111 protein-coding genes and 1 tRNA gene (2 of these 112 only partly in view) are annotated in these 113,341 nt (G+C 70.5%); 69 read left to right on the top strand and 43 right to left on the bottom strand.

The annotated features are described in order from the left end of the window. From AB4Z02_RS04225 to AB4Z02_RS04170, 12 genes are all read right to left on the bottom strand, one after another. Positions 1–401, bottom strand: the 5' portion of a protein-coding gene (locus AB4Z02_RS04225) for a CgeB family protein (protein WP_441969535.1). 553 nt of this gene lie to the left of the window's left edge; only the first 401 of its 954 coding nucleotides appear in the window; its start codon is at positions 399–401; its stop codon lies off the left edge, out of view. Positions 402–421: 20 nt separating this feature from the next. Further along, positions 422–1,813 (bottom strand): hypothetical protein, encoded by a 1,392-nt coding sequence (locus tag AB4Z02_RS04220; protein WP_441969533.1) that lies wholly within the window; start codon positions 1,811–1,813, stop codon positions 422–424. A gap of 187 nt (positions 1,814–2,000) precedes the next feature. Beyond that, a complete protein-coding gene (locus AB4Z02_RS04215; RefSeq protein WP_441969531.1) occupies positions 2,001–3,206 on the bottom strand; it encodes a glycosyltransferase family 4 protein in 1,206 nt (401 codons plus the stop codon). Between the two features lie 25 nt (positions 3,207–3,231). Then, entirely contained in the window at positions 3,232–4,137 is a 906-nt protein-coding gene (locus tag AB4Z02_RS04210) for a glycosyltransferase family 2 protein (protein WP_441969529.1), read from the bottom strand. Further along, positions 4,134–4,619, bottom strand: coding sequence for a glycosyltransferase (locus AB4Z02_RS04205; protein WP_441969527.1), 486 nt, complete (start codon positions 4,617–4,619; stop codon positions 4,134–4,136). The genes AB4Z02_RS04210 and AB4Z02_RS04205 overlap by 4 nt, the downstream gene beginning before the upstream one ends. 491 nt (positions 4,620–5,110) lie before the next feature. Beyond that, on the bottom strand, positions 5,111–6,226 hold the full coding sequence (gene wecB, locus AB4Z02_RS04200) for a non-hydrolyzing UDP-N-acetylglucosamine 2-epimerase (protein WP_441969525.1): 1,116 nt from the start codon (positions 6,224–6,226) through the stop codon (positions 5,111–5,113). Continuing rightward, positions 6,223–7,332, bottom strand: coding sequence for a polysaccharide biosynthesis C-terminal domain-containing protein (locus tag AB4Z02_RS04195; protein WP_441969523.1), 1,110 nt, complete (start codon positions 7,330–7,332; stop codon positions 6,223–6,225). Before AB4Z02_RS04195 ends, wecB begins: the two co-directional genes overlap by 4 nt. Continuing rightward, the gene (locus tag AB4Z02_RS04190; RefSeq protein WP_441969521.1) at positions 7,329–8,357 is read right to left on the bottom strand and encodes a polysaccharide biosynthesis protein; all 1,029 of its coding nucleotides are present in this window, start codon (positions 8,355–8,357) and stop codon (positions 7,329–7,331) included. Before AB4Z02_RS04190 ends, AB4Z02_RS04195 begins: the two co-directional genes overlap by 4 nt. Beyond that, positions 8,354–9,328 carry an NAD-dependent epimerase/dehydratase family protein gene (locus AB4Z02_RS04185; RefSeq protein ID WP_441969519.1) on the bottom strand — a complete coding sequence of 325 codons (975 nt, stop codon included), beginning with the start codon at positions 9,326–9,328 and terminating at the stop codon, positions 8,354–8,356. The genes AB4Z02_RS04190 and AB4Z02_RS04185 overlap by 4 nt, the downstream gene beginning before the upstream one ends. Beyond that, positions 9,325–10,566, bottom strand: coding sequence for a glycosyltransferase family 4 protein (locus AB4Z02_RS04180; protein WP_441969517.1), 1,242 nt, complete (start codon positions 10,564–10,566; stop codon positions 9,325–9,327). The genes AB4Z02_RS04185 and AB4Z02_RS04180 overlap by 4 nt, the downstream gene beginning before the upstream one ends. Then, the gene (locus AB4Z02_RS04175) at positions 10,563–11,531 is read right to left on the bottom strand and encodes a hypothetical protein (RefSeq protein ID WP_441969515.1); all 969 of its coding nucleotides are present in this window, start codon (positions 11,529–11,531) and stop codon (positions 10,563–10,565) included. Before AB4Z02_RS04175 ends, AB4Z02_RS04180 begins: the two co-directional genes overlap by 4 nt. Then, on the bottom strand, positions 11,528–13,411 hold the full coding sequence (locus tag AB4Z02_RS04170) for a polysaccharide biosynthesis protein (protein WP_441969543.1): 1,884 nt from the start codon (positions 13,409–13,411) through the stop codon (positions 11,528–11,530). Before AB4Z02_RS04170 ends, AB4Z02_RS04175 begins: the two co-directional genes overlap by 4 nt. 162 nt (positions 13,412–13,573) lie before the next feature. Between AB4Z02_RS04170 and AB4Z02_RS04165 the strand changes: the two genes are divergently transcribed. The 3 genes from AB4Z02_RS04165 to AB4Z02_RS04155 all read left to right on the top strand — a co-directional run bounded on the left by AB4Z02_RS04165 (position 13,574) and on the right by AB4Z02_RS04155 (position 16,617). Further along, positions 13,574–14,188 (top strand): hypothetical protein, encoded by a 615-nt coding sequence (locus AB4Z02_RS04165; RefSeq protein WP_441969513.1) that lies wholly within the window; start codon positions 13,574–13,576, stop codon positions 14,186–14,188. Positions 14,189–14,198: 10 nt separating this feature from the next. Further along, complete coding sequence (locus AB4Z02_RS04160; protein ID WP_441969511.1) at positions 14,199–15,968, top strand: DUF4012 domain-containing protein; 1,770 nt, start codon at positions 14,199–14,201, stop codon at positions 15,966–15,968. 214 nt (positions 15,969–16,182) lie between these two features. Further along, the gene (locus AB4Z02_RS04155; protein WP_441969509.1) at positions 16,183–16,617 is read left to right on the top strand and encodes a hypothetical protein; all 435 of its coding nucleotides are present in this window, start codon (positions 16,183–16,185) and stop codon (positions 16,615–16,617) included. Positions 16,618–16,881: 264 nt separating this feature from the next. Here the strand turns inward: AB4Z02_RS04155 and AB4Z02_RS04150 are convergent, their stop codons facing one another. From AB4Z02_RS04150 to AB4Z02_RS04140, 3 genes are read right to left on the bottom strand one after another with little or no spacing between them, the layout of a single operon-like run. Next, complete coding sequence (locus AB4Z02_RS04150; RefSeq protein WP_441969507.1) at positions 16,882–17,820, bottom strand: hypothetical protein; 939 nt, start codon at positions 17,818–17,820, stop codon at positions 16,882–16,884. Next, positions 17,813–18,073 carry a hypothetical protein gene (locus AB4Z02_RS04145; RefSeq protein ID WP_156399910.1) on the bottom strand — a complete coding sequence of 87 codons (261 nt, stop codon included), beginning with the start codon at positions 18,071–18,073 and terminating at the stop codon, positions 17,813–17,815. Before AB4Z02_RS04145 ends, AB4Z02_RS04150 begins: the two co-directional genes overlap by 8 nt. After that, a complete protein-coding gene (locus AB4Z02_RS04140) occupies positions 18,070–18,897 on the bottom strand; it encodes a hypothetical protein (protein WP_441969505.1) in 828 nt (275 codons plus the stop codon). The genes AB4Z02_RS04145 and AB4Z02_RS04140 overlap by 4 nt, the downstream gene beginning before the upstream one ends. 90 nt (positions 18,898–18,987) lie before the next feature. Between AB4Z02_RS04140 and AB4Z02_RS04135 the strand changes: the two genes are divergently transcribed. Continuing rightward, positions 18,988–20,421, top strand: coding sequence for a polysaccharide biosynthesis tyrosine autokinase (locus tag AB4Z02_RS04135; RefSeq protein WP_441969503.1), 1,434 nt, complete (start codon positions 18,988–18,990; stop codon positions 20,419–20,421). 17 nt (positions 20,422–20,438) lie between these two features. Here the strand turns inward: AB4Z02_RS04135 and AB4Z02_RS04130 are convergent, their stop codons facing one another. The 3 genes from AB4Z02_RS04130 to rfbA are packed head-to-tail and all read right to left on the bottom strand — an operon-like array spanning position 20,439 to position 22,137. Further along, complete coding sequence (locus AB4Z02_RS04130) at positions 20,439–20,591, bottom strand: hypothetical protein (protein ID WP_441969501.1); 153 nt, start codon at positions 20,589–20,591, stop codon at positions 20,439–20,441. A gap of 35 nt (positions 20,592–20,626) precedes the next feature. Next, a complete protein-coding gene (locus AB4Z02_RS04125) occupies positions 20,627–21,259 on the bottom strand; it encodes a dTDP-4-dehydrorhamnose 3,5-epimerase family protein (protein ID WP_441969499.1) in 633 nt (210 codons plus the stop codon). Continuing rightward, on the bottom strand, positions 21,259–22,137 hold the full coding sequence (rfbA, locus tag AB4Z02_RS04120; protein ID WP_441969497.1) for a glucose-1-phosphate thymidylyltransferase RfbA: 879 nt from the start codon (positions 22,135–22,137) through the stop codon (positions 21,259–21,261). The genes AB4Z02_RS04125 and rfbA overlap by 1 nt, the downstream gene beginning before the upstream one ends. A gap of 53 nt (positions 22,138–22,190) precedes the next feature. On the opposite strand from rfbA, the gene rfbB reads away from it, so the two are divergent. Genes rfbB through AB4Z02_RS04105 form a run of 3 tightly spaced genes read left to right on the top strand, consistent with a single transcriptional unit; the run spans position 22,191 to position 25,056 of the window. After that, a complete protein-coding gene (gene rfbB, locus AB4Z02_RS04115) occupies positions 22,191–23,186 on the top strand; it encodes a dTDP-glucose 4,6-dehydratase (RefSeq protein WP_441969495.1) in 996 nt (331 codons plus the stop codon). Beyond that, complete coding sequence (gene rfbD, locus AB4Z02_RS04110) at positions 23,186–24,049, top strand: dTDP-4-dehydrorhamnose reductase (protein WP_441969493.1); 864 nt, start codon at positions 23,186–23,188, stop codon at positions 24,047–24,049. The genes rfbB and rfbD overlap by 1 nt, the downstream gene beginning before the upstream one ends. Positions 24,050–24,087: 38 nt before the next feature. Continuing rightward, positions 24,088–25,056 (top strand): zinc-binding dehydrogenase, encoded by a 969-nt coding sequence (locus tag AB4Z02_RS04105; RefSeq protein WP_441969491.1) that lies wholly within the window; start codon positions 24,088–24,090, stop codon positions 25,054–25,056. 56 nt (positions 25,057–25,112) lie between these two features. On the opposite strand, the gene AB4Z02_RS04100 is transcribed toward AB4Z02_RS04105, so the two are convergent. The 6 genes from AB4Z02_RS04100 to AB4Z02_RS04075 all read right to left on the bottom strand — a co-directional run bounded on the left by AB4Z02_RS04100 (position 25,113) and on the right by AB4Z02_RS04075 (position 32,285). Continuing rightward, entirely contained in the window at positions 25,113–25,763 is a 651-nt protein-coding gene (locus AB4Z02_RS04100) for a GDSL-type esterase/lipase family protein (protein WP_441969489.1), read from the bottom strand. A 36-nt stretch (positions 25,764–25,799) separates the two neighbouring features. Beyond that, positions 25,800–25,976 carry a DUF6104 family protein gene (locus AB4Z02_RS04095; protein WP_441969487.1) on the bottom strand — a complete coding sequence of 59 codons (177 nt, stop codon included), beginning with the start codon at positions 25,974–25,976 and terminating at the stop codon, positions 25,800–25,802. A gap of 66 nt (positions 25,977–26,042) precedes the next feature. Next, a complete protein-coding gene (locus AB4Z02_RS04090; protein WP_441969486.1) occupies positions 26,043–26,183 on the bottom strand; it encodes a hypothetical protein in 141 nt (46 codons plus the stop codon). A gap of 189 nt (positions 26,184–26,372) precedes the next feature. Beyond that, positions 26,373–30,284 (bottom strand): multifunctional oxoglutarate decarboxylase/oxoglutarate dehydrogenase thiamine pyrophosphate-binding subunit/dihydrolipoyllysine-residue succinyltransferase subunit, encoded by a 3,912-nt coding sequence (locus tag AB4Z02_RS04085; RefSeq protein WP_441969484.1) that lies wholly within the window; start codon positions 30,282–30,284, stop codon positions 26,373–26,375. A 208-nt stretch (positions 30,285–30,492) separates the two neighbouring features. Next, the gene (locus AB4Z02_RS04080; RefSeq protein WP_441969482.1) at positions 30,493–31,296 is read right to left on the bottom strand and encodes an ABC transporter permease; all 804 of its coding nucleotides are present in this window, start codon (positions 31,294–31,296) and stop codon (positions 30,493–30,495) included. Continuing rightward, positions 31,293–32,285 carry an ABC transporter ATP-binding protein gene (locus tag AB4Z02_RS04075; RefSeq protein ID WP_441969480.1) on the bottom strand — a complete coding sequence of 331 codons (993 nt, stop codon included), beginning with the start codon at positions 32,283–32,285 and terminating at the stop codon, positions 31,293–31,295. Before AB4Z02_RS04075 ends, AB4Z02_RS04080 begins: the two co-directional genes overlap by 4 nt. Positions 32,286–32,392: 107 nt before the next feature. Between AB4Z02_RS04075 and AB4Z02_RS04070 the strand changes: the two genes are divergently transcribed. Both AB4Z02_RS04070 and AB4Z02_RS04065 read left to right on the top strand, forming a co-directional pair. Next, entirely contained in the window at positions 32,393–33,766 is a 1,374-nt protein-coding gene (locus tag AB4Z02_RS04070) for a hemolysin family protein (protein WP_441969478.1), read from the top strand. Continuing rightward, on the top strand, positions 33,763–34,797 hold the full coding sequence (locus AB4Z02_RS04065) for a hemolysin family protein (RefSeq protein ID WP_056883508.1): 1,035 nt from the start codon (positions 33,763–33,765) through the stop codon (positions 34,795–34,797). Before AB4Z02_RS04070 ends, AB4Z02_RS04065 begins: the two co-directional genes overlap by 4 nt. Positions 34,798–34,865: 68 nt before the next feature. Here the strand turns inward: AB4Z02_RS04065 and AB4Z02_RS04060 are convergent, their stop codons facing one another. Continuing rightward, positions 34,866–35,882, bottom strand: a complete 1,017-nt coding sequence (locus tag AB4Z02_RS04060) for a hypothetical protein (RefSeq protein ID WP_441969476.1) — start codon at positions 35,880–35,882, stop codon at positions 34,866–34,868. A 202-nt stretch (positions 35,883–36,084) separates the two neighbouring features. Further along, positions 36,085–36,156 (bottom strand) — tRNA-Arg (locus tag AB4Z02_RS04055). A 57-nt stretch (positions 36,157–36,213) separates the two neighbouring features. On the opposite strand from AB4Z02_RS04055, the gene AB4Z02_RS04050 reads away from it, so the two are divergent. The 14 genes from AB4Z02_RS04050 to prmC all read left to right on the top strand — a co-directional run bounded on the left by AB4Z02_RS04050 (position 36,214) and on the right by prmC (position 53,092). Continuing rightward, positions 36,214–36,630, top strand: coding sequence for a response regulator (locus AB4Z02_RS04050; RefSeq protein WP_056883510.1), 417 nt, complete (start codon positions 36,214–36,216; stop codon positions 36,628–36,630). Between the two features lie 20 nt (positions 36,631–36,650). Further along, positions 36,651–38,297 carry an arginine--tRNA ligase gene (gene argS / locus AB4Z02_RS04045; RefSeq protein ID WP_441969474.1) on the top strand — a complete coding sequence of 549 codons (1,647 nt, stop codon included), beginning with the start codon at positions 36,651–36,653 and terminating at the stop codon, positions 38,295–38,297. Positions 38,298–38,300: 3 nt separating this feature from the next. Further along, entirely contained in the window at positions 38,301–39,737 is a 1,437-nt protein-coding gene (gene lysA / locus AB4Z02_RS04040) for a diaminopimelate decarboxylase (RefSeq protein WP_441969472.1), read from the top strand. A gap of 132 nt (positions 39,738–39,869) precedes the next feature. Next, a complete protein-coding gene (locus AB4Z02_RS04035) occupies positions 39,870–41,219 on the top strand; it encodes a homoserine dehydrogenase (protein WP_441969470.1) in 1,350 nt (449 codons plus the stop codon). After that, the gene (gene thrC, locus AB4Z02_RS04030) at positions 41,219–42,304 is read left to right on the top strand and encodes a threonine synthase (RefSeq protein ID WP_441969468.1); all 1,086 of its coding nucleotides are present in this window, start codon (positions 41,219–41,221) and stop codon (positions 42,302–42,304) included. Before AB4Z02_RS04035 ends, thrC begins: the two co-directional genes overlap by 1 nt. After that, the gene (gene thrB, locus AB4Z02_RS04025) at positions 42,304–43,242 is read left to right on the top strand and encodes a homoserine kinase (protein WP_441969466.1); all 939 of its coding nucleotides are present in this window, start codon (positions 42,304–42,306) and stop codon (positions 43,240–43,242) included. The genes thrC and thrB overlap by 1 nt, the downstream gene beginning before the upstream one ends. Positions 43,243–43,479: 237 nt before the next feature. Further along, the gene (rho, locus tag AB4Z02_RS04020; RefSeq protein WP_441969464.1) at positions 43,480–45,417 is read left to right on the top strand and encodes a transcription termination factor Rho; all 1,938 of its coding nucleotides are present in this window, start codon (positions 43,480–43,482) and stop codon (positions 45,415–45,417) included. A gap of 294 nt (positions 45,418–45,711) precedes the next feature. Beyond that, the gene (locus AB4Z02_RS04015; protein WP_235531420.1) at positions 45,712–46,095 is read left to right on the top strand and encodes a response regulator transcription factor; all 384 of its coding nucleotides are present in this window, start codon (positions 45,712–45,714) and stop codon (positions 46,093–46,095) included. After that, positions 46,092–47,135, top strand: coding sequence for a HEAT repeat domain-containing protein (locus AB4Z02_RS04010; protein WP_056883517.1), 1,044 nt, complete (start codon positions 46,092–46,094; stop codon positions 47,133–47,135). The genes AB4Z02_RS04015 and AB4Z02_RS04010 overlap by 4 nt, the downstream gene beginning before the upstream one ends. Then, positions 47,132–48,574: a glycosyltransferase family 2 protein gene (locus tag AB4Z02_RS04005; RefSeq protein ID WP_441969461.1), complete on the top strand. Its 1,443-nt coding sequence runs from the start codon at positions 47,132–47,134 to the stop codon at positions 48,572–48,574. Before AB4Z02_RS04010 ends, AB4Z02_RS04005 begins: the two co-directional genes overlap by 4 nt. Beyond that, the gene (locus AB4Z02_RS04000; RefSeq protein ID WP_441969459.1) at positions 48,571–50,670 is read left to right on the top strand and encodes a sensor histidine kinase; all 2,100 of its coding nucleotides are present in this window, start codon (positions 48,571–48,573) and stop codon (positions 50,668–50,670) included. The genes AB4Z02_RS04005 and AB4Z02_RS04000 overlap by 4 nt, the downstream gene beginning before the upstream one ends. Positions 50,671–50,767: 97 nt before the next feature. Continuing rightward, positions 50,768–50,992 (top strand): 50S ribosomal protein L31, encoded by a 225-nt coding sequence (rpmE, locus tag AB4Z02_RS03995; RefSeq protein ID WP_056883520.1) that lies wholly within the window; start codon positions 50,768–50,770, stop codon positions 50,990–50,992. 130 nt (positions 50,993–51,122) lie between these two features. Beyond that, positions 51,123–52,223 (top strand): peptide chain release factor 1, encoded by a 1,101-nt coding sequence (gene prfA / locus AB4Z02_RS03990; RefSeq protein WP_441969456.1) that lies wholly within the window; start codon positions 51,123–51,125, stop codon positions 52,221–52,223. Beyond that, positions 52,220–53,092: a peptide chain release factor N(5)-glutamine methyltransferase gene (gene prmC, locus AB4Z02_RS03985; protein ID WP_441969454.1), complete on the top strand. Its 873-nt coding sequence runs from the start codon at positions 52,220–52,222 to the stop codon at positions 53,090–53,092. Before prfA ends, prmC begins: the two co-directional genes overlap by 4 nt. 19 nt (positions 53,093–53,111) lie before the next feature. Here prmC and AB4Z02_RS03980 read toward each other — a convergent pair whose 3' ends face one another. Beyond that, complete coding sequence (locus tag AB4Z02_RS03980; protein ID WP_441969452.1) at positions 53,112–53,702, bottom strand: TetR/AcrR family transcriptional regulator; 591 nt, start codon at positions 53,700–53,702, stop codon at positions 53,112–53,114. Positions 53,703–53,806: 104 nt separating this feature from the next. Between AB4Z02_RS03980 and AB4Z02_RS03975 the strand changes: the two genes are divergently transcribed. The 5 genes from AB4Z02_RS03975 to AB4Z02_RS03955 all read left to right on the top strand — a co-directional run bounded on the left by AB4Z02_RS03975 (position 53,807) and on the right by AB4Z02_RS03955 (position 58,605). After that, a complete protein-coding gene (locus AB4Z02_RS03975; protein WP_441969450.1) occupies positions 53,807–54,484 on the top strand; it encodes an NADPH-dependent F420 reductase in 678 nt (225 codons plus the stop codon). 2 nt (positions 54,485–54,486) lie between these two features. Further along, complete coding sequence (locus AB4Z02_RS03970) at positions 54,487–55,362, top strand: SDR family NAD(P)-dependent oxidoreductase (protein WP_441969448.1); 876 nt, start codon at positions 54,487–54,489, stop codon at positions 55,360–55,362. A gap of 63 nt (positions 55,363–55,425) precedes the next feature. Beyond that, entirely contained in the window at positions 55,426–56,175 is a 750-nt protein-coding gene (locus tag AB4Z02_RS03965) for an L-threonylcarbamoyladenylate synthase (protein ID WP_056883526.1), read from the top strand. Continuing rightward, on the top strand, positions 56,172–57,458 hold the full coding sequence (gene glyA, locus AB4Z02_RS03960) for a serine hydroxymethyltransferase (protein WP_441969446.1): 1,287 nt from the start codon (positions 56,172–56,174) through the stop codon (positions 57,456–57,458). Before AB4Z02_RS03965 ends, glyA begins: the two co-directional genes overlap by 4 nt. A 28-nt stretch (positions 57,459–57,486) precedes the next feature. Beyond that, the gene (locus tag AB4Z02_RS03955) at positions 57,487–58,605 is read left to right on the top strand and encodes an MraY family glycosyltransferase (RefSeq protein WP_441969444.1); all 1,119 of its coding nucleotides are present in this window, start codon (positions 57,487–57,489) and stop codon (positions 58,603–58,605) included. 6 nt (positions 58,606–58,611) lie between these two features. Here AB4Z02_RS03955 and AB4Z02_RS03950 read toward each other — a convergent pair whose 3' ends face one another. Next, positions 58,612–59,223 carry a GNAT family N-acetyltransferase gene (locus tag AB4Z02_RS03950; protein ID WP_441969442.1) on the bottom strand — a complete coding sequence of 204 codons (612 nt, stop codon included), beginning with the start codon at positions 59,221–59,223 and terminating at the stop codon, positions 58,612–58,614. A 121-nt stretch (positions 59,224–59,344) separates the two neighbouring features. Here AB4Z02_RS03950 and AB4Z02_RS03945 point away from each other — a divergent pair, with 121 nt between their 5' ends. The 12 genes from AB4Z02_RS03945 (at position 59,345) to AB4Z02_RS03890 (ending at position 68,773) form a co-directional block, all read left to right on the top strand. Further along, positions 59,345–59,908, top strand: a complete 564-nt coding sequence (locus tag AB4Z02_RS03945; protein ID WP_441969440.1) for a hypothetical protein — start codon at positions 59,345–59,347, stop codon at positions 59,906–59,908. A 262-nt stretch (positions 59,909–60,170) separates the two neighbouring features. After that, the gene (locus AB4Z02_RS03940; RefSeq protein WP_441969438.1) at positions 60,171–60,623 is read left to right on the top strand and encodes a hypothetical protein; all 453 of its coding nucleotides are present in this window, start codon (positions 60,171–60,173) and stop codon (positions 60,621–60,623) included. Positions 60,624–60,638: 15 nt separating this feature from the next. Then, complete coding sequence (locus AB4Z02_RS03935; RefSeq protein ID WP_056883531.1) at positions 60,639–60,893, top strand: AtpZ/AtpI family protein; 255 nt, start codon at positions 60,639–60,641, stop codon at positions 60,891–60,893. A 103-nt stretch (positions 60,894–60,996) separates the two neighbouring features. Further along, a complete protein-coding gene (atpB, locus tag AB4Z02_RS03930; protein ID WP_056883532.1) occupies positions 60,997–61,809 on the top strand; it encodes a F0F1 ATP synthase subunit A in 813 nt (270 codons plus the stop codon). Between the two features lie 121 nt (positions 61,810–61,930). Beyond that, positions 61,931–62,155, top strand: a complete 225-nt coding sequence (gene atpE, locus AB4Z02_RS03925) for an ATP synthase F0 subunit C (protein ID WP_441969436.1) — start codon at positions 61,931–61,933, stop codon at positions 62,153–62,155. A gap of 69 nt (positions 62,156–62,224) precedes the next feature. Then, positions 62,225–62,800: a F0F1 ATP synthase subunit B gene (locus AB4Z02_RS03920; RefSeq protein WP_056884102.1), complete on the top strand. Its 576-nt coding sequence runs from the start codon at positions 62,225–62,227 to the stop codon at positions 62,798–62,800. Further along, entirely contained in the window at positions 62,800–63,612 is an 813-nt protein-coding gene (locus tag AB4Z02_RS03915; protein ID WP_441969434.1) for a F0F1 ATP synthase subunit delta, read from the top strand. The genes AB4Z02_RS03920 and AB4Z02_RS03915 overlap by 1 nt, the downstream gene beginning before the upstream one ends. A gap of 99 nt (positions 63,613–63,711) precedes the next feature. After that, positions 63,712–65,349: a F0F1 ATP synthase subunit alpha gene (atpA, locus tag AB4Z02_RS03910; protein WP_441969432.1), complete on the top strand. Its 1,638-nt coding sequence runs from the start codon at positions 63,712–63,714 to the stop codon at positions 65,347–65,349. A gap of 125 nt (positions 65,350–65,474) precedes the next feature. Further along, the gene (locus AB4Z02_RS03905; protein WP_056883536.1) at positions 65,475–66,374 is read left to right on the top strand and encodes a F0F1 ATP synthase subunit gamma; all 900 of its coding nucleotides are present in this window, start codon (positions 65,475–65,477) and stop codon (positions 66,372–66,374) included. Positions 66,375–66,392: 18 nt separating this feature from the next. Further along, positions 66,393–67,850, top strand: a complete 1,458-nt coding sequence (gene atpD / locus AB4Z02_RS03900) for a F0F1 ATP synthase subunit beta (RefSeq protein WP_056883537.1) — start codon at positions 66,393–66,395, stop codon at positions 67,848–67,850. Positions 67,851–68,059: 209 nt separating this feature from the next. Next, entirely contained in the window at positions 68,060–68,329 is a 270-nt protein-coding gene (locus AB4Z02_RS03895) for a F0F1 ATP synthase subunit epsilon (RefSeq protein WP_056884103.1), read from the top strand. Between the two features lie 15 nt (positions 68,330–68,344). Then, on the top strand, positions 68,345–68,773 hold the full coding sequence (locus AB4Z02_RS03890) for a DUF2550 family protein (protein ID WP_441969429.1): 429 nt from the start codon (positions 68,345–68,347) through the stop codon (positions 68,771–68,773). 6 nt (positions 68,774–68,779) lie between these two features. Here AB4Z02_RS03890 and AB4Z02_RS03885 read toward each other — a convergent pair whose 3' ends face one another. Then, positions 68,780–69,409: a cob(I)yrinic acid a,c-diamide adenosyltransferase gene (locus AB4Z02_RS03885; protein ID WP_056883539.1), complete on the bottom strand. Its 630-nt coding sequence runs from the start codon at positions 69,407–69,409 to the stop codon at positions 68,780–68,782. A gap of 48 nt (positions 69,410–69,457) precedes the next feature. Here AB4Z02_RS03885 and murA point away from each other — a divergent pair, with 48 nt between their 5' ends. From murA to AB4Z02_RS03865, 4 genes are all read left to right on the top strand, one after another. Further along, positions 69,458–70,741 (top strand): UDP-N-acetylglucosamine 1-carboxyvinyltransferase, encoded by a 1,284-nt coding sequence (gene murA / locus AB4Z02_RS03880; protein WP_056883540.1) that lies wholly within the window; start codon positions 69,458–69,460, stop codon positions 70,739–70,741. Positions 70,742–70,901: 160 nt separating this feature from the next. Continuing rightward, positions 70,902–71,267, top strand: a complete 366-nt coding sequence (locus AB4Z02_RS03875; RefSeq protein ID WP_441969426.1) for an STAS domain-containing protein — start codon at positions 70,902–70,904, stop codon at positions 71,265–71,267. Positions 71,268–71,392: 125 nt separating this feature from the next. Next, entirely contained in the window at positions 71,393–73,408 is a 2,016-nt protein-coding gene (locus AB4Z02_RS03870) for a protein meaA (protein ID WP_441969541.1), read from the top strand. Between the two features lie 234 nt (positions 73,409–73,642). Beyond that, positions 73,643–77,359 carry a S8 family serine peptidase gene (locus AB4Z02_RS03865; protein WP_441969539.1) on the top strand — a complete coding sequence of 1,239 codons (3,717 nt, stop codon included), beginning with the start codon at positions 73,643–73,645 and terminating at the stop codon, positions 77,357–77,359. Between the two features lie 93 nt (positions 77,360–77,452). On the opposite strand, the gene AB4Z02_RS03860 is transcribed toward AB4Z02_RS03865, so the two are convergent. From AB4Z02_RS03860 to AB4Z02_RS03850, 3 genes are read right to left on the bottom strand one after another with little or no spacing between them, the layout of a single operon-like run. Then, the gene (locus AB4Z02_RS03860; protein WP_441969424.1) at positions 77,453–78,664 is read right to left on the bottom strand and encodes an N-acetylglucosamine-6-phosphate deacetylase; all 1,212 of its coding nucleotides are present in this window, start codon (positions 78,662–78,664) and stop codon (positions 77,453–77,455) included. Further along, on the bottom strand, positions 78,661–79,563 hold the full coding sequence (locus AB4Z02_RS03855; RefSeq protein ID WP_441969422.1) for an SIS domain-containing protein: 903 nt from the start codon (positions 79,561–79,563) through the stop codon (positions 78,661–78,663). The genes AB4Z02_RS03860 and AB4Z02_RS03855 overlap by 4 nt, the downstream gene beginning before the upstream one ends. 46 nt (positions 79,564–79,609) lie before the next feature. After that, positions 79,610–79,867, bottom strand: a complete 258-nt coding sequence (locus AB4Z02_RS03850; protein WP_441969420.1) for a hypothetical protein — start codon at positions 79,865–79,867, stop codon at positions 79,610–79,612. On the opposite strand from AB4Z02_RS03850, the gene AB4Z02_RS03845 reads away from it, so the two are divergent. The 7 genes from AB4Z02_RS03845 to AB4Z02_RS03815 are packed head-to-tail and all read left to right on the top strand — an operon-like array spanning position 79,857 to position 86,451. Continuing rightward, entirely contained in the window at positions 79,857–81,134 is a 1,278-nt protein-coding gene (locus tag AB4Z02_RS03845; protein ID WP_441969418.1) for an extracellular solute-binding protein, read from the top strand. The genes AB4Z02_RS03850 and AB4Z02_RS03845 overlap by 11 nt on opposite strands. A gap of 2 nt (positions 81,135–81,136) precedes the next feature. Further along, a complete protein-coding gene (locus tag AB4Z02_RS03840; RefSeq protein ID WP_056883544.1) occupies positions 81,137–82,033 on the top strand; it encodes a carbohydrate ABC transporter permease in 897 nt (298 codons plus the stop codon). After that, positions 82,030–82,869 (top strand): carbohydrate ABC transporter permease, encoded by an 840-nt coding sequence (locus tag AB4Z02_RS03835; protein WP_235531423.1) that lies wholly within the window; start codon positions 82,030–82,032, stop codon positions 82,867–82,869. The genes AB4Z02_RS03840 and AB4Z02_RS03835 overlap by 4 nt, the downstream gene beginning before the upstream one ends. Further along, entirely contained in the window at positions 82,866–83,675 is an 810-nt protein-coding gene (locus tag AB4Z02_RS03830) for a DeoR/GlpR family DNA-binding transcription regulator (RefSeq protein ID WP_056883545.1), read from the top strand. Before AB4Z02_RS03835 ends, AB4Z02_RS03830 begins: the two co-directional genes overlap by 4 nt. A 2-nt stretch (positions 83,676–83,677) precedes the next feature. Next, entirely contained in the window at positions 83,678–84,619 is a 942-nt protein-coding gene (locus tag AB4Z02_RS03825; protein WP_441969415.1) for an ROK family protein, read from the top strand. After that, complete coding sequence (locus AB4Z02_RS03820; RefSeq protein WP_441969413.1) at positions 84,616–85,614, top strand: 1-phosphofructokinase family hexose kinase; 999 nt, start codon at positions 84,616–84,618, stop codon at positions 85,612–85,614. The genes AB4Z02_RS03825 and AB4Z02_RS03820 overlap by 4 nt, the downstream gene beginning before the upstream one ends. Before the next feature lie 3 nt (positions 85,615–85,617). Then, positions 85,618–86,451: a class II fructose-bisphosphate aldolase gene (locus tag AB4Z02_RS03815; RefSeq protein ID WP_441969411.1), complete on the top strand. Its 834-nt coding sequence runs from the start codon at positions 85,618–85,620 to the stop codon at positions 86,449–86,451. On the opposite strand, the gene AB4Z02_RS03810 is transcribed toward AB4Z02_RS03815, so the two are convergent. Continuing rightward, positions 86,448–87,011, bottom strand: coding sequence for a TetR/AcrR family transcriptional regulator (locus AB4Z02_RS03810; protein ID WP_441969409.1), 564 nt, complete (start codon positions 87,009–87,011; stop codon positions 86,448–86,450). The genes AB4Z02_RS03815 and AB4Z02_RS03810 overlap by 4 nt on opposite strands. A 48-nt stretch (positions 87,012–87,059) precedes the next feature. On the opposite strand from AB4Z02_RS03810, the gene AB4Z02_RS03805 reads away from it, so the two are divergent. Both AB4Z02_RS03805 and AB4Z02_RS03800 read left to right on the top strand, forming a co-directional pair. Continuing rightward, a complete protein-coding gene (locus tag AB4Z02_RS03805; protein ID WP_056883549.1) occupies positions 87,060–87,560 on the top strand; it encodes an FBP domain-containing protein in 501 nt (166 codons plus the stop codon). A gap of 104 nt (positions 87,561–87,664) precedes the next feature. Beyond that, on the top strand, positions 87,665–88,288 hold the full coding sequence (locus tag AB4Z02_RS03800) for a histidine phosphatase family protein (protein WP_441969407.1): 624 nt from the start codon (positions 87,665–87,667) through the stop codon (positions 88,286–88,288). A gap of 87 nt (positions 88,289–88,375) precedes the next feature. Here AB4Z02_RS03800 and nucS read toward each other — a convergent pair whose 3' ends face one another. Continuing rightward, positions 88,376–89,071, bottom strand: coding sequence for an endonuclease NucS (gene nucS, locus AB4Z02_RS03795; protein WP_056884109.1), 696 nt, complete (start codon positions 89,069–89,071; stop codon positions 88,376–88,378). 103 nt (positions 89,072–89,174) lie between these two features. Between nucS and AB4Z02_RS03790 the strand changes: the two genes are divergently transcribed. The 5 genes from AB4Z02_RS03790 to AB4Z02_RS03770 all read left to right on the top strand — a co-directional run bounded on the left by AB4Z02_RS03790 (position 89,175) and on the right by AB4Z02_RS03770 (position 94,050). Next, positions 89,175–89,579: a hypothetical protein gene (locus tag AB4Z02_RS03790; protein ID WP_056883551.1), complete on the top strand. Its 405-nt coding sequence runs from the start codon at positions 89,175–89,177 to the stop codon at positions 89,577–89,579. 119 nt (positions 89,580–89,698) lie between these two features. Beyond that, positions 89,699–91,477 (top strand): 3-hydroxyacyl-CoA dehydrogenase family protein, encoded by a 1,779-nt coding sequence (locus AB4Z02_RS03785; protein WP_441969404.1) that lies wholly within the window; start codon positions 89,699–89,701, stop codon positions 91,475–91,477. A gap of 36 nt (positions 91,478–91,513) precedes the next feature. Then, the gene (locus tag AB4Z02_RS03780) at positions 91,514–91,813 is read left to right on the top strand and encodes a hypothetical protein (RefSeq protein ID WP_441969402.1); all 300 of its coding nucleotides are present in this window, start codon (positions 91,514–91,516) and stop codon (positions 91,811–91,813) included. 66 nt (positions 91,814–91,879) lie between these two features. Beyond that, the gene (locus AB4Z02_RS03775) at positions 91,880–92,806 is read left to right on the top strand and encodes an ABC transporter ATP-binding protein (RefSeq protein ID WP_441969400.1); all 927 of its coding nucleotides are present in this window, start codon (positions 91,880–91,882) and stop codon (positions 92,804–92,806) included. Continuing rightward, on the top strand, positions 92,803–94,050 hold the full coding sequence (locus AB4Z02_RS03770; protein WP_441969398.1) for an ABC transporter permease: 1,248 nt from the start codon (positions 92,803–92,805) through the stop codon (positions 94,048–94,050). Before AB4Z02_RS03775 ends, AB4Z02_RS03770 begins: the two co-directional genes overlap by 4 nt. Here the strand turns inward: AB4Z02_RS03770 and AB4Z02_RS03765 are convergent. The 4 genes from AB4Z02_RS03765 to AB4Z02_RS03750 form a co-directional block, all read right to left on the bottom strand. Next, entirely contained in the window at positions 94,011–95,366 is a 1,356-nt protein-coding gene (locus AB4Z02_RS03765) for an AI-2E family transporter (protein ID WP_056883556.1), read from the bottom strand. The genes AB4Z02_RS03770 and AB4Z02_RS03765 overlap by 40 nt on opposite strands. Positions 95,367–95,415: 49 nt before the next feature. Then, entirely contained in the window at positions 95,416–96,756 is a 1,341-nt protein-coding gene (ccrA, locus tag AB4Z02_RS03760) for a crotonyl-CoA carboxylase/reductase (protein ID WP_056883557.1), read from the bottom strand. Between the two features lie 151 nt (positions 96,757–96,907). Then, positions 96,908–97,348 (bottom strand): methylmalonyl-CoA epimerase, encoded by a 441-nt coding sequence (gene mce / locus AB4Z02_RS03755; RefSeq protein WP_056883558.1) that lies wholly within the window; start codon positions 97,346–97,348, stop codon positions 96,908–96,910. 106 nt (positions 97,349–97,454) lie between these two features. Beyond that, positions 97,455–98,024 (bottom strand): hypothetical protein, encoded by a 570-nt coding sequence (locus AB4Z02_RS03750; protein ID WP_056883559.1) that lies wholly within the window; start codon positions 98,022–98,024, stop codon positions 97,455–97,457. An 88-nt stretch (positions 98,025–98,112) separates the two neighbouring features. Here AB4Z02_RS03750 and AB4Z02_RS03745 point away from each other — a divergent pair, with 88 nt between their 5' ends. From AB4Z02_RS03745 to AB4Z02_RS03735, 3 genes are all read left to right on the top strand, one after another. Next, positions 98,113–98,553, top strand: a complete 441-nt coding sequence (locus AB4Z02_RS03745) for a YbaB/EbfC family nucleoid-associated protein (RefSeq protein ID WP_056883560.1) — start codon at positions 98,113–98,115, stop codon at positions 98,551–98,553. A gap of 114 nt (positions 98,554–98,667) precedes the next feature. Then, the gene (locus AB4Z02_RS03740) at positions 98,668–98,964 is read left to right on the top strand and encodes a type VII secretion target (protein WP_056883561.1); all 297 of its coding nucleotides are present in this window, start codon (positions 98,668–98,670) and stop codon (positions 98,962–98,964) included. Continuing rightward, entirely contained in the window at positions 98,964–99,968 is a 1,005-nt protein-coding gene (locus AB4Z02_RS03735; RefSeq protein ID WP_441969394.1) for a WXG100 family type VII secretion target, read from the top strand. The genes AB4Z02_RS03740 and AB4Z02_RS03735 overlap by 1 nt, the downstream gene beginning before the upstream one ends. A 61-nt stretch (positions 99,969–100,029) precedes the next feature. Here AB4Z02_RS03735 and AB4Z02_RS03730 read toward each other — a convergent pair whose 3' ends face one another. Then, positions 100,030–100,383, bottom strand: coding sequence for a hypothetical protein (locus tag AB4Z02_RS03730; protein WP_441969392.1), 354 nt, complete (start codon positions 100,381–100,383; stop codon positions 100,030–100,032). 160 nt (positions 100,384–100,543) lie between these two features. On the opposite strand from AB4Z02_RS03730, the gene gatC reads away from it, so the two are divergent. From gatC to gatB, 3 genes are all read left to right on the top strand, one after another. Further along, positions 100,544–100,840, top strand: a complete 297-nt coding sequence (gene gatC, locus AB4Z02_RS03725; RefSeq protein WP_056883564.1) for an Asp-tRNA(Asn)/Glu-tRNA(Gln) amidotransferase subunit GatC — start codon at positions 100,544–100,546, stop codon at positions 100,838–100,840. Between the two features lie 84 nt (positions 100,841–100,924). Beyond that, positions 100,925–102,442, top strand: a complete 1,518-nt coding sequence (gatA, locus tag AB4Z02_RS03720) for an Asp-tRNA(Asn)/Glu-tRNA(Gln) amidotransferase subunit GatA (protein WP_441969389.1) — start codon at positions 100,925–100,927, stop codon at positions 102,440–102,442. A 5-nt stretch (positions 102,443–102,447) separates the two neighbouring features. Then, on the top strand, positions 102,448–103,989 hold the full coding sequence (gene gatB, locus AB4Z02_RS03715; RefSeq protein WP_056884110.1) for an Asp-tRNA(Asn)/Glu-tRNA(Gln) amidotransferase subunit GatB: 1,542 nt from the start codon (positions 102,448–102,450) through the stop codon (positions 103,987–103,989). Positions 103,990–104,067: 78 nt separating this feature from the next. On the opposite strand, the gene AB4Z02_RS03710 is transcribed toward gatB, so the two are convergent. Then, entirely contained in the window at positions 104,068–106,122 is a 2,055-nt protein-coding gene (locus AB4Z02_RS03710; protein WP_441969387.1) for a fibronectin type III domain-containing protein, read from the bottom strand. 186 nt (positions 106,123–106,308) lie between these two features. Then, positions 106,309–107,529: a PQQ-dependent sugar dehydrogenase gene (locus tag AB4Z02_RS03705; protein WP_441969385.1), complete on the bottom strand. Its 1,221-nt coding sequence runs from the start codon at positions 107,527–107,529 to the stop codon at positions 106,309–106,311. A 39-nt stretch (positions 107,530–107,568) separates the two neighbouring features. Here AB4Z02_RS03705 and AB4Z02_RS03700 point away from each other — a divergent pair, with 39 nt between their 5' ends. The 3 genes from AB4Z02_RS03700 (at position 107,569) to AB4Z02_RS03690 (ending at position 109,948) form a co-directional block, all read left to right on the top strand. Continuing rightward, a complete protein-coding gene (locus AB4Z02_RS03700) occupies positions 107,569–108,495 on the top strand; it encodes a 2-hydroxyacid dehydrogenase (RefSeq protein WP_441969383.1) in 927 nt (308 codons plus the stop codon). Between the two features lie 86 nt (positions 108,496–108,581). After that, entirely contained in the window at positions 108,582–109,667 is a 1,086-nt protein-coding gene (locus AB4Z02_RS03695) for a WD40/YVTN/BNR-like repeat-containing protein (protein ID WP_441969381.1), read from the top strand. Next, the gene (locus tag AB4Z02_RS03690; protein WP_441969379.1) at positions 109,664–109,948 is read left to right on the top strand and encodes a MoaD/ThiS family protein; all 285 of its coding nucleotides are present in this window, start codon (positions 109,664–109,666) and stop codon (positions 109,946–109,948) included. Before AB4Z02_RS03695 ends, AB4Z02_RS03690 begins: the two co-directional genes overlap by 4 nt. Positions 109,949–109,951: 3 nt before the next feature. Here the strand turns inward: AB4Z02_RS03690 and AB4Z02_RS03685 are convergent, their stop codons facing one another. Both AB4Z02_RS03685 and AB4Z02_RS03680 read right to left on the bottom strand, forming a co-directional pair. After that, positions 109,952–111,061, bottom strand: a complete 1,110-nt coding sequence (locus AB4Z02_RS03685) for a PLP-dependent cysteine synthase family protein (RefSeq protein WP_441969377.1) — start codon at positions 111,059–111,061, stop codon at positions 109,952–109,954. Positions 111,062–111,071: 10 nt separating this feature from the next. Further along, on the bottom strand, positions 111,072–111,773 hold the full coding sequence (locus AB4Z02_RS03680) for a TetR/AcrR family transcriptional regulator (protein WP_441969375.1): 702 nt from the start codon (positions 111,771–111,773) through the stop codon (positions 111,072–111,074). Positions 111,774–111,858: 85 nt separating this feature from the next. On the opposite strand from AB4Z02_RS03680, the gene AB4Z02_RS03675 reads away from it, so the two are divergent. After that, positions 111,859–112,476, top strand: coding sequence for an ATP-binding cassette domain-containing protein (locus AB4Z02_RS03675; protein ID WP_441969373.1), 618 nt, complete (start codon positions 111,859–111,861; stop codon positions 112,474–112,476). Beyond that, positions 112,476–113,341, top strand: the 5' end (the start) of a protein-coding gene (locus tag AB4Z02_RS03670) for a YhgE/Pip family protein (protein ID WP_441969371.1). Its footprint extends 1,198 nt past the window's final position; 866 of the gene's 2,064 nt are visible here — the first part of the coding sequence; the start codon lies at positions 112,476–112,478; its stop codon lies beyond the right edge, outside the window. Before AB4Z02_RS03675 ends, AB4Z02_RS03670 begins: the two co-directional genes overlap by 1 nt.

Here is a 113,341-nt window from a genome sequence, read left to right as displayed (position 1 = left end):
GGCAATCCCTGGATGTCCGCAAGTCTCTCGGCGAGCACAGGATTCTTCAGGTAGATGCGGTCGTAGCCGGCAAGAAAACACTCATGAAGCCCGAGGTTCGAAACGGCGTCGGGAAACCAGAGATAAACCCGGCTGCCCCCATTCTTCAGAGTCGAAATGGTGGACCGGGCGAGCGTCCGGTCCACGGTGATGGTGACCTCGGGGAAGAACTCTGACGCAGCCTTCGCCACATGGCACTGACGAAGCCGTGCAATTGCGTCTACTCGCTCAGAGACGAGGGAAACAGCGACATCCAGGCGACGTGGCCGGGCCACCGCGTTAGCTGCTCCGACCGTTCTCACCTCATGACCTAGGAGGCGAAGTGAATGCGCCACATTGTCAGCAAAGGTGTCGGGCTCCATAGGGCCGACCACAAGTACCTTCATGATTCCTTCCGGGTGAGAACTCGTTGCGGATGGCCTTGGCCACTCGCAGAGATCCGTGATGCGACCAGCGCGCCGACGACCATAAGGGGCAGTGAGGCAGTCAAGCCGAGCACATCCACCTCCTGCTTGACCAGGGTGGGCAGCAGAAGCAGGGGCAGAAACAGAAGGCGCGGGTCGCTGCCACTTCCCCGGGCATCCACCACGCTATCCAGGCAACGCACGGCCCATCCCATGAGAAGCATGCCTACGAAGACGACTCCTAGACCGCCGTGCCGGTACAAGTCGCCATATGGAGTCACAGCGGCCGACGAGTAGATGCTGGCCGGCATGTGGTAATAGATCTGATTCACTTGGTACCCCGCATCCAACACTGGCTTCCCGGGCCACAACGACCGTGGGATGACACCTAGAAGCGGGCCGGCGACAAGCACCATGGGGGACTGGTAGGCCACCGGCCATGGGGTCTGAGAGGCAATGATCGAAACGTCCCCGAGGCGCGACCAGCGGTCGAACGGCGATGAATGGTCGCTGCCGCCTCCAGCGACGGATTCTCGTGCCAAATTGGCAAAGTCGATGTTCTCGAGAACTTCGGTGGCCGAGAGCCTCGTCGATCCGTTAATGACTTCAGCCCTGTATGCAGAGACGAAGGGTGAGATGACGAGCAGGGTGATAGCGGCAGCTCCTGCTACTGCCAACCAGTTGACGCGTCGTTTTGCAGAGAGTCCGATGACAATCGCGATCAACTGGACAATGGCCGCCTCCTTCAATCCGGAGAAGAGTCCAATCGCGGTCTGTGTGCCCGCCACAGTGATGAGCGCGAGTAAGTTTCCGCTGCGTTTCGTCGCGGACAGGCGCGAGGCTGCCACGAGCGTCGAAAGCACTCCCAGCTGACTCAGTGCAGAAGCTGCAGCCCCGAACGATGACGTAGTGCTCAATGCAGCGTTCGGATCCGACAGAAATCCGAGACTCCCCGAACGCAGTCGTAGGGCATCCCCCACCAAGCCAATTCCGAAGAGCGCCCAAACGGTGCGGACCCCCCAATGAAACGACGATGATCGGCCTCGAATCAGAGCGTTGGCTCTAGCTCCGGTCCTACGCAGCGCACGAGGCGCGGTCAAGTAGCCCACGACGAGCGCAACGAAACCACAGGCTGAGACCGTTGCGCCTGCTTTGAGGCTGCCGGCGTCCACCAGACCCCCATAGTTCAAATCCCGTTGTGCCCAGACCAGGGTGGCCAGGCCGTAGGTCAGGGCGAACCCCAGGCCCATCCAGGGTCCCATTCGCAAGTCCCTCAGCTCGGCACCAACACCGGCGTTCCGCGACATCAGTTTCATGCCCGCGACACCCAAAACCGTTAGTGCTAGGGATAACGAGGCGACCCGCGCCACGCGGGGCATCTCGTCTGCGCCGGCAAGCCATGTCGAAAGGAGGGCAACCGCTAGGCTGACCAAAACTCCCAAGGCGACGAGTGGAGGAACTGCCGCCTTCTGGGACTCTGGTGGATCGGATCGCTCACCTGGAGCTGCGTTCAAGGTCAAACAAGGGCCGTCTTCGGCCGGCTGACCGAGCCGCCGACTAACCACGAGCCTGGACTTCAATGCCGTGGGATCGCAGCGCTAGCGACCCATAGGTGTCTAGGAACTTGCCCAAGGTTGCCTCCGAGGCGAACCGTTGCACAACACGATCCCGCGCGGCAAAGGCCATGGATTCCCCATCGTTTAGGGTCTGGCGGATCCGCAGTGCCAACTGGCGGGGGACATCCTCTGCCTGTGGGATCAGCCAACCGGTGACCCCCGGCAAGACGGTCTCTTCGGATCCTGCCGTGGCGGTGGCAACGACGGGGAGGCCAGATGCCATCGCTTCCAACACCGACAGCCCGAGGCCCTCCTCGTACGACGTTTGAAGAAATACCGATGCACCCCTGTATAGGTCCGGCAGGCGATCCGCGGATACGTTGCTCATGAAGCGCACATGGTCGGCGAGCCCGAGGCTGGCAGCGAGTGCTGTCAGACTGGCGGGCGGCTCGTTACTACCTGCGAGCACCAGATCAGGCGAGGTCGGCATAAGCCGGCGCAACAGTGAGTAAGCCTCAAGAAGCCGATGCAACCCCTTGCGCGGGTCGCTGAGACGGCAAACTGACAGCAGGTAGCCGCCTCTGTCCCACGACTTCCGGTTTGGGCTGAAGCGCCAGACGTCAACGCCCGGCGGGGCAAGCACAACGTCAGTGGTTGGAGCCACGGCACGCACGTACTGAGCCATATGCGCGTTCTCCACCATCACCGCGGCGGCGCTCCTGAGCGACCTCTTCTCCTGGCTCGCTACGGCGCGCGTCATGGCGCGAACGAGAGCCCCCGTTGGGCCTGTCTTGCTCGCGATCAGGGCCTCCCGTTCCCAAGACACAGTGGTAGCTGCCTGTATCACGATGGGAACGCCGGCCTCCACGGCTGGAAGTGCGAAGGCGGGGCTCCCGCTGACCACTTGGACGATGTCATAGGTCGACAGCCGAGCTGTCAGCTCCCTTCGGGGGAGGTAGCGAAGTGGTTCGACCTCTCCGCCCACTGCCCCCACGTGATAGAGCTGGGAGTCGCTGGCATCGCGTTCCACGAGTGAGGATTTCCACGACCGGGGCTGCAGAATGAGCTTGCTTCGAGGGTCGTTCCTAGCGGTTGCCAAGTCATAGACATCGACCTCATGTCCGGCAGTCCCTATTCCAGTTCTGAGCCAACTGGCCACTGTGTCTACACCTCCACCGCATCCATAGCCGTGCGTTAACAGCGCCATGCGAAGCGGTCGATGAACCATTCTTTTAGTACGCGGCATGATGTTGCGTCCTTGCATTTGTAGCGCTCGCTGGCACTGATGCCTGTTCCCGCTCGCGCATAAGCGCTTGGACAAGCATCTGGAACCACGCGTGCAAAGAACAAAAGAGGAGCCCTTGCCGACCGTCCCGAAAGCCGCCGCGGAGGATATACATGTACAGGAATGTAGCCAAGGGCCTGAAGGGTATTCGAGGTGCAACCCGATCCTTGAGAAAGAACCTCAGTCGAGATTCATGCGGCATTCGTACTCGGGGGGCCCTGTCTTCCCTCCTCTTGGCTTCCAGTTCGGCGTAGCGAACATGTTTCCTTGTCCAAGCAGCCAGTCCCTTGAGGTCGTGGTCAATGATGTCTTCGTGCAGGCGGCCCATTGGTCCATTCACCACAGGATGCTCAGAGAATACCTCGGTTGAGTATCCGCATCGCCCTCGGTCCATCAGCCGAATTGAGCGTGCGCTTGGGTACCAACCGCAATGAGCTATCCAACGTCCCTGGAAGACAAGCCGGAAATACTGCCAGTATGCAGCATGTTCGGGGCGCTTGAGCGTGTCGGCGATCTCCGCAGCCAGGTTCTCTGACACCCACTCGTCGGCATCGACCACATAGATCCATTGATGTTTCAGTTCCGCCAGCCTCATGGCGTATTCCCGCTGCTGACCGAATCCGCGCCAATGGGTTTCGATTATGGTTGCACCGTGTGTCCGCGCGATTTCGACCGTTCGATCATTGGAGCCCGAATCGACCACCACAACCTGGGAGGCCCAAGCCAGCGATGCGAGGCAACGAGCAATATTTGCTTCTTCGTCGAGAGTCAGGACGATGACAGAGACAGGGACGGTAGCGGCCGCGATGGGCGACGTGTCCGTGGAGTAAGGAGAGGGGAAGGGAGCACTCATGGGGCAACCCCCAACAGCCAGTCGAAGTACTTTTTGGGGTTGAACGGTTCTGGGTCAGGCAGCACCGTTTCGGTAAGTGCTGCCTCCACTGCACGAACTAACGACCGTGGATCCGTTGCCAGATATCCCTTCAATGCTGGACCCGCGATCTCTCGACTTTGCTGAGTATCGGGTGCGATGATCGGGAGTCCGTTGACGCGCGCCTCGGCCAATGGATAGCCGAAGGATTCCAAGCGTGTGGGGAAGTAAATGGCTCGCGACTCAGCCCAGTAGGTCTGCAAGTGTTCATGATCCAAGGGTCCGACGAATCTTGCCCTAGGATGGTTCCTCACTTGTGCAGGGAATGTGTCAGGATCAGAAGTGATGATCAGTTGACTGGGCAAGCATAGCGAATCCATGGCGTCTAAGATCTTATGGGCATGAAAGTCTAGCTGCTTGTAGGGGGCGTTCAGGACCGGAAGCAAGATGTCGTTGTTTTCCACGACGCGCCCATTCGCCCAGGGGGCTTTGCTCAGCGGGTGCGCGCGGACGGACACGCGATCAGAGACTTCAGGGCACGCCGCCACAACTCGGTCCGCCATCGCCTGACATGGGGCCACCAATAGCCTAGAGCGTTTGGCGGCCTTCCGGGCGATAGCGCCTTGGACGCGGAGAGTTGGACTGGGTGTGTAGGATAGTTGGATGAGTTCGCGCTCGTCGGCGAAGTGCAGAGCATTGCCTAAGAGGGTTACATTGTCTGCACCAAATGCGAAACTGACATTGTTGAGCGCAATGCGCGTTTCGCTAGACCTTGCGGCGATTTCTCGATAAGCAAGCCATCCAGGGTTGAAGGGTCGCCCCTTTCCGATAATGCGGATGGGGACGTCGTGGGTGGAAGCGAGGTATCTTTCGAGCTCGCGAAGGTACGTGGCTGCGCCGCCGACACGCGCTCCAGCTACATCCACGGCGATCGAGTGGCGCTTAGGGGTACTCATCAGCGAAGCCCCGCCCAGAACGCATGTCGTCGATGCGTAGAAATGATGAAGTTGACGACTCGCTGGGAGCAGTTAGGGATCGCGTAGTCGTCGGGGAGTTCTCTGTCGCCAGAACTGCCGTCCTTGACTGCGGATCCAATCCCCTCTATGACGTTTGATGGATCCAAGCCTGTCATGATGATTGCTCCGGTGTCGAGCGCCTCGGGACGTTCGATGGAGTCACGAAGGGTTACCGCGGGGAAGTTCAGGAGGGATGACTCCTCGCTGATAGTGCCGCTGTCTGAGAGAACGCAGAACGCATCTTGCTGAAGCCGCACATAGTCGATGAATCCGAGAGGCTTGTGAAAAGTGATGCTATCGGTGAGTCTGCGACCCAAAGCATCAATGCGCTTGCGAGTCCTGGGATGAGTCGAGACGAGAACCGGCAGACCGAAGTGCTCGTGGGCGGCGACGAGACAGTCGAGCAGATGATTCAGTCGCTTCGGGCTGTCGACGTTCTCTTCGCGGTGGGCAGAGACAAGGAGGTATCGCTGGGGCGACAGATTGAGGGCACCCAGAATAGAACTGGTTGCGAACTGCTCAAAATGGCGCATCAGCACCTCCTTCATCGGCGAGCCCGTGAGCAGAATCCGCCGCGGGTGCAGTCCCTCCGCCAAGAGGTTCCGACGAGCATGCTCGGTGTAGACCAGGTTAAAGTCGGCGACGTGATCGACTAGTCGGCGATTTGTTTCCTCTGGGACGTTCTCGTCAAAGCACCGGTTGCCGGCTTCCATGTGGTAGACGGGGATTCGCATACGCTTTGCCATGATGGCCGCCACGCAACTGTTCGTGTCGCCTAGCACTAGTACGGCGTCCGGTCGTTCTTCGCGCAGCACTTCCTCGGTCTTGATGAGGGTCTCGCCGAGTACACGGCCAAGGCTAGACGTGTCGACGTCAAGAAAATGGTCCGGCTTCCTGATGCCCAGTTCGTCGAAGAAGATGCCGTTCAGTTCGTAGTCATAGTTTTGCCCGGTGTGGACCAGGACATGATCGACAGTTTCGTCGAGGCGTGCCATCACCCGAGACAGCCGGATGATTTCGGGACGCGTGCCGACAATCGTCATTACTTTCGTCACGGAGCAACCTTCTCAGCGAGGGAGACCGGCTCCCAGTAGGTGTCGGGGTTCTGGGGGTCGAATAGAGAATGCGTCCAGAAGAGCGTCGTGAGCTCGGTGTCACCGGTGTTGGTGATGTTGTGCACCCACATGGTGGGCATGTCGACAACCGAGGGGGAAGATCCACTCACATCGAAGCTCACAACTTCATCCGTGAACATCCGCCGCAAGCAGATGCGAGCCTCGCCACTGAGCACCACGAACCGCTCGACCTTGCTCAGGTGGTAGTGCTCGCCCCGCGTGACACCGGGTCTAGTTGTGGAGACGAACGTCTGGCCCTGTCCTCCGTGCGAGCGCACCGTCTCCACTAGACGTCCGCGATCGTCACTGTGCGTAGTCAGCTCGAACGGATAGTGGCGCGGGAAGAGCGCCGCTCGGTAGGTGTTGAACAGATCGACAGTGAAGGCGGCCCTCAGGTCCGGGAATTCGCCACTGCTGTAAAGATCATGGAAGCCGCGAAGTTGGTCGTAGACACCCTGAACAGTCGACATCGAGCCCGGGGGCCTGACCGTGCTTCCTACGTCGGAGAGACCATCGATGAGGTGTTGGGCAGCGGTCTGGGCATGGAGGAGCTCGACCTCACGATCGTTGATTTGGGGCACCGCCCCGAACGCGACCGCGTCGACGAAGGTAGCGACGAAGGAGTTGTAACCCGGGGCGCCGTGCTCGCCGAACAGATTCGGGAGCACCACGTCGGTGAAGGTGGCCCCCGCATCGGCGGCGGCTTGCGCGAGAAGAGCGCGGGCGGCTGCCTTACCCACTCCGTAGGGAGTGTCGTTGCCACCCTGAATCGAGTTCGCATAGACGATGGGGACTGGGCGTCCCGCCCGAGCAACCGCGTCAGAGACCGCCTCGCCGAGTGCCAAGTTGCCACGCTCGACCTCCGAAGCCTCGCCTCGGTTTACTCCGGCGATGTGGATGACGGCATCCGCAGCCTGCACTTCGGCAGCTAGGTTTGACCAGTTGTCCCGGGTGAGCGGAACGACCTCATGATCGGTCAAGGCAGCCAGGCGGACCCTGGTGTGCCAGCCCAGGAAGCCGGCGGCTCCGGTCAGGACGATTTTCATGCCAGCGCCATCCCCACAAGTTTTTGCATCTCCGGCAACTGCAGGAGGAGCTCCTTGGTGCTGGCGACGTCAAGACGTGTCGTGTTCTCGGACGTGTAGTCCTCTATCGCGGCGACTTCACGCTCGCCCTCTTCGAAATACAGCTCGTACTCCAGCGAGCGGGCATCCAGCGGAACACGGAAGTAGTCGCCTTGGTCACTCGCCTTGACCATCTCCTCACGGCTCAAAAGGGTTTCGTGCAGCTTCTCGCCGTGCCGGGTGCCGATGACGCGGATGTCGGGCGACGCCTCGCCCATGAGCTCCGCGACAGCCTGGGCCAGCACGCTCACCGTCGAAGCGGGAGCTTTGCGCACGAAAAGGTCCCCTGGCTCGGCGTGGAGGAATGCGTGCTCCACCAGATCGACCGACTCCTGAAGCGACATGAGGAATCGGGTCATGCTGGGTTCCGTGATCGTGAGGGGCTCGCCCTGTTCGGCTTGACGCACGAACAACGGGATCACCGAGCCGCGCGAATACATGACGTTCCCGTAGCGGGTCACGGAGACCACGGTCTTAGAGTTGGGATGGTTCCGAGCGAAGGCCTGCGCAGTCTTCTCCATCAGGGCCTTTGACATCCCCATAGCGTTCACGGGGTACACGGCCTTGTCGGTGCTCAGGCACACCACTGACCTCACACCGGCAGCCGCGGCCGCCTCGATGACGTTGTGGCTTCCCGTGACGTTCGTCTTGACCGCCTGCTCGGGGAAGAACTCGCACGACGGCACCTGTTTGAGAGCCGCAGCGTGAAAGACGAAGTCCGTGTCTACGAATGCCTGGGCCACACTTTCACGGTCTCGCACGTCCCCAAGGAAGAAGCGAAGCCGCGAGTCAGAGAAGCGCTTTCGCATCTCGTCTTGCTTGGCCTCGTCGCGAGACAGGATGTGGATGGCTGCAACGTCACGCGCCAACAGGTGACGGACCATGGTCGACCCGAAAGACCCGGTGCCTCCGGTGATGGCAATCGTGGCCCCTTGAATCGAAGTCACGTGCTGACTCCCTCTCTCGTGTTGATGTGCTGATACTCCTCAGTCAATTGGCGCCCGAGCGCCTCCCACTCGGGCACCCCGGCAGCAGGCTGCCAGCCCGCTTCTGTCAGCCAACTGCGCGCTTGGGGCTGTCCGAACCACAGCATCTCGATCCTGCGTGCGTTGGCAGACAGCCGGGGAAGAGCGCGACCGGTCGTCTCGAGCAGGTTGACGATCGCCTTGGCCAGTGGCCGCGGTACCTCGCGCGGAGGGCGTCCACCTAGAGCCTCCATGAGGCTCGCCGTACTAAGGCCCTCCCAAGGGTGCGCGACGATCTGTGGCGGCGTCTGCTCAACCGTAGCCAGGAAGGCGATCGCCGAACCGACATTGGCGGCCAACGCCTGGGGAGTTGGTGCGGAACCAGGGCGCGCCACGGTAGCAAAGGGGGAGCGAGCGATCCGTCCGGTCATCCGTGTCACCCGGCGGTCCGCGGCGTGCACACTCGGCGGACGGTAAATCACGCCGTGGTGAGGCGCGAGCTCGCGGATGAGGTCTTCACCGAGCACTTTGGAACTTGCGTAGGCCGAGAAGGGTTGCGTGGCCGTCGACGCGTCGAGGACCGGAAGCCGACCCTGCACCACCGCGCTGCTGACATGCACGAGGCGGGCAGGACTGTCGGCTTGTGCGACCGCAGCTGCGAGGACGCCAGGTAGGACACCGTTGGCTGCGGTAAGAGAATCAGTGTCGCGGTGGGACGCATCCGGGTTACCGGCCGCGTTGACGACTGCGTCGAAGTCGGCAAGGTCGCTAGCGAGCTGTGCGACCAACTCTGTGGTCTCCACGAAGGAGCGTGCCTGCCCGGGTGGCATGGCTGACAGGCGCGGGGCCTTCATGGGGATCGCGCTGTGGCCGTCGTTGCGTAGAGCGTGGATCACGTGAGAGCCCACAAAGCCACTGGCGCCGATCACTGCTACGCGCTTGACGGCACTCATCGCTTGTGGCCCTCAGCGGCACGCTCCAGGAGTCCCGTCATACGCTCGACGGCGACCTTCTCGCTGAAGTTGTCGAGGTAGTAGGCGCGGCCGCGTTCGCCGAGCAGCTCCCGCTCGCTCGAGTCCATCCCGGCCAAGGTCGCAATTGCCTCAACCATCTCGCTCGTCGAACCCGGTGTGACCGTGATCCCACCCCTCGACTCCCGGATGACCGCCGCCGCGTTGCCCACTACAGCGCCGATGATGGGGCGCCCGGCGGCCAGGGTGGCCTGAAGCTTGCTGGGCAGGGTGGAGCGGAAGAGTGGAAGGTCTTGCAGACTCACCAATTGGGCGTCTCCCAACGCCAACACGTCGGTCATTTGGTCGAATGGTTGCATAGGCACGAAGCGCACGTTGTCAAGCCGCTCCGCCGCTACACGCTCGCGTAGGCGCCGTTCCTCCACTCCGCCGCCAACGAGGGCAAAGCCGATGTCACGTCGATGCTGCAGCTCTCGCGCTGCGTCGAGCAGCACACCAAGGTTCTGATACCTACCGAAGATGCCGGCATACATCACGGTGAAGGGGCGATCGAGGCCAAGACTCTCGGCGAGGTTCTTGTTCTTCTCTGCCGGTCGGAAGACCGCTTCGTCCGCCCAGTTCGGCACGATCTCTAGCTTGTCGTCCGACACACCACGCTGCGTGATCTGTTCCACCATGCCAGGAGCGATGACGGCCACGGTCGAAGCGCGTTCGTAGACCAAATCGCAGTAACGGTGGAGGACGCGCTCCAACCGTGACGTTCCGCCCGTCAAGAAGCCGGCATTGACCACCGTCTGCGGCCAGAGGTCCTGCACATGGAACACGAAGGGTGTTCCTCGGAGCGCCTTAAGGGCAAGTGCGGGGACGGCCGCGGTCGCAGGGGTTCCATGCACCAGCACGGCGTCGACCTTGGGAAGCCGTGTCACGGCGACTGCTGCTGCCCCGGCGGCGAAACTGAGGTAGTTAATGGCTCGGCGTGAGGCTCGGGAATCGTGGCTGGGGTAGAGCGGCGCCCGGTGGATGGTGACGCCCTTGATGACCTCCCGCATGTATGGACGCACGCGGTAGCCGGGCAGCAGGGTGCCGGTCGGGTAGTTGGGGAAGCCGGTAAGGACATGGACCTCGTGTCCCTCCCGCTGCAACGCACGGGAGATGACGCCAGGTAAGGCAGCAGAGCTGCCCTCCGGGTCGTACCACTGGGTCACCATCGCTATCTTCATCGAGTCGTCCTCAGGGCAGGCGTCTTGTCAGTTGCTCGTCCACGACCGACAGAGGGGGAGAGGACAAATGCGATGCATACAACAGCGGTCACGAGCAGAGCGGCCTCCCAGGCAAGAAGCGCCCACGCGGCGGTCACAACGGAAGCCATGCCTGCCACCAGTAGGGCCACCGCGATGTGCGGAAGCCGAACCACGCTCGTGAGGCGCTGGTAGGCGTGTTCACAGTGGGCTTCCATAAGCGGCGCCGCTCGGGCAGCACGTCGAACCAGGACGGTGCCAGTGTCCGCCAGGTAAAGGGCCAGAGGGGCAGTCAACACCAATGGAGACGCTTCGGTCTCAAGACCGACAACGATCCCTGCGGCGACGAGGCCGCCAAAGAGGTAGCTGCCGACGTCGCCGAGGAAGAGTCGCGCGGTGGGCGCATTCCACGGGAGGAAGCCGAGTGCAGCGCCGGCAGTGGCAGCGCCGAGGACCCAAAGGGGCTCGGCGCCAACCGAGACGCCGAGCAGCCAAGCTGTGGCTCCCCACACACCGACGCTCAGGCTGGTGATGCCGTTGATGCCATCCATGAAATTGACGATGTTGACCACGACGGGTGTGATGACAGCACCCGCAACGAGGAGCCACCCGCCCCCCGCGGCAACACCCATGAGGAGGCCGCCGGCCACTTGACCACTGAGGCGCACAACGGGGGACAGCCCAGCTCGATCGTCAGCGAAACCGATGGCCCCTAGAGCGATGGCTGCAACTGCGGCCAGCCAAGGCACGCGTACACCCAAGGCCTGAGCAGAAGCGAGTGCGACAACCACGCCCAGCAGGCAGGCCAGCCCGCCACCGCGAGGGGTCGGAAGGACGTGCGATGAGCGATGGTTGGGAACGTCGAGGATGCCTCCGCGCAAAAGAAGCGAGCGCACGGCTGGCGCCGCACCGAGCGTCACGAACAGGCTAAGCAGGAACGGGGTCACGCGCTGACTCTCGTGTCCTCTGGCTGGTCGACGGTGGCTTCGTTGCGCATCCAAGCGGCTGCGCGGTCATGTGTGGTGAGGGATTCGCGCCGCACCCAGTCGGACCCGATGTCGGGAACCGCAACGCTGTAGACGAGCTCGTGCGAGGTCTGCTTGCGCTCCTCATGCGGGGAGAACAGCTCCTCGCCGAGCTTCTCGCCCGGGCGAAGTCCTGTGTAGACGATCTCGATGTCCCTGCGGCCAGACATGCGGATGAGGGTGTGCGCGACGTCGACGATCTTCACCTGCTCGCCCATCTCCAGCACCATGACTTCGCCGTCCGAGCCGATGGTCGACGCTTGGAGCACGAGCTGGCAGGCCTCGGGGATGAGCATGAAGTAGCGCTCGACGTCAGGATGGGTGACCGTGACAGGCCCGCCACGCTCGATCTGGGCCGTGAAGGCGTGTACGACAGACCCGCGAGAGCCCAATACGTTGCCGAACCGCACCGAGACGTACTGACCGGGGAAGCGAGCCGCGAAGTCGGCGGTGAGCCGTTCAGCCACTCGCTTGCTGTAGCCGAGCACGCAGCTGGGGTTTGCGGCCTTGTCGGTCGAGATGTTGACGAAGGTGCCGACCCCCACATTCGCGGCCGCCGTGAGCACGTTCAAGGTGCCCAGCACGTTGGTCTTCCAAGCCTCTAGCGGGAAGGACTCGAGCAGGGGGAGGTGCTTGAGCGCGGCCGCATGGAAGACGATGTCGGGCTTGGTCGTCGAGAAGACGTGCTCCATCGTCTCGATGTCCCGGATGTTGCCCAGGATGATCTGGTCGCTGTCGAGCAGCCCATGGCCGTCGAGGCTCATCTGGGTGGCCTGCAGACCGGACTCGTCACGGTCGAGGAGGTAGAGCTTGTCTGGCCCGAAACGGGCGATCTGGCGGCACAGCTCCGAGCCGATCGAGCCGCCGGCGCCGGTGACCAGCACCTTCTTGCCCGCGATCTGGTCGGCGATCGCAGCCATGTCGAGCTCGACGGGTCGGCGGCCGAGGAGGTCGGCAACATTGACGTCGCGCAGGTCGCCAGCGGTGGGGCGGCCGCCGATGATCTCGCTGATCTTGGGCAGGACCATGACATCGAGCCCGGCGTCGGTCGCCAGCTCGGTGATCTCACGGATGGTGCTGGCCTCGGCGAGGGGCAGAGCGATGATCAGGACGCTGGCGTCGTACTTGTCCGCGACGTGGGCCATCTCCTTGCGGGTGCCGCGGACCCGAATGCCCTCCATGCGCAGCCGCGCCTTCGCACGGTCGTCGTCGAGCAGCGCGACGGGGTGAAAGCCGCTGTGTGGGTCGCGGATGAGGCTGCGGGTGAGGCGCTGGCCCGCCTCGCCGGCGCCGAAGACGATGACCTTCTTCTCCTCACCCTCGGCGTCCTGGCGACGAGACCGCCACGAGCGGAGGATGAACCGAGTGGCGAACATCCCCACCATGGCGAACGCGCCAGCTGTGATGGGCAAGCTGCGCGGCACGCCGTCCACTAAGTGGCGCGAGAACGTCACGAGGACCAACGCGATCATCGTCAGGAGCACGGTTCGGCCCACGTCGCGGGTCTCCTCGAAAGAGCCGCGGTCGTGGCCCACGGCATACGGCCCCACCACCGCGCCGACCACGAGGTGCACCCCTACAGCGATCGCGCACGCAAGGCCGATTCCACGTGTGAGTACCGGAGCCGTCGAGAAGTCGTAGCGCAGCCACGCCGCACCCAGGATGGCGCCAACCCACACGACAACGTCGACGACCGCCCACACCCAACGGTGCACGCGCTGCCGTCGAGTGCTCCCCCCGCTTCCCACCAGCGTTCTCCCTATGTCCGTTCGGCGCCGAATGCCCGCATGAGTGTAGGTCATGTCCAGTGGCCTGAGGCGACGCGTCGTCAAGGACTGGACACCGGCCACCGTGGCAAAGCCGCAGGTCAAGCACTGCCTAACCGGACGACCCGGCCCGAGGGGCGCCAAAAATCAACCGAACGGACGAGGGTCGGTGCAAGCACGGTCCTTCAGGCTGGCGAAGTGCACGAGACAACCCTGATCAATGGTACGTTTCGCGCGAACGCTCACCGATTCTTGTACGAGGGGAAAACAACCATGCGCGGTATGAAAGCTGCTGCAGTGACCATCGGCCTTTCTGCCGCTCTGACCGGAAGCGTCATTAGCTTCGCCGGGCCCGCGAGCGCGGCGGACTGCGTGGGCGGTTACCCGCCGGCTTCCTGCACCCTGACCATCAGCGACAGCCAAGTGGTGGTCGGCCAGACCGTCAGCTACCGCGGCGCCGGCTACACCCCGGGTGAGAAGGCGACCGCGACGGTGCACTCGACCCCCGTCGTCGTAGACACCACCACGGTCACCCCCGCAGGCGTGGCCAAGGGGAGCTTCACCGTCCCGCAGGTCTCCCTCGGCCAGCACACCTTGACGGTCGTCGGTGCCACTTCTGGAGCGGAGCGATCCGTGTCCTTCACCATCGTTGCGGCCCCCGCTGCGGCGCCGGTTCCCTCCGGTAACGGCTCCCTCGCCTTCACGGGGTCTGACACAGCCAAGACCGCGGGTGTCGGCGCCCTTCTGCTCCTCAGTGGCGGCGCCCTCACCGTGGCGAGCAAGCGCCGCAAGCGCGTCAACGCCGCCGCCTGACCCTTCCGTTTTGACGCCGGGTCGACGCCACCGGCTTCGCAAAGCCGGGTTCGCCGCGGCGATCGTCGCGGTTCTCTACGGCATTGTCCTCGCCTACCTGGCCATCCAGACCGACCGCCACCTGCGCAACGCGCAGGTGGCGGTCGGTCTGTTGGGTAGTTCGATGGTGCGCGCCGAGTCCACCCCTGCGCAGCTGGGCAGTCAGCTGCGCGGCGTCCAGTCCGAGTCCGCGGCGGCTCATCACGCGACCCAGGCGCTGCCGTGGAAGCTGGCAACCAAGGTGCCGCTTCTCGGTCGTCCGTTCGCGACGGTGCAAGGGGCCGCACGTGCAGTCGACGGGGTTGCGCGTTTGGTGCTTCCTCCCTTGGTGACCGCTCGAGACGACGTGCTGCACGCGGACCTCAAACAAGCTGCCGGGGGCATCAACCTGAGCCCGATCACCACCGCGGCGGCCCCGCTCGGCCGGGCGCAGCAGACCGCCATAGACATCTTGGACGATGCGCAAGCGCTGCCGGTCAGCCGGATTGGCCCCGTCGACCGCGGACGCACCCAGCTGATCGGTCAGCTCGAAACCCTCACGGGCCAGCTGACCGCGGCTCACGACGTGATGACAGTGCTCCCGCCCATGCTCGGCTCCAAGGGGCCGCGCCAGTACCTTCTGGCGTTCCAGAACAACTCGGAGGCGAGGGGCGCCGGCGGCCTGCCCGGTGTCTACGCGATAGTCCGGGCCGCCCGTGGCAGGGTGTCGATCGTCCACTACGGGGTGTCCGGCGACTTCACCGGAATTCGGGTGCCGCTCTCAGGGCTGAGCGCGGGATACGCGACCCAGTACGCCGGGGCTGACCCGGGCCGCTACTTCGGCAACACCACCGTCAGCCCGCACTTTCCCGACGACGCCCAACTGCTGATGCGCTACTGGGAGGCCAAGACCGGCGAGCGCCTCGATGGTGCAGCCGCGGTGGATCCTGTCGTCCTGTCGCTCCTCCTCGGGGTCAGCGGCCCGGCGCGCTTGCCCGACGGCGGCTCGGTGTCGGCCGCGAACGTCGTCGCGCTCACCGAACGGGACGCCTACCAGCGTTTCGCCGATCCCGCAGAGCGCAAGCAGTACCTGATCGGGGCGGCGAAGGCTGCCGCCGACCAGATCCTGCGCGCTGTGCCCACGCAGCCGAGCAAGTCCGCCGCCGCGCTGCGCACGGCGACCAACCAGCGGCGCCTGCTCGTCTTCAGCACCCGCGCGGCCGAGCAGAAGGTTCTTGCCGCGCACCAGATAGGGGGCGCCCTCAGCGACACCAAGGACCTGTACGCGGGCGTCGTCATCAACAATGCCGGTGGCAACAAGCTGGACTACTACCTCGCGCGCGACGTGACCTACCGCGGGGCAGCATGCGGCGTTTCGGGGAAGCACGCGGCGACTGTCACGATCCGCGTCACCAACCGTGCCCCCAAGTCAGGCCTGAGCAACTACGTCGCCGGCCGGGCTGACCATCCACTGGTGCCCACGGCCAAGGGAGCCAACCTCCTCCTGGTGAGCTACTACGCCACGAAGGGCGCGGGCTTCTCCGATGCGAGGCTCGATGGGAAGCAGGCCCTGCTCGCGGTTGACTCCGAGCGAGGGCGCCCCGTGTTCACAGCCACCGTGGAGATCCAGCCGGGGCAGACCCGGACCCTCAGCATGAAGATCGCCGAACCCGTAACAGCGCGCGGGCCGGTGACGACGTTGGTGCAACCGCTCGTTATCCCGCAGACGACGATGATCCAACCCGGCGCGGGCTGTCGCTAAAGCGGGTGGTGTCTAATTGGCTGCCTCTGTCGCGGCTGGCCAAAGGGACTAGGAAGGGGTCGTTCTTTCGGCGCTATCGGGCATCTAAAATGGGGCATTCAGGGCTGAGACTTTAAGGAACCTTTACCAAACACGGGTCATTCACTGACGTTCCGTCTAGTTTCTCCTCAACCGCGACAGGCACTGGCGCCTGACGCTTGGAGCAGGGGGCAGCATGCACAAGGAAGACCCGACCGTCAAGCAGCCCGCGTCGGGAGCCCGCGAGATTGACCGCCGGACGATTGCCAAGGGCGTGGCTTGGACCGTGCCGGTGGTCATCGTCGCTACGGCAGCGCCTGCTGCAGCCGCCTCCGGAGTGCCAACGACCACCTTCATCTCTTCGGGCGGTCAAGGGTCAGGCTGGAGCCTCAGCCTCACCGTCAGCAATACTCGCACGACGAGCGTGGCTATACAGTTGCTCACGCTCTACAAGAATGGCGGCAGCCAGAACCTGATAACCGGGACAGTTGTGGATGTCGCCACGGGCACGACATCAGTCCCCGTGTACGCCGCTGCCGGGGGATCGGCCAACAAGAAGGGGGACGAGTTCGCCCTTACTTTTCGGGTGTTGGATGACCCGCTGGTGACCCAGACCGTCACCTTGGCCTGACCCTTCGGCATATTGCGACGCCGGCCTCCTGGAGCCCCAGCAACATTCCTCGTACGTCCGCCATATCCTCAAGGGCTTGCGGCCCAAGTGCCTGAGACAGTTCCTCGACACTGCAACTTCGGTTGAGTGAGCGCCAGACCAAAGAAGCCGCTGCAGAGAGCAGGCGAGGTTGAAGAGTACCTCTCAGATCCAAGAGGACGATGCGGTCGCCGTCGTCGACAAAGGCCACTCCTGGCGCGCGGGACCAGACACTGGCAGCTTCTGTCACGGTGCTGCCTGATCCGCGCGGCGGGCGGCTCGTATGCCGCGGGCGAGATATCGGGCGGCGCGAAGCCAGCGCTCGGCCTGGAGCCGCGCAATGTTCCTTCTGGTGCGAGGCAGACCCACGTGTGCGCTGAACAGCTCGTCTGATGGCATCAAGAGCGCGCGCCAGGCCAGCCGTGGCTTTTCGCGCCAGGGTCGGTGTCGCAGCTCGATGAGCCATGAAGACGTGGGGACGCCTGAGCTCTGCTGTAGAACCCGCCAACGTCGCAGAAGCTCGGGCTCCGCGTTGCTCTCAATTGGGGCTGTTCCGAGACGGTCCAGCACGGGGTGCAGGGTCTCAGAACTTCCCGTGGCTGCGGCTAGGCCCGCAAATGCACGGCATAAGTCGCGGCCCCCTCGATCGAGCGCAGCCGTGACGAACTCGACGTCCGCGTGCGTGGGGCCGAACTGCGGATCGCGCAGGGCGTGCAGCGCAACGATGGCCGCCTGGGCGAGGAAATCGGCACAGGGGACTGGCCAGTGCGCGACATCCAGCGTGATGCGCCGTGTCCACAGCTCCTCGAACACGACGTCTTCCGGCGCGAGGAATCCAGGGAAGTTGAAGTGGATGTCAAGGTCACAGGGCCACTCGTCGTGGATGTAGTGGACGGAGTGGTCAAAGAGGTACTTCGCAGCGTGATCTAGCTGCGCCGCGCTGCTCTTTGGCACGCGTCGTCGCCAGCCGCAGCGCTCCAGAGAGGGTCCCAGTCGCTCGAGGCCGCCGGGCTCGCACAAGACGTCGACGTCGCTGGAGGGACGCGGGGGCCGTGCGCCGAGCGCCACTGCGGTCGGGCCCTTGATGAACAGGATGCGGACGCCCTCGAGCTCCGCGAGCCGCGCCACCAGGGCATGTGCCAGCGGCACTGCCTCCGACAGCCGCAGCTCGGCGGTCTCAGCCAAGCTCGACCAGTCCCTGCTGCTGCAACGCCTGGAGCGCTGCCTCCGTCATCTCCGTCGCGCTGTGGCCCGTGGGCGGGTGGCCGAACCGGTCGGTCAGGTCGACCGTCAGCTCGTCGACGTCACGCCAGTCCCCGGTCAGCTCGAGCAACGTCGTGCCGATGGCCGACAGCCGGATGACCTGGCGTCCGAGAAGCACCACCGACTCGCCGTCGCGGACCACCTCGTCGTGCACCGGGACCCTGCGCGCCCTCATGCGCCCGTCTCCAGCCAGCCATCCACCAGGGGAGCGAGGTCCTCGGCTTCGGCGTAGGTCACCCGCACCACACCACCGACGTTGTCGCACAGGGCGGCCATGCGCTGCAACGGTTTCTCCATCTCCGGCAGGTGCGAGGTCTCAGGCGTGAGAGCGGCGATGGCATCGAGCGTCGGCACGGCCTCCACGGCCGGCGGACCGGCATACCCGTCTTGTCGGTCGAGCAGCACGACCGCCACGAGGGACCCCTGCGGCGCGGGCGCCAAGACCCCCAGCTCCAACGGATCGGTCTCGTCCTTCCACAGGCCGGCCGGCTGGCGACGGATGGACAGCGGCTTCGGGTAGGGGAGCACCGTGTCGTCCGCGGTCACGGCCACGGTCTCGTCGGAGACGTACCCGCGGCCCGGACCCAGCGTGCGGATGAGCGTCGTCTTGCCGGTGCCACCAGGTCCCACCAGGGCCACCACGGCGCCGGTGTCAGGAGACTGGATGCCGGCAGCATGCAGCATGACGAGTCGACCCATCTGGGCGTCGATGGCGGCCCTGGTGACGGCTTGGGTGAGGAGCTGCATGAGGTCGGGCAGCACCTGCCCGGCCACGACCCCCGCCTCGAGGTCGGTGACCGTCTCGCTGCAGTCGTCGTGGGTCACCCGCACCACGGCGTCGAAGCCGTCGCCCTCGGGCGCTGCGCACAAGTGCCATACGCGCTCGATCTCGGCGATGGCGGCGTCCGCCCTGTTGCCCTCGACGGCCACCGCCACCGTTGCCCCCAGGGCAACCAGGCGGATCGGGGGCGTCCTCGGGTGATCGGTTGGAATTACCACAGTCCGACCCTAAGGGAGCAGACCCGCAGTTAGCCTCCCTTTGCTGCACCTCGCGCCGCTGGAGCGCTGTCTTGAAGGGACTCACCCGCCGTGGAACTCACCGACTACCTACGCGTTGCCCGCGCCTACTGGAAGGGCATCGTCGCGTTCGTGCTGCTCGGGGTTGCCGTCGCTGGTGGGGTGAGCCTCACCACGCCGAAGGTCTACCAGGCCGACGCGAGCGGGTTCGTCAGCGCCGGGGCGAGCAGCAACCCCGGTGAGGCCTCCGTGGGTGACTCGCTGGCCAAGTCGCGCGCCACCTCCTACGTCGACCTCGCCAAGAGCCGGGCGACGGCCCAGGACGTCATCCAGGCGCTCGGCCTCGACGCCCAGCCGGCCGGCCTGATCGGCCGCATCTCTGTGCAGCAGCCTCTCGACACCGTGCTGCTCAAGATCAGCGCGCGGGCCGCGACCCCACGCGGGGCGCAGCAGCTGGCCGACGCCTGGGTGGCCGCCCTGGCCCGTCAGGTGCAAGCCGTCGAGAACCCGAGCGGCAAGGCGGCGCAGGCCCTGCGTGTCGTGCCCATCGAGTCGGCCGCGCTGCCCGGCGCACCGGTCTCACCCAACACCCGACGCAACCTCGCCCTCGGCTTCGTGCTCGGGCTCATGCTGGGTCTGGGCTACGCGCTGCTGCGCAGCCAGCTCGACCGGCGGGTCCGCGAGCCCGAGGTGGTCGAGCGCGACTTCGGCGTCACGGTCGCCGGGGCGATCCCGGAGACCTCCGCGCTGGTGCGGAAGAAGGGTGGACTGGTGCCGCTGGTCGTGGCCGGGCCGCGGGGCGAGAAGGACCCCGTGCACTCTGCCGAGTCGTTCCTGAAGCTGCGCACCAACCTGCAGTTCATGGACATCGACAACCCGCCACGGGTCATCGTCATCACCAGCCCGCTGCCCGGCGACGGCAAGTCCACCGTCGCCATGAACCTCGCGGCTGCACTGTCGATGTCGGACCGTCGCGTGGTGCTGATCGACGGTGACCTGCGGCGGCCGGTCATCGCCGACAGCTTCGGGCTCATCGAGGGGCTCGGCCTGACCGACGTGCTCATTGGCAGCGTGGAGTTCGAAGAGGTGGTCCAGCAGGTGGGTGATCTGCCCAACCTGTCGGTGCTGGCCGCCGGCCGCGTGCCGCCGAACCCCAGCGAGATGCTCGGCTCGAAGGCCATGCGACGGCTGCTCGAACGGCTGGGGGAGAGCCACACCGTCATCGTCGACGCCCCGCCGCTGCTGCCGGTGACGGACGCCGCGGTGCTGACCGCGTCAGCGGATGGTGCGCTGGTCGTCGTCAGTGCCGGCCACACGCTCGACACCCAGCTGCGCGACGCGCTGGCCAACCTCGGTGCCGTCAACGGACACACGCTCGGAGTCGTGCTCAACCGCGTCTCGCCGAAGAGCTCCAGCGCCGGTTACTACAGCGGGAACTACGCACCGCTCGAGGAGCGCCCGCAGCGGCCGGTCGCCCCCGCGGCCCACGAGCCCGCCACGCGATAGGCCGGCCCCAAACAGCCCTATCTGGCGGCGGCGGCGGTGGCGGGGGCGGGCTTGGCCGAGCCGGTGCAGCGCTCGACCATGCCGAGCAGCGTGCGGTCGTGCTCGACGACGACCCCGTCCTGGGCGCGCACCGACCACAGGCAGACGGGACATTGGTTCCGGAGGGGCATGGCCGAACCGTACGTCCCGACGGGTCAAGGCGCGGTCAAGAGTGCGTCTGCAACGAGCCGTTTTTCCGACTCGCGAGCTGCGCGTAGTACTCCCGGCAGGCGGCATACGTGGGAAGCAGACCCTGCGCCTCGGCCTCCGCAAGCGTGGGCGCCGACTGGTCCTTCGCTGAGAGCAGCGGCTGTTCCATCCCCTCCGGCAGGTGCAGGCCGATCGCGGGATCCAACGGGTGGATGCCGTGCTCGCGGCTCGGGGTGTAGGGGGTGGTGACCAGGTACATCGCCGTCGTGTTGTCCTCCAGGGCGGCGAACGCGTGGCCCATGCCCTCGGGGAGGTAGACCGCACGCCGGTCCTTGGTGTCGAGCAGGACCGCCTCCCACCGCCCGAAGGTGGGAGAGCCGACGCGGATGTCCACGACGAAGTCGAGCAGTGATCCGCTCAGGACGGTGATGTACTTCGCCTGCGAGGGGGGCACGTCGGCGAAGTGGATGCCGCGCACCGTCCCGCGGGACGACACCGACACGTTGGTCTGGACGATGTCCGGGCGGTGGCCGATGGCCTCGGCGAGCAGGTCGCCGCGGAAGGACTCGAGAAACCGACCCCGATCGTCCACAAGCTGCCGCGGGGTGATCTCGAAGGCGTCGGCGATGGCCAGTGGCCGGATCTCCATCAGGCGGCGCCGTTCGCTTCGGTGAGCAGCTCTGTCAGGTAGGCGCCGTAGCCACTCCTGCCCAGGGACTGCGCCCTGGAAGCCAGCTCCTCGTCGTCGAGCCACCCGTTGCGCCAGGCGATCTCCTCCACGCACCCGATCTTGAGGCCCTGCCGCTGCTCCACCACGTGGACGAACTGCGCCGAGTTCATGAGCCCCTCGAAGGTCCCCGTGTCGAACCAAGCTGTCCCGCGAGGCAGGACGGTCACACTGAGGTCGCCGCGGCGCAGGTAGGCGTCGTTGATGGCGGTGATCTCGAGCTCCCCGCGCGAGCTGGGCGTCAGGTCACGGGCGAGTCCGACGACGTCGTTGTCATAGAAGTAGAGACCCGGAACGGCGTAGCTTGACCTGGGCCGTGCCGGCTTCTCCTCGATGGACAGCACGGTGCCGTCCGGGGCGAACTCGACGACGCCATAGGCCGACGGCTCGGTCACGTGGTAGGCGAAGATGTGGCCCCCCTCGACGACGGTGTTGGCGTGCAAGGCGGTGCCGAGCCCACTGCCGTAGAAGATGTTGTCGCCGAGGATGAGGGCGACCGAGTCGTCACCGATGAAGTCCGCGCCGATGATGAACGCCTGGGCCAGGCCTTCGGGCTTGGGTTGCACGGCATACGTCAGCTCGATGCCCCACTGGGAGCCGTCACCCAGGAGCCGCTCGAACTGCGGGCCGTCCTCCGGGGTCGTGATGACGAGCACCTCCCGGATGCCGGCCATCATCAGGGTGGACAGCGGGTAGTAGATCATCGGCTTGTCGTAGACCGGCATGAGCTGCTTGCTGATCCCGAGCGTGATCGGGTGCAGTCGCGTGCCGGATCCGCCGGCCAGGATGATCCCCTTCATGGGGACAGACCATACTGACCGGCCACGCGGGCTCGCTCCGATAACCTCCCCGCATGAAGGTCCTCGTCACCGGTGCGGCAGGGTTCATCGGGTCCAACTTCGTCATCAGGGCACGTCAGGTGCGACCTGACTGGCGGCTCACCGTCCTCGACTCGATGACCTACGCCGCGAACCTCTCGTCGCTGGAGCCGGTCGCCGAGGACGTCAAGGTCGTCAAGGGTTCGGTCGCCGACCCCCATCTGGTGGACGAGCTCGTGGCCGCGCACGACCTGGTCGTCCACTTCGCCGCCGAGTCGCACAACGACAACTCGCTCGACGACCCCTGGCCGTTCATCGACACCAACATCATCGGCACCTACCAGCTGATCCAGGCGGTTCGTCGCCACGACAAGCGGATGCACCACGTGTCGACCGACGAGGTCTACGGCGACCTCGAGCTCGACGACCCCGCGAAGTTCACCGAGTCGACACCTCTCAACCCCTCGAGCCCCTACTCCGCGTCCAAGGCCAGCGCAGACCTGTTGGTGCGGGCGTGGATCCGGTCGTTCGGCCTCAAGGCGACGGTCTCCAACTGCTCCAACAACTACGGCCCCCGCCAGCACGTCGAGAAGCTCATCCCGCGCCAGGTCACTGGCATCATCGACGGGGTGAAGCCCAAGCTCTACGGCGAGGGGCTCAACGTCCGCGACTGGATCCACGTCGACGACCACAACGACGCCGTCATCACCATCATCGAGCAGGGCCGGCTCGGGGAGACCTACCTCATCGGCGCCGACGGCGAGATGAACAACCGCGACATCATCGGCCTCATCCTCGAGCTCATGGGCAAGCCCGCCGACTGGTACGACCACGTGCCGGACCGCCCCGGCCACGACCTGCGCTACGCCATCGACGCGACCAAGCTGCGCACCGAGACCGACTGGCGTCCGGCGCACCCCGACGTCCGCTCAGGCCTCGCCGACACGATTGCCTGGTACGAGGACAACCAGCACTGGTGGCGTGCCGCCAAGGGGGCCGCCGAGGCCCGCTACGCCCGGCTCGGCCGCTGATGGCTCGCTGGCTCGTCACCGGCGCGGCCGGCATGCTCGGCCTCGACCTCCAGGTCGCGCTCGCCCTCAGCGGCGTCCCCGACAAGGACGTGACGGCCCCGACCCGCGCAGACCTCGACATCACCGACGCCGACGCCGTGCGTGACGCGGTCCGCGGCCACGACGTGGTCGTGAACTGCGCGGCATACACCGCCGTCGACGAGGCCGAGACGCACGAGGCGCAGGCGTTCGCGGTCAACGCGATCGGGGCCTCCAACGTCGCTGCCGCCTGTCGCGAGACGGGTGCACGCCTGGTGCACGTCTCCACCGACTACGTGTTCGCCGGCGACGCCGACGAGCCATATGCCGAGGACGCACCCCTCGCGCCCCTGTCGGCCTACGGGCGGTCCAAGGCGGCAGGGGAGTGGGCGGTGCAGGCGCACTGCTCGCGTGCCTGGACCGTCCGCACCGCGTGGCTCTACGGCGGCAGCGGCCCCAGCTTCGTGCGGACCATGGCCCGTCTCGCGCAGTCGCACGAGACGCTGTCGGTGGTGGACGACCAACGAGGGCAGCCGACGTGGACGATGGACGTGGCCGAGGCGATCCTGCGCCTGGTCGAACAGGACGCCCCCTTCGGCATCTGGCACGCGACGAGCCGAGGTGAGACGTCGAAGTACGGCCTCACCCGGGAGGTATTCACCCTCCTCGGGCTCGACCCCGACCGGGTCAAGCCCACCACGAGTGATGCCTTTCCGCTGCCTGCTCCACGTCCGGCGTACAGCGTGCTCGGCCACGACGCCTGGCGCATGGCGCGCATCGCCCCGCTGCCCGAGTGGCGCGAGAGCCTGGCCCGCGCCCTGCCGGACGTCATCGACCCGTCCTGATCCCGCGCGCAGGAGGACCTCGGACTAGGGTCGAAGGCATGCTCGCTGCCTACGCCTCCAGCCAGTCCGCCGACGACCCGCTCTCCGGCCTCGAGGTGGGGGAGCGCCCCGACCCCGAGCCCCGCGAGGGCTGGACCACCGTCTCGCTGCGCGCCTCTGGCCTCAACCATCACGACGTCTGGTCGCTGCGCGGGGTGGGCCTCCCGGCCGACCGCCTGCCGATGGTCCTCGGCTGTGACGGCGCCGGCGTCGACCCCGACGGCAACGAGGTCATCGTCCACGCGGTCATCCCCAGCGACGGCTGGCGCGGCGACGAGACCCTCGACCCCCGCCGCACCCTGCTGTCCGAGCTGCACGACGGCACGCTGGCCCAGAAGGTCAGCGTGCCCGTCGGCAACCTCGTCCCCAAGCCCGAGGGTCTTTCGTGGGAGCACGCGGCCTGCCTGTCCACCGCGTGGCTCACGGCCTACCGGATGCTGTTCACCAACGCCGCCCTGACGCCCGGCGCGACCGTGCTGGTCCAGGGCGCGGGCGGCGGTGTGGCCACCGCCCTCGTGCAGCTCGGCAACGCCGCCGGGTACCGCATGTGGGTCACCGCGCGCGACGAGGAGAAGGGGCGCCGGGCCCTCGAGATCGGCGCCGACCGTGCGTTCGGCAGCGGTGAGCGCCTGCCGGCCCGGGTCGACGCCGTGATGGAGACCGTCGGCGCCGCGACCTGGTCGCACTCGGTCAACTCGCTCAACCCCGGCGGCACCATCGTCATCTCCGGCGCCACCTCCGGCGACGCCCCGGCGAAGGCCGAGCTGACGAAGATCTTCTTCAAGCAGCTGCGCGTCGTCGGCTCCACGATGGGCACCCGCGGCGAGCTCGAGCGGCTCGCGCAGTTCGTCGCGCACCGGGGTATCGAGCCGGTGGTCGACTCGGTCATGCCGCTGGCGCAGGCGCGGGACGGGTTCGCGAAGATGGCCGCCGGCGACGTCTTCGGCAAGATCGTCTTCACCGTCTGACTGGCGCCCACGGGCGGGGGCGGCCGACGCGTGGCGCGGGCCGCCCGTGGGCAGGGTCAGCTGGGTGAGATCTGCAGCCAGTCGTACCAGCCGTTGTGGAGCACCAGCCACGCGATGAGGCCGTACCCCGCCTGCCCCGGGTGGTGCGCCACCCGGCTCGCCGCCAGGTCGGTGCGCCACTGCTCGTGCCCCAGCAGCGGTCGGTAGCAGTCGACGAACGGCACGTCGCGCCGGTTGCAGACGTCGGCCTGTGCCTCCACGAGGACGTCGAGCTTGGTGTTGAGCTCGTCGTCGTCGGTCGGGGGAGGGCTGACCACGAACGTGCCGATGCCGGCGCTCGCCGCGTCGTCGAGGATGTTGGCGAGGTTGAGCCGGTGGCGGGCGAGCGTCACGCCGGATGCGGCGTCGTTGGTGCCGACCGAGATCACCAGGCGCTTCTCCGAGCGGCCGCGCCAGCGCGGCGCGCACTCGCTCTTCCAGCGCCCGAGGATGTCCGCCGAGGTGTCGCCGCGGACGCCGAGGTTGTATGCCGTGAGCTCGAGGTCGGGGTGGTGCGTGCGCCCCACGACGCGGGACACCCAGCCCTGGCCCTTGGGGTCGCCGACCCCGGCCACCATCGATGCGCCGAGGAAGACCATCGCGACGTCGCGGGGCCCGTCGGCGGCGACCTGGAACTCGGCACTCGGGGTGAAGGTGGGCTCGCTCACGCGCTGGTCCTCATCGTCGTCATCTGGTCGTCTCGTTCACTCGTCATCGTCGTCGAGCCGGGCCAGCCAGGTGGCCAGCCGCTCGACGGGGGTCTCGAACTCGGGGTTGAGGTCGACGAACGTCCGCAGCTGCTCGGCCAGCCACTCGAAGGAGACCTCTTCCTCGCCCCGTCGCGTAGCGAGCTCCTCGATTCCACGATCGGTGAAGTACACGCTGCAACACTAACGGGGCGCGGCCCCCAGCCTGACGAGGGCACGCGCCCACGGCGACACGAGCGCCTACTTCGTCATCGCCTCGTAGATGAGGACGGCGTCGACGGCTGCGAAGGCGACCAGCAGCGCGGACACCAGACGGCGGCGCCGCTCGCCGCGGCGGTCGCGGGCGCTGGGCGCTGGCTTGGTGTCAGTGATCGGCTGCACCCCCGGATCCTCCCAGCGCCCAGCAGGCCCCCGCCTCAGTCGATCGGCCGGTTCGGCCCCCACCGGAAGAACGAGGTGTCCGGCTCTTTCTCCGTGTAACGCCAGATGAGTTCGCTTTGGACACAGGTATGCCGCGCGGCCCGTGGGCCACGCGGCATACCTGTCGTTGCGTCTGGTTGTGCTTGTCGGTCAGCGCGCCAGGGCTGCGGCGATCAGCTCGGCCTGCTGCTCGGCGTGGCGCTTGCTCGACCCGGTGGCAGGCGAGGCCGAGGCCTTGCGCGACACCACCTGCAGGGCGCGGGTCTCGCCGAGGTCGGCGAGGGCCTGCGGCAGGTTTAGCGCCATGAACGGCCACGCGCCCTGGTTGCGGGGCTCGTCCTGCACCCAGACCACGTCGGCGTTCGGGTACTTCGCGAGCTCGACGGCGATCTCCTTGGCCGGCAGGGGAGCGAGCTGCTCCACCCGCACGATCGCGGTCGCGCCGTCGTCGGCCTTGTCGCGGGCGGCCTCGAGGTCGTAGACCACCTTGCCGCTCGCGAGCAGCACCCGCGTCACCCCGGAGGCGTCGAGCTGCTTGCGCTCGGGCAGCACCGGGCGGAACGTGCCGGTGGTGAAGTCCTCCGGCATGCTGCTCGCCGCCTTGAGCCGCAGCATCGACTTCGGGGTGAAGACGATGAGCGGACGACGCGGACGGGCGTAGGCCTGGCGACGCAGCAGGTGGAAGTAGCTCGCCGGCGTCGACGGGTAGGCCACCGTCATGTTGTCCTCGGCGCACATGGTCAGGAAGCGCTCGATACGCGCCGAGGAGTGGTCCGGTCCCTGGCCCTCGTAGCCGTGGGGGAGCAGCAGCACGACGGACGAGCGCTGGCCCCACTTCTGCTCCGAGGAGGAGATGAACTCGTCGACGACCGTCTGCGCGCCGTTGAAGAAGTCGCCGAACTGCGCCTCCCACAGCACGAGCGCGTCAGGGCGCTCGACCGAGTAGCCGTACTCGAAGCCCATCGCCGCGAACTCCGACAGCAACGAGTCGTAGACCCAGAACCGGGCCTGGCCGTCGCCGAGGTAGAGCAGCGGCGTCCACTCCTCGGCGGTGCTCTTGTCGATGAGCACCGCGTGGCGCTGGACGAACGTGCCACGGCGGCTGTCCTGCCCGGCGAGGCGCACCGGGGTGCCCTCCATGAGCAGCGACCCGAACGCCGCGAGCTCGCCGGTGGCCCAGTCGATGCCACCGTCGCGCATCGAGGCCGCGCGCTTCTCCATCGCCTGCGCCAGCTTGGGGTGCACGGTGAAACCGGGCGGCGGGTTCACGAACGCGTCACCGATGTGCTGGAGAACGTCGGCGGTGATGGCCGTCTGGTCGGCGGCCCGGGTGCTGGTGTCCTTCGCCTGCGCCGACGGCGGCTCGAGGCCGGAGTGACCCTCGGCGTCGGTGCCGGCCAGCGTGGGGTTGGTGGCCTCCTCGGAAGCCTCCTTGAGGGCGGCCTTGGTCTCGACGAACACGCGCTCCAGCTGCTGCTGGTAGTCGCGAAGCGCCGCCTCGGCCTCCTCCTGCCCGATGTCGCCACGGCCGATGAGGGCCTCGGTGTAGAGCTTGCGGACCGAGCGCTTGGCCTCGATGAGGTTGTACATCAGCGGCTGGGTCATCGACGGGTCGTCGCCCTCGTTGTGGCCACGGCGGCGGTAGCACACCATGTCGATGACGACGTCCTTGTTGAACTCCTGCCGGAACTCGTAGGCCAGCTCGGCCACGCGGACGCAGGCCTCCGGGTCGTCACCGTTCACGTGGAAGATCGGCGCCTGGATCATGCGCGCGACGTCGGTGGAGTAGGTGCTCGACCGCGAGGCGCTCGGCGAGGTCGTGAACCCGACCTGGTTGTTGATGACGACGTGGATCGTGCCGCCGGTGCGGTAGCCGCGCAGCTGCGACAGGTTGAGCGTCTCCGCCACGACGCCCTGGCCGGCGAACGCCGCGTCACCGTGCATGAGCAACGGCAGCACGGTGAAGTCCTCACCGGCGAGGTCGAGGCGGTCCTGCTTGGCGCGGGTGATGCCCTCGAGCACCGGGTTGACGGCCTCGAGGTGGGAGGGGTTGGCCGCGAGGTAGACCTTGGTCTTGCTGCCGTCCTCGGCGACGAACTCGCCCTCGGTGCCCAGGTGGTACTTCACGTCGCCGGAGCCCTGCACGGACTTGGGGTCCTGCTTGCCCTCGAACTCGCGGAAGATCTGGCCGTAGGACTTGCCCGCGATGTTGGCGAGCACGTTGAGGCGCCCGCGGTGCGGCATACCGATGCACACCTCGTCCATGGAGTCGGCGGCGGCGCGGCACAGGATGCGGTCGAGCAGCGCGATGACCGACTCGCCACCCTCGAGGCTGAACCGCTTCTGGCCCACGAACTTGGTCTGCAGGAACGTCTCGAACGCCTCGGCGGCGTTAAGGCGACGCAGGATCCGCAGCTGCTCGTCGGGACCCGGCTTGGCGTAGCCGACCTCGATCTTGGCCTGCAGCCAGCGGCGCTGCTCGGGGTCCTGGATGTGCATGTACTCGGTGCCGATGGTGCGGCAGTAGGAGTCACGCAGGATGCCGAGGATCTTGCGCAGGCGCAGCATCGGCGCCCCACCGAAGCCACCCGTCGCGAAGTCGCGCTCGAGGTCCCACAGGGTGAGCCCGTGCGACGTCACGTCGAGGTCGGGGTGGCGGCGCTGGCGGTACTCCAGCGGGTCGGTGTCGGCCATGAGGTGGCCGCGCACGCGGTAGGCGTGGATGAGCTCCTGCACGCGCGCCGTCTTGTTGACGTCGTCGTCGTGGTGGGCCGAGATGTCCTGGACCCAGCGGACCGGCTCGTAGGGCAGGCGCAGCGACTCGAAGATCTCGTCGTAGAAGCCGTTCTCGCCGAGCAGCAGCTGGTGCACGATCCGCAGGAAGTCACCGGACTGCGCGCCCTGGATGATGCGGTGGTCGTAGGTGCTGGTCAGGGTGAGGATCTTGGATACGGCGTTGCGGTTGAGGGTCTCCTGGCTCGCGCCCTGCCACTCGGCGGGGTACTCGAGCGCGCCGACGCCGATGATCGCGCCCTGTCCGGCCATCAGGCGCGGCACCGAGTGGACGGTGCCGATCGTGCCCGGGTTGGTCAGGGTGAGGGTGGTGCCCTGGAAGTCCTCGACGGTCAGCTTGCCGCCGCGGGCCTTCTTGACGACGTCCTCGTAGGCGGTCCAGAAGTGCGCGAAGTCCATCGACTCGGCGGACTTGATCGAGGGGACGAGCAGCTGGCGGGTGCCGTCGGGCTTGGCCATGTCGATGGCGAGGCCGAGGTTGACGTGGCCGGGCACGACCAGCGCCGGCTTGCCCTTCTCGTCGGTGGTGTAGCCGTTGTTCATCTCCGGCATGTGGCCCAGCGCCTTGACCAGGGCGTAGCCGATGAGGTGGGTGAACGACACCTTGCCACCGCGCGAGCGCGCCAGGTGGTTGTTGATGACGACGCGGTTGTCGATCAGGAGCTTGGCCGGGACCGCGCGCACGCTGGTCGCGGTCGGCACCGTCAGCGACGACTCCATGTTGGTCACCGTGCGGGCGCTGGCGCCACGCAGCGGCTTGACCTCGTCCTGGTTGACCGGGCCGGTGGCCTTGGGGACCTCGGGGTCGCGGGGCTTGGGCTGCTCCTTGGCGGCCGCGGCCTCCTTGTCCTCCGGCTTGTCCGCGACCGCGGTGTCGGTCTTCGCGTCGGAGCGGTCGGTGCTCGTCGCCTGCGGCTTGCCCGAGTCGGTGGCCGACGATGCCTTCGCGGTGGTGGCCGGCTGGGCGCTCGCCGAGGCCGGCTTGGCGGCCTGGGCCGGGGCGCTTGCCGGGGCCGGGGCGCTCTCCTGCGCGGCGGGCTTCGACGCGGCCGGGGCGGTCGGGGCCTGCGCGGTCGGGGCCGACGACGTGCCGCCGTTCACCGACCCGTTGCCCTCGCCCTCCGACGGCTGGTAGTCCTCGAAGAACGACCACCACGCCTTGTCGACGGAGTTCTTGTCGTTCTTGTACTGCTCATAGAGCTCGTCCACGAGCCACTCGTTCGGCCCGAAGGCCGCCATGGGGTCGCTGGTCGGGGACTGGTCGGGCACGGCGGATACGCCTCTTTCGTAGCGTCGACAATGACGGGCAATGGGTCCCCCCAGCCTATCCCCGTCGGCGTGCTCGGCGTCATCCGGGTGAGCCGCCGCGAGACGGGGCGCGGCGGCCGCGCCATACCCCTCCCCACCTGCGGGTATGCCGCGGGGCCGGCCTCCTCGCGGAAACCGGCCCCACGACCATACGCGGGAGGGTGGTCGACTAGCTGATGTCGCTGCGGACCGTCCGCCAGGAACCGAACCCGGCCAGCACCGCGGCATACGCGGCCAGCACCAGCGCTCCTCCCCACCAGGCGAGCTGGGGGGCGGCGTCAGCACCACTCTGGGTGACGCCGTTGACCATCGAGTTGGTGGCCGCGCCGGGCATGTACTCGACGATGTGCTCGCGCCCGAACTCCCACAGGCCGAGCAGCACCCGGGCGATGGGCTCGACGATCCACGCGACGCCCACCGAGATGAGCAGGGCCGCCACCTGGTTGGGGATGAGGATGCCGGCGCCGAGGCCGATCAGCGCCCAGAGGCCCAGGACGAGGAGGCTGAGCGCGAGGGTGCGGAAGACGCCCGAGGACGGGAACGGCTCGAAGCCGCGGGCGTTGAGGACGATGGCCCCGGCAATGACGGAGCCGACGAGCGAGATCAGGCCGTAGATCGCGCCGATGCCGAGCAGGGCGATGACCTTGGCGCCCATCACCCTTCCGCGACGAGGCACCCCCAGGAACGTGCTGGTGATGGTCTTGTGCCGGTACTCGGAGCCGATCTGCATGACGCCGATGGTCAGCGTGAGGAGGTATCCCAGGCTGAGGCCGCCGGTGTAGACGCTGTTGGCGATCTGCTCGGCGGTGCCCGTCGGGGCGCCCTCGCCACCACCGGTTGCGGCGTCGCTGGTCAGCAGGAAGCCGAAGGCGACCGCGAGACTGGCTCCGGCGACGAACATCGCGATGGCCATGCCCCACCACATGCGGGTGGTGAAGAACTTGCGCAGCTCGGCGCGGACGGCGGCGGTCATGCGTGTGCCCCTTCCTGTCCGGCGAGGGCTTGCCCCTCGGTGGAGGTCCCTTCGCCGAGATTGCGGTTCGTGCCCTCGGTGAGCTGGAAGAAGACGTCCTCCAGGTCGGTCGTGGCGGCGCGGAGCTCGTAGACCGGCAGGCCGGCCCTCAGGGCGACGTCGCCGACGAGGCGCAGGTCGGCGGTGTCCACGAGCAGCCCCCCGTCCTGGGCCGAGCTGGTCAGGTCGGCGACCCGCAGGGCGCCGGCCAGCGCGTCCGCGTCGGTGGTCTTCACGATGGCGCCACCGCTGCCGTGCAGCTCGCTCATGGCGCCCTGCTTGACGAGGCGGCCGTTGGAGATGATGACGACGTCGTCGACGGTCTGTTCGACCTCCTGGAGCATGTGGCTGGAGATGAGGACGGTCTTGCCCTGGCTCGAGAGGTGGCGCAGGAACCCGCGCAGCCAGCGGATGCCCTCGGGGTCGAGGCCGTTGGCGGGCTCGTCCAGGATGAGGACCTGCGGGTCGCCCAGGAGAGCCGCGGCGAGGCCCAGGCGCTGCCGCATACCCATCGAGTAGCCGCCCGCGCGCTTGCGGGCAGCCGCCGGGATGCCCACCAGCTCGAGCATCTCGTCCACGCGGCCCGCACCCACGCCCATGGTGTCCGCGAGGACCCGCAGGTGGTTGCGGCCCGTGCGGCCGGGGTGAAAGTTCGTGGCCTCGAGGGCCGAGCCCACGGTCGCCATCGGCGCGTCGATGTCGTGGTAGCGCCGACCGCCAATGGTGGCAGCCCCGCTCGTCGGCGTGATCAGCCCGAGCAGCATGCGCAGGGTCGTGGTCTTGCCGGCGCCGTTGGGCCCGAGGAAGCCGGTGATGCGGCCGGGCTCGACGGTGAAGGACAGGTCGTCGACGGCGGTGAAGCTGCCGAAGCGCTTGGTGAGGTTGCGGACCTCGATGCGCCCGGCGCCGTGCGCGCCGCTCGTCGGTGTGGTCGGTGTGGTGGTGGTCATCGTTCCCCCGGTCTCAGGTGCATGGGCGTCATCCTCCCAACTGACGCAGGGGGAGGGTCAACGCGGTTTGTCCCCGGCGCGTCGCGCGACCCTAGGATGGCCGCACTATGACCGAATGGTTGCTGGTCCTTGCCGGCGTGGGGTTGACGGTCGGGACCGCTGTCTTCGTGGCGACCGAGTTCTCGCTCGTCGCACTGGACCGCCCGACGGTGCAGAAGGCGATCGACGCCGGCGACGGTCGTGCCGAGACCGTGCTGGGGTCGCTGCGCCGGCTGTCGACCCAGCTGTCCGCGGCGCAGGTGGGCATCACGCTGACCACCCTCATCCTGGGGTTCCTCACCACCCCCTCGCTGGGCAAGCTCCTGCAGACGCCGCTCGGGTCGCTCGGCCTCGCCGGGACGACCCTCGACTCCGTCTCCTCGACGCTCGCCCTGGCCATCGCGACCGTGTTCTCCATGGTCTTCGGCGAGCTGCTGCCGCAGTTCCTGGGGATATCGGCGCCCCTCGCGACGGCCAAGGTCGTGACGATGCCGGTCCGCGCGTTCGCCCTCGTCTCGCGCCCCCTGATCGTGGTCCTCAACGGCTCCGCCAACCTCTTCCTGCGCGCCCTCGGCATCACCCCGCAGGAGGAGCTGTCCGGGGCGCGGACCCCGCAGGAGCTCGCCTCCCTGGTGCGCCGGTCGGCCGAGGCGGGGACGCTCGACGAGGGCACCGCCCGGCTCGTGACGCGCTCACTCGGCTTCGGTGAGCAGACCGCGGCTGACGTCATGAGCCCGCGCGCCCGGTCGTCGTCCATCGAGCGCACCGCGACCGCCGACGACGTCGTCCGGCTCGCGCGCCGTACCGGCCACTCCCGCTTCCCCGTCACCGGCGAGGACTGGGACGACATCGACGGCGTCGTCCACGTCAAGCGCGCCATCGCCGTCCCGCACGAGCGGCGCCCCGACGTCCCCGTCTCCGCGCTGATGGTGCCGCCGCTGCTCGTGCCCGAGACGATCCGGCTCGACCCGCTGCTGCTCATGCTGCGCGAGCACGGGCTCCAGCTAGCCATCGTCGTCGACGAGTACGGCGGGACCGCCGGCATCGTCACCCTCGAGGACGTCGTCGAGGAGATCGTGGGGGAGGTGTCCGACGAGCACGACGTGTTCCGGACGACCGGCCGCGAGCTGACCGACGGGTCGTGGACCGTGCCCGGGCTGTGGCGCCCCGACGAGGTGCGCGACCGCCTCGGCGCCGAGGTGCCCGACGGTCCCGCCTACGAGACCACGGGCGGGTTCGTGATGGCCGAGCTCGGCCGCATACCCGTCGTCGGCGACACGGTGAGCATCCCCGGGTGGGAGATCACGGTCCTGGCCATGGACGGCATGCGCGCGGACCGGCTGCGCTTCCGCGCGCAGGAGCCCGCCGAGGGCGAGGAGGGCGCCCGTGGTGCCCCGCCGACGGGTACGGCGTCCGCCCAGTCCGAGGGGGAGCGGCCGTGAGCGTCGCCGCCGTCTGGGTGACGGTCCTGCTGCTCCTGCTCAACGCGTTCTTCGTGGGGGCCGAGTTCGCGGCGATGGCCGCACGCCGCTCCACCCTGGAGCCGCTGGCCGCCGCGGGGTCCCGCCGCGCCCAGACCTGCCTCGACGCCCTCGAGCAGATGGGGTCGCTGCTCGCCTGCGCCCAGCTCGGCATCACCGTCTGCTCGGTGCTGCTCGGTGCCATCTCCGAGGCGGCCCTGCACCACGCCCTCGAGCCCGTGGTCAGGCACCTGTCGCTCCCGACCGGGGTCGCCGACGGGGCAGCCCTGGCGCTCGCGCTGCTCATCGTCGTCTACCTGCACGTCGTGGTCGGCGAGATGATCCCCAAGAACCTCGCGCTCGCCGGACCCGAGCGCTCGGCGCTGGTCCTGGTGCCGGTGCTGCTGGTCATCACCCGGGCGCTGCGGCCCGTCATCTCGGTGATGGAGCACCTGGCCAAGGCGCTGGTCCGGCTGTTCGGGGTCGAGCCCAAGGACGAGATCACCTCGACGTTCACGGTCGAGGAGGTCGAGCACATCCTCGCCGAGAGCCACCACGAGGGGCTGATCGAGGAGGGCCAGCACGGGCTGGTCGGTGCGGCGCTGGAGTTCAGCGACAAGGACGCGGTCGACGTCGCCGTGCCCCTCGACGACCTCGTGACCCTGCCGGTCACCGCGACGCCCGACGACGTCGAGCGGCTGGTGGCCAAGCGCGGCTTCTCGCGCTACCCGCTCGTCGACCGCGCGGGTGGGCTCGCCGGCTACCTGCACCTCAAGGACGTGCTCTACGCCGACGACACCGAGCGCGACATCGCCGTCCCGGTCAAGCGCGTCCGCAAGCTGGCCACCGTCCAGGCGGCCGACGAGGTCGAGGACGTGCTGCGGACCATGCAGCTGACCGGCGCCCACCTGGCCCGGGTGGTCGACACCGACGGGGTGACCATCGGCGTCGTCTTCCTGGAGGACGTCATCGAGGAGCTCGTCGGCGAGGTCACCGACGCCTCCCAGCGCTGAGCCGCCCTCCGCCACCTGCGCCTCGCCTCACCCACACGTCGAGGTCACCCGTCAGCCCGGACCTCGCCTCACCCACACGTCGAGGTGGTGGCAAACCGTCCCGTCCAGGCGGGATGAGGGCGATCTGCCACCACCTCGACGCCGAGGTAGGCAGCCAGCCGGCGCAGGAGGGCGTGTCGCCGAGCCGGGTTGGTGTGGTCCGAGCGGGTCAGCTCGACGTACTTCCAGCCGTCGTCCTCCACGAGCAGCCGGCGGCTGATGTCGTCGTCGCCCCGGCGGAAGCTGCCGAAGTGGTGAGCGCCCTGGTACTCCGCGACCACGTTGCGCTCTCGCCAGACGAAGTCGCCCCGGCACAGGAAGCCCGATCCGTCGGCCGCCATGACCGCGACGTTGACCTCGGGCTCGGGCAGGCCGTGACGACAGAAGAGCAGGCGGCTGCGCGTCTCCATGGCCGAGTCGGCGCCGACCCTCACCCACGCCAGGGCCTCCCGCAACCCGCGGACACCGCGTGCGCCACGTCCGCGGCGGTCGAGGGCCGCGCGCAGCGGCTCGGTGCTCCCGGTCAGCCGCGCCACCCGGTCGCCGGCGACGACGAGGTCCTCCACGCCGAGCAGGCTGCCGAGGTCGACCCACGTGTCGGCCATCGAGACCAGGCGCAGCCCACGCACGACCACCAGGTGGCGCGACTGCAGGCCGAGGTGCGGCCTGACGCCGGGACGGTCGACCGGGTTGCGGCCCGTCGGGCGCATGACGTGCAGTGGCCGGACGTGCTCGTGGCTGCGGGGGAGCGGTATGCCGTGGAGCAGGGCCGCGGTGCAGTGCGAGTAGGCGGCGTCGTCCGGCAGCACGAGAGCCGCTGCCCAGGCATCTGCCTGTACCTGCGCCCGGACGTCGAGGACTGGGGCACCCGGGTCGCGGAGCGACAGGTCTCGAGTGGTCGTGGCCAGCCGCCGGACACCGTGGAACGGTCGCTCGAGGTCGCCGCCGCGCAGCCGGCCGTGGGTCAGCCCGGCAGACAGCGCCTCGGTGGTGCTGAAGGCCCGCCCGGCCAGGTCCGCGGGCAACGGCGTCGGGCGACCAGGCATGACCGCAGCGTGGCGCAGGCGCGCCATACCGGTGCGCAGTCATCCACAGGCCCGGGTCCGCGACGCCCGGGAACCTCGCCGAGGTGGTGGCAAACCGTCCCGTCCGGGCCGGGTCGGGACGATCTGCCACCACCTCGACGCGGGGTGGGTGCGGTCCGGACACGGCGAAGGGCCGACCGCGTGGCGGTCGGCCCTTTTTGGGTGCCCCCGGCAGGATTCGAACCTGCGCTCCCGCCTCCGGAGGGCGGTGCTCTATCCCCTGAGCTACGGGGGCCGATGCACGTCCGGTGATGGACGCGCTCGGTGAGGTTAGCAGCCTAGGGTGTGCTCCATGGAACCCGGGGGACTCGTGGTGGTCTGCGACGACACGGAGCCGATCCGTCGCCTCATCCGGGTCAACCTGGAGCTCGAGGGCTTCGAGGTCGAGGAGGCCAGCGAGGGCGGCGAGCTGCTCGAGGTGCTGACCCGCCGGGCCGACCACGGCGAGACGCTGCCGGGGGTGGTCACCCTCGACGCGCAGATGGAGCCGCGCGACGGCTGGTGGGCCATCAGCCGCATCCGCGCCGACCCCCGGCTGGCCGACATCCCGGTGATCATGGTGACGGCCTCGGTGCAGCAGCACGACCGGGTGCAGGCCCGCGCCTCCGGCTTCGACGCCTTCGTCTCCAAGCCGTTCGACCCCGAGGACATCATCGACCTCGTCCGCGGCTACATGGCGGGCGGCAGGGGTCACACCGTGGGCGCCTGAGGTCGCCCTAGACTTGCACGGTGACCCCCGAACAGCTCTCCGCTGCCCTGCGCACCGCCCTCACCGACGCCGTCGCCGCAGGCGACCTCGCCGTGGACGTGCCCGCGGAGGTGCGCGTGGAGCGACCGAGGAACCGCGACCACGGCGACTGGTCCACCAACGTCGCGCTGCAGCTGGCCAAGGGCGCAGGTATGCCGCCGCGCGACGTCGCGGCGCTGCTCGCCGACCGCCTCGGCCGCGTCGACGGAGTCAAGGCCGTCGACATCGCCGGACCCGGGTTCCTCAACATCACCCTCGACGCGGCATCGGCGGGGGAGCTCGCCCGCAGCATCGTCGAGGCGGGAACGACCTACGGCCACAACGACTCCGAGGCCGGACACGTCATCAACCTCGAGTACATCTCGGCCAACCCGACCGGCCCGCTGCACCTGGGGCACACCCGCTGGGCGGCGCTGGGCGACGCGATGAGCCGGCTCCTCAAGGCGTCCGGCGCGACGGTGACGGCGGAGTACTACATCAACGACGCCGGCGCCCAGATGGACAAGTTCGCCGCCTCGGTCCTCGCCAGGGCCAAGGGTGAGCCCACGCCCGAGGGTGGCTACCCCGGCGCCTACATCGACGACCTCGCCGCGCAGGCGCTCGCGGCCAGGCCCGACCTGCTCGAGCTCCCCGCCGACGAGGCGCTCGCCGAGGTGCGCCGGCTCGCGTACGCCGCGCAGCTGCAGGACATCAAGGCCACGCTCGCCGACTTCGGGGTGCACTTCGACGTGTGGTTCTCCGAGGCCGCGCTGCACGACGCCGGCGCCGTCGAGCAGGCCGTCGAGCGGCTGCGCGAGCAGGGCCACGTCTTCGACGAGGACGGCGCGGTCTGGCTGCGCACGACCGACTTCACCGACGACAAGGACCGGGTCCTGATCCGGGCCAACGGCGAGCCGACCTACTTCGCCGCCGACGCCGCCTACTACCTGTCCAAGAAGGACCGGGGCTTCGACGAGAAGATCTACCTCCTAGGGGCCGACCACCACGGCTACATCAACCGGCTCAAGGCCATCGCGGCCTGCGCCGGCGACGACCCGGAGCACAACATCGAGGTCCAGATCGGCCAGCTGGTCAACCTCGGCGGCGCCAAGCTGTCCAAGCGCGCCGGCAACATCATCGAGCTGCGCGACCTCATCGGCTGGATCGGCACCGACGCGATCCGCTACTCCCTGTCGCGCTACCCGGCCGACAGCCCGCTGTCGCTCGACGGCGAGGAGCTGCGCAAGCAGACCAACGACAACCCGGTCTTCTACGTGCAGTACGCCCACGCCCGGACGTCCAACGTCGCACGGCTGGCGGGGGAGGACGGCGTACGGCGTGAGGACGGCTTCGACCCGTCGCTCCTGGGCGACCCCACCGAGGCGGCGCTGCTGGCCATCCTCGGCGACTTCCCCCGGGTCGTCGCCCAGGCGGCCCACCTGCGCGAGCCGCACCGCGTCGCGCGCTACCTCGAGGACCTCGCCGGCCACTTCCACAAGTGGTACGACACCTGCCGCGTGCGGCCGATGACCGCCGACGAGGAGGTCACCGACCTGCACCGCAGCCGGCTGTGGCTCAACGACGCGACGCGTCAGGTCTTGGCCAACGGACTGGACCTCCTGGGGGTCTCCGCACCAGACAGGATGTAGCCCATGCGCGCTCACGAGGCCGGTGCCCTCCACGCCGAGGGTTACGGCGGGCCACCGCACTGGCTGCCCACGCCCGGCGACGTCAACGAGCTGATGCCGCAGCTGTGGCCACAGACCGTCACGCGTGACGACGAGGGGCGCCTGACCGTTGGCGGCCTCGACGTGGTGAGCATCGCGCGCGAGTTCGGCACGGCTGCCTACGTCCTGGACGAGGAGGACTTCCGTGCGCGGGCGCGGGCGTTCCGCGACGACTTCGCCGAGCCGTTCGCGGAGCTGGGCGGTGTCGACGTCTACTACGCGGGCAAGGCGTTTCTGTGCACCGAGGTCGCGCGGTGGGTGGCCGACGAGGGCCTGTGCCTCGACGTCTGCTCCGGCGGGGAGCTGGCCGTCGCGCAGCGCGCGGGGTTCCCTGCGCAGCGAATCGGCTTGCACGGCAACAACAAGAGCGTCGCCGAGATCCACCAGGCACTCGACTACGGGGTGGGCCGGATCGTCGTCGACTCGTTCGAGGAGATCGAGCGCATCGCCGCGGTGGCGGCCGAGCTCGGAGTCCGCGCGCCGGTGATGGTGCGCGTGACGGTGGGCGTCGAGGCCCACACCCACGAGTTCATCGCCACCGCCCACGAGGACCAGAAGTTCGGCTTCTCCCTGGCCGGGGGACGGGCCGCGGAGGCCATCGCCCGGATCCTCGAGCACGCCGAGACCCTCGACCTTTTCGGCCTGCACTCCCACATCGGCTCGCAGATCTTCGACACGTCGGGGTTCGAGGTCTCCGCCCGGCGGCTCATCGGGCTGCACGCGGAGGTGGCTCGCGTCCACGGGGTCCACATGCCCGAGCTCGACCTCGGCGGCGGCTACGGCATCGCCTACACGTCCGAGCACGAGCCCCTGACGCCGCGAGAGCTCGGCGAGCAGATGGCCGACCTGGTGGCGCGGGAGCTCAAGACGGTCGGCGACGGCAGCCCCGGCAGCCCCGCCCCGAAAGTGTCGATCGAGCCGGGCCGGGCCATCGCCGGCCCCAGCACGTTCACGCTCTACGAGGTGGGGACGGTCAAGGACGTCGACCTCGGCGGCAGGGCGAAGCGCACCTACGTGTCTGTGGACGGCGGCATGAGCGACAACATCCGCACCGCCCTCTACGACGCCGACTACTCGTGCACCCTGGCCAGCCGCCGCTCCGACGCGGCGCCGCGCCTCGCCCGGGTGGTGGGCAGGCACTGCGAGAGCGGCGACATCGTGGTCATGGACGAGTACCTGCCCGACGACGTGACGGCAGGGGACCTGCTCGCCGTCCCCGGCACGGGGGCCTACTGCCGCAGCATGGCCAGCCAGTACAACCACACCCCGCGGCCCCCCGTCATCGCGGTTCGTGAGGGGCAGGCGCGCGTCATCGTGCGGCGCGAGACGGTGGAGGATCTGCTGGCGCTGGATGTCGGGTGAGGAGATCTCCCGCAACGGGTCCGCCCCGGCGCAAGATCGTCCGGATGACGGAACAATGAGCGTCCACGACGTGGTCACGCGGCACCATGGGCCGCACGCACACCAAGCCCCTCGGGGCGCTGAGGAGCACTCGTGAGTGACAGCCAGAACGCCGCGGCAGGCGAGCCGCTGCGCGTCGCCCTGCTCGGGTGTGGGGTGGTGGGGTCCTCGGTGGCCCGCATGCTCGTGGACCACGCCGACGACCTGGCGGCGCGGGTCGGCCGACCGCTCGAGCTCGTGGGCATCGCCGTACGGCGCGCCGGCCGCGACCGCTCGGACCTCCCCGTCGACCCGTCGCTGTTCACCACCGACGCCGACTCGCTCGTCACCCGCGCCGACATCGTCATCGAGGTCATCGGCGGCATCGAGCCGGCCAAGGGCCTGATCGAGAAGGCCATGGCCCACGGGGCGTCCGTCGTGTCAGCCAACAAAGCGCTGCTCGCCGAGGCCGGCCCGAGCCTCTACGCCGCCGCGGCCCAGCACGGGGTCGACCTCTACTACGAGGCCGCGGTCGCGGGCGCCATACCGATCCTGCGCCCCATCCGCGAGTCCCTCGCGGGCGACGACGTGCGCAAGGTCCTCGGCATCGTCAACGGCACCACCAACTACGTCCTCGACAAGATGGACACGACCGGCATGGGCTTCGCCGAGGCCGTCGAGCAGGCCCAGGCGCTCGGCTACGCCGAGGCCGACCCCACCGCCGACGTCGAGGGTTTCGACGCCGCCGCGAAGGCCGCGATCCTGGCGTCGCTGGCGTTCCACACGCGGGTCTCCAGCGACCAGGTCCACCGCGAGGGCATCACCGAGGTCAGCGCTGCCGACGTCCAGGCCGCACGCGAGATGGACTGTGTCGTCAAGCTGCTCGCGATCTGCGAGCGCACCGAGGCAGCCGGTCCTGACGGCCGGCCAGCGCCCGGGGTCAGTGTCCGGGTCCACCCGGCGATGATCCCGCGGTCGCACCCGCTCGGTGGCGTCCGCGACGCCTTCAACGCGGTGTTCGTCGAGGCCGACGCGGCCGGCCAGCTCATGTTCTACGGCAAGGGTGCCGGCGGCGACCCGACCGCCAGCGCGGTCCTCGGCGATGTCGTCGCCGTGGCGCGCCACCGGGTCGGCGGCGGCCGCGGCCCGGGGGAGTCCGCGTATGCGGACCTGCCCGTCCTGAGCATGGGCCAGGCCCTCACGAGGTACCACATCAGCCTCGCCGTGGCCGACCGCCCGGGCGTGCTCGCGCAGGTCGCCACCGCGTTCGCCGCCCACGACGTCTCGATCGAGACGGTGCGCCAGAAGGTGGTCGAGGGGGAGGACGGGGCGCCCACCGAGGCCAGCCTCGTCGTCGTCACCCACACCGCCCCCGATGCCGCGCTGTCCGCGACGGTGGAGGCCCTCGCCGCGCTCGACACCGTGCGCGAGGTCACCTCCGTGATGAGGGTGGAGGGCGCCTGATGGCCACGTTGTGGAAGGGCGTCATCCGCGAGTACGCCGACCGCCTCCCGACGCTCGCCGGTGCGCCGGTGGTGACGCTGCAGGAGGGCGGCACGCCGCTCATCCCCGCCGAGCACCTGTCGTCCCTCACCGGGGCGGACGTCTGGGTGAAGTACGAGGGGCTCAACCCCACCGGCTCCTTCAAGGACCGGGGCATGACGGCGGCGATCTCGGTCGCCGCGCGCAACGGCGCCAAGGCGGTCATCTGCGCGTCGACGGGCAACACGAGCGCCAGCGCCGCGGCCTACGCTACCAAGGCGGGTATGGCGTGTGCGGTCCTCGTCCCGGACGGCAAGATCGCGATGGGCAAGCTCAGCCAGGCCATCGCCCACGGGGCGACCCTCCTGCAGGTCGACGGCAACTTCGACGCCTGCCTCACGCTGGCCCGCAAGCTCGCCGAGGCCTACCCCGTCGAGCTGGTCAACTCGGTCAACCCCGCTCGCATCGAGGGGCAGAAGACCGCCTCCTTCGAGGTCGTCGACGCCCTCGGCGACGCCCCTGAGATCCACTGCCTCCCCGTCGGCAACGCCGGCAACATCACCGCCTACTGGAAGGGCTACCGCGAGTACCACCGCGACTCCGACCAGCCCGGCCCGGCGACGCGGCTGCCGCAGATGTGGGGCTTCCAGGCCGCGGGTGCGGCGCCGATCGTCCTCGGCCACCCGGTCGACGAGCCAGACACCGTCGCCACCGCGATCCGCATCGGCAACCCGGCCTCGTGGAAGCAGGCGGAGGCCGCCCGCGACGAGTCGGGCGGGCGGATCGAGTCGGTGACCGACGAGCAGATCCTGCACGCCCACCGAGTGCTGTCCTCGCGTGAGGGCATCTTCGTGGAGCCGGGTTCCGCTGCGTCCGTCGCCGGGCTGCTGCAGGCCGCCGAGGCAGGGAACGTGCCCGCCGGGGCCACCATCGTCTGCACCGTCACCGGCCACGGCCTCAAGGACCCGCAGTGGGCCCTGCGCAACGCCGACGGATCCGACGTCACGCCGACGCGGGTGCCGGTCGACGCGTTCACCGCCGCGCAGGCGCTGGGGCTGGACGGCTGATGGCGGCTGCCCTGCGAGCGGGGGCGGCCGTCGAGGTGCGGGTGCCGGCCAGCAGCGCCAACCTCGGGCCCGGCTTCGACTCGGTGGGGCTCGCGCTCGGGCTCTGGGACACCTGTGTCGCCACCGTCACCGAGGCACCCGGGCTGCTGATCGAGGTCGAGGGCCAGGGCGCGGGGGAGGTGCCCCTCGACGCCACCCACCTCGTGCACCGCTCGATGCTGCGGGCGTGGGACGAGCTCGGCGTGGCTGCACCTTTCGGCCTCTCCCTGCGGTGCCGCAACGAGGTGCCCCACGGGCGGGGCCTCGGTTCGTCGGCGACCGCGATCGTCACGGGCATCGTTGCGGCCCAGGCACTTCACGACGTATCCCGCGGGTGCGAGGGCGACGTCGACCTCGCCTTCACCAACACGCTAGCCGCGCGCATGGAGGGTCACCCGGACAACTCCTCGGCCTCCGTCTTCGGGGGCCTCACCCTGTCGTGGTCCGACGGCGGCGACGACCCGACGCACACCCTGCGGCTGGACCTGCACCCCGACGTGCGCGTGCTCGTCCTGGTGCCGGCGAAGCAGCTGTCCACCGCGAAGGCCCGCTCGGTGCTGCCGACCCACGTCCGGCACGGCGACGCGGCGCTCAACTCGGCGCGGGCGGCGCTGCTCGTGCAGGCCCTGACCGCGCACCCGGAGCACCTGCTGGCCGGCACCCGGGAGTGGCTCCACCAGGAGGCCCGGCGCGAGTCGTTCGGCGGGTCGATGGAGGTCGTCGACCGGCTGCGGGCCGCCGGGCACGCCGCCGTCATCTCCGGCGCCGGCCCCTCGGTCCTCGTGCTCTCGACCGTCGGCCCGGTCGACGGCGTGGAGGCCCTCGTCGACGACGCCTGGGACGTCCTGTCGCCCGGCGTGCCGACCACAGGTGCGCAGGTCAGGCGCCTCCGGCCCTGAGGCGACAATCTGGGCACGTTGGACTTCTGGCAGGGGCAACGGTGTTACATTGAGCACGCACCCGCAGCCGATGGCGCCCCTTCGCCCATCCACCAGCGGGTCGCACCCTCCACATGCTGGCGGCCTTGACGCCGCCTGCCTCGCTGTGCCGCATGTGGCTCCACCGGTCAGCGTTGCCTGACCCAAGCACCGGCCCGGGATCTGAACCCGGCCGCATACGAGGGGGAAGGATCCTTCGTGACAGACACCACCACTCTCGACACTGCGTCGTCGCAGGACGAGAAGCCGCGCCGTTCCGGCGCGCTGAGCACCATGAAGGTGGCCGAGCTCCAGGGGCTCGCCGCGAGCATGGGCATCACCGGCACCGCCAAGATGCGCAAGGGTGACCTCGTCACCGCCATCAAGGACCGCCAGTCCGGTGGCCCGGCGCCGCGCAACGACCACGGCCGTTCCGTGGCCACCGAGACCGCGACCGCGCCGGCCTCCCAGCAGCAGAGCACCCCTTCTGCCGAGGTCGCGCAGGCCGACTCCGCCCAGGCCCCGTCGCAGGCCGCGCCCACGCAGGACGGTGCCCCCCGTGCCCGTCGCGAGCGCGGCGAGCGCCGTGAGCGAACCCAGCAGCAGCGCGAGGAGCGCCAGCAGTCCCGCGAGGCCGCGGCCGAGCGCCAGCAGGACGACCGCCAGTCAACTCGCGACGACCGCCAGCAGGGCGAGCGCGGCGACCGCAACGAGCGCGGCGACCGCCAGCAGCCCGAGCGCGGCGACCGCCAGGGTCAGCGCGACCAGCAGGGCGAGCGCAACGACCGCCAGCAGCCCGAGCGCGCCGACCGTCAGCAGGGCCAGCGCGACCAGCAGCAGGACGGTCAGGGGGGCCAGGGCCAGAACCAGGGCTACGGCGACGACGAGGACGGTCGTGGTGGCCGTCGCCGCAACCGCAACCGCAACCGCAACCGTGACAAGCGCGGTCGCGGCCGCGAGTACGGCGACTACGACAACGAGCCCCAGGTGGCCGAGGACGACGTGCTCGTCCCCGTGGCCGGCATCCTCGACGTGCTGGAGAACTACGCCTTCGTCCGCACCTCCGGCTACCTGCCCGGGGCGAACGACGTCTACGTCCCGCTGGGCACCGTCAAGAAGAACGGCATGCGCAAGGGCGACGCCGTCACCGGTGCGGTCAAGGCCCACGCGGACGACCAGCAGCTGAACCAGCGCCAGAAGTTCAACGCCCTGGTGCGCCTCGACACGGTCAACGGCATGTCGCCGGAGGAGGCCCGCAAGCGGGTCGAGTTCGGCAAGCTGACGCCGCTCTACCCCCAGCAGCGGCTGCGCCTGGAGACCGACCCGCACCTGCTCACCACCAGGGTCATCGACCTGGTGGCGCCGATCGGCAAGGGCCAGCGCGGGCTCATCGTCGCCCCGGCCAAGGCGGGCAAGACCATGGTCATGCAGGCCATCGCCAACGCCATCACGACCAACAACCCCGAGTGCCACCTCATGGTCGTCCTCGTCGACGAGCGGCCCGAAGAGGTCACCGACATGCAGCGCGCGGTCAAGGGCGAGGTCATCTCCTCGACCTTCGACCGCCCGGCGGAGGACCACACCACGGTGGCCGAGCTCGCCATCGAGCGGGCCAAGCGCCTGGTCGAGATGGGCCACGACGTCGTCGTGCTGCTCGACTCGATCACCAAGCTCGGGCGCGCCTACAACCTCGCCGCGCCGGCGAGCGGCCGGATCCTGTCCGGTGGCGTCGACAGCGCCGCGCTCTACCCGCCCAAGAAGTTCTTCGGGGCCGCCCGCAACATCGAGAACGGTGGCTCGCTCACCATCCTCGCGACGGCGCTGGTGGAGACCGGGTCGCGCATGGACGAGGTGATCTTCGAGGAGTTCAAGGGCACCGGCAACATGGAGCTCAAGCTCGACCGGGGCCTGGCCAACCGCCGGATCTTCCCTGCGGTCGACATCAACAACTCGGGCACCCGCAAGGAGGAGATCCTCCTCTCGGGCGAGGAGCTCAAGATCATGTGGAAGCTGCGCCGGGTGCTGGCGGCCCTCGACCAGCAGCAGGGCATCGAGCTGCTCATCGACCGGCTCAAGAAGACCCGCAGCAACGCGGAGTTCCTCATGCAGGTGCAGCAGAACTCCTCGCTGCGCCCCGGGGACGACGACCACAGCTGACCAGCTGCTCGGGTGCAAACCATCCGGGCGGGGCCCGTCACCGAAGAGGTGACGGGCCCCGCACCGGTCAGGTGGTCGGGGCCGCACCGGTCAGGGTCCGGTTCGACGTGCTTGCGCACGCTTCCGTCCGTTACCTGCCGACCTGTCGTCCCCCGACCGAGGGGCTGCCGGGTACGGCGTTCGGCTGGGTTTGCCGTGAGAATCCCATGGACGCGCGCCCAGTGCGTCGATTTCGGCCCGGAGCCCATACATTTGTACTACTGAGAACTACTGAGCGGGACGAAAGGACATGCTGTGGCTGTGCCGGATGGCGCCCGCGTGCTCATCGCTGACGACGACCCTGACATCCGTGACCTCGTGGAGTTCAAGCTCACGCAGTCCGGGTATGCCGTGGAGGCCGTCGGTGACGGGCTCGCCGCCTGGGAGTCCTTCCAGGCCGAGCGCCCCGCGCTGGTGATCCTGGACGTGATGATGCCGGGACTGTCCGGCATCGACGTGCTGCGCAAGATCCGTGACAGCGAGGACGGTGCCGTGCCGGTGCTCCTGCTGAGCGCCAAGTCCCGGGACAGCGACGTCGACACCGGCTTCGCCGTGGGGGCCGACGACTACGTCATCAAGCCGTTCAGCCCGCGCGAGCTGCTGCACCGGGTCAACGGAATGCTCGCCCGCGCCCGGTGACCACCCGCCCGCTCCTCCTGGGCATCGAGCTCCTGGTCCTGCTGGCCTGCCTGGCACTGGGCCTCAGCGTCATCTGGTCCAAGGTGACGCGCCTGCGTCGCGAGCGACGGACCGCGGCGTCCCTGGCCCCCGTGCGGGGCGCCCTCATCCAGCTCGCCGCCGGCGAGCCCGGCGGCCTGCGGATCCTGCGCAGCGCGCGCGGCAGGACCGCCGACGCGATCGACGAGGCGGCGGTGGCCCTGCTGGCAAAGGTGCGCGGCGAACCCGCGAGCCAGCTCGTCACCGTCCTGGAGCACCACGGCGCGCTGGAGCGGGCCAAGCTGGAGGTCTCCCACCGCTCGCCCGTACGCCGCGCCCGCGCGGTACAGCTGCTGGGCCTGGCCCGCGTGGACGACAGCACGGCACTCATCTCCGAGGCCTTGGAGGACGAGGCCTCCGAGGTCCGGGCCAGCGCTGCGTACGCCGCCTCATACCTGGCCGACCCCTGGCTCGCCGCTCCATTGCTGCGCTCGGTGGGCAACGGCGAGGGCATCCCCGCGGGTCTCGCCGCGGACGCCCTGCTGGAGATGGGCGTCGAGATCGCGCCCGTGCTGCGGGCCGCCATGCGCAACACCGCTCCCCGCACCCGCATGGTCGCTGCGCACGTGGCCGGCGTGGGCACGTTCGTGCAGGCGCTGCCCGAGCTGCGCGAGCTCATCGGCGCCGACCCCGACGTCACCGTGCGGGTGGAGGCGGCCGAGGCGCTCGGCTCGATCGGGCAGGACTCCGAGGTCGAGCTGCTGGCACGCCACACCCGGCCGGACCAGCCGACGGACCTGCGCCGCGCCTGCGCCGAGGCGATGGGCCGGATCGGCTCCCCGGTCGCCCACGACGACCTCGTCGGGCTCCTCGACGACGACGACCCGCGCCTCGCCGAGGTGGCCGCGGAGTCGCTGGTCCAGATCGGTCCTCGCGGGCGGGCCACGCTCGAGGGGCGTCGCCACCAGCCGGCCGCCGGCACGGCGCTCGTGCTGGCAGACCTCAGGGCGGCGCAGCGGTGAACGGCTTCCTCGACGGCCTCCGGACCGGGGTGCAATGGCTGTACGACGTCACCTCGGTGCCGATCCTCGTCTACTTCGTCGTCATCAACCTCTCGTTCCTCCTGCTCATCATCACGGCGGGCTTGCAGTTCCGCCGCTACCTGCGGATGCGCGACGCCTCGGTCGACACCCTCGGTGGAGAGCTCGCCCTGGGCGTCTCGGTGGTGATGCCCGCCCACAACGAGGAGGTCGGCATCGTCACCTCCACCACCGCGATGCTGAGCCTGCGCTACCCCCGTCACGAGGTCGTCGTCGTCGACGACGGCAGCACCGACAACACCTTCGAGGTGCTGCGCGAGGCCTTCGACCTCGTCCAGATCCCCCGGGAGGTCCCCATGGACCTCCCCCTGCGCGCCGAGATCCTCGGCGTCTTCGTCCCGCGCGACGGGCACACGCGCCTCGTCGTCGTGCGCAAGACGAACTCCGGGCGCTCCGAGGCCATCAACGCCGGCGTCAACGTCGCGGTCGAGCCGCTCATCGCGTTCATCGACGCCGACTCGATCCTCGAGCCCGACGCCCTGCTGCGCGTGAGCAAGCCGTTCACCGACGACCCGACGCGGATGGTCGCCACCGGTGGCACCATCCGGGCCGTCAACGGCAGCCGGGTCGTCTCCGGCCGCCTGGTCAAGCTCGCCATGCCGACCCAGTGGATCGCCCGGATCCAGGTCGTCGAGTACCTCCGCGCGTTCCTGGTCGGTCGCACCGGCTGGTCGCGCCTGGGCATGCTCATCCTCATCAGCGGTGCCTTCGGCATGTTCCGGCGCGACGTCGTCGTGGACGCCGGCGGGCTGGACCCCGACAGCATCGGCGAGGACTTCGAGCTGGTCCTGCGCATCCACCGCCGGATGATGGACCAGGGGCGCGACTACGCCGTCGAGTTCGTGCCGGAGCCGGTGTGCTGGACCGAGGTGCCCTCGACGCTGTCCGTCCTGGCCCGCCAGCGACGGCGCTGGCACCGTGGCCTCTGGGAGACCCTGTGGGCCTACCGCGGCATGCTCTTCAACCGCCGCTACGGCCGCATCGGTTTCTTCGCGCTGCCCTACTACTGGCTGTTCGAGCTCTTCGCGCCGCTGCTGGAGGGCTTCGGGATCATCGTCGTCGTTCTCGGCCTGCTGCTCGGGATCGTCAACGTGCCCTACGCGCTGCTCTTCCTCGTGCTGGCCTACGGCCTGGCGATCCTCGTGACCCTCGCGGCGATGTCTGTCGAGGAGTGGGCCTTCCACCGCTACCACCGCTGGCGTGACCTGTCGACGACGCTGGCCGCCGCGGTCCTGGAGAACATCGGCTACCGCCAGCTCACCGTCTGGTGGCGGCTCGGCGGCTGGTGGGCGAGCCTGCGCAAGAAGGAGCAGGTGTGGGGCGTCATGACCCGCGCCGGATTCGACGAGGCGACCGATTGACCAAGCCCTCCCTGTGGTCCGTGTCCGGCCAGCTCAGGCTGCTGGTCGTGGCGATGCTGTGCATCGTCCCCGTGGTCGCGGGATCCGCCCTGCTCACGGTGCGGTCCAACTCGCGCGACACGGCCCGTACGAGCCTGGCGTTCTCGCCGGCCATCGACACGACCGCCTCGATCCGCCAGCGCATGACCGACGCCAACGCCGCTTGGAGCCGCACCACGCAGACCGGGGTGGACGAGGGGGCGGCGCTCCGTGCCTCGATGAGCGAGGTCGAGCGCCTGGTCTCCCTCCAGGAGCAGGTGCTGCGACGTGACGTGCTCACGCGCAAGGAGCGGGCCACCTACGCCGACCTGACCAGCCGCCAGGAGACCGCCGCGAGGGCGTGGTTCTCCTGGGTGGCCGAGCGCCGCAGCCAGGACGGGCTGTCGCCGGCGGCGGTGCTGGCGGGTGCCGACGGGCGCATGGCCGAGTTCCGCTCGGTGTCCGACGAGCTCGAGTCCGAGCTCGTCGCCGGCCGCACGGCGGCGCGGGCCCGCATCGCCGGGGCGTTCGACCGGCTGCTGTCCATGATGGCCGCGCTCACTCTGCTGTCCGTGGTCGGCGCCTACCTCATGTGGCGCAGCATCGACGGCTCGCTCTCGGCCCCGGTCGCCCGGCTGCGCCAGGTCGTGGCCCGACAGCGCGGCGGGGACAACCTCGCCCTGGCCGATGCCTCGGGTGGCGCTGCAGAGATCCGAGCGCTGGCCGACGACTTCAACGAGCTCACCAAGACCAACCGCGCGCTGGTCGAGGAGCAGGCCCAGGTCCTGCTCATGCACCAGCTCGCCCTGGAGGTCGCCGACATGGTGCGCAGCGTCGACGACATCGAGGAGGCGCTGCGCCTCGTCTGCGCCCGGTTGGGCACCGGCATGCACGCCGACCGCGTCCTGCTCTACACCCTCGGTGACGGGCAGGAGGCGGTGGAGCAGCGGGTGCAGTGGCACCGCGACGACCTGCCGCCGCTTCCGCCGCTGCCGCCGTCTCTGATGACCATGGTGCCGGAGGTCAACCGCGAGCTGCGCCGCGACGCCTCGGTCTTCGTCATCCGCGACCTGCTCGACTCCACCGTGGTGCGCGACGAGCGGGCGCAGGCCTTCCACCGGGCCACCGGTGCCCGCTCGATGGTCATGGTGCCCGTCGGCGTGGGTGAGCGCGGACTCGGGGTGCTGGCCCTCATGACGGTCGACATCTACCGGCGCTGGCGGCGCTACGAGATCCAGGCCGCCCAGCAGTGCGCCGGCTACCTCGCCCAGGCCATCGCCCAGCTGCGGCTCAACGAGATGCAGGGCGAGCAGATGCGCCGGCTCACCGAGCTCGACCGCCAGAAGACCGACTTCATGGCGACGGTGAGCCACGAGCTGCGGACCCCGCTGACCTCGATCAGCGGCTACCTCGAGCTGCTCGAGGACGGCGACTACGGCGACCTCAGTGGCGTGCAGCAGTCGGCACTGCGGGTCATCGGGCGCAACGCCACCCGCCTCCGGGGTCTCATCGAGGACCTGCTCGTGCTCAACAAGATCGAGGCGTCCGGGCTCGAGTCGGACCCCGAGGACGTGCTGGTCTCCGAGATCGTGCGCGGGGTCAGCGAGATGCTCGAGCCCGTCGCCGCCGCGGGCGGGGTGCGCCTCGTCGTCGAGCAGGTCGACCCCTGCCTGCAGGTCCACGTCGACCGCATCCAGCTCGAGCGCGCCCTGATCAACCTGGGGTCCAACGCCGTGAAGTTCACCCCGACCGGGGGAGTGGCGACCATCTCGACCCGTCGGGAGGGCGACTCGGTGGAGATCGCGGTCGCCGACACCGGCATCGGCATCCCGGAGAAGGACCAGGCCAAGCTGTTCGACCGCTTCTTCCGCGCGTCCAACGCCAATGCCCAGGCCATCCCCGGCACCGGCCTGGGGCTGGCCATCGTGCGGGCGATCGTCGAGGGCCACGGGGGAGAGCTCGGGTTCGAGTCCACGGAGGGTGTCGGCACCACGATGACGATCTGCCTCCCACTGGTGCTGAGCGCCGCCCCCCGGCGCAGCCGCCCGGGGAATGCCTCCCGGGCCACCACCGTTTAGGAGATGTGCGCCGCTGTCTGGCACACTTGACCGCTGACCGGTTCACGGCCCGAGGCACCCGCCCCGCCGACCCGGCCACATGACCAAGGAGCACGCTTTGAAGAAGGACATCCACCCCGCGTACGTCGAGACCACGGTCACCTGCACCTGTGGCGCGACGTTCAAGACCCGCAGCACTGCGACCTCCGGCGAGATGCGCGCCGAGGTGTGCTCGCAGTGCCACCCGTTCTACACGGGCAAGCAGAAGATCCTCGACACCGGTGGTCGCGTGGCCCGCTTCGAGGCGCGCTACGGCAAGAAGGCCGCGGCCGAGTCCAAGTAGCTTCCCTGATGCGCCGGTCCTGACCCTCGAGGTCGGGGCCGGCGCATTGCTCTACCCGTCTGCCGGCGGCGCGACAGGGCGCCGGGCGGGCACCCCCGGCACCACCCGCGCACGACCTCAGGAGCCCCGCATGTTGGAGTCCGCCGCCGCCCTCGTCGAGGAGCACGCCGACCTGGAGAGGCAGCTCGCCGACCCCGAGGTCTTCGGTGACCAGGACCTCGTGCGTCGCCTCAACAAGCGGTACGCCGCGCTGGGACCGACCGTGGCCGCGTACCACGCCTGGCACGCGGCGACCGACGACCTGCAGGCCGCCCGCGAGCTGGCCAAGGAGGATGAGGGCTTCGCCGCGGAGGTGCCCGCGCTGGAGGCGACGCTGCAGGCGGCGGAGGACAAGCTGCGCCGCCTGCTCGTGCCGCGCGACCCCGACGACGACCGCGACGTCATCCTCGAGGTGAAGGCGGGGGAGGGCGGTGAGGAGTCGGCCCTCTTCGCCGGCGACCTGCTGCGGATGTACCTGCGCTACGCCGAGCGTCGCGGCTGGAAGACCGAGCTCATCGACGCGACCGAGTCCGACCTCGGCGGTTACAAGGACGTGCGGATGGCGGTGAAGGCCAAGGGGACGCCCGAGCCCGGCGACGCCCCGTGGGCGAGGCTGAAGTACGAGGGCGGGGTCCACCGCGTGCAGCGCGTGCCCGTCACCGAGAGCCAGGGGCGCATCCACACGTCGGCGGCCGGCGTGCTCGTCATGCCGGAGGCCGAGGAGGTCGAGGTGACCATCGACCCCAACGACCTGAAGATCGACGTCTACCGCAGCTCGGGCCCGGGCGGGCAGTCGGTCAACACCACCGACTCGGCGGTGCGCATCACCCACCTGCCCACCGGCACCGTGGTCTCCTGCCAGAACGAGAAGAGCCAGCTCCAGAACAAGGAGTCGGCGATGCGCGTGCTGCGCGCCAGGCTCCACCAGCTGGCCCAGGACGCCGCCGACGCCGAGGCGAGCGCCGCCCGCCGCAGCCAGATCCGTACGGTTGACCGCAGCGAGCGCATCCGCACCTACAACTTCCCGGAGAACCGCGTCTCCGACCACCGCACCGGCTACAAGTCCTACAACCTCGACACCGTCCTCGACGGCGAGCTCGACGCGGTCGTGCAGTCGGCCGTCGACACCGACGAGGCCGCTCGCATGGCCGCCGTCGCGGAGGCGTCCGGCTCCGCAGCCTCGTCCCGGTGACCGGGCCGCACGCTCCGGCCGACCTGCGGGCCGCGGTCCGAGGGGCCGCTGCCCGGCTGGCCGAGGCAGGGGTGCCGTCGCCGGACGTCGACGCCGTCGCCCTCGCGGCCCACGTGCTGCGCACCACGGCCTCGCAGGTCCGCACCGCGATGGTGGTCGGCGCCCCCGCGCCGGACCCTGCCGCCTACGGTGCGCTGGTCGAGCAGCGCGCCAGCCGCGTCCCGCTCCAGCACCTCACCGGGCGCGCCGCCTTCCGCCGCCTCGAGCTCGCCGTCGGACCCGGGGTGTTCACGCCCCGGCCGGAGACCGAGGTCGTGGCCGGGCTCGCCATCGACGCGGCCCGGGCTGTCGTCGCGGCGCCGGTCGTGGTCGACCTCTGCACCGGGTCGGGCGCCATCGCGCTCGCCGTCGCAGACGAGCTCCCGTCCGCGACCGTGTATGCCGTGGAGCTGGGGGAGGACGCGCACGCCTGGGCCGCGCGCAACGTCGCCGACACCGGCCTTCCCGTCACCCTCGTGTACGGCGACGCCACGACCGCCTTCCCCGAGCTCGACGGGACGGTCGACGTGGTCGTCTCCAACCCTCCCTACATCCCGGTCGGCATGGTGCCCGTCGACCCCGAGGTCCGCGACCACGACCCCGAGCTCGCCCTCTACGGCGGCAGCGAGGACGGCCTGGCCATCCCCCTGGCGGTGGGGGCCAGAGCCGCGGCGCTGCTGCGTCCCGGTGGGGTGCTGGTCATGGAGCACGCCGACAGCCAGGGCGAGTCGCTGCCCCGGGCCCTGGAGCGGACGGGGTGCTGGCGCGACGTGCGCGACGAGCGCGACCTCACCGGCCGGCCCCGCGCGACGGTGGCCGTCCGCGCCTGACGCCGGTCCCCGCGCTCCGTCAGGCGGCGTCGCGCGCCCGGACCGCCGCGTCGACCAGGGCGCGAGCCGACGCCTTCGCGGCCTCGGGCGCCTCGGGGCTGGCGTCCAGCGAGCCGCTGGCCAGGCCGCCGTCGAGCAGCAGGGTGAGGGAGCGCGCCAGCGCCTCGGGGTCGCGGGCCCCGGCTTGCCCGGCGAGCCCGCGCACCCACGAGAGCACTGCCGACTTGTGGGCCACGGTGCGGTCGTGGACCGGGGTGCCCGGTTGCGACTCGGCGGCAGCGTTGATGAACGCGCAGCCGCGGTAGCCCTCCCGGCGGCACGAGCTCCGCAGGGCGTCGAACATGCCGACGAGCTGGTCGGCGGGATCGGGACCGGCCGCGGCGGCGGCCTCGTGGAGCTGGCCGGTCCAGATGCCGTCGACCTTGTCGAGGTAGGCCACGACGAGGTCGTCCTTGGCGGGGAAGTGCTTGTAGAACGTCGCCTTCGCGACGCCGGACTCGGCGATGATCAGGTCGACCCCCACCGCCCGTATGCCGCGGGCGTAGAAGAGTGCGAACGCCGCGTCCAGGACGCGCTCGCGGGCCTCGCTCGGCCGGGCTGTGGTGGTCATGGACGCACTATACCTTGCAAGTAGACAGATCTGTCTGTTAGGTTCTCCGCGTCGCGGTAGACAGACCTGTCTACTGGCGCTCACGGTTCTGATCAGGAGTCCCCATGAAGATCGCAGTCCTCGGCACCGGCATGGTCGGCCAGGCCCTCGCCGGCCGCCTCAGCGAGCTCGGCCACGACGTGGTCATCGGCACGCGCGACCCGCAGTCCACCCTCGCCCGCACCGAGCCCGACGGCATGGGCAACCCGCCCGTCTCGGCCTGGCTGCAGGACCACCGGGCGGTCGGTCTCGCGACCTTCGCCGACGCCGTCGCCGGGGCGGAGCTGGTCGTCAACGCGACCAGCGGCAGCGGGGCCATCCCGGCCCTCGAGCTGGCCGGCGCCGACAACCTGGCCGGCAAGGTCGTGCTCGACATCTCCAACCCGCTCGACTTCTCGAACGGCTTCCCTCCCACCCTCTTCGTCAAGGACACCGACTCGCTCGGCGAGCAGGTCCAGCGCGCCTTCCCGCAGGCGCGGGTCGTCAAGACCCTCAACACCCTCAACGCCCACCTGATGGTGAACCCCAAGGCCCTGGGCCAGGAGTCGTCGGTCTTCGTCTCCGGCGACGACGCGGCCGCCAAGGCCACCGTCACCGAGCTGCTCGAGAGCTTCGGGCACACCGACGTCATCGACCTCGGCGACATCACCACGGCCCGCGGCACGGAGATGCTCCTGCCCGTCTGGCTGCGCCTGATGGGCGCCCTCGGCACGCCGGCGTTCAACTTCAAGATCGTGCGCTGACCATGACGCCCACGCCGGGTCGGCCGATGGCCGGCAGGACGGTGCTCGTCACCGGCGGGACCGGCGGGATCGGCGGCGCCACCGCCGCCGGTCTCGCCGCCCTCGGGGCGAGGGTGGGCGTCGTCGGCCGCGACCGGGCTCGGGCCGAGGGCGCCGCCGCGCGCCTGCGCGCGTCCGGCGGAGAGGTCGACGTCTTCATCGCCGACCTCTCGGCGCAGCGGGAGGTGCGCCGACTCGCCGACGAGGCGCTCGCGGCATACCCCCGCCTCGACGTCCTCGTGAACAACGTGGGCGGCTACTGGGCCCGCCGGCACGCCACCGAGGACGGGCTCGAGCGCACCTTCGCCGTCAACCACCTCACGCCGTTCCTGCTGACGAACCTGCTGCTGCCCCGGCTGCGTGAGAGCGCCCCGGCCCGGGTCGTCACGGTGTCGTCAGGCGCGCAGGCCATGGGCCGCATCGACTTCGACGACCTGGAGGGGGAGCGGGGCTACCGCGGCCAGCGCGCCTACAACCAGTCCAAGCTCGCCAACGTCCTGTTCACCTACGAGCTGGCCCGGCGCCTCGAGGGCACCGGTGTCACCGCGACGGTGCTGCACCCCGGCGTGGTGCGGACGGCGTTCGGCCAGGAGGACCCGGGGCGGTGGATGGCGGCCATGACGCGAGTGGCGCGGCTGTTCATGAAGACCCCTGAGGAGGGTGCCCGTACGTCGATCCACCTCGCCTCCTCGCCGGCGGTGGAGGGCGTCACCGGCCAGTACTTCGCGAACGAACGGCCGAAGCGGTCCTCGAAGGCGTCCTACGACCGGGCCGCCGCCGCGCGGCTGTGGGACGCCTCCGCACGGCTCGTGCACCTCACCGACGACCAGGGGGCCTGAGGGGCCTCGGTGAGGTCCGGGGCACCACGTCGCAGGGGTGGGGGCCGCAATAGGCTGCAGCCCATGAGTCCTGTGTACGACTGCACCACCGAGTCCGGCCGCGCCGAGGGCATCGCCGCCGCCGTCGAGGTCGTCCGCGACGGCGGCGTCGTCGTCCTGCCGACGGACACCGTCTACGGCATCGGAGCCGACGCGTTCTCCCCCGAGGCGGTCGCGTCCGTGCTGGCCGCCAAGGGCCGGGGCCGTGAGATGCCGCCCCCGGTCCTCGTGCCCAGCGTCCGCACCGTCGACGGCCTGGCCACCGACGTGCCGGAGTGGGCGCGTGACCTCATCCGCGAGTTCTGGCCCGGCCCGCTCACCCTGGTGCTCAAGGCCCAGTCCTCGCTGATGTGGGACCTCGGCGACACCAATGGCACGGTCGCGGTGCGGATGCCGAAGGACGACACCGCCCTGGCCCTGCTCGGCGAGGTGGGCCCGATGGCCGTCACCAGCGCCAACCTCACCGGCCGCCCGCCCGCGACGACCGTCACCGACGCCGCCGCCCAGCTCGGCGCCGCCGTCGCCGTCTACCTCGACGCCGGCCCGACCACGAGCACCGAGGTCTCCACCATCGTCGACTGCACCGCCGACGAGCCCGTCGTCCTGCGCGCCGGCGCCGTCACCCAGGAGCAGCTCGACGCCGTCCTGCACCCCGCCCCGGACGCCGAGGAGCCCGAACCCACCCAGGCCCTAGAGTTGCCGGCGGATCCGGCCGCCGACAGCACCCCAGACAGCAGCACCCCCGACAGCAGCACCCCAGGAGAGACGCGATGACCCAGAGCGCTGACACCTTCTACGGCTCCGACTTCGGCGCCCTGTCGTCCTTCGACCCCGAGATCGCCGGGGTCCTCGTGTCCGAGCTCGACCGCATCCGCAGCGGCCTGCAGCTCATCGCCTCGGAGAACATGTCCAGCCCCGAGGTGCTCACCGCGCTCGGCTCGACGTTGTCCAACAAGTACGCCGAGGGCTACCCGGGTCGTCGCTACTACGGCGGCTGTTCCGAGGTCGACAAGGCCGAGACCCTCGCCATCGAGCGGTGCAAGGCCCTGTTCGACGCCGACCACGCCAACGTCCAGCCGCACTCGGGCGCCAGCGCCAACCAGGCGGTCTACGGCGCCTTCATGCAGCCCGGCGACACGATCCTGGCCATGGCGCTGCCCATGGGTGGCCACCTCACCCACGGCACCAAGGTGTCCTTCTCCGGCAAGTGGTTCAACGCCGTCCACTACGGCGTCGACAAGCAGACCGAGGACATCGACTACGACGAGGTGGAGCGCCTCGCCAAGGAGCACCGCCCGAAGGTCATCCTCGCCGGCGGCTCGGCGATCCCGCGCCTGATCGACTTCGAGTTCTTCCGCAAGCTGGCCGACGAGGTCGGCGCGATCTTCTGGGTCGACGCCGCGCACTTCATCGGCCTCGTCGCCGGCAAGGCGATCCCGAGCCCGGTGCCCCACGCCGACGTCGTCACCTTCACGACCCACAAGGTGCTGCGCGGGCCGCGTTCCGGTGCGCTGGTCTGCAAGGAGGAGCACGCCACCAAGCTCGACAAGGCCGTGTTCCCGATGATGCAGGGTGGCCCGCAGATGCACACCATCGCGGCCAAGGCGGTCAACTTCAAGGAGTGCGCGACGCCCGAGTACCAGGCGTACGCCAAGCAGGTCATCGAGAACGCCAGGGTGCTCGCGACGTCGCTGGGGGAGAAGGGGATCCGTCCCACCACCGGCGGCACCGACACCCACCTGTCGCTGCACGACCTGCAGGGTGTGGGCGTCACCGGCGCCGACGCCGAGGCCCGTTCCGACGCAGCCGGCATCGTCCTCAACAAGAACGCCATCCCGTTCGACCCGCAGAAGCCCAACATCGCCAGCGGCATCCGCGTCGGCACCCCCTGCGTCACCACCCAGGGGATGGGCACCGACGAGATGCGGACCATCGCCGACCTCATCGCCAAGGCCGTCATCGAGGGCGACGCCGACCCCGACCACGCGGTCTCCAAGGAGGTCCGTGCGGGCGTGACGGACCTCGTGACCAGGTTCCCGGCATACCCTCGAGGCTGAGTCCCGACCCACCCGAGAGGCGCCCTGAGTGCGCGAGTACCTCCTCGTCCTGATGGTCGCCGCGGTGATCACGTATGCCGCGACGCCCCTCATGCGCGCCGTCGCCGTGCGTACCGGCGCGTTCACGCCGGTGCGCGACCGTGACGTCCACTCGACGCCGATCCCACGCCTGGGCGGGGTGGCGATCTTCCTCGGGTTCGCCGCGTCGATGCTCGCGGCGAGCCGGCTGCCGTTCCTCGGCCAGGTCTTCCGGCTGGGGCCCGAGCTCAACGCGGTGCTGTGGGGTGCGGCCATCGTCTGCGTCCTCGGGGCCATCGACGACATCCGCGAGCTCGACTGGCTGACCAAGATGGGCGGCCAGATGATCGCGGCCGGCATCATGGCGTTCAACGGCGTCACGCTCTTCCAGCTGCCGATCGGGGGCGTGACGGTGCTGCCGCAGCCGATCATGGTCGGCCTCACGGTCTTCGCCGTGGTGCTGTTCACCAACGCGGTCAACTTCATCGACGGGCTCGACGGGTTGGCGGCCGGTGTCGTCGTCATCGCCGCGTCGTCCTTCTTCATCTACAGCTACGGCATCTCGCGCACGTTCGACCCGCCCAACGTGTTCTCGTCGGCGACCTTCATCTCCGCCGCGCTGATCGGCTGCTGCCTGGGCTTCCTGCCCCACAACTACCACCCGGCACGGTTGTTCATGGGCGACTCCGGGGCGCTGCTCCTGGGGCTGCTGCTCGCCGCGGCCACGATCTCGACGACGGGCAACGTCACGCCGTCCCAGGTGAGCACCAACCCGGTGGCGGCGACGCTGCTGCCGCTCGTGGTGCCGGCCGCCATCATCCTGCTGCCGCTGGTCGACATCCTGCTCGCGGTGGTGCGCCGCACCCGGCGCGGTGAGCGGCCGTGGAGCCCGGACAAGCAGCACCTCCACCACCGCATGCTCCAGATCGGTCACGGGCACCGTCGCGCGGTGCTGCTGCTGTGGATGTGGGCCGCGGTGGCCGCCCTGGGCTCGGTGAGCTTCATCTTCATCCAGGACGCCCGGGTCGCGGGAGCCGGCGTGCTCGCTGCCGTGGTCGTCGTGGGCGTGCTCACCATCTGGCTGCCCCGGTGGGCCCCGACCGGCGGCCGGGTCCGCCGCATCTCCTGATGGAGGTCAGCCGAGCCGCTGCTCGAGCCCGGCGCGCACGCGTGGCCACTCGTCGCGCAGCACGCTGAAGACCACGGTGTCGCGGAAGGTGCCGTCGGCCCGCCGGGTGTGCCGGCGCAGCACGCCCTCGCGCGTCGCACCGAGCTTGGCGATCGCCGCCTGGGACCGCTCGTTGACGGCGTCGGTCTGGATCTTCACCCGGCCGAACCCGCAGTCGAACGCGTGCCCGAGCAGCAGCAGCTTGCACTCCGGGTTCACGGCCGTGCCCCACCAGCGCGACCCGTACACCGTCCACCCCAGGTGCAGGCGCTCGTGGACGAGGTCGACGTCGCCGAGGGAGGAGGTGCCGACGACGGTGCCCTCCTCGCCGAGCCCGCCGACCCCGGTCAGGCGCACCGTGTATGCCGTGCGGCCGGCCGCGCGGGCCGCGACCGCTGCGTCGACAAGCGCCCGGGTGGCGGCGAGGTCCGGGGGAGGGGCCGCCATGACGTAGCCCTGGGAGTAGACGACCGGGTCGGTGTGGACGGCGTGCAGGCCCTCGGCATCAGCCGGTCGCACGGGGTCCAGCCGGACGAAACGGCCGATGAGGGGGCAGCCGGTCGGGGGATGCGCGGTCACGGGTCGCAGGCTAGCGCCGACCGGTTTGCCCGGTTCGACCCACACCACGACCCCCGATGTCCTAGCGTCACGCCCCGAACGAGACGTCCGCGACCCGCGCGGCGCCCAGCAGGGGGGAACCATGAGCACGACCGACAACCTCATCCCGGAGCCGCCCAAGGCCTCCGTCCCGACGCCGGCGCCGGCCCCGGTGCTGCCGGAGGTGGGGCCGTTCGACGCCACTGCGCTGTACACCCAGGCGCAGCAGCCGGTCGAGATCGTGTCCCGCGGGATCCTGTTCTCGCTGGCCGCGGTGCCGCTCGGGATGGCCGTCGCCGTCCTGGTCTGGGAGCTCGGCTTCGTCGCCTCGATCTCCAGCTTCGTCATCGCCGGCGCCGGGGCGGCGCTCTACACCAAGGGCGCCACCCGGACGCCGAACCGTGGCCTGGTCCCGCTGGTGCTCGTGGTCCTCGGCGGCGTCGCCCTGTCCTTCTTCGCGGTCGTCACCGCCGACCTGGTGGACTTCTACAACACCCCGCAGGGCCAGTCCCTCGGCTACCCGTCGGTGGTGGACTTCGTCAGCGCCAACCTCTTCACCGGCAACGTGCTGTCGTCCTACGGCTCGCAGGCGGTCATGTTCGTCCTCTTCGCCGCACTCGGCGTCTTCGGCACGGTGCGCCGCCTGGTCCGCGCCCGTCAGGCCTGAGGCACCCCGCTCCACGACGACGGCTGCCCACGACGGCTGCCAGCGTCGGCTGCCCACGACGACCCCCACGACGGCCCGGTTCCCCACGGGGGACTGGGCCGTCGGCCTGTCGACGGGGTGCCTCCTGCTGCTCGTACGCCACTGGGACCGGCGTGGTTGGTGCGTGGCGGAGCGCTTGTGATACCTTTCACAAGCACCCCAGGGCGGGTGTGGACCACCGTTCGCCAGGCCCCGCAGCCCCGACGAATCAGGCAGCAGACCGATGACCACAGCCCCTCACGCCGACCGTGACCCGTTTGCGGTCATGCTGCGTGGAGCGTTCGTCCCCACCGTCGCGGTGGGTCCGGTCGCCGTGGTCGTGGCTGCGCTGGTCTCCGGCGGCAAGGCCGCCCTCGGTGCGGCACTGGGCTTCGTCATCGCCCTCGCCTTCTTCGCCCTCGGCCTGCTCGTCATGCGACGGCTGGGCGGCGCGATGGACCCGCTGCGGTTCCTCGCCAGCGCGCTTGCCGTCTTCATGGGCCAGATGATCTTCCTGCTCGTGGTGATCATGGCCCTCAAGGACGCCTCGTGGCTCGACGGGACCGCCTTCGGCGTCACCGTGCTCGCGGTCGCCCTGGTGTGGCAGGTCTTCCAGGTCGTCGCCTTCGTCCGGTCCCGCCGACTCGTCTTCGACGCCCCCGAGGATTCGGGGCAGGATGAGGGACCTGCGTCATGACCCCAGGAGCCCACCGTGACCGACCCCTCCACGCCACCGCCGGACGACCGGCCCACGCCCTTGCAGAAGGCCGACGCCGGACACCAGCGCCTCGAGGAGGCGCGGATGTGGAACGTCGTCTCCTACCTCATCACGGGGCCGGCGATGTTCGGTGCGATCGGCTGGGGACTGGACCGCTGGCTGGGCACGACGTGGCTCGTTGCTGTGGGGATCGTGGGTGGGATGGCCCTGTCGCTGTACCTCGTGTGGTTCCGGTACGGTACGCAATGACTTCCGCAGGTCAGGTCCGCCCAGTGCATGCAGGGCCGGGGCTCGTGACCGTTGCCCTCATCGGCCAGTGGAGTGTTCCGAACGCAAAGCTCGAGGAGAACCTGTGAGTCTGAACGTGCTGGGTGCCATCAGCCCGGCTGCTGCCGGCGGTGACGGGGAGGGCTTCCACGCCCCCACGCCCGCCGAGTTCTACCAGCCCCTGATCGGTCACGGCGACTTCGCGATCACGCGCCCGATGGTCGTCCTGGCCATCTCGGTGGCGCTGATCGCCTGGTTCCTCGTGGCGACGACCAAGCGTGCTGCGGTGGTGCCGGGCAAGGGCCAGTGGGTGACCGAGGGTGCCTACAACTTCGTGCGCAACGGCGTCGCCCGCGACATCATCGGCAGCCACGACTTCCTGCGGTTCGTCCCGCTGCTGTTCAGCATGTTCATGCTGATCCTGGTCAACAACCTGTTCGGCGTCATCCCGCCGATCCAGTACCCCACGATGAGCCGCATCGGCTTCCCGATCGCGCTGACCCTGCTGGTCTTCGTGATCTACCACGCCGTGGGCATCCGCAAGAACGGCGCCTGGGGCCACATCAAGCACATGATCCCGCCGGGCCTGCCCAAGGGCATCTACGTGCTGATCATCCCGCTGGAGCTGCTGACCTACTTCGTCACCCGGCCGCTGACGCTGGCCCTGCGACTCTTCGGCAACATGTTCGCCGGGCACATGCTCCTGCTGCTGTTCATCACCGGTGGCGAGTACATGCTGATCCACGGTGGAATCGGCCTCAAGGCAGCCGGTGTCGGCTCCTTCGGCATGGCCTTCGTGCTGACCGCCTTCGAGGCACTGATCGAGTTCCTGCAGGCCTACATCTTCACGCTGCTCGCAGCCACCTACATCGCCGGCTCCCTCGCCGACGAGCACTGAGACCGTCCGGGCCCTGCGCCCGGTGCACGACCGCTCGGCCCACAACTGAATAGCCAACCCCACGAATGTCCGCACGGCGAATGTCATGCGGGACCCTCAAGAACGAAAGAGGACTCATCCCATGAACGGGACCATCAACATCGGTGGCAACATCGCCATCCTCGGTTACGGCCTCTCCGCGATCGGCCCCGGTGTCGGCATCGGCCTCATCTTCGCCGCCTACATCAACGGTGTCGCCCGACAGCCCGAGGCGCGCGGCGTCCTCCAGGGCATCGCCATCCTCGGCTTCGCCCTCGCCGAGGCGCTGGCCATCTTCGGTCTGGTGCTCGCGTTCGTCTTCAAGTAAGCCGAACCACCCAGCCCCACGCCCCCTGGCACCACAGCACTAGGAGAACCCGTGCAGCACTTCACCGGCATCACGCAGGTGGTTGTCGCGGCCGCCGCCGAGGACAAGACCGGCGAGCGCCTGCCGATCCTGCCCCTCTGGGGTGAGCTGATCTTCGGCGTCATCGCCTTCGCGATCCTCTACTGGGTTGTGGCCACCAAGGTCGTGCCCAACCTCGAGAAGGCGTACGCCGAGCGCACCGCCGCCATCGAGGGCGGCATGCAGCAGGCGGAAGAGGCGCAGCAGCAGGCGCAGGCCGCGCTGGAGCAGTACCAGGCCCAGCTGGCCGAGGCGCGCGCCGAGGCGGCCCGCATCCGTGAGGAGGCGCGGGAGCAGGGCGCCGCGATCGTCGTCGAGATGCGCGGTCACGCCCAGGCCGAGGCCAACCGCATCACCGAGGCCGCGCACAAGCAGATCGAGGCCGAGCGCCAGCAGGCCGTGGTCTCGCTGCGCAGCGAGGTCGGCCGGCTGTCGACCGAGCTGGCGAGCCGCATCGTCGGGGAGTCCCTCGAGGACGAGACCCGTCGCCGCGGCACCGTGGACCGGTTCCTGGCCGAGCTCGAGGCCGGCAACATCCAGCCCGAGAAGGTCGGAGAGGGCGCCTGATGCGTGGTTCGTCGCGGGCTGCCGCCATCGAGTCGAGCAAGGCCTTCGAGGCCGCGCTCGGCGCGGGGGCGGACCGCCGCACCCTCGGTGAGGAGCTCCTCGCCGTGGTGGGCGTCATCGACGGCAGCGCCACGCTGCGCCGGGCCCTGGCCGACCCGTCCCGGGACGCCGAGGCCAAGCGTGACCTGGTCACGCGGGTCTTGGGCGGCAAGGTGTCGCAGCCGACGACCGACCTGCTCCGCACCGTGGTCGGCCAGCGCTGGGCCACCGAGCGCGACCTGTCCGACTGCGTGGAGGAGCTCGGCATCGAGTCGCTGCTCGCCCAGGCCGAGGCCAACGGCGAGATCGACCGCGTCGAGGACGAGCTGTTCCGGTTCGAGCGCATCGTGGCCGGCAACCCCGAGCTACGTGACCGCCTGACCAACCGCCAGGGCGACGCCCAGGCCAAGGCGGGCGTCATCAGCCAGCTCCTCGAGGGCAAGTCGAGCGAGACGACCGTGCGGCTGGCCCGCCAGGCCGTGCTCGCCACCCGGGGTCGCAAGCTCGACCGCACCCTGGAGGGCTACCTCGCCCTCGCGTCCAGGCGACGCGAGCAGCTCACGGCCGTCGTCACCGCGGCGACCGAGCTCACGCCCCAGCAGCGTGAGCGTCTCGGCGCGGCGCTGCACACCATCTACGGCAAGTCCATCGTGCTGCAGGTCGTCCTCGACCCGCAGGTGCTCGGTGGCATCCGTGTCCAGGTCGGCGACGAGGTCGTCGACGGCACCGTGCTGCGTCGCCTCGACGAGGCGCGCAGGCACATCGCCGGCTGACGGCACCGCACGACAACTGCACAGCACGACCACCACCACGCCTTCCGGTCCGAGCCCCTCGGCACCGGTCACTGCACCACTCAAGGGAGAAGAGATCAGATGACGGAGCTTTCGATCCGTCCGGAGGAGATCCGGGACGCACTGGACAACTTCGTTCAGTCCTACGAGCCCGGCACGGCCTCCCGCGAAGAGGTCGGCCGCGTCAGCGACGCCGGTGACGGCATCGCCCACGTCGAGGGCCTGCCCTCGTGCATGACCAACGAGCTGCTCGAGTTCGAGGACGGGACCCTGGGCCTCGCGCTCAACCTCGACGTCCACGAGATCGGCGTCGTCATCCTCGGTGACTTCTCCAGGATCGAGGAGGGCCAGGAGGTCAAGCGGACCGGCGAGGTGCTCTCCGTGCCCGTCGGCGACGCGTTCCTCGGTCGCGTCGTCAACCCGCTCGGCCAGCCGATCGACGGCCTCGGCGAGATCGCGACCACCGAGCGTCGCGCCCTCGAGCTGCAGGCGCCGACCGTCGTCCAGCGCAAGTCGGTGCACGAGCCGCTGCAGACCGGCCTCAAGGCCGTCGACGCCATGACCCCGATCGGTCGCGGCCAGCGCCAGCTCATCATCGGTGACCGCCAGACCGGCAAGACGACGGTCGCGGTCGACACGATCATCAACCAGAAGCAGAACTGGGACTCCGGCGACCCGGACCAGCAGGTCCGCTGCATCTACGTCGCCATGGGCCAGAAGGGCTCCACCATCGCTGCCGTCCGCGGCACGCTGGAGGAGGCCGGCGCCCTCGAGTACACGACGATCGTCGCGGCCCCCGCGTCCGACTCGGCGGGCTTCAAGTACCTCGCGCCGTACACCGGCTCGGCCATCGGCCAGCACTGGATGTACCAGGGCAAGCACGTCCTCATCGTGTTCGACGACCTGTCCAAGCAGGCCGAGGCCTACCGCGCCGTGTCGCTGCTGCTGCGCCGCCCGCCGGGCCGCGAGGCCTACCCCGGTGACGTATTCTACCTGCACTCCCGCCTCCTGGAGCGTTGCGCGAAGCTGTCCGACGAGCTCGGCCACGGCTCGATGACCGGCCTGCCGATCATCGAGACCAAGGCCGGTGACGTCTCGGCCTACATCCCGACCAACGTCATCTCCATCACCGACGGCCAGATCTACCTCCAGGCCGACCTCTTCAACGCCAACGTGCGTCCCGCGATCGACGTGGGTGTCTCCGTCTCCCGTGTCGGTGGCGCCGCGCAGATCAAGGCCATGAAGGAGGTCTCCGGCCGCCTCAAGCTCGACCTCGCGCAGTTCCGCGCGATGGAGGCGTTCGCCATGTTCGCCTCGGACCTCGACCCGGCTTCCCGCGCCCAGCTCGCGAAGGGTGCCCGCCTCGTCGAGCTCCTCAAGCAGAAGCAGGCCGCGCCGTTCCCGGTCGAGGAGCAGGTCGTGTCCATCTGGACCGGCACCACCGGCCAGCTCGACTCGATCGCGGTCGAGGACGTCTCGCGCTTCGAGTCCGAGTTCCTGGACTACCTGCGCCGCGAGAAGAAGGGCCTGCTGGACGCCATCCGCGAGTCCAAGAAGTTCGAGGACGAGACCCGATCCGGGCTCGAGGACGCCGTCAAGGCGTTCAAGGAGCAGTTCGCCGCCTCCGGCGCCGAGAACACCCCCGTCGGCCACGAGGCCGACCCGGGCGAGCTCGAGCACGAGGTCGAGCAGGAGCAGATCGTCAAGCAGAAGCGCTGACCACCACCGGGTGCCCACCACGGTGGGCACCCGGTGACAGCGTCGCCGCCTCCGGGCGGCACCCCCCAAGCACGTGATCCGCGGCCCCGGGCCGCACCAGGAACGAACGAGAGAGGCGGCAACATATGGGAGCGCAGATGCGGGTCTACCGCCAGCGCATCCGGTCCGTCCAGGCGACCAAGAAGATCACGCGCGCCATGGAGCTGATCGCCGCGTCCCGCGTGGTCAAGGCCCAGCAGCGCGTCCGTGAGTCCTCGCCGTACGCCCGCGCCCTGACGCGCGCGGTGTCGGCGGTGGCGACGTTCTCCAACGTCGACCACCCGCTCACCACCGAGTCGGCCGAGGTGCGCCGCGCGGCGGTGCTCGTCGTGACCTCCGACCGCGGCCTCGCCGGTGCCTACAGCTCCTCCGTCATTAAGGAGAGCGAGCGCCTCATCGGCGAGCTGCGCGGCGAGGGCAAGGAGGTCGTCCCCTACCTGGTCGGCCGCAAGGCAGTGGGCTTCTACCGCTTCCGCAAGCGTGAGTTCGCGGCCGAGTGGACCGGGTTCACCGACCAGCCCACGTTCGACGTGGCGCGGGAGATCGGCGAGGAGCTCGTGGCGGCGTTCAACCGCCCCTACGAGGACGGTGGTGCCGACGAGGTCCACATCGTCTTCACGCGCTTCGTCAACATGGTCAACCAGGAGCCCGACGTCATCCGCATGCTGCCCCTCGAGGTGGTCGAGGGCGAGGAGCCCCCTGCCGAGGACGACGTCCTGCCCCTCTACGAGTTCGAGCCCGGTGCCGAGCAGGTCCTCGACGCGCTGCTGCCCAAGTACGTCACGGCGCGCATCTACAACTGCCTGCTCCAGGCCGCCGCGTCCGAGCTGGCCGCGCGCCAGAAGGCGATGAAGTCCGCCACGGACAACGCCGAGGAGCTCATCAAGAAGTACACCCGGTTGGCCAACCAGGCCCGCCAGGCCGAGATCACCCAAGAGATCAGCGAGATCGTGGGCGGCGCCAGCGCCCTCGCCGACGCCAGTTGAGAAGGTAGAGAGAAACCAATGACTGCCACTGTCACTGAAGAGACCCAGGCCGCCACCCCCGGTGGCATCGGCCGCATCTCCCGCATCATCGGCCCGGTCGTCGACGTGGAGTTCCCCGCCGACGCCATGCCCGAGCAGTACAACCTGCTCACCACCACGGTCGAGCTCTCGGGGGAGAAGAAGAACCTCAACCTCGAGGTCGCCCAGCACATCGGCGACAACATGGTGCGCGCCATCTCGCTGCAGCCCACCGACGGCCTCGTCCGCGGCACCCAGGTGCAGGACACCGGCGGCCCGATCACCGTGCCCGTCGGCGACCAGACCCTCGGCAAGGTGTTCAACACCACCGGTGACGTCATGAACCTCGCCGAGGGCGAGACGTTCGAGGTCAAGGAGCGCTGGGGCATCCACCGCAAGGCCCCGGCCTTCGACCAGCTCGAGTCCAAGACCCAGATGTTCGAGACCGGCATCAAGGTCATCGACCTGCTGACGCCCTACGTGCAGGGCGGCAAGATCGGCCTGTTCGGCGGCGCCGGCGTGGGCAAGACGGTGCTCATCCAGGAGATGATCGCCCGTGTGGCCCGCGACCACGGTGGTGTGTCGGTGTTCGCCGGTGTCGGCGAGCGCACCCGTGAGGGCAACGACCTCATGGTGGAGATGGAGGAGGCCGGAGTCCTCGGCCAGACCGCCCTCGTCTTCGGCCAGATGGACGAGCCGCCGGGCACGCGTCTTCGCGTGGCGCTGTCGGCGCTGACCATGGCGGAGTACTTCCGCGACGTCCAGAACCAGGACGTGCTGCTCTTCATCGACAACATCTTCCGCTTCACGCAGGCCGGTTCCGAGGTCTCCACCCTTCTCGGCCGCATGCCGTCCGCCGTGGGCTACCAGCCCACCCTCGCCGACGAGATGGGCACGCTCCAGGAGCGCATCACCTCGACGCGTGGTCACTCGATCACCTCGATGCAGGCGATCTACGTGCCGGCCGACGACTACACCGACCCGGCCCCGGCCACGACGTTCGCGCACCTCGACGCGACGACCGAGCTGTCCCGTGAGATCGCCTCGCTGGGTATCTACCCCGCCGTGGACCCGCTCACGTCGACCTCGCGCATCCTCGACCGTCGCTACATCGCCGAGGACCACTACAACACCGCGGTGCGCGTCAAGCAGATCCTCCAGCGCAACAAGGAGCTGCAGGACATCATCGCCATCCTCGGCATCGACGAGCTCTCCGAAGAGGACAAGATCCTCGTCAACCGCGCCCGTCGCATCCAGCGGTTCCTGTCGCAGAACACCTACGTCGCCAAGCAGTTCACCGGCATCGAGGGCTCGACGGTCCCGCTGACCGACACCATCGAGGCGTTCACCAAGATCGCCGACGGCGACTACGACCACGTGCCGGAGCAGGCGTTCTTCATGTGTGGTGGCCTCGACGACGTCGAGCGCCAGGCCGCGGAGATCGAGAAGAACCTCTGACGCGACACCGTCGATGCAGGATGACGCGACAGCGTCGATGCAGGACTGACGCGACAGCGTCGATGCAGGACTGACGCGACAGCGTCGACTGAAGCACCCGTGTGCCGTGGGGCCAGCCACTCTGGCTGGCCCCGCGGCATACCACCCGCCGGAGGGTTCCCCACGGCGGTGGTTAGACTCGAGCAGTACGCATTCCCGTGGAGGACACCGTGAGCACCCTGCAGGTTGAACTCGTCGCCGCCGACCGCAAGGTCTGGGAGGGCGAGGCCGACATGGTCCTGGCCCGCACCGTCGACGGCGAGCTGGGCATCCTGCCCGGCCACACCCCGCTGCTCGGCATCCTCGTCGAGGGCGACGTGCGCATCCGGACCGCAGGCACCGACGCGGCGGCCCGCATCGACGGGGGCTTCCTGTCGGTCGACCGTGACAAGGTCATCATCGTCGCCGAGGCGGTCGACGCCTCGCAGATCCCGGCGTAGCCGAAAGGGGTGAGCATGGCGCCCGCGACGTTCGTCGAGATCATCGTGGGGGCACTCGCCTTGCTCGCCGTCCTGGCGCTGGCGTACATCTTCGTGCGCCGGCGCCTGCTGTCGTCCGGGGCACCGCTCATGCTGTGCGCGCTGCGTGCCCTGGACCGGTCGTCCTACCGGCTGGGGCTGCTGCGCTTCTCCGGCGGGACCCTGGAGTGGTACACCCTCATCGGCCCCTCACCGCGCCCGGTCCGGACCTGGGAGCGACCCCGGCTCGAGCTCGGGCCGCCGGAGGTCTCGCAGGAAGCCATCGCCGCCCTGCCGGAGGCGGTCACGGTGGCGTGCCGCTACGACGGCGACGAGTTCCGCCTGGCCCTGGCGCCTGCGGCCTACACCGCCATGCGCAGCTGGCTGGAGAGCTCGCCCCCCGGCTTCAACGTCAACGTCGCCTGAGCGGGATCACTTCTTCCGGTCGGGCGCCTGGGCGCGTCCGCCGCCGGGCTGCCACAGCACGTCGCCGCCGATGGGCAGGTTGGCGACGCGGGCCAGCACGAAGAGCAGGTCCGAGAGCCGGTTGAGGTACTTCGCGGTGAGGACGTTGACCCCGCCGTGGCCCTTGCTGCCGTCGCCGGGCTGGTCGCCGTAGGCGTCGATCGCAGCCCAGGCCGCGCGCTCCGCCCGGCGCACCACGGTCGTCGCGACGTGCAGGTGGGCCGAGCCCACGGTGCCGCCGGGCAGGATGAACGAGCGCAGCTTCTCGACGCGCTCCAGGTAGGCGTCGCAGTCGGCCTCGAGTTCGTCGACCCATGCCTGCTGGACGCGCAGCGGCGGGTACTCGTAGGTGGGCTGCAGCGGGGTGCAGAGGTCGGCGCCGACGTCGAACAGGTCGTTCTGCACCCGCAGCAGGGTGGCCCGGATGTCCTCGGGGAGCTCACCGGCGGCCAGGGCGACCCCGATGGCGGCGTTCGCCTCGTTGGTGTCGGCGTAGGCGAGCAACCGGACGTCGGTCTTGCTGGTGCGGCTCATGTCCCCGAGGTGGGTGCGGCCGTCGTCACCGGTCCGGGTGTAGATGCGCGTCAGGTTGACCATGGCAGCAGCCTGTCAGATGGGCCTGGGCGGCGCGGATAGGGTGGGTCGGTGGCTGAGAGATTCAGGGTCGTCGGAGGCACCGCGCTGCGTGGCGAGGTCGCGGTGTGGGGTGCCAAGAACAGCGCGCTCAAGCTCATGGCCGTGGCCCTGCTCGCCGTCGGCCGCACCCGCCTGACCAACGTCCCGGCCATCCTCGACGTGACGATCATGGCCGAGCTGCTGCGGCGCCTGGGCTGCACCGTCGACTACGACGCCACGGCAGGCGTCGTGGAGATCACCGTGCCCGAGAAGATCGGGCACCGGGCCGACTACGACCTCGTCCGCGCCCTGCGCGCGTCGACCGCCGTGCTCGGCCCGCTGGTGGCCCGCACCGGCTCCGCCGACGTCGCCGTGCCCGGGGGAGACGCCATCGGCTCACGCGGGCTCGACCTGCACGCCGCAGGGCTGGAGGCGCTCGGCGCCCGCGTCCACGTCACCCACGGCTTCCTGGTCGCCGAGGCGCCGGACGGCCTCCACGGCGCCGAGATCCGGCTCGAGTTCCCGAGCGTCGGGGCCACCGAGAACGTCCTGACGGCTGCGGTCCTGGCCCGGGGGACCACCCGTCTGGAGAACGCCGCGCGCGAGCCCGAGATCGCGGACATCGCCGAGATGCTGACGTCGATGGGGGCCCGCATCACGGGCGCCGGCACCTCCGTCATCGAGGTGGAGGGCGTCGACCGGCTCTCGCCCACCGAGCACGCCGTCGTCCCCGACCGCATCGCGGCCGGCACCTGGGCCTTCGCCGCCGCAGCCACCCGCGGCGACGTCGAGGTCGTCGGCGCCGTGAGCGCCCACCTCGTCGCCGCCCTCGAGCTGGTCGAGGCGAGCGGTGCCACCGTCACCGACACCGAGCGGGGGTTCCGGGTCGACTCCGGGGGCCGCCGCCCGCGCGCGTTCGACGTGGCCACGCTCCCGTACCCTGGCTTCCCGACCGACCTGCAGCCCTTCGCCCTCGCCTGCAACGCCGTCGCCGACGGCTCGGCGATGATCACCGAGAACCTCTTCGAGGCCCGGTTCCGCACCGTCCAGGAGCTGAACCGGCTCGGGGCCGAGACCCGCATCGACGGCCACCATGTCATGGTCCACGGGGTGGAGCGGCTCTCCGGCGCCCCGGTGGAGGCGAGCGACATCCGCGCCGGCGCGGCCCTGGTCATCGCCGGCCTGGTCGCCGAGGGGGTGACCACGGTCAGCGGTGCCCAGCACATCGACCGTGGCTACGCAGGGTTCGCCGAGAGCATGCAGGGCCTCGGCGCCGACGTCACGCGCGAGCCGGACGACGACCCCTTCCTCTGAGGGAAGCGTCCCGGAAGGACCGGGTTCCTCCCGGTTGGCGTAGCCGACACCGGGCCGGCCGACCGGGACCTTTACCAGATCTTGATCAGGCTCGACACAACCCGTACCCCGCCCGCGGGCGTCCCTGTGAGTGAATGTCTCCACGGACAAGGGGGTTCGCATGTCGGTCAGCACCATCGGGGTCCTCCCCGTCGCGGTCCGCGCACTGCACTCGGGGCAGGAGGTCGCCATCACCGGCCGCATCGACGTGCACTCGGTCCCCGACGTGCGACTGCTCCTCCACGAGATCATCGACACCGGCTGCGGTGACGTGTTGATGCGCCTGGCCGACGCCGAGATCGGTGACGCGACCGGCCTGGGGGTCATCGTGGAGGCCTACACGCGCGCCCGCCGTGCCGGCCGCCGACTGGCCGTCATCGACATGAGCGAGCGCACCGGGCGCCTGTTGCGTGCGTCACGCCTCGACCGCGCCCTCGTGCTGCGCGAGCCCGTCGAGGACCACACTGTGGTGGCTGTCACCGCCTGAGCGCCTCCCGCGGGCCTTCGGCCCGCCGGTACGTTCGGCCCATGCCCGAGCCTGCCGAGCCCGCTGCCGCGTCGACCCCCACCCCCGACGCGCCGCCGCGCCGCGAGCGCGACCGGCCCTGGGTGATGCGCACCTACGCCGGCCACTCCAGCGCGGCCGCGAGCAACGCGCTCTACCGGCGCAACCTCGCCAAGGGACAGACCGGGCTGTCGGTGGCGTTCGACCTGCCGACCCAGACCGGGTACGACCCCGACCACCCGCTCGCGCGCGGGGAGGTGGGCAAGGTCGGTGTCCCGGTCTCGCACGTCGGTGACATGCGGGCGCTGTTCGACCAGATCCCGCTGGACCGCATGAACACGTCGATGACCATCAACGCCACCGCGATGTGGCTGCTCGCGCTCTACCAGGTGGTGGCGGAGGAGCAGGCGGTCGCCGAGGGCCGTGACCCGGCCGAGGCGGTGCGGGCGCTGGCGGGCACCACCCAGAACGACATCATCAAGGAGTACCTGTCGCGGGGGACCTACGTCTTCGCGCCCCAGCCGTCGCTGCGGCTCATCACCGACATGGTCGCCTACACGGTCTCCGAGATGCCGAGGTGGAACCCCACCAACATCTGCAGCTACCACCTGCAGGAGGCCGGGGCGACGCCGGTCCAGGAGATCGCCTACGCGATGTCGACGGCCATCGCCGTCCTCGACGCCGTGCGCGACTCGGGACAGGTGCCGCAGGAGCGCTTCGGCGAGGTGGTCGCGCGGATCTCCTTCTTCGTCAACGCCGGGGTGCGGTTCGTCGAGGAGATGTGCAAGATGCGCGCCTTCGTCCAGCTGTGGGACGAGGTCACACGCGACCGGTACGGCGTGCAGGACCCGCGACACCGGCGGTTCCGGTACGGCGTGCAGGTCAACTCCCTGGGGCTGACCGAGGCCCAGCCCGAGAACAACGTCCAGCGCATCGTCCTGGAGATGCTGGCGGTGACGCTGAGCAAGGACGCCCGCGCCCGCGCGGTGCAGCTCCCCGCCTGGAACGAGGCGCTGGGACTGCCGCGCCCGTGGGACCAGCAGTGGTCGCTGCGCATGCAGCAGGTGCTGGCGTACGAGTCCGACCTGCTCGAGTACGACGACCTGTTCACCGGGTCGACCGTCGTCGAGGCCAAGGTCTCCGAGCTCGTCGACGGCGCCAGGGCCGAGATCGCCCGCGTCCAGGAGATGGGTGGGGCGGTCGCGGCCGTCGAGAGCGGCTACATGAAGTCCGCGCTGGTCGCCTCGCACTCCCGGCGCCGGGCGCGGATCGAGTCGGGCGAGGACGTCGTCGTCGGCGTCAACCGGTTCGAGACGACCGAGCCCAACCCGCTCACGGCCGACCTCGACACCGCCATCCAGACCGTCGACCACGACGTGGAGGCGCGGGCCGTCGAGGCGGTACGCGGCTGGCGCGCGGACCGCGACGCGGACGAGGGCTCCCGCCAGCGCGCCGCGGCAGCCTTGGCGGCGCTCGGGGAGGCCGCCCGCTCCGGTACCCCGCTCATGGCTGCCTCGCTGGAGGCGGCCCGCGCCGGGGTCACCACGGGGGAGTGGGCCCAGGCGCTGCGCGAGGTCTTCGGCGAGTACCGGGCGCCGACGGGGGTCTCGGGGTCGGTCGGGGTCGGGGACGGGGGCACCGACGAGCTCCAGGCAGTGCGTGAGCTGGTGCGCCGCACCGGCGAGGAGCTCGGCGAGCGGCTGCGGGTGCTCGTCGCCAAGCCCGGGCTCGACGGGCACAGCAACGGCGCCGAGCAGGTGGCGGTCCGCGCCCGGGACGCCGGGTTCGAGGTGGTCTACCAGGGGATCCGGCTCACGCCGGAGCAGATCGTGGCCGCGGCAGTGGCCGAGGACGTGCACCTGGTCGGGATCTCGATCCTCTCGGGGTCGCACATGGAGCTGGTCCCGCAGGTCCTCGACGGGCTGAGGGAGGCCGGCGCCGGCGACGTCCCGGTCATCGTCGGCGGCATCATCCCCGACTCCGACGCCAAGGCGCTCAGGGAGCTCGGCGTCGCGGCCGTCTTCACGCCCAAGGACTTCGGGCTGAACGAGATCATGGGCGAGCTCGTCGAGGTCGTCCGGCGCTCGCGCGGCCTGGCCGCGGGGCGTCCGGCCGGGGGCTGAGACCCGCTCCGCGCCCGGTCCGGAAACCGTTGCCCCACAGGCCGGGACGCGGCTCGCGTGGTGCCCGAGTCAAGTCTTGGTGCGTGTTTCCTGAAAATTCGCCCACGTGGCCGTTTCGTCGCCTAAGTTCGCCCCGCGCGCGGTGAATCAGTGGGGGCGGGTGTCCTCCACACGCCCGGCCCAAGTGGGGGGCGAATGGTTGTGTGGCCGCGCGACGAAGGAGACCCCGTGTCGATGCATCATCTGGGGCGGCGCCACCGCGGCTACGTAGCCGTGGTCGGTGTCAGTGCCCTGTCGGTAGTGGCGGCTGCCGCGCTCGGAACCTCGAGTGCCTCCGCCAGTGTGAACCCGAGCGCGCCCAAGCACCGCGGCTCGCTCGTGGACGTCCCCAAGGGACTCAAGAGTGCCGGCTCCTACCGGCTTGGCACCCAGCGCAGCGGGGCCGAGAAGGTGGACCGCTCGCTGGTGGGCGCCAAGGGCCAGGTCGACGTCATGATCGAGCTCGACGCCGCCCCCGCCTCCTCGGCGTTCGGGCTGGCCCGGGCGCGCGGGACGGCGGCCGCCACGACGGCGTCCCGCAACCAGACTGCCGCGGTCAAGCGCGCGCAGGCTGCTGTCGAGTCCCACTTCGGGGCCTCCGCCACCAAGGCGAAGACGCTGTACCGCGCGCACGCGCTGTACTCGGGCGTCGCGGTCCGCACCGACGCGAGCAAGCTCCAGGCCCTCGCCGCCCTCCCGGGCGTCAAGGCCGTGCACCGCATCACCCCCAAGCAGGCCTCCAACTCCTCCTCGGTGCCGCTCATCGGCGCCCCCGAGGTCTGGAAGGGCCGCGGCGAGACGGGCCAGGGCGTCCGCGTCGGCGTCATCGACACGGGCATCGACTACACCCACGCCGACTTCGGTGGCCCCGGCACCAAGGCGGCGTTCGACGCTGCCAAGGCGAGCAACACCTTCACGCCCACGGCCAAGGTGGTCGGCGGCTACGACTTCGCCGGTGACGCCTACAACCCCAGCGAGGGTGTGGGCACGCCCGTCCCGGACGCCAACCCCCTCGACTGCGAGGGCCACGGCTCCCACGTCTCGGGCACCACGGCCGGGCTGGGCGTCAACAAGGACGGCTCGACCTACACGGGCGGCTACTCCAAGGACATCGACCCCGCGTCGCTGAGCATCGGCCCGGGTGTCGCACCCGGCGCCAGCCTCTACGCGCTCAAGGTCTTCGGCTGCGAGGGTGACACCAGCATCGTGGGCCAGGCCCTCGACTGGGCCGCCGACCCCAACGGTGACGGCGACCTGTCCGACCGCCTCGACGTCGTCAACATGTCGCTCGGCTCGAGCTACGGCTCGCCCGACGACCCCGACTCCGTCGCCAGCAACAACCTCGCCGCGCTCGGCACCGTCGTCGTCGCCTCCATGGGCAACAGCGGTGACGTCTACGAGGTCGGCGGCGCCCCGGGCAACGCCACGCGCGTGCTCGCCGTGGCTGCCTCCGACGACGGCAACGACGTCGTCGACGGCCTCAAGGTCGACAGCCCGGACGACATCGAGCCGGCCGACACCGTCGACGGCAAGCAGGACAACGTCTTTGCCGCGCTGAAGTCGGTGGCCTACGACTGGGCGAACAAGCCCGGCCTCAGCAACACCGACGTCGTCACCCTCGGCGACTGGAGCCAGCCGCCGTCGGACACGAACAACACCGACGGCTGCTCGCCGCTGTCCACGGCCGACGCGGCTGCGGTCGCCGGCAAGGTCCTCATGACCATGTGGCTCGACGGCACGGGCCGTCGCTGCGGCTCGGTGGGTCGTTCGGGCAACGCTGAGACCGCCGGCGCCGCCGGCGTCATCTTCGGCAGCGACGTCAACTCCTTCTCCGCCGGTGTCACCGGTTCCGAGGTCATCCCGGCGATGCTCCTGGTCAACCAGGGCACCGAGGCGATCAAGGGCCAGCTCGACGCGGACCACGCAGTCAAGGTCACCATGACCAACGACCTGCGCAACTCGGTCGTCGTCGTCAACAAGGGCGCGATCGACCAGCTCGCGGGCTTCTCCTCGCGCGGCATCGGCGTGGCGAACAACGTCAAGCCCGACGTCGCGGCCCCGGGTGTCACCACCTTCTCGGTGGCGGTCGGCACGGGCAACGAGGGCATCGCCGAGAGCGGCACCTCCATGGCCTCCCCGCACGTGGCCGGCCAGGCCGCGCTCGTGCGTGGCCTGCACAGCACCTGGAGCGTCGAGGAGGTCAAGGCCGCCATCATGAACACGGCGACCCAGGACGTCTTCGTCGGCCAGGACCACACCGGTGCCGTCTACGGCCCCGAGCGGGTCGGCTCCGGCCGCGTCGAGGTGGACGACTCCGTCGGCACCTCGACCCTGGCCTACAGCAAGGACACCCCGGGCGCGGTCAGCGTCTCCTTCGGTCCCGTGGCGGTCACCGCCCCGACGACCACGCTGACCAAGACGGTCAAGGTCGTCAACAAGCGGCCCACCGGCTCCGCGGCCTACACGATCGGCTACAAGGCGGCGCACCCCACCCCTGGCGTCACCTACTCGTTCAGCCCCACCCAGGTGAACCTCGCGGCCGGCGCCTCGGTCGACGTCAAGGTCACGGCCACGATCACCAAGGCCAACCTGCGCGTCGCCCAGGACCCGACCACCTCGCCCGACCCGCTGGACATCGGCCTGCAGCGCAGCTTCCGGACCGACGCGAGCGGCCGCATGGTCCTCACCCCGGTCGGGTCCACGCCCGGTGGCGCCCTGCGCGTGCCGGTGTGGTCGGCTCCGCGGCCGGCCTCGGTGATGTCCTCCACGGGCAACGCCACGGTCAGCGGCGGCAGCTCCGTCAAGTGGGGCAAGCTCACCCTCACGGGCACCGGTGTCGACCAGGGCGGCGTCTCGGGCTACCAGTCCAGCGTCTCCGCGGTCGAGCTGCAGGGCATGAGCTCCAAGATGCCGAGCTGCAGCAGCACGCTGGCGGTCAACTGCATCGCCTTCGCTGACGACCGTTCCGCGGACCTGCGCTACGTGGGTGCCGGCTCGGACTACAACATGGCGGGCAACCTGGACGACAGCACGCTGACCTTCGCGGTCAACAGCTGGGGCCCGTGGCGCACGCCCGCGTCGTACACCGAGTTCGACGTCCTGCTCGAGACCGACGCCACCAACGCCGGGCCAGACGCAGCCGTCTACAACACCCGCGTGTCGACGACGGACGACTACGACTACTTCCTCTCGGAGCTGGTCGACCTGCGCAAGAGCTCGGACACCTACGGTGAGGTCCTCGACGACCAGCTCATCAACGGCATCGACGGCTCCTTCGACACCAACGTCTTCAACAGCGACTCGCTGGTGCTGCCGGTGTCGATGGGGGTCCTCGCGGACGCCGGGCTCGTCAAGGACGCCTCCGCCAAGCTCAAGTACTGGGTGGAGTCGTACTCGGCGGAGGCTGGGGCGGTCGACACGATCGGCTCGTCCTCGGCGCCGATGACCATCAGCGTGGGTTCGCCCGCCCTGTCGGCCTTCGGTGACTTCTGGACGCTGCTGAACACCGACCTCCCGGGTCAGGTGCTCCGCATCCGTCGCAACGACGCGGCCTACGCCACGGACAAGCCGATCGGCCTGATGCTGGTCCACCACCTCAACACCGACGGCCTGCGCTCGCAGGTGGTCCGGGTCAAGGCGGCGACCAGCACCACGCTGTCGACGAACGACCGCGACTTCGGCTACGGCTACCGCCCGACGCTGACCGCCACGGTCGCCCCGTCGCTGACCACCGGCACGGTGACGTTCATGGACGGCACCAAGAAGCTGGGTACGGCCACGGTCTCGGGCGGCAAGGCCACCTTCAAGGCCCCCGTCCTGGCACGCGGCACGCACTCGCTGAAGGCGGTGTACGGCGGCTCGACCGTCTACCTGTCCTCCACGTCGGCGGCCCTGTCGGTGGTCGTGCGCTGAGCACCCACCACCACGCCTGACCAGTGGGCCCCTGCCGGGAGGCAGGGGCCCACTGCCGTCCCGGCGCCCAGGGGAAGAGCGGGGCGTATGGCGTCAGAGCCAGGCGCCGCGGCGCAGCACCCGCACGAGCTCGAGCGACTCGTCCGCGACGACGACATCGGCGTGGCCACCCGGCGCCAGGGCGCCGACCTCGGCCAGGCCCACGGCACGTGCCGGCGTGGCCGAGGCGGCGGTGACGGCGTCGACGAGGTCGATGCCGAGGTCCTGGACGCAGCACCGGACCTGCTCGAGCAGGGTCGAGACCCCGCCGGCGAGCGAGCCGCCCTCGGTGAGGCGGGCCTCCCGGCCGGTCACGGTGACCGAGCGACCGCCGAGGGTGTGCGCGCCCTCGGGCAGCCCGCTGGCGGACATCGCGTCGCTGACGAGGGCTATGGCTGCGGAACCCGCGGTGTCGAACAGCAGCCGCACGGTCGGACCTGCGAGGTGCACGCCGTCGGCGATGACCTCCACGACGGCCTCACCGCGGACCGCGGCGCCGAGGGCGGCGCCGACCGGCCCGGGGGCGCGGTGGTGCAGTGGCGGCATCCCGTTGAACAGGTGGGTCACGAGGGCCTTGCCCCCGGCGCCGCCGTACCCCGCCACGGCGGCGAGCGCTGCAGCGCACGTGTCGTGGTCGGCGTCGGTGTGCCCCAGGGACGCGACGACTCCGTGGTCGGCCAGGGCCGAGGGCAGCTCGCTGCGGGGGTCGCGCTCGGGGGCGAAGGTCATGTGGCGCAGACCGCCCCCTGCAAGGGTGCAGAGGTCCTCCACGAGGTCGAGGTCGACGTCGACCAGCGCCGCCGGGTCCTGGGCGCCGCACCGCACGCTCGACAGGAACGGCCCCTCGAGGTGGATGCCGGCGAGCACTCCGGACTCGACCAGGGGGGCGAGCGTGGAGACGCCTTCGCGCAGCATCCCGGCGGGGGCGGAGACCAGCGAGGCCACGACGGAGGTGGTCCCGTGGCGCTGGTGGTGCTCGGCCGCGACGAGGGACCCGGCCGTCCCCACGCCGAACTCGCCGCCGGCACCCCCGTGGCAGTGGAGGTCGACCAGGCCCGGGAGCAGCGTGAGCCCCGGGCGCCACCACGTCGGGGTGAGTGCGTCCGACCAGCCGTGGCCGAGCTGTCGGGCCGACTCGGGCCGCGGGCCGACGTGGACGATGCGACCGTCCTCGACCGCCACCACCCCGTCGGCGACCACGCCGTCCGGGGTCACGAGCCGGCCGGGCAGCAGCTGTCGGGGGACGGCGTGCGGTGCGGAGGTCACGACAGGATGATGGACCTCGTGAGGTGGCGGGGGCGATCCGGGTCGACCCCGGCGCGTCGCGCCTTGAGCAGGCAGAGCCGGTGGACCCGCAGCAGGTCGGCGAGGGGGTCGATGTCGCGGTGCTCGAAGTGCCCGCCGGTGGCCTGCACGTCCTCGGCGAGGCCGGCGGGGACCTCGCCGAAGGCCCAGGTGGCCCTGCCGGCCGTGGTGATGCTGATGGGGCCGTGGCGGTACTCCATGGCGGGGTAGGCCTCGGTCCAGAACTGCGCGGACTCCCGCAGCTTGAGCGCTGCCTCCTGCGCGAGCCCGACGGTCCAGCCACGGCCGAGGAAGGTGAGCTGCTCGGCGTCGGCGACACCGGCGAGGGCGGTGTCCTCGTCCTCGGCGAGGACCGCCTCGGCGTCGGCGACGGCGCGGCCGAGGTCCTCACCCAGCGTGGCGCGCAGCAGGAAGAGCGTGGTCGTCGCGAAGCGGGTCTGCACGACCGACCGCTCGTCGACCTCGGCCATGAGCAGGCAGTCGCTGCCCAGCTCGGTCAGCCGCGTGCCCGCCGTCGCCACGATGGTGGTCACGCGCACGCCGCGCTCCCGCAGGCCTGCGACCAGCTCGATGACCTCGGTCGTCGTCCCCGAGCGGGAGATCGCGACGACGTGGTCGAAGGTCCGGCCCGTCGGGAACTCGCTGGCGGCGTGGGCCTCAGTGACGCCGTGGCCGCCCTGCTCGCGCAGGACGGCGTAGGCCCGGGCCATGTAGTAGGACGTCCCGCAGCCGACGACGGCGACGTGGTCACCGGGGCGGGGGAGGACCGCGGTGGCCTCGTCGACCCGACCCAGCACAGTGGCCCAGTCGGCCGGCTGCGTGGCGATCTCGGCGGCGACATGGCTGGTGTAGTCGGTCATCGGTGCCCCTCTGTGAGCGGATAAGAGTGGCTGAAGTGTTCCGCACTCAGATTCGATCAGTCAAGACGTGCCGGGTTTGCGCCGCTTTGCGACGGTGGGTCGCCGGGACGATCGCGAAAGTCGCCCAGAAGTGCTTGACGAGGGCGCGGTGCCGGGCCATGGTTTCCCTCATGCTTCGGCGAACATGAGCGAAGCGCGCTTCAAACGACAGGAAACGATCATCCGACTCGGGCCGCGGCTCGGTCGCGACCCGGGCCCTGCCGAAGCGTTCAATGACGAACACGAGGAGCGACGTGCGCACCACGACTTCAGGACACACAGCGGCGCTGCGCTGGGGCGTGCTCGCCCTCGGCGCGGGCCTGGCCCTGGCGGCCTGCTCGGGCGGGACCGGGGCGGGGTCGGCCGGCGGAGGGGGCAACTCCGGGAAGAAGGCGACCACCATCAAGCTGGTCGCCGCGGAGTACTCCAAGGACCACACCAAGGCGTTCTGGGACAAGTTCGCCACCGACTACAAGGCGAAGACCGGCAACACCCTCGAGGTGCAGATCGTCAGCTGGGACGACATCGACCAGCAGAGCTCGACGATGGTCCAGAACAACAACCCGCCGGACATCCTCAACCTCAACGCCTACGCGAGCTACGCCAAGGACGGCCTGCTCTACAGCGCCGACGACGTGCTCTCCAGCTCGGTGAAGTCCGACCTGCTCGACGCCTTCGTCAAGTCGGGCACCTACAACGGCAAGATGTACGGCATGCCGGACCTCAGCTCGGCCCGCGCCATGTTCTACAACAAGGCGCTGTTCAAGAAGGCCGGCATCGCCGCCCCGCCGAAGACCTGGGCCGAGTTCGAGCAGGACGCCACCAAGATCGCGGGCCTCGGCGACGGCAGCATCGGCTACGGCCTGCCGCTGGGCCCGGAGGAGTCGCAGGGCGAGTTCTCCATCTGGATGTTCAACAACGGCGGGGACTGGAAGAAGGACGGGAAGTGGACGATCAACTCCCCGGAGAACGTCGAGACGCTCACCTTCCTCAAGTCGCTGGCGACCAAGAAGCTCACGCAGAACAACCCCGGCAAGACCAACCGGCAGGACGCGTTCGACCTGTTCGCCTCCGGCAAGGTCGGCATGGTCGTCGGCTTCTCCCCGCTGGCGGCCACCCTCGACGGGGCCAAGAAGGTCGACTACGGCGTCGCGCCGATGCCGACCAAGGCCGACGGCGGTGAGCCGCAGACGTTCGGCGTCACCGACTACCTCATGGCGTTCAAGAAGACGGGCAACCAGGACGCGGTGAAGGCGTTCTACGACCTGTACTACCAGAAGGACCAGGTCAACACCTTCATCAAGGCCGAGGGCTTCCTGCCGGTGACCAAGTCCGGCATCGAGCAGTTCAAGTCCGACACCAAGCTCGCGACCTACCTCGAGACGCTGCCCAACGCGCACCTGACGCCGACCGACGACCCCACGTGGGACAAGGTCAAGCTGGCCGTGCAGCAGAACCTCGGCACCGCCGTGACGGGTGACCCGAAGGCCGTGCTCGACAAGCTGCAGAAGTCCGCCGAGGCCGGCAGCTGAGCATGAAGAGACGAGGTGAGGCGTCGGGTCCCGTCGCGCTGCTGTGGCTGGGGCCCGCGCTCATCCTCATCGCCGGGGTGGTCGTCTACCCCGCCGTGGAGCTGGTCAAGGCGTCGCTCTCGCGCTACTCCATCACGGGGCTGCGCAAGGGCGACGCCGGGCTGGAGAACTTCCGCGGCGTCCTGGCCAACGAGTCCCTCGGCACGGTCCTGACCAACACCCTGGTGTGGGTGGTCGCGGTCGTCGTGCTGACGATCCTCATCAGCCTCGGGGTCGCGCAGTTCCTCACCAAGGACTTCTGGGGCCGGCGGGTGGTGCGGTGGGCGGTCATCGTGCCGTGGGCCGCGTCACTGGTCATCACCGCGCGACTGTTCAGCCTCATCTACAGCTACTACTACGGCACGCTCAACGCGCTGCTGTTGAAGCTGCACGTCATCAGCACGCCGATCGACTTCCTCGGCGACGACCGCTGGATCATGCCGTCGATGGTGGCGGTCGGGGTGTTCGTCTCGATCCCGTTCACCGCCTACGTGTTCGTCGCCGGGCTGCACGCCATCCCCAGCGACGTCTACGAGGCGGCGCGCATCGACGGCGCCTCGCCCTGGAAGGTGTGGCGGCTGATCACGCTGCCGCTGCTGCGCCCGGCCGTCCTCGTGGCGACCGTGCTCAACATGATCTACGTGTTCAACAGCTTCCCGATCATCTACACGCTCAACGAGTCCAACCCCGGGTTCGGCCACGACACGACGATCACGTTCATGTACAAGCTGGCGTTCAAGAGCGCCGAGAAGGACGTGGGCCAGTCGGCGGCCGCGGGCCTGTTCAACGTGCTGCTCATCCTGGTGGCCGTCGTCGTCTACCTGCGGGTCTCGCGGTGGCGTGAGGAGGAGCAGTCGTGAACGGCACCCTGAGCTGGCGCAGGATCCGCCCGGCGGCCATGCCGGTCATCGGGCTCGCGGTGGCGCTGGCGTTCCTGTGGCCCTACCTCGTGATGCTGCTCGACGCCTTCCGGCCCAGTGGCGACGTCGTCACCACCCCCGCCTCGATCCTGCCGCGGGAGTGGAAGTGGACGACGTTCAGTGAGGTGGTCGGTGACGAGCGGTTCCGCGCGTGGCTGCTGACCTCCGTCGTCGTCGCCGTGGCCTCAACGGTGATCGTGGTGCTCGTCGCGGTGCCGGCGGCCTACTTCACCGCCCGGTTCCGCTTCCGGGGGCGCATTGCGTTCCTGTTCCTCGTGCTGATCACGCAGATGTTCTCGCCGACCTCGCTGGTCGTCGGCATCTACCGGGAGTTCTTCTCCCTCAACCTCGTCAACACCTACCTCGCCCTCATCCTCACCAACGCGGCGTTCAACCTGGCCTTCGCGGTCTGGATCCTGCACGGTTTCTTCGCCTCCATCCCCAAGGAGGTCGAGGAGGCGGCCGAGCTCGACGGGTGCGGCCCGGTGACGCGGCTGCGGCGGATCATGCTGCCGCTGACGCTGCCCGGCCTCGTGACGGCGACCATCTTCACCTTCATCGCGGCCTGGAACGAGTACGTCGTGGCGCTGACCCTCATGCTCGACGACAGCAAGAAGCCGCTCACCGTCGGCATCAACTCCTACGTCACCGGCTACGAGCAGAACTGGGACCAGCTGTTCGGCGCCTCGATCATCGCGATCGTGCCGGTCGTGATCCTGTTCGCGATCATCGAGAAGCACCTCGTGGGGGGCCTGACGGCCGGGTCGGTCAAGTGAGCGCCTCCGTCTCGCGGCCGCAGGACCGCGGCGCGCGGTGGAGCGCCCTGCTCGGGCTGCTCGCCGAGAACGGGAGGCTGAGCGTCGCCGAGGTCGTCGAGGCGCTCGGGGTCTCCGAGGCCACCGTGCGGCGCGACTTCACCGACCTCGCGGCCCAGCAGCTCGTGACCAGGACGCACGGCGGCATCGTCGCGTCGGCGGTCGCCTACGACCTCCCCGCCCGCTACAAGCAGGCCGGCACCGACACGGCCAAGGACCGGATCGCGGCGTACGCGGCCGACCTCGCCGTCGAGGGGTCGGTGGTCGGCTTCAACGGCGGGACCACGACGAGTGCGGTCGCGCGCCGCCTGGCGGCGCGTGCCGACCTCGCGAGCTCGTCGCGGCGACCGGCGATCACCGTGGTGACCAACGCCCTCAACATCGCCACGGAGATGGTGCTGCGCCCGTTCGTACGGTGCGTGTCGCTCGGTGGCGTGGCGCGCACCGAGTCCTACGAGCTGTCCGGGCCACTCGCCGCGATGGTGCTCGGGGAGCTGTGGCTCGACACGGTCTTCCTCGGCGTCGACGCGGTCTCCGGCTCGGCCGGCGCCATGTGCCACCACGAGGGGGAGGCGGGCATCAACGCCCTCATGGTCGAACGCGCCCAGCGCGTCGTCGTGGTGGCCACCGGCGCCAAGCTCGGCCGCAGGGCGTTCGCGCGCATCTGCCCACCGTCGCGCATCGACCTGGTGGTCACCGACAGCACCGCACCCGAGGACGCCGTCGCCGACCTGCGTTCTGCCGGCGTCACCGTGGACGTGGTCTGACGGTGGACCCGCACGACGCAGCGACCGACGTGGTCGCCGCCGTGGACGTGGGCGGCACCCGCACCAAGGCGGCGCTCGTGGCGCGCGACGGCCGCGAGGTCGTCTCGACGACGGTGCCGACACCGACCGGCTGTGCGCTCCCGGGCGTCCTGGTGCAGCATGTGGAGCAGGTCGTGCGCGACCTGCTGGCCGCGCAGGGGGCAGTGCAGCAGGTCGTCGCCTGCGGGGTGGTCGTTCCCGGGCTCGTCGACGACGAGCGGGGGGTCGCCCGCTGGTCGGCCAACCTCGGCTGGCGCGACCTGGCCGTCGGCGCGCCGCTCTCCGCGCGGCTCGGGCTGCCGGTCGCCCTCGGCCACGACGTCCGCGCGGGACTGGTGGCAGAGGCCAGGCTGGGCGCCGCCCGCGACGACCGGCACGTCCTGTTCGTCCCGGTGGGCACGGGCATCGCGGGCGCCCTCATGGTCGACGGGCACGTCCTGCTCGCCGACGGCTACGCGGGCGAGCTGGGGCACGTCGTCGTCGACCCCGGGGGCCCTGAGTGCGGCTGCGGGGCTCGCGGGTGCCTGGAGGCCGTCGCGTCCGCGGCTGCCGTCGAGCGCGCGTACGCTGCGGTGGCCGCCACGCCACCAGGACCTGGGGGACGGGTCTCTGCGGAGGAGCTCGCGGCCCTCGTCGATGCGGGCGACGTTGCGGCGCAACAGGTCTGGGAGGTCGCTGTCGAGGCTCTCGCGACTGCGGTGACCGCGGCCGTGACCCTGACAGGCGTCGACCTGGTGCTCGTGGGGGGAGGCCTGGCCGAGAGCGGGGAGACCCTGCTCGGGCCGTTGCGCAGTGCGGTCCGCGGCCGGCTGACGTTCCAGCGGATGCCGCGCATCGAGCGACCCCTGCTCGGCGACCGGGCCGGCTGCCTCGGGGCGGCCTGCCTCGCCTGGGACCTCGCATGAACGTCGCACCGGACGAGCCCGGTGTGGTGCTCACCGTCACCCCCAACCCGGCCCTCGACGTGACCTACGACGTCGAGCGGCTGGTGCCCCACGCCAGCCACCGCGTGCTGGCGGTGCGCGAGGTGGCCGGGGGCAAGGGGCTCAACGTCGCCGGGGTCCTGCGGTGCTGCGCGGTGCCGGTGCTCGCCACCGGTGCGGTCGGCGGACCGACGGGGGAGCAGCTGCGGGCCGACCTCGACGCCCGCGGAGTCACCCACCGCTTTGCCCGGTCCTGCGCCCCCACGCGGCGCACGACGACCGTCGTCAGCCTGGCGGACGGTGATGCCACGGCGTTCAACGAGCCCGGCGCGGCGTGGCCGGTCGAGGCGTGGTCGGCGCTGGTCCAGCACGTGGCCGACCTCGTCGACCAGCACCCGGTGCGGGTGCTGGTCGCGTCGGGCAGCCTGCCGCCGGCGCACAGCGAGGGGTCCCACCCGGGCGCCGACGGAGGGCCCTCCTTCGCCGACCACGCCTACGCCGACCTGACCCGGGTCGCGCACGACGCCGGGCTACCCGTCGTGGTCGACGCCTCCCGCGCCGCGCTCCTCGGCGCCCTCGCGGCGGGCCCCGACGTGGTGAAGCCCAACGTGCACGAGCTCCGCGAGGCGACCGCCGTGCAGGATCCCTTGGAGGGCGCAAAGGCGCTGCAGCGCAAGGGCGCTCGTCACGTCGTGGTCTCGCTGGGCGCCGAGGGCGTCCTGGCGGTTGCTCCGGACGGAACGGTCGTGCGAGCCGGCCTGGGGGAGCACCTGCGCGGCAACCCCACCGGCGCCGGCGACGCCGCCGTGGCAGCGATCGCAGCCGGGCTGGCCAGGGGAACAGCGTGGGACGAGTGCCTGCGTGACGCCGTGGCCTGGTCCGCCGCGGCGGTGCTGCAACCCACCGCGGGCGTCGTCGACCCTGCCGACATCGACCGCCTGCGCGCCGCCGTGCGCGTCGAGACGACAGGGAGCTGAACCGTGCTCGTACCGCTCAGGGAACCGCTCGAGCAGGCTCGCGCCGCGGACCGGGGGCTCGCGGCATACAACGTCGTGCACCTCGAGCACGCCGAGGCACTGGTCGGGGCGGCGGAGGACACCGGCCTCCCGGTGGTGCTCCAGGTCAGCGAGAACGCCGTGCGCTTCCACGGTTCCCTGGCCCCGATCGCCCTGGCCACGCGGACCCTGGCTGAGCGGGCGACCGTACCCGTCGTCCTGCACCTCGACCACGCGGTCTCGGTGGACCTGGTGCGCGAGGCGCTCGACCTCGGCTTCACCTCCGTGATGTTCGACGGGTCACGGCTCGACGACGCCACCAACCGTTCCACGACCCGGGAGGTGGTCGCTCGCTGCCACGACCGCGGGGTCGACGTCGAGGCGGAGCTCGGCGAGATCGGCGGCAAGGACGGCGTGCACGCACCGGGGGTGCGCACCCGGCCCGAGGACGCGCGACAGTTCGCACTGGACACGGGGGTCGACGCGCTCGCCGTGGCTGTCGGCTCCTCGCACGCGATGACTGAGCGCACTGCGGCACTCGACCTCGAGCTGGTCGCTGCGATCCGGGAGGCGGTCCCGGTACCGCTGGTGCTCCACGGCTCGTCGGGCGTGCCGGACGAGGGCCTCGTCGCCGCGGTCCGGGCCGGCATGACCAAGGTCAACATCGCCACGCACCTCAGCAGCGTCTTCACCGCCGAGGTGCGTCGGGCGCTGGCCGCCGACCCGGACCTCGTCGACAGCCGCAAGTACCTCGCGCCGGCCAGGGCTGCGGTGCGGGCCGAGGCGGCCCGCCTGCTCGAGCTGCTCGCCCTGCGCTAGGCCCAGCTGCGCAGCGCGTGGTCCAGGGCGTCGAGCGAGCGCTCGAACGACGTCCCGAGGTCGCGGGGGTGGTGGCTGAAGCCGCCCGAGGCCTCCAGGCCGAGGAACCCGTAGACGGTGGACAGCACGAGTCGCGCGGCATCGGTCTCGTCCGGGTCGGTCAGGCCGTACCCGCGCAGCACGGCCCGCACGAGCTCGCCGTGCCGGGGCGCGGCGCTGGCGGCGAGCGTGACGGGGTCGAGCTCCTGCTGCATCGCGGTGTAGCGACCGGGGTGGGCGAGCGCATAGTGCCGGTACGTCGTCGCGAAGGCCTTCAGGGCGTCCTTGCCTGCGAGGCCCGCCACGGCGTCCGCGAGCAGGTCGGCGAGCTCGGCGAGCGCGAGGACGGTGACCCGGGTGCGCAGGTCCCCCAGGCCCGCGACGTGGGAGTAGAGGCTGGCGTCCTTGACGCCCAGGCCCCGGGCGAGTGCCGCCAGGCTGATGGCCTCGAAGCCGACCTCGTCGGCGAGGTCGGCCGCGGCCACCGTGAGCCGCTCCGGGGTGATGCCTGCCCGCGCCATGTCGCTCCCTAAACTAGGGGTTCTAGGTTTTGACCTATAGTACCTAGTATGCAGGAGCTGACCGAGACCCAGATCAGGACGTCGTTCGTCAATGCCACCAAGGGCGAGTCCAAGCGCCTGGTCCTGCCCAAGGACCTGACCTCGCGGCCGTGGGCCGACCTCGACTTCCTCGGCTGGCGCGACCCTGCTGCACCCCAGCGCGCCTACCTCGTGGTCCCGGACGGCGGGTCGGCCACGGGGGTCGCACTGCGGCTCGCCGACTCCTCGGCCGGACGACGCCGCCGCAACATGTGCGCGGTGTGCCTGACGACGCACCCCGGTGACGGCGTGGCGCTGATGACGGCGCGACGGGCGGGACGGTCGGGGCAGCTGGGCAACTCGGTCGGCACCTACCTGTGCAGCGACCTCGCCTGCTCGCTCTACCTGCGTGGGCTGCGCAGCGCAGGGCCGGGCGCACGGATGCAGGAGTCGCTGTCGCTGGAGGACCAGGTGGACCGGCTGCTCGCCCGGCTGCACGCCTTCCTGGGCAGCGTCGCCCGCGAGGCCTGAACCGTCAGGGCGCGCGCCGGCGCCGGCGCCGGCCCCGACCCGGCCCACCGCGGTGCTGACGCCGAACGACCCCCTCACCCGGCCCGGCGGCATACCCTCGGTCCGTGAGCGACCTCCACTGTCCCGCAACGCTGCTCGTCGCCCGCCACGGTGACGCCGAGTACGGGCACCCCTCGGTGCTCTCCGACGAGGGCGGCTGGCTCAGCGACCGGGGCCGCGAGCAGGTGCGCGACCTCGCGGCGTCGCTGCGGGACCGGCGGGTCGCCCGCGTCTACACCAGCGTCCTCCAGCGTGCGGTCGAGTCCGGCTGCCTCGCCGCGGAGGTCCTGGGGGTGGACAGCGTGGCCGTCGACGGGCTCGCGGAGTTCTCCGTCGGGGCGCTCGCCGGGCGGCCGCACGACGACCACGAGCTGGCCTCGGTCTTCCGCGCCTGGATGCACGGCGACCTCGGCCGGTTCATCCCGGGCGGCGAGACCGGCGCCGAGGTCGTGGCGCGCTACCGGGAGGCGCTGCAGTCGATCGCGGACCTGCACCGTGGGGAGACGGTGCTGGTCTTCAGCCACGGCGGCGTCATGTCGTTCGTCCTCCCGCGCATCGGGGGAGTCGTGCGCGCGGACCTGGTCGAGCAGGCGTTCCTGCCCAACTGCGGGATCGCCGAGGTCGAGGTCGACGGGGACGGCTTCCGGGTGCGGTCGTGGCCGGGGTCGAGCGACCGCGCCGTCGTCTGAGCGTCGGAGCCCGATGGATGGCGACCGGCGGGTGGCCGGCCAGCGCCGGGTCGGGTGGCCGGCCTGCGCCGGCCGGGTGGCCGCGGCTCAGAAGAGGCGGGTCGTCGTGTCGTCGATGCCGCGCAGCGCGTCGTAGTCGAGGGTGACGCAGCGGATGCCGCGGTCGGTGGCCAGCGTGCGCGCCTGCGGCTTGATCTCCTGCGCCGCGAAGATCCCGGTGACGGGGGCCAGGTGCGGGTCGCGGTTCATGAGCTCGAGGTAGCGGGTCAGCTGCTCGACGCCGTCGATGTCTCCGCGCCGCTTGATCTCGACCGCCACCGACGCGCCCCCGGCGTCACGGCACAGGATGTCGACCGGGCCGATGGCGGTCATGTACTCGCGTCGCACCAGCGACCAGCCCTCGCCGAGGGTGTGGATGTGCTCGGCCAGGAGCTTCTGCAGGTGGGCCTCCACGCCGTCCTTGACCAGGCCCGGGTCGACCCCGAGCTGGTGGGAGGAGTCGTGCAGCACCTCGTGGATGAGGACGCGCAGGCGGTCCTCGGACTTGGCGTGCTGGACCTGCCAGACCGTCTGCACGCCCTGCTCGGCCTCGTGCTCCTCCGGGGTGACCTCAGCCATGGCGCACGGCGGTGACATCCAGTTGAGCGGCTTGTAGGAGCCGCCGTCGCTGTGCACCAGGACCGAGCCGTCGGCCTTGACCAGGAGCAGCCTGGTCGCGAGGGGGAGGTGGGCGGACAGCCGCCCGTCGTAGTCCACCGAGCACGTCGCAATCACCAGTCGCACGAGGCGCAACTCTACGGCGGACGGTGACGTGGTCGTGACCAGGACCTCATTGCATCGACGAGGGGGCGGGCGCACACTCGAACCTGAGGTGAGGTGAGCACCCATGCTGATCCTGCTGGGCAACGTCGCCGGGCTGGCCATCGTCGTCGCCACCGGCATCGCCGTGCTGCGCTGGGTCAACACCGGCAGGGCCCCCCGCCTGCTGCGCCCGCTGCTCGACCGACTCGAGCGCGCGGTGGCCCGGCGAAGGCCCCGGCACGAGCCGCTGCCACCGGTCCTGCTCGCCCTCGAGGTCAGCCGGCTGGCGGGGCACGTGCGCACCGTGGACCAGTCGGACCTGCCCAACAAGGCCGAGCGGCTCATGGCCGCCCGGCTGGCCTACGACCACGCCCTGCGCGACTACTGCCGGGCCGTCGACGTGCCCGTGCCCACCGCCATCCGGGGGTTGTCGCGTGAGCAGCGCTTTGACCTCGAGACGGCGCTCATCGGGGCCGGCCACGAGTGGTGAGCGCGTGCGCCGGCCGGTGACAGAGGACCCTCCCGCTCGTCGTGTGCCGGTGCGCGGGTGGCGACCGTCACCCCGGCCAGGGGTCCACGCGGCGAACTGCCTCTGACAGACTGCGCCGCATGGCTCGTGAGTTCAGCAAGGTCGCTGTCGTCGGTCTCGGCACCATGGGTGCAGGCATCGTGGAGGTGTTCGCCCGCAACGGCATCGACGTCGTCGCGATCGAGGTCGACGAGGCGGCGGTCGAGAAGGGCCGCGGCGTCCTGCAGCACTCGACGGACCGGGCCGTCTCCCGCGGCAAGCTCTCGATCGACGACCAGGCGGCGCTGCACTCGCGGGTGCACTTCACCTCGAGCATGGACGACGTGGCCGACTGCCAGCTCGTCATCGAGGCGGTGCCCGAGCACCTGGACCTCAAGAAGGAGGTCTTCGCCAAGCTCGACGCCGTGGTCGGTCCCGACGCGATCCTGGCGACCAACACCTCCTCCCTGTCGGTCACCGAGATCGCCGTCGCCACGAGCAACCCCAAGCGGGTCGTGGGCATGCACTTCTTCAACCCGGCCCCGGTGCTGCAGTTCGTCGAGGTCATCCGCACGGTCGTCACCGAGGACGAGGTCTTCGAGGACGTCAAGGCCCTCGCCCAGCGCCTCGGCAAGCAGCCGGTCGTCGTCGGCGACAAGGCCGGCTTCATCGCCAACGCGCTGCTGTTCGGCTACCTCAACCACGCCGTCGCGATGTACGAGAGCCGCTACGCGAGCCGCGAGGACATCGACGCCGCCATGAAGCTCGGCTGCGGCTACCCGATGGGCCCGCTGGCCCTCATGGACCTCATCGGCCTGGACACCGCCTACGAGATCCTCGACACGATGTACAAGCAGGGGCGCGACCGCCTGCACGCGCCGAGCCCGATCCTCAAGCAGATGGTCAGCGCGGGCCTCAAGGGCCGCAAGAGCGGCCGCGGCTTCTACACGTATGCCGAGCCGGGCAGCTCCCAGCTCGTGGACGACGCCCTCAGCCCGGCCACCGCCGGGGGGACCCACGTGGCCACCCGTACCGTGCGCACCGTCGGTGTCGTGGGGTCGGGGACCATGGCGACCGGCATCGTCGAGGTGTTCGCCAAGGCCGGGTTCGACGTCACCTACGTCACCCGCAGCAAGCCCAAGGTCGACGCCGTGACCGCCGCCGTCACCAAGTCGCTCGAGAAGGCCGTCCAGCGCGGCAAGCTCACCCAGGAGGACCGCGACGAGGCGCTCACCCACCTCACCGGCTCCACGTCCCTTGAGGACCTGGCGACCGTCGACCTGGTCGTCGAGGCGGTCGTGGAGGACCTCGCGGTCAAGCGGGCGCTCTTCGAGAACCTCGACGAGATCTGCAAGCCCGGTGCGGTCCTCGCGACCACCACGTCATCGCTGCCGGTGGTCGAGTGCGCTGCGGCGACCAGCCGTCCGCAGGACGTCGTCGGCATGCACTTCTTCAACCCGGCCCAGGTGATGAAGCTCGTCGAGGTGGTGCACACCGTCTCGACCGCGCCCGAGGTGGTGGCCACCGCGCAGGAGGTCTGCGCCCGCGTCGGCAAGCACGTGGTGACGTGCGGCGACCGGTCGGGGTTCATCGTCAACGCGCTGCTCTTCCCCTACCTCAACGACGCCGTGAAGATGCTCGAGGCCAGCTACGCCACGGCCGACGACATCGACACCGCGATGAAGACCGGGTGCGGCCTGCCCATGGGTCCCTTCGAGCTGCTCGACGTGGTGGGACTCGACGTCGCCCTGGCCATCCAGCGCGAGCTCTACCTCGAGTTCCGCGAGCGCGGGTTCGCCCCGGCGCCCCTGCTCGAGCACCTGGTCACCGCCGGCTACCTGGGGCGCAAGACCGGACGCGGCTTCCGCACCTACGCCTGACGGCGCGCCCCGGGAGGGCTCTGCGAGAATCGGGGAATGCCCCGAGCCAACCGGCGCCGCCGCGACGACGTCCCGCTGAACGTCGACCGCGCCGTCGGCGGGCTCACGCGGCGCGAGTCGTACGGCGGCACGGAGTGGTTCGTGCGGCGGGTCACCGGTGCCTCCTCCAGCAGGGCCTACCGGTGCCCGGGCTGCCAGCAGGACATCGCCATGGGGACTCCGCACGTCGTCGCCTGGCCGGCCGAGGGCATCGGTGGGCTCGACGACCGGCGCCACTGGCACACCACGTGCTGGCAGGCGCGCGAGCGGCGGCACACGACCGGCTCCTACCGCTGACCCGGTCGTCCCCGGCTGGGACGTTCGCCTCTGGGGAGGCCGGCTCCACGGGGTGACGGTGGACGGGTGTCGGACGGGCTGCGGGTCGACCGCGTGGTGCACGCCTTCGGCGACCGCGTGGCGCTCGACGGCGTCACCTGCGAGGTGCCGGCGGGGCGCCTGACCGGCCTCCTGGGTCCCAACGGCGCCGGCAAGACCACGCTGATGCGCATCCTGCTCGGTGTGCTGCCCGCCGACGGTGGCGAGGTCTGGCTCGACGGCCGGCGCCTGGAGGACGTCCACGACCGGCGCAGCTGGGGCTACATGCCGCAGGAGCGTGGGCTGTACCCGGCGATGACCGCCGGTGCGCAGCTCGTGCACTTCGGCCGCCTGCACGGGCTCCCACGCGAGGAGGCCACGCGCCGCGCTCGCGACCTGCTCGAGGAGCTCGAGCTCGGCGACCGGTGGGACGAGCGCACCGACCGGCTGTCCGGCGGTATGCAGCAGCGGCTCCAGCTCGCTGCCGCGCTCGCGCACGGCCCGGAGGTCGTGGTGCTCGACGAGCCGTTCGCCGGCCTCGACCCCGTGGCGGTAGAGCAGCTCTCGGCGATGCTGCGGCGACGCGCCGACGACGGGTGCCTCGTCCTCTTCTCCAGCCACCAGCTCGACCTCGTGCAGGACCTGTGCGAGGACATCGTCATGGTCGACCACGGCCGCACGGTGCTGGCGGGGTCGGTGTCGGGGCTGCGCGCCGCCTCGGGGCAGCGACGGCTGCGGCTGCAGCTGGCCTCAGCCCAGCGGGGCTGGGTGCAGGCGTTCGAGGGCGTCGAGGTGGTCAGCGACCACGCCGACGACCTGCGGCTCACCGTGCCGCCGCAGGTCGACCCGCTGCGGGTGCTCGACGCCGCCCGTGCCTGCGGACCGGTGCTCGACTTCGGCCTCGAGCTGCCCACGCTCTCCGAGCTGTTCCTGGCCGCGGTGTCCGCGGCACCCGTCCGGGAGGTCGTCCGGTGACCTGGTGGCGGGGGACGGCCCTGGTCACCGAGCGCAGCCTCCTGGAGACCTTCCGCTCGCGCGCCTACCGGATCATCACGGCGGTCCTGCTGCTCGCCTCGGCGGCCGCGGTCGTGGTGCCCCGGCTCGTGCTCACCGGCCCCACCCACTACACGCTCGCCACGGTGGGCGTGGCGCCGTCGCCGTTGCGCGCCGCCCTGCAGGCGGCCGCAGGCCAGGGCGGCTACTCGGTGGACTACACCCCGCGCGACACGCCGGCCGCGGTCCGGGCCGCCGTCCGGGACGGCGACGCCACCGCGGGACTCGCCGACGGCAGCCTCTACACCGGGCCCGGGGTGGCCCAGACGTTCCCCGCGGTCGTCGCGCAGGCGGTCGCCTCCGTCGAGGTCACCGCGCGCCTGCGTGGCGCAGGCCTGACCCCCGCCCAGATCGCCTCGGTCGCGGCGGTGCGGCCGCCCCCGCAGGTGGTGGTCGGCCGGCCCGACAGCGCCGAGCGGGCCGCCGTCGGCTTCGGGGTCGGTATCGCGCTCTACCTCGCGATCACGTTCGCGGGCAGCACGATCGCCACGGCCGTCGCGGTCGAGAAGTCGACCCGGGTCTCCGAGGTGCTGCTCGCCGTGCTCCGGCCCAGCCAGGTCCTGGTCGGGACCGTGTCGGCGGTCGGCGCCGCCACGCTGGCCCAGCTGCTCGTGCTCGGGACGCCGCTCGCCGTCGCGGTGCGGCTCGGCTACGTGGGGCTGCCGGCCGTGGCCAGCGGGGACCTCGCGCTCGGCGTCGTCTGGTTCGTGCTGGGCTTCGGGCTCTACGCGTTCCTGTTCGCCGCGTCGGCAGCGCTGGTGGACAAGGTGACGGAGGCCAGCGCTGCCGTCGCGCCGGTCACCACGGTGCTCGTGCTCGGGTACCTCCTGAGCATCATGGTGGTGACGGGGGACCCGTCGAGCGGGTGGAGCACGGCCATCTCCCTGTTCCCGCTGAGCGCGCCGATGGCGATGCCGATCCGGTGGTCGGGCGGCCAGGTCCCGGTGTGGCAGCTGGCCGCCGCGATGGTGCTCACGGCCGCGACGGCGGTGCTGCTCGTCGGGGCCGGGGCTGCCGTGTACCGGCGCGCGCTGGTGATCACCGGCCACCGGGTGCGCTGGTCCGAGCTCTTCGGACGCCGCAGGCCGCGGGGCGGGGTGACCGGGCGTCCGCCCTCGCCGCCGGCTCAGTGGCGACGCTGGCGGGGGAGGAGGACCTCTTCGTAGAGCAGCAGCAGTCCCGCGGCCACGGGGATGGCCAGCAGGGCGCCGAGCACCCCGAGCAGGGTGCCGCCGGCCAGGGCGGCCACGACCGTCACGGCGCCGGGCACCGAGACCGTGCGCTGCATGACCTTCGGCGCCACGACGTAGTTCTCGATCTGCTGGTAGATGACGTAGTAGGCGAGCGCGATGAACATCTTGCGCGGCTCGTCGAAGACCGCCACGAGGCACACGACCGAGGCGCCGAGCGTGGCTCCCACCATGGGGACCAGGCCCAGGAAGCCGACCGACACGGCGAGCACGGCGGCATACGGGATCCCGACGATGGTCATCATGATCCAGGAGCAGAACGCGTTGACCGTGGCCACGGCGACCTGGCCGATGGCGTAGGACCCGGTCCGCCGCATGATCTCCTCGGAGAGCGACACGACGCGCGGGCGGCGCGAGGCCGGCACGACGGCATACGCCGCCTGCTTGACGCGCGGCAGGGAGGCGAGCAGGAAGAGGGTCAGGACGAGGACGGTGAACGCCTGGAAGATGCCCGTGACGACCGCGGCGCCGACCCCCAGCACGCCGCCGAAGACCGAGCCGAGGAAGCCGCTGTCGGTGATGCGCTTGTTGAACTCGCTCTGGATCTTGTCAACCAGGTCGTAGTGCTGGTCGAGGTCCTGGACCCAGTGGCTCTTGAGGACCTGGTCGAGCCAGTCCGGCGCCTGCGCGACGAGCTGTCCGCCCTGGGTGATGACGGGCGGCACCACGACGACGCCGAGCAGCGCGAAGACGACCACGAGACCGGCGAACACGATGGCCACGGCGCCGCCGCGCTTGACCCCTCGCCGGGTGAGCGTCTCGACCACCGGGTTGAGGGTCAGGGTGAGGAAGAAGGAGATGACGAGGATCGTCAGGACCGTCGTGAGCCGGCCGAGGGTGTGCCAGAGCAGCAGCGCGGCCAGGACCCCGAGCGCCCCGACGAAGCCCATGTAGAAGGGGGACTGCCGGTTGAGGGGGCGTCCGGCCATGCCGTACCGCGTGCTGGCGCCGGCCGCCGCCCCCTCGGTGCCGGTCGTGTCCAGCTCCTCGACGGCGGGCGCGGAGGTGCCGGTGCCCTGTCCGGCGCCCTGACCCGCGCCGTCGACCGCTGCCGGCGCCTCGCCCGGGGACTGGCCCCCCTGGGAGGACGGGCGCAGGCCGGGCAGCACCTCGGCGAGGACGTCGGTGACGGAGGACGAACCGTTGGGGGCGTCGCGGTGCGGGTGGTTGCTCGCCCGCAGGGCCTCACGCTGGGTGCGCCGGAACTCGCGCCACCGATCAAGCACCGACATGTCCCGACCCTATGCCACCGCAGGCGCGCGCCGAGGTGACGACTCGGCGTCAGGCGTTGCGGAACCGGTTGATCTGCGGGAGCAGACGCGCACGCTTCTCGGGGTCCGTGACGCCGAGCCCCTCCTCGGGGGCGAGGGTCAGCACGCCGACCTTGCCCTGGTGGGCGTTGCGGTGGACGTCGAGCGCGGCCTGCCCGACCTCTTCCATCGAGTAGGTCTTCGACAGGGTCGGGTGGATCAGCCCGCGGTTGATGAGCTCGTTGGCCTCCCACGCCTCGCGGTAGTTGGCGAAGTGCGAGGACACGATCCGCTTGAGGTTCATCCACAGGTAGCGGTTGTCGTACTCGTGCATGTAGCCCGAGGTCGACGCGCAGGTGACGATGGTGCCGCCCTTGCGCGCCACGTACACGCTGGCACCGAAGGTCTCACGGCCCGGGTGCTCGAAGACGATGTCGACGTCGTACCCGCCGGTGAGCTCACGGATCTTCTTGCCCAGCCGCTGCCACTCACGAGGGTTCTGCGCGGTGCCCTCCTCGTTCCAGAAGGCGTAGCCCTCGGCGCTGCGGTCGATGATCAGCTCGGCGCCCATGTCGCGGCAGATCTGCGCCTTCTCGGGCGAGGAGACGACGCACACCGGGGTCGCGCCGCCGGCCAGGGCCATCTGCGTCGCGTAGGACCCCAGGCCGCCGGAGGCGCCCCAGATGAGGACGCGGTCGCCGAGCTTCATGTGGGCACCGTTGGTGGAGACCAGCTGGCGGTATGCCGTGGAGTTGACCAGGCCGGGAGACGCCGCCTCCTCCCACGACAGGTGGGCGGGCTTGGGCATCAGCTGGTTGGCCTTGACGATGGCGAGCTCGGCGAGGCCACCGAAGTTCGTCTCGAAGCCCCAGATGCGCTGCTGCGGGTCGAGCATCGTGTCGTTGTGGCCCTCGGCGTCCTCGAGCTCCACCGAGAGGCAGTGGGCGACGACCTCGGTGCCGGCCTTCCACTTGGTGACGCCGGGACCGGTGCGCAGCACGACGCCGGCCAGGTCGGAACCGACCACGTGGTAGGGCAGGTCGTGCCGCTTGGCGAACTCCGAGGTGCGGCCGTAGCGCTCCAGGAAGCCGAAGGTCGAGACCGGCTCGAAGATCGAGGTCCAGACGGTGTTGTAGTTGATCGCGCTGGCCATGACGGCGACGAGCGCCTCGCCCGGTGCGAGATCTGGGACCGGCACCTCGTCGAGGTGCAGCGACCTGCGCGGGTCCTTCTCCTTGGTCGCCATGCCCTCGAACATGCCCACCTCGTCCTTGTGCACGGTCACGGCACGGTAGGACTCGGGGAGGGGGAGGGCGGCGTACGTCTGCTCGGTGCGGTCCCCGGAGAGGATGGCGTCGCGGATGTCCTGCATGGGATGTGGCTCCTCGGCGTCGTCGGCGTCACTGCTCGGCTGCGGCCGAAACTACTGCTGGGTAAGGCAGTTCGACGGGCAGTGAGACTCCGGTCACGCGGTGACCTACCTCACCCGGCCGCAGCGCTGGCGCCCGCGCGGGCGGACGGGCTCAGTGCGTCTCGTGGGCGGGCTCGACGAGCTCGACGAGCACCCCGCCTGCGTCCTTGGGGTGGATGAAGTTGACCCTGCTGTTGGAGGTGCCGCGGCGCGGCTCGTCGTAGAGGAGGCGCAGCCCGCGGTCGCGCAGCACGGCGCTGACGTCCTCGAGGTCCTCGACGCGGTAGGCGACCTGCTGGACGCCGGGGCCCGAGCGGTCGAGGAACCTGGCGATGGTGGACTCGGGGGAGAGTGGGGCCAGCAGCTGGATGTGGGAGCCGCTGTCGCCGACCGCCATCATCGCCTCGCGGACACCCTGCTCCTCGTTGACCTCTTCGTGGGCGAGCCTCATGCCGTAGGTGTCGCGGTAGAAGACGACGGCCGCGTCGAGGTCGGCGACCGCGATCCCCACGTGGTCGATGGCGGTGAAGAGCTCGGTCGGCAGCGCGTTCATGCGCCCAGCCTAGGTCCGTCGACCGCCCTGCCGACATGAGCGATCCGTCACGTCGGCGGAGGGATCCGTCACCTCGGCGCAGGGCCGGGCGCCGCAGGACCGGTCGTCAGGACCGGTCGCCGAGATGGGGTGCGAAGAAGTCGCGGGTGCGGGCGTCGGCGGCGAGCTCGGGCCGCTCCATGAGCCACTGCGCCAGGACGCCGACGGCACGCTCCCACCCCCGGTCGCGAGCGGTGAACCGGGCCACCGGCTGCTTCTGCCCCTGCGCCATGACGAAGACCCGGGACGGCCGCTGGCGGCCGTCGACCGAGGAGGCCCCGACGTAGTGGACCGAGACGACCTGCTCCCGGGGGGTGTCGGTGCGGCGGCGCCCCACCCGCAGGCGCACGCCGTCGGCGTCGAGGACCTCGCGGTACGACGCGGCGTACCAGACGCCCACGGGCAGCACCACGAGCAGCACGGCCACGATGAGCCAGCCGATGACGCTGCCGACGGCCCCGATGCCCGACCCGCGGAAGGGCGCCATCCAGTCGCCCTCCGTGACGGCAAGCCGGACTGCGGCCAGCATGCCCACCCACAGGGCGGCGGCGGCCGGGCCACCGATCCACAGCAGCGGCCAGGGCGTCCGCACCACGACGCGCTCGGTGCGGGAGGGACGACGCAGGTCGCTGGACATGGCTCGATCGTAGACACCGGAGGGGGTCGCCGGGATGGGGAGTTCTCCCCGTTGGCCCCAACTGTCCGCTGCGCTACCTTCGTCCACCATGGGGACCATTCCGGACTACTCGTCGGCCGACGCCGCCCGCGAGACCATCGCCCGCCAGACGCAGGAGGCGATCGAGAAGGCCCGCCGCGCCACAGCCTGGAGGCAGGAGATCGACGCCCTGCGCGGCCACGGCAGCGCCGACCGCGGAGCCGTCAGTGCCACCGTCGAGGTGTCGGGGATGCTGGTCGACCTCGAGGTCTCCGACCAGGCCGCGCAGCGCGGGGGGCGTGAGGTGGCGGCCCTGGTCGTCGAGGCGGTCAAGGCGGCCCAGCGCGACGTGGGTCGCAAGGTCATGGAGGCCTCCGAGCAGGAGTGGGGCGCCGAGTCCAGCACGACCGACCGCATGCGGGCCGAGGTGACCGGTCGCTTCGGGTCCCTCGAGGACCCGGACGCGCCGAGCCGGGGGCTGCCGGGCGCCGACATCAACTGGGGCCGCTGAGCCCGACCGCCGCCGGGCGCGCACCACCCGGTACCCGCTAGCTCCACCGCACCACCACAACCGCACCACGACGCCATACCGCCACACCACAGCCACACCGCAGGGGGAACCAGCATGGCCATCGACGTAGACACCGACACCCTTCGCGAGCACGCGAAGTCCGTGGACTTCCTCGCCGACGACCTGCAGCGGTGCTCGTCGGCCACCGGCACGACGCTCGGCGGCGACGACTTCGGCAAGATCGTCGGCTGGCTCGCCGAGGTGTTCACGGGCCAGCGAGAGGCCCACCACGAGACCCTCGGGAAGCTGCAGGAGGAGTTCGCCTCCGCCGCCGAGGCGCTGCGCTCGGTGGCGCGCCAGTACGACCACGACGACGAGTCGGTCACGTTCACCATGAAGGACGTGTACTGATGGGACAGACCCAGATCGGGCCCGCGTCGCTGGTCGCGGGTGAGGAGGAGCGCGGGGCGTTCTCCGGCGCCGGACTGCTCGACAGCGTGGTGGGCACGTGCGACTCGCTCGCCAACGGCGACTGGGTCTCCGCGGGTCTGGGGACCGTCTCGACGGCCCTGGACCTAGCGGCGACCGTCTCCGACCCGCTCGGCAGCCTCATCGCCGCGGGTCTGGGCTTCCTCATCGACCACCTGGAGCCGATCAAGGGCTGGTTCGACGACCTGGCCGGCAACCCCGAGGGTGTCGCCGCCTACGCCGGCACGTGGAGCAACGTCGCCTCCCAGCTCGTCTCCGTCTCCGACAGCCTCATCCACCGCCTCGACGCCGACCTGGGCCTGATGTCAGGTGCCGCCGTCGCCGCCTACCGGGGCGAGGCGCGCAAGCTCAAGGCCGTCACCGACACCATGAAGCAGGAGTGCGACGGCGTGGCCGGCTCGCTCGAGGCCGCGGCCGCGCTGGTCGGCTTCGTCCACGGGTTCGTGCGCGACGTCCTGTCCGAGCTCGTCGGCGCCCTGATCAGCTACGCCGCGGAGCTCACCCTGAGCCTGGGCCTGGCCACGCCGCTGGTCGTCGAGCAGGCCAGCACCCGCGTCGCCTCGGTGGTGGGGCGCTGCTCGACGAAGATCGACGCCCTGGTCAGCTCCAGCCGCGAGCTCGAGCGCCTCGTGGCCCTCCTCAAGGACGGCCTGCGCCAGATCAAGTCCATGCTCGGCAAGATCCGCCCCAACGAGGCCCCGCCCACCGGTCGCCACCGCGCCCCGGGGAGCCCCGACCGGCCGCGGCCTCCCCACGACCCGGCCGACCCGCCGGGGGACCACCGGGCGACGTTCCCCGAGACGGTCCGCAACACCGGCCGCCGCAACCTCCACGACGCCAAGGAGGACCTGCCCTACAACGTCCGCGACTGGATCTTCAACAACGCGCGGGAGCAGGTGCCCGAGAAGGACGACGAGGAGCAGTAGGCCGCGCGGCGCGCAGGTCGTCGCGCCGGCCGAGGCCGCTCAGAGGCCGCTCGGAGGTCGCTCAGAGGTTCGGCAGGATCCAGCGCCAGAAGAACCACACGAGCACGCCCAGCACGAACCAGTCGGTGAGCACGACCAGGGCCGTGAAGACCCACCTCCACACGAGGGCGAGGCCGCCGCGACGCTCCGTCGCGCGCAGCGAGGACCAGCGGCCGTTCGCGAACTGGTAGCGGCCGAGCTCGTCGGGCAGGAACGGCTGCCACGGGTCCCGGGCCCGCACCGCGCGGACGACGGCGCGCCACACGACGAGCTCGACCCAGGCGGTCACGCCCAGCACGAGCGCGAGGATCGCCACGGTGAGTGCGACGCCCACCCAGTCGCTGCCGTGGACGGCCACCTTCGCCACCGCGCGCATCTGTCTCCTGCCGGACCTGCCCACGGCCGGTCCGTGGTGCCGCGGACATCGTGCCACGGCGGGGACGACCCGGACGCCCGGTGACGAACCGGGGCGAGCGCCGACGAAGCGGACAGCCGCGGGGCAGGACCGTGCTGGGGTCGCCCCTAGACTGGCCCCCATGTCCGCACTGTCCCGGGACGACGTCGCCCACCTCGCCGGCCTCGCCCGCATCGACCTCTCCGACGCCGAGCTCGACCGCATGGTCGGGGAGCTCGGCGTCATCCTCGAATCCGTCGCCAAGGTGCAGGAGGTGGCGGCAGGGGACATCGAGCCGATGTCGCACCCGCTGCCGCTCACCAACGTCACCCGGCCCGACGAGGTCCGCCCCTCCCTCGGTGCCGAGGCCGCCCTCGCGGGCGCGCCGCAGCAGGACCAGCAGCGGTTCTCCGTGCCGCGCATCCTCGCGGAGGACTGAGCGGCGTCCACGCCGCACCCGCACCCGCCTCGCGCCACGCCGCGACCGACTCGCGCCCTCGCGACCGACGAAGGACCCCCACTCGTGAACCCCGACATCACCCGCTCCAGCGCCGCTGAGCTCGCCCACGCCCTCGACTCCGGGGAGCTCAGCTCCGTGGAGGTCGTGCAGGCCCACCTCGACCGCATCGCCGCGGTCGACGGCGACGTGCACGCCTACCTCCACGTCGACGGCGAGGGGGCGCTCGCCGCCGCCCGCGAGGTCGACCAGCGCCGCGCCTCCGGCGAGGAGGTCCACGTCCTCGCCGGCGTGCCCATCGCCGTCAAGGACGTCATGGCCACCAAGGGCCTGCCGACCACGTGCGGCTCGAAGATCCTCGAGGGCTGGGTCCCGCCGTACGACGCGACGCTCGTGGCGAAGCTGCGCGCGGCCGGGATGCCGATCCTCGGCAAGACCAACATGGACGAGTTCGCCATGGGCTCCTCCACCGAGCACTCCGCCTACGGGCCCACCCACAACCCGTGGGACCTCACCCGGATCCCCGGCGGCTCGGGCGGTGGCTCGTCGGCGGTCGTCGCGGCGTACGAGGCCCCCCTGGCCATCGGCACCGACACCGGTGGCTCGATCCGCCAGCCCGCCTCGGTGACCGGCACCGTCGGCGTGAAGCCCACCTACGGAGGCGTCTCGCGCTACGGGCTCGTCGCGCTCGCCTCCAGCCTCGACCAGGCCGGCCCGTGCACCCGCACGGTCCTCGACGCGGCCCTGCTGCACTCGGTCATCGGCGGCCACGACCCGCTGGACTCGACGTCGATCGAGGCGCCGGTCCCGGCTGTGGTCGAGGCCGCCCGCCGGGCCGAGGTCAAGGGCCTGCGCGTCGGGGTCATCAAGGAGCTCGGCGGCGAGGGCTACCAGGCCGGTGTCCGCGCGCGGTTCGACGAGTCCGTCGCCCTGCTGCAGGAGGCCGGGGCCGAGGTCGTCGAGGTGAGCTGCCCTAGCTTCGACTACGCGCTCGCCGCCTACTACCTGATCCTGCCGAGCGAGGCGTCGTCCAACCTCGCCAAGTTCGACGCCATGCGCTACGGCCTGCGCGTCCTGCCCGAGGGGGTCGACGACCCGAGCGCCGAGCAGGTCATGGCGGCGACGCGCGACGCCGGCTTCGGCGACGAGGTCAAGCGCCGCATCATCCTCGGTACCTACGCCCTGTCCAGCGGCTACTACGACGCCTACTACGGCCAGGCACAGAAGGTGCGGCGGCTCATCGCCAACGACTTCTCGGCCGCGTTCGAGAAGGTCGACGTGCTGGTCAGCCCGACCGCGCCGACCACGGCGTTCAAGCTCGGCGACAAGCTCGACGACCCCATGTCGATGTACCTCCAGGACGTCGCGACCATCCCGGCGAACCTCGCGGGCGTCCCCGGCATGTCCCTGCCGAGCGGCCTCGCCGACGAGGACGGCCTGCCGACCGGCATCCAGATCCTCGCCCCTGCCACGCAGGACCAGCGCCTGTACGGCGTGGGCTCGGCCCTCGAGCGGATGCTCAACGACCGCTGGGGTGCCCCGCTGCTGACCCGGGCCCCCGAACTCTCCGCGAAGGGAGCGTGACCCTGATGGCCACCGCCGTCACCGAGGCCGTCGTCGACTACGACGAGGCGCTCGAGCGCTACGACCCCGTCATGGGCCTTGAGGTCCACGTCGAGCTCAACACCGCGACCAAGATGTTCTGCGGCTGCGCCACGGAGTTCGGCGCCGCGCCCAACAGCCAGGTCTGCCCCGTCTGCCTCGGCCTGCCCGGCGCGCTGCCCGTCGTCAACGCCAAGGCCGTCGAGTCGGCCATCCGCATCGGCCTGGCGCTCAACTGCGAGATCGCGTCGTGGTGCCGGTTCGCCCGGAAGAACTACTTCTACCCGGACATGCCGAAGAACTTCCAGACCTCGCAGTACGACGAGCCCATCGCCTACGAGGGCCACCTCGACGTGGAGCTCGAGGACGGCACGACCTACCGCGTCGAGATCGAGCGCGCCCACATGGAGGAGGACACCGGCAAGTCGCTGCACGTCGGTGGCTCCACCGGCCGCATCCACGGCGCCGAGTACTCCCTCGTGGACTACAACCGCGCCGGTATCCCGCTCATCGAGATCGTCACCAAGCCCCTGACCGGGGCGGGGGAGCGGGCGCCCGAGGTGGCCAAGGCCTACGTCGGCGCGCTGCGCGAGCTGCTGCGCGCCCTCGGCGTCTCGGACGTGAAGATGGAGCAGGGCTCGCTGCGCTGCGACGCCAACGTCTCCCTGCGCCCGAAGGTGGGCAACGCGACCAGCGAGGAGCAGGCAGCGGTGCCGCTGGGCACGCGCACCGAGACCAAGAACGTCAACTCGCTGCGCAGCGTCGAGCGCGCCGTCCGTTACGAGATCACCCGCCACGCGGCCGTCCTCGACCGCGGCGAGAAGATCACCCAGGAGACGCGCCACTGGCACGAGGACACCGGCGTCACCACCAGTGGCCGCGAGAAGTCGGACGCGGAGGACTACCGCTACTTCCCCGAGCCCGACCTGGTGCCCGTCGCCCCGACGCGCGAGACGGTGGAGGCCCTGCGCCAGACCCTTCCGGAGCCCCCCGGTGAGCGTCGCAAGCGCCTCCAGTCCGACTGGGGCTACAGCGATCTCGAGATGCGCGATGTCATGAACGCGGGCGCCGTGGCACTCATCGAGGAGACCGTCGCAGCGGGCGCCACCCCCGCCGGCGCCCGCAAGTGGTGGACCGGCGAGCTGGCCCGGCGCGCGAACGCCGAGGGCCGCTCCGTCGAGGACTTCAACGTCACCCCGGCCCACATCGCCGAGCTCGACGGCCTGGTCCGCGAGGGCCGGCTCAACGACTCGATGGCCCGCCAGGTGCTCGACGGCGTCATCGCCGGCGAGGGCACCCCGACCGAGGTCGCCGACGCCCGGGGGCTCGAGCTGGTCCAGGACGACGGCGCCCTCGAGGCGGCGGTCGACAAGGTCATCGAGGCCAACGCCGACGTCGCCCAGAAGGTGCGCGACGGCAAGGTCCAGGCTGCCGGCGCGCTCATCGGCCAGGTGATGAAGGAGATGCGCGGCCAGGCCGACGCCGGCAAGGCGCGGGAGATGATCCTCGCCAAGCTCGGCGCGAGCTGACCCCACCACGCCGTAGCACCCCGGACACCACGGAGCCACCCCCACGACGTCGCGTGGGGGTGGCTCCGTCGTTCGTGCCTAGCCGCCCGAGAGGATGTCGTAGATGCCCCAGCCGTTGCCGATCTGCCGGTAGGACGGGCTGGTGAAGACGCCCCTGCCGTTGCCGGTGTAGAGGTAGAGCGCACCGGAGGACTTGCGGGTGATGACGTCCGGGTGGCCGTCACCGTTGAAGTCGCCCGGCGACAGCAGCCGGTCGAACGCCTGCCAGCCGCTGGTGACCTGCCGGTAGGCGGGGCTGGTGAAGGTGCCGGTGCCCGTGCCGGTGAAGACGTAGAGCTCGCCGGTGGGCTTGCGGGCGATGATGTCGGTGTGGCCGTCGCCGTTGAAGTCCCCGGGTGAGACGAGCCGGTCCAGGCCCTGCCAGCCCTTGCTGATCTGGCGGTAGGCCGGGTAGGTGAACCCGCCCTTGCCGTTGCCGGTGAACAGGTAGAGCTCGCCGGTGGGCTTGCGGGCGATGATGTCGGTGTGGCCGTCGCCGTTGAAGTCACCGGGTGAGACCAGCCGGTCGAGCCCCTGCCAGCCGACGCTGATGCGGGTGGGGGCCGAGCTGAGGAACCCGCCCTTGCCGTTGCCCCGGAAGAGGTACAGCTCGCCGGTGGGCTTGCGGGCGATGACGTCGCCGCGGCCGTCACCGTCGAAGTCCGACGGGGACAAGATCCTGTCGTACACCTGCCAGCCGATCGCGATCCGCCGGGCAGCCGGGCTGCCGAAGTGACCCGTGCCGCTGCCGCTGTAGAGCCACAGCTCGCCGTTGGGCTTGCGGGCGAGGATGTCCGACCTGCCGTCGCCGTCCAGGTCGCCCCAAACCGTGGCGACGCTGTGGACGCTGTTGCTTGCCGTGCTCGGCGCGGAGGGGCCGACCGAGTTCACGGCCTGGACGACGAACCGGTAGGTGCCGCCGAAGAGGTTGAGCTTCGTCGTCAGGCCCGGGGCCGCGACGACGGTGCTCGTGCCGCCGGGGCTGGCCGTGACGCGGTACTGCGTGACCGGGCTGTTGCCGTCGGAGGCCGGGGCGCTCCAGCGGATCGTGGCCGTGTTGCCCGTGGCCGTCGCGGTGACGCCGGTCGGGGCGCCGGGCGCGGTCTTGGGGGCCGCGACGGGGGTGACGGGGTTGCTCGGCAGGCTGGCGGGCGAGGCCCCCGCGCTGTTGTAGGCCTTGACGGTGAACGTGTAGGTCGTGCCGTTGATGAGACCGGTGAAGTCCGCCGTCGTCGCGGGGCTCAGGGTGTCGTACGACAGGGCGCCCGGCTGGACGTTCACGCGGTAGTGCTGGATCGCTGCGCCGTTGGAGGCCGGTGCCGTCCACGTGACGGTGGCGCGACCGTCCCCGGCGGTGGCCACGACGTTCGTGGGCGCGTCGGGTGGCGAAGCCGGCCCACCGGGGGTCACGGCAGCGCTCGGCGCGCTCGGCAGGGACCGTCCCACCGAGTTCACGGCGCGGACCGTGAAGGTGTACGCGGTGCCGTTTGCCAGCCCGGTGAAGTCGGTCGACGTCGTCGTGCCGTCCACGGGGAACGTGGTGCTGCCGGGCTGGCTCGCCACGATGTAGCTCTCGATCGCAGCGCCGCCGTCGTTGGCCGGCGGGGTCCAGCTGACGGTGGCCATGGAGTCGCCTGCCGTGGCGGTCACGCCGGTGGGCGGGTCGGGGTTGGTGGCGGGGGTGCCGCCGCCCACGACGACCGGGTCGCTCTTGGCGCTGGCGACGGAGGTGAGGCCGTCCGCGTTGGTCGCCTTCACCGTGAAGGTGTAGGTGACCCCGTTGGTCAGGCCGGTCACGGTCGCCGTGGTCTCCGTGCCCGTGATGGTGGACGCCGTACCCGGCTGGGCGGCGACCTTGTAGGACGTGATGGCTGCCCCGCCGTCGGACGCGGGGGCGGTCCAGGTCACCGTGGCCTGGCCGTCACCGGCGGTGGCGACGACGTTGGTCGGCGCGTCCGGGGCGACCGAGGCCACCGCCTGCGTCGCCGTGGACGCGAGGCCCCCGCCCACGAGTGCCATGACGAGGGCGCCCACGCGCCACCGTTGCCGCCAGGCCTTGGTGGTCCCCCTGCTGCTGCTGCGGCTCCTGCTCATGTCCCTGTCCCGTCCGAGTCCCTGCGTCCACGAGGGCGCGGTCTGCGCCTGCAATGGATTGGACCCCTGCAGGAGGACGACCACACGACCCTGCTGCTGTAGGCCCGGCTCCACCGTCTGGGGGAGACCTCGGTCGTGACCGCTTTGCGCCGGTATGGCGTGGCCGTGCGGGCCGGCGCGGCAGGGTCAGCCGAGGTCGCGCAGGGGGAAGGCGAGGAGCTTGTCGTCGTCGGCGGCCGGGGTGCCTCGCGCCGTGTTGTTCGTGAGCACCCACAGGCGGCCGTCGGGGGCGAGGACGGCGTCGCGCAGCCGCCCGTACCGGCCGTGCAGGAGGCGCTGCGGGTCGCCGGCGCGCCCGCCGGACACGGGGATGCGCCACAGCGACTCGCCCCGCAGAGCTGCCATCCAGACCGCTCCGTCGGCCCAGGCGATGCCGCTGGGGGAGGCGTCGGAGGTGGGCCACTGCAGCAGCGGGTCGACGTACCCCTCCCGGCCGACCCGGCCCTCGACGACCGGCCAGCCGTAGTCGCGCCCCGGCTCGATGCGGTTGAGCTCGTCCCAGGTGTTCTGCCCGAACTCGCTCGCGTACATCGTGCCGTCCGGCGCCCAGGCGATGCCCTGGACGTTGCGGTGGCCGTAGCTCCACACGGGCGACCCCGGGAAGGGGTTGCCCGGCGCGGGTTTGCCGTCGCGGGTGACCCGCAGGATCTTGCCCCCGAGCGAGGACCGGTCCTGCGCGCGCTGCGTCCGGCCGGCGTCACCGGTGGTCACGTAGAGGTAGCCGTCCGGCCCGAAGGCGAGCCGCCCCCCGTTGTGGTTGCGCGCCTTGGGGATGCCGGTCAGGATGGCGCGCTGGCTCGTGGTCCGGCCGCCCTCGAACGTCACCCGCACGACGCGGTTGTCCTGCGCAGCCGTCGTGTAGAGGAAGACGGTGTGGTCGCTGGTGAACGCGGGCGACACCGCCACCCCGAGCAGACCGCCCTCGCCACCCGGGACCACCCCGCCGACCCGGCCGAGGTCGACCGGTGGCCTGCCGTCGCGCACCTGCAGCAGGTGGGCCCGGTCGCGCAGCGTGACCAGCGCCGAGCCGTCGGGCAGGAACGCGGTCGACCACGGCACGTCGAGGTCGCGGGCCACGATCGACCGACGGGGCGAGAGGGCCGGCGACGACGGGCTCGCCGACGGGCTCGTCGGCCCCGAGGACGTGCCACCGGAGGGCGCCGACGTCGCGGGCGCGGTGGTGCCGGGCGAGCTGCCGGACGACGAGCTCACGACCGGCGCCGTCAGGGACCCCTCGGCACCGGGGCCCCCGCTGCACGCGCCGACACCGAGGACGACGGCGAGTGCGACCGGCGCGACGAGCCCGGCTCGTCGGTGCCCGGAGGACGCGTCCCTTCGGTGCGGCATACCCCATTGTGCTCGACGACCACCGGTTAGCGTGGGCGCATGACGCTCGTGACGCTGCCGGGGCAGGACTGGGTCGACGCGGTCGGGCCGGTCCCCGGGCTCGAGCTCGTGGTGTGGGAGATGGACGGCCCACCCGAGCGCGCCGACGAGGTCAAGGTCGTCGTGCCTCCCTACATGGGCGCCGGTCCGCGCATGCCGGCGATCCGGTACGCCACCTCGCTCGAGCTCGTGCAGCTGCTCACCGCCGGCTACGAGGACGTGCAGCGGCTCCTGCCCGACGGCGTGGCCCTGGCCAACGCCGCGGGCGTTCACGACGCCTCGACCGCCGAGCTGGCCGTGGCCCTGGCCCTGGCCTCGCTGCGCGACCTCCCGGCGTTCCACGCGGCGCAGCAGCAGGGCCGGTGGCTGCCGTCGGCCATCCACCCGGCTCTGGCCGACAAGCGGGTGCTCATCCTGGGGTACGGCTCGATCGGCCGCGCCGTGGCAGCCCGCCTCACGCCGTTCGAGGTGCAGCTCACCGCGGTCGCGAGCCGCGCACGCGCGGGCGACGAGCTCGTGCGCTCGGTGCACGGGGTGGACGAGCTGCCTTCGCTGCTGCCGGAGCACGACGTCGTCGTCGTCATCGTGCCGTTGAGCGACGCGACCGCGGGGCTCGTGGACGACGCGTTCCTCAGCGCCATGCCCGACGGTGCACTGCTCGTCAACGTCGCCCGTGGCGGCGTCGTCGACACCGACGCGCTCGTGCGGCACCTGGAGGCGGGGAGGCTCCGCGCCGCCCTCGACGTCACCGACCCCGAGCCACTGCCCGAGGGCCACCCGCTGTGGTCCGCCCCGGGCGTGATCATCAGCCCCCACGTCGGCGGGGCGTCCACCGCGTTCATGCCGCGGGCAGTGCGCCTGCTGCGCGAGCAGCTCGGGGCGTACGCCGCGGGGCGCCCGCTGCGCAACCTCGTGCGGGGCGCCTGAGCAGCGACGCGATGAGTTTCCGCGACCGGGCGAGTCCACCTCGAAGGACGTAGTCGTCGAGAGCGAGGAGTGCCAGCATGGGGCGCATGGACACAACGATCGTGGGCATCGGGACGCGCAAGGGGCTGTGGCTCGCCCGCAGCAGCGACCGTCGCCGGTGGGAGCTCGACGGACCGCACTTCCTCATGAGCGAGGTCCTCTCACTCCTGTTCGACACCCGGCGGGAGACACCGCGCATGGTGGTCGGGTTCCGCTCCTCGCATTGGGGCCCGTCGCTGCAGCACTCGGACGACCTCGGGGCCACGTGGGTCGAGCACCCCGAGGGCTCGATCAGGTTCCCGGAGGACACCGACACGGCGCTCAAGGCCACGTGGCAGCTGGTCGCCGACCCGCACGACCCGCAGGTGGTCTGGGCCGGCACCGAGCCGCACGCCCTGTGGCGCAGCGAGGACGGTGGTGAGACCTTCGAGCTCAACCGCGGGCTGTGGGACCACCCGCACCGCACGCAGTGGGGCGACGGCGCAGGCGGGGGCGCCATCCACACGGTGCTGCCCAGCCCGACCGACGCCGGCTCGATGCTGGTGGCGATGAGCGCCGGCGGTGTCTACAACACCCGCGACGGCGGCCAGTCGTGGACGCCCGGCAACAAGGGCATCCACGCCTACTTCATGCCGCACGACGAGTGGCCGGAGTTCGGCCAGTGCGTCCACAAGGTGGCCCGTGACAGCGCCCAGCCGACGCGCCTCTACGCGCAGAACCACCGTGGCGTCTACCGCTCCGACGACGACGGGGTCACGTGGACCTCGATCGAGGCCGGGCTGCCGACCAACTTCGGCATGACCGCCGTGGCCAACCCCGCGCAGGGCGACAGCCTCTGGCTCGTGCCCATCGCCTCCGACGGCGAGCGCATCCCCCCGGGCGCGGTGCTGCAGGTCCAGCGCACCGACGACGCGGGTGCGACCTGGCGCACCCAGGACACCGGCCTGCCCCACCCGAGCTACACCAACGTCCTGCGTGACGCCGCGGGGACCGACCAGCACGACGAGCCGGGCTTCTACTTCGGCACCCGCAACGGTGACGTCTTCGCCTCCCTCGACGGCGGCGACTCGTTCACCCGCATCGCCGAGCAGCTGCCCGACGTGCTCTGCGTCCGGGCGGTGACGCTGCGGTGACGGCGCGGGTGGTGCTCCCCGGGCTGCTGCGCGAGCTCGCCGAGGGGGCGTCCGAGCTGCCCGTCGAGCTCGAGGGCCCGGCGACGCTCGCCGAGGTCCTCGACACGGCGTTCGGCCCGTGGCCGATCCTCGCCTCGCGCGTGCGGGACGAGCGCGGCCAGATCCGGCGGCACGTCAACGTCTTCGTCGACGGCGAGGACGCCAAGCGGGCCGAGGGCGTGCAGACGCCGGTCGGCCCGCAGGCCACCGTGCACGTCATCAACGCCGTGTCGGGCGGCTGAGGCTCAGCCGATCCAGACGCCCTCGTCCCAGGCCCGTTCGAGGACGGCGGTGTAGGGCGCGAGGTCCAGTCCGCGCTCGGCGAGCCAGGCGTCGTCGTTGTACGTCGCGGCGTACCGCTCCGCCCCGTCGCACAGCAGGGAGACGATGCTGCCGCCTTCCCCGCGGCTGCTGAGCTCGCACGCGAGGCGCAGCACGCCGTACAGGTTGGTGCCGGTGGAGGCGCCGGCCCGGCGGCCGGTGCGCTCGGTGAGGAAGCGCATGGCCGCCACCGAAGCGGCGTCCGGCACGAGCATCATGCGGTCGACGACGGTCGGCACGAAGCTGGGCTCGACGCGGGGGCGACCGATGCCCTCGATCCGGGAGCCGCAGGCGCCGGCGACCCCGGCCTCGTCGGCGCGGAACGCCGGCAGGAACGCAGAGTGCTCCGGGTCGACCACGCAGACCTGGCTGGCGAGCCCGCGGTAGCGCACGTAGCGACCGATGGTCGCGCTGGTGCCGCCGGTCCCGGCGCCCACGACGACCCACCGGGGGACGGGGTGGCGCTCCAAGGCCATCTGCTCGAAGACCGACTCGGCGATGTTGTTGTTGCCGCGCCAGTCGGTGGCGCGCTCGGCGTAGGTGAACTGGTCGAGGTAGTGGCCGCCCAGCTCGGCGGCCAGCCGCCGGGCGACGTCGTAGACCTCGCCCGCGTCGTCGACGAGGTGGCAGCGGCCGCCCTCCCGCTCGATGAGGGCGATCTTCTCGGCACTGGTGCTGCGGGCCATGACCGCGATGAACGGCAGCTCGAGCATGCGGGCGAAGTAGGCCTCGCTGACCGCGGTCGAGCCGCTGGAGGCCTCGATCACCGTGGTGCCCTCGCGCAGCTCGCCGTTGCACAGGGCGTAGAGGAACAGCGACCTCGCCAGCCGGTGCTTGAGGCTCCCCGTGGGGTGGGTGGACTCGTCCTTGAGATAGACGTCGACGTCCAGCAGCCCCGTGACCGGCACGCGCACGAGGTGGGTGTCGGCGCTGCGGTTGGCGTCGGCCTGGATGCGGCGGACGGCCTCGTCGAGCCAGGCCCGGTCGGTCGGGGTCGCTGCCATCACGTCCAGGATCGGGGGCGGCTGCTCCATGCAGAGGAGGCTAGCGGTCGGTGCGTGCCGCTCGGTCCGCTGCGGTCCCGTCCGTGGCGGCCCGCACCAGCAGGGGGAGGAAGCTGCGCTCCAGCGACCCGGGCGGCACGGCTTCCGGGTCGAGGAGGTGCTGCTCCAGCCCGCCGTGCAGCACGATCCCGATGAGCCGCACGAGCTCGGTGCTGGCGACTACCGGGCGCAGGTGCTGGGCCTGCGCGATGCGGTCGACGACCTCGGCGAGCTCCTCGCGCAGGGTGCGCTGCAGGTTCGCCCAGGCCACCCGGGCCTGGTCGTCGCGCAGGGCGTGGAGGGCGAACTCGCTCGTCAGCAGGTGCCAGCGCCGCCGCGCCTCCGGGTCGTCGGTCCACACGTCGAACACCGCCTCGAGGACCTGCTCGAGCGACAGCCCCGGCGTCTCGGCCACCTCGGCCACGCGGGCGTGCAGGCGTGCGGCGTGCTGGGCGTAGAGCTCGAGCAGGAGCTCGTCCTTGGAGGCGAAGTTGGAGTAGAAGGCGCCGCGGGTGAAGTCGGCCCGTTCGCACAGGTCCTCCACGCTGGCGCCGTGGAAACCGCGCTCGGCGAAGACCTCCTCGGCCGCGGCCATGAGCCTCGCCCGCGTGGCGCGTCGCCGGGGGCTGAGGGGGAGGGCGTCGGGTGGGGATGCGTCGTGCGGCGTGGTGCGGCTCACGGCGTCCCGGCTGGCGGTCGGCATGCACGAAGAATACACTTCTGTATCGAATACAGTTGTGTATCGAAAGGTGCGGCCCCTCGAGGCTGCACCGGAGAAGGCAGATCGCATGGAGCTCATCGCCGACCACGTCAGCGTCGCGGGCCTGCACGGCCCGTTGCTGCTGCCGACCTCGCTCACCGCCCGCCCCGGCCGGGTCACCCTCGTCGCCGGCGACCCCGGGCACGGCCACGTCGCCCTGGCCCTCGCGCTGGGTGGCCGGGTGGCGCTCGCCGAGGGTGAGGTCACCGTGGACGGCGACCCCGACGAGGGGCTGCGGCGCCGGCACGTGGCGCTCGTCGACGTCCCGGACGTCACGGCCCCCGAGGACGCGGTCAGCGTTCGTTCAGCCATGGCCGAGCAGCTCGCCCTGGCGGGCCGTCCGGCGAGCCGGGCCGCGACGCGCGCCTTCCTCGGCGCCCACGACATCGACGACGGCCGGGGGCGGTTCGAGGGGCTGGAGCCGTCCGAGCGCACCCTGCTGCTCATGGACGTGGCGGCCGCACGTGCAGCCACGCGCGTCCTCGTCGTGGCTGCTCCCGACCGTTTCGGTGGGCACCCCCGGTCGTGGTACTCCGCGGCCGAGCGCCTCGCCGCCGAGGGGCTCACCGTGGTCGTCCAGGTCACCCACGCGACCGCGCGCCAGCTCGCCGCCCCGTCGGCCACGTTCGAGCTGGGGGTGGCGTGATGACCGCCCTGCGCCTCGCCCTCACCGAGCTGCGGCGGGTCACGGCGGGCCGCCTCCCGCGCGCCGCGCTCGCGGCCCTCGTCCTCGTGCCCACGCTCTACGGCGGCCTGTACCTCTACGCCAACAAGGACCCGTACGGAAACCTCGACCGGGTCCCCGCGGCGGTCGTCGTCGAGGACACGGGCACCACCCTGGCCAACGGTGAGCGGCTCGAGGTCGGCGACCAGGTGGCGACCGAGCTGGTGAGGTCGCACAGCTTCGGGTGGCACCGGGTGTCGCGGGCGAGCGCCGGGCAGGGTGTCGACGACGGCGACTACGACTTCGCCCTGGTCGTGCCGGCGAGCTTCTCGGCAGACCTGGCGTCCAGCGCCCGGTTCACGCCGAAGCAGGCCCAGCTGCAGGTGCTCACCAACGACGCCAACAACTACCTTGCCCGCACCATCGCCAACCAGCTCGTCGCCCAGGTGACCAAGAGCGTGGCCTCGCAGGTCAGCTCGACCGCGGCGAGCCAGCTGCTCGTCGGGTTCGCGACCATCCACGACAAGGTCGCCGAGGCGGTCAAGGGCTCGGGCGACCTCGCCGGCGGCCTCGAGAGCGCTGACACCGGCGCCTCGAAGCTGCGCGCGGGGGCCGACCAGCTCGTGACGGGGGAGCAGCAGCTCGTCGCAGGGGCACACGACCTCTCCGCCGGGGCCATCCGAGCGGCCGACGGCGCGCAGTCCCTCGCTGCGGGGGCCGACCAGCTGCAGTCCGGCCTCGACCGGCTCGACCGGGGCACCGCCTCGCTGCCCGCCGACACCAGGGCGCTGGCCACCGGTGCCCACCAGGTCGCCGACGGCAACGCGAAGGTCGCGACCGCAGGCAA

The sequence above is a fragment of the Pedococcus sp. 2YAF34 genome, assembly GCF_052114585.1.
Taxonomy (GTDB): Bacteria; Actinomycetota; Actinomycetes; order Actinomycetales; family Dermatophilaceae; genus Pedococcus.
The sequence above is the reverse complement of the archived record's forward strand: the minus strand, read 5'-3'. Positions and strand labels throughout refer to the sequence as shown.

Coding starts and splice junctions, on each gene's coding strand:
- AB4Z02_RS04215 (WP_441969531.1), bottom strand. CDS start 3,206: ATGGCGCTGTTAACGCACGGCTATGGATGCGGTGGAGGTGTAGACACA.
- AB4Z02_RS04210 (WP_441969529.1), bottom strand. CDS start 4,137: ATGAGTGCTCCCTTCCCCTCTCCTTACTCCACGGACACGTCGCCCATC.
- AB4Z02_RS04195 (WP_441969523.1), bottom strand. CDS start 7,332: ATGAAAATCGTCCTGACCGGAGCCGCCGGCTTCCTGGGCTGGCACACC.
- AB4Z02_RS04185 (WP_441969519.1), bottom strand. CDS start 9,328: ATGAGTGCCGTCAAGCGCGTAGCAGTGATCGGCGCCAGTGGCTTTGTG.
- AB4Z02_RS04180 (WP_441969517.1), bottom strand. CDS start 10,566: ATGAAGATAGCGATGGTGACCCAGTGGTACGACCCGGAGGGCAGCTCT.
- AB4Z02_RS04170 (WP_441969543.1), bottom strand. CDS start 13,411: ATGACCTACACTCATGCGGGCATTCGGCGCCGAACGGACATAGGGAGA.
- AB4Z02_RS04155 (WP_441969509.1), top strand. CDS start 16,183: ATGCACAAGGAAGACCCGACCGTCAAGCAGCCCGCGTCGGGAGCCCGC.
- AB4Z02_RS04145 (WP_156399910.1), bottom strand. CDS start 18,073: ATGAGGGCGCGCAGGGTCCCGGTGCACGACGAGGTGGTCCGCGACGGC.
- AB4Z02_RS04130 (WP_441969501.1), bottom strand. CDS start 20,591: ATGCCCCTCCGGAACCAATGTCCCGTCTGCCTGTGGTCGGTGCGCGCC.
- AB4Z02_RS04125 (WP_441969499.1), bottom strand. CDS start 21,259: ATGGAGATCCGGCCACTGGCCATCGCCGACGCCTTCGAGATCACCCCG.
- rfbA (WP_441969497.1), bottom strand. CDS start 22,137: ATGAAGGGGATCATCCTGGCCGGCGGATCCGGCACGCGACTGCACCCG.
- rfbB (WP_441969495.1), top strand. CDS start 22,191: ATGAAGGTCCTCGTCACCGGTGCGGCAGGGTTCATCGGGTCCAACTTC.
- rfbD (WP_441969493.1), top strand. CDS start 23,186: ATGGCTCGCTGGCTCGTCACCGGCGCGGCCGGCATGCTCGGCCTCGAC.
- AB4Z02_RS04105 (WP_441969491.1), top strand. CDS start 24,088: ATGCTCGCTGCCTACGCCTCCAGCCAGTCCGCCGACGACCCGCTCTCC.
- AB4Z02_RS04080 (WP_441969482.1), bottom strand. CDS start 31,296: ATGACCGCCGCCGTCCGCGCCGAGCTGCGCAAGTTCTTCACCACCCGC.
- AB4Z02_RS04075 (WP_441969480.1), bottom strand. CDS start 32,285: ATGACCACCACCACACCGACCACACCGACGAGCGGCGCGCACGGCGCC.
- AB4Z02_RS04070 (WP_441969478.1), top strand. CDS start 32,393: ATGACCGAATGGTTGCTGGTCCTTGCCGGCGTGGGGTTGACGGTCGGG.
- AB4Z02_RS04060 (WP_441969476.1), bottom strand. CDS start 35,882: ATGCCTGGTCGCCCGACGCCGTTGCCCGCGGACCTGGCCGGGCGGGCC.
- AB4Z02_RS04050 (WP_056883510.1), top strand. CDS start 36,214: ATGGAACCCGGGGGACTCGTGGTGGTCTGCGACGACACGGAGCCGATC.
- lysA (WP_441969472.1), top strand. CDS start 38,301: ATGCGCGCTCACGAGGCCGGTGCCCTCCACGCCGAGGGTTACGGCGGG.
- thrC (WP_441969468.1), top strand. CDS start 41,219: ATGGCCACGTTGTGGAAGGGCGTCATCCGCGAGTACGCCGACCGCCTC.
- thrB (WP_441969466.1), top strand. CDS start 42,304: ATGGCGGCTGCCCTGCGAGCGGGGGCGGCCGTCGAGGTGCGGGTGCCG.
- prfA (WP_441969456.1), top strand. CDS start 51,123: ATGTTGGAGTCCGCCGCCGCCCTCGTCGAGGAGCACGCCGACCTGGAG.
- AB4Z02_RS03980 (WP_441969452.1), bottom strand. CDS start 53,702: ATGACCACCACAGCCCGGCCGAGCGAGGCCCGCGAGCGCGTCCTGGAC.
- AB4Z02_RS03975 (WP_441969450.1), top strand. CDS start 53,807: ATGAAGATCGCAGTCCTCGGCACCGGCATGGTCGGCCAGGCCCTCGCC.
- AB4Z02_RS03970 (WP_441969448.1), top strand. CDS start 54,487: ATGACGCCCACGCCGGGTCGGCCGATGGCCGGCAGGACGGTGCTCGTC.
- AB4Z02_RS03965 (WP_056883526.1), top strand. CDS start 55,426: ATGAGTCCTGTGTACGACTGCACCACCGAGTCCGGCCGCGCCGAGGGC.
- glyA (WP_441969446.1), top strand. CDS start 56,172: ATGACCCAGAGCGCTGACACCTTCTACGGCTCCGACTTCGGCGCCCTG.
- AB4Z02_RS03945 (WP_441969440.1), top strand. CDS start 59,345: ATGAGCACGACCGACAACCTCATCCCGGAGCCGCCCAAGGCCTCCGTC.
- AB4Z02_RS03940 (WP_441969438.1), top strand. CDS start 60,171: ATGACCACAGCCCCTCACGCCGACCGTGACCCGTTTGCGGTCATGCTG.
- atpE (WP_441969436.1), top strand. CDS start 61,931: ATGAACGGGACCATCAACATCGGTGGCAACATCGCCATCCTCGGTTAC.
- AB4Z02_RS03915 (WP_441969434.1), top strand. CDS start 62,800: ATGCGTGGTTCGTCGCGGGCTGCCGCCATCGAGTCGAGCAAGGCCTTC.
- atpA (WP_441969432.1), top strand. CDS start 63,712: ATGACGGAGCTTTCGATCCGTCCGGAGGAGATCCGGGACGCACTGGAC.
- AB4Z02_RS03905 (WP_056883536.1), top strand. CDS start 65,475: ATGGGAGCGCAGATGCGGGTCTACCGCCAGCGCATCCGGTCCGTCCAG.
- atpD (WP_056883537.1), top strand. CDS start 66,393: ATGACTGCCACTGTCACTGAAGAGACCCAGGCCGCCACCCCCGGTGGC.
- AB4Z02_RS03890 (WP_441969429.1), top strand. CDS start 68,345: ATGGCGCCCGCGACGTTCGTCGAGATCATCGTGGGGGCACTCGCCTTG.
- AB4Z02_RS03885 (WP_056883539.1), bottom strand. CDS start 69,409: ATGGTCAACCTGACGCGCATCTACACCCGGACCGGTGACGACGGCCGC.
- AB4Z02_RS03875 (WP_441969426.1), top strand. CDS start 70,902: ATGTCGGTCAGCACCATCGGGGTCCTCCCCGTCGCGGTCCGCGCACTG.
- AB4Z02_RS03870 (WP_441969541.1), top strand. CDS start 71,393: ATGCGCACCTACGCCGGCCACTCCAGCGCGGCCGCGAGCAACGCGCTC.
- AB4Z02_RS03865 (WP_441969539.1), top strand. CDS start 73,643: ATGCATCATCTGGGGCGGCGCCACCGCGGCTACGTAGCCGTGGTCGGT.
- AB4Z02_RS03855 (WP_441969422.1), bottom strand. CDS start 79,563: ATGACCGACTACACCAGCCATGTCGCCGCCGAGATCGCCACGCAGCCG.
- AB4Z02_RS03840 (WP_056883544.1), top strand. CDS start 81,137: ATGAAGAGACGAGGTGAGGCGTCGGGTCCCGTCGCGCTGCTGTGGCTG.
- AB4Z02_RS03820 (WP_441969413.1), top strand. CDS start 84,616: ATGAACGTCGCACCGGACGAGCCCGGTGTGGTGCTCACCGTCACCCCC.
- AB4Z02_RS03810 (WP_441969409.1), bottom strand. CDS start 87,011: ATGGCGCGGGCAGGCATCACCCCGGAGCGGCTCACGGTGGCCGCGGCC.
- AB4Z02_RS03805 (WP_056883549.1), top strand. CDS start 87,060: ATGCAGGAGCTGACCGAGACCCAGATCAGGACGTCGTTCGTCAATGCC.
- AB4Z02_RS03790 (WP_056883551.1), top strand. CDS start 89,175: ATGCTGATCCTGCTGGGCAACGTCGCCGGGCTGGCCATCGTCGTCGCC.
- AB4Z02_RS03785 (WP_441969404.1), top strand. CDS start 89,699: ATGGCTCGTGAGTTCAGCAAGGTCGCTGTCGTCGGTCTCGGCACCATG.
- AB4Z02_RS03780 (WP_441969402.1), top strand. CDS start 91,514: ATGCCCCGAGCCAACCGGCGCCGCCGCGACGACGTCCCGCTGAACGTC.
- AB4Z02_RS03765 (WP_056883556.1), bottom strand. CDS start 95,366: ATGTCGGTGCTTGATCGGTGGCGCGAGTTCCGGCGCACCCAGCGTGAG.
- ccrA (WP_056883557.1), bottom strand. CDS start 96,756: ATGCAGGACATCCGCGACGCCATCCTCTCCGGGGACCGCACCGAGCAG.
- mce (WP_056883558.1), bottom strand. CDS start 97,348: ATGAACGCGCTGCCGACCGAGCTCTTCACCGCCATCGACCACGTGGGG.
- AB4Z02_RS03750 (WP_056883559.1), bottom strand. CDS start 98,024: ATGTCCAGCGACCTGCGTCGTCCCTCCCGCACCGAGCGCGTCGTGGTG.
- AB4Z02_RS03745 (WP_056883560.1), top strand. CDS start 98,113: ATGGGGACCATTCCGGACTACTCGTCGGCCGACGCCGCCCGCGAGACC.
- AB4Z02_RS03740 (WP_056883561.1), top strand. CDS start 98,668: ATGGCCATCGACGTAGACACCGACACCCTTCGCGAGCACGCGAAGTCC.
- AB4Z02_RS03735 (WP_441969394.1), top strand. CDS start 98,964: ATGGGACAGACCCAGATCGGGCCCGCGTCGCTGGTCGCGGGTGAGGAG.
- AB4Z02_RS03730 (WP_441969392.1), bottom strand. CDS start 100,383: ATGCGCGCGGTGGCGAAGGTGGCCGTCCACGGCAGCGACTGGGTGGGC.
- gatC (WP_056883564.1), top strand. CDS start 100,544: ATGTCCGCACTGTCCCGGGACGACGTCGCCCACCTCGCCGGCCTCGCC.
- gatB (WP_056884110.1), top strand. CDS start 102,448: ATGGCCACCGCCGTCACCGAGGCCGTCGTCGACTACGACGAGGCGCTC.
- AB4Z02_RS03710 (WP_441969387.1), bottom strand. CDS start 106,122: ATGAGCAGGAGCCGCAGCAGCAGCAGGGGGACCACCAAGGCCTGGCGG.
- AB4Z02_RS03705 (WP_441969385.1), bottom strand. CDS start 107,529: ATGCCGCACCGAAGGGACGCGTCCTCCGGGCACCGACGAGCCGGGCTC.
- AB4Z02_RS03700 (WP_441969383.1), top strand. CDS start 107,569: ATGACGCTCGTGACGCTGCCGGGGCAGGACTGGGTCGACGCGGTCGGG.
- AB4Z02_RS03695 (WP_441969381.1), top strand. CDS start 108,582: ATGGACACAACGATCGTGGGCATCGGGACGCGCAAGGGGCTGTGGCTC.
- AB4Z02_RS03685 (WP_441969377.1), bottom strand. CDS start 111,061: ATGGAGCAGCCGCCCCCGATCCTGGACGTGATGGCAGCGACCCCGACC.
- AB4Z02_RS03680 (WP_441969375.1), bottom strand. CDS start 111,773: ATGCCGACCGCCAGCCGGGACGCCGTGAGCCGCACCACGCCGCACGAC.
- AB4Z02_RS03675 (WP_441969373.1), top strand. CDS start 111,859: ATGGAGCTCATCGCCGACCACGTCAGCGTCGCGGGCCTGCACGGCCCG.